The sequence below is a fragment of the Paraburkholderia denitrificans genome (assembly GCF_042655705.1).
Taxonomy (GTDB): Bacteria; Pseudomonadota; Gammaproteobacteria; order Burkholderiales; family Burkholderiaceae; genus Paraburkholderia; species Paraburkholderia denitrificans.
In genome coordinates, this window is sequence record NZ_JBHSMP010000009.1 from 1 (window position 1) to 111356 (window position 111356).

Annotated in this window: 109 protein-coding genes, 6 tRNA genes and 2 pseudogenes (1 of these 117 running past the window's edge); 68 read left to right on the top strand and 49 right to left on the bottom strand. The window is 63.3% G+C overall.

Features of this window, described 5'->3' with window-relative positions; all coding sequences use genetic code 11:
- On the top strand, positions 1–314 hold a 314-nt coding region (locus tag ACFPTO_RS05850; protein WP_377709962.1), incomplete at its 5' end, for an ATP-binding cassette domain-containing protein.
- A 118-nt stretch (positions 315–432) separates the two neighbouring features.
- Here the strand turns inward: ACFPTO_RS05850 and ACFPTO_RS05855 are convergent.
- The 3 genes from ACFPTO_RS05855 to ACFPTO_RS05865 form a co-directional block, all read right to left on the bottom strand.
- On the bottom strand, positions 433–900 hold the full coding sequence (locus tag ACFPTO_RS05855) for a GNAT family acetyltransferase (protein ID WP_377710103.1): 468 nt from the start codon (positions 898–900) through the stop codon (positions 433–435).
- Between the two features lie 19 nt (positions 901–919).
- Positions 920–2104: an acetylornithine transaminase gene (locus ACFPTO_RS05860; RefSeq protein ID WP_377710104.1), complete on the bottom strand. Its 1185-nt coding sequence runs from the start codon at positions 2102–2104 to the stop codon at positions 920–922.
- Between the two features lie 313 nt (positions 2105–2417).
- Entirely contained in the window at positions 2418–3449 is a 1032-nt protein-coding gene (locus tag ACFPTO_RS05865; RefSeq protein WP_377710106.1) for a CDP-6-deoxy-delta-3,4-glucoseen reductase, read from the bottom strand.
- 75 nt (positions 3450–3524) lie between these two features.
- Between ACFPTO_RS05865 and ACFPTO_RS05870 the strand changes: the two genes are divergently transcribed.
- Positions 3525–4658 (top strand): NAD-dependent epimerase/dehydratase family protein, encoded by a 1134-nt coding sequence (locus ACFPTO_RS05870; RefSeq protein ID WP_377710107.1) that lies wholly within the window; start codon positions 3525–3527, stop codon positions 4656–4658.
- Positions 4659–4692: 34 nt separating this feature from the next.
- Here ACFPTO_RS05870 and ACFPTO_RS05875 read toward each other — a convergent pair whose 3' ends face one another.
- Together ACFPTO_RS05875 and ACFPTO_RS05880 are read right to left on the bottom strand one after the other, a co-directional pair.
- Entirely contained in the window at positions 4693–4881 is a 189-nt protein-coding gene (locus ACFPTO_RS05875) for a hypothetical protein (protein ID WP_377710109.1), read from the bottom strand.
- Positions 4882–5101: 220 nt separating this feature from the next.
- A complete protein-coding gene (locus ACFPTO_RS05880; RefSeq protein ID WP_377710111.1) occupies positions 5102–5806 on the bottom strand; it encodes a pseudouridine synthase in 705 nt (234 codons plus the stop codon).
- A gap of 155 nt (positions 5807–5961) precedes the next feature.
- On the opposite strand from ACFPTO_RS05880, the gene ACFPTO_RS05885 reads away from it, so the two are divergent.
- Both ACFPTO_RS05885 and ACFPTO_RS05890 read left to right on the top strand, forming a co-directional pair.
- Entirely contained in the window at positions 5962–6225 is a 264-nt protein-coding gene (locus tag ACFPTO_RS05885; protein WP_377710112.1) for a type II toxin-antitoxin system RelE/ParE family toxin, read from the top strand.
- A 3-nt stretch (positions 6226–6228) separates the two neighbouring features.
- A pseudogene (locus tag ACFPTO_RS05890) lies at positions 6229–6518 on the top strand (addiction module antidote protein).
- An 88-nt stretch (positions 6519–6606) separates the two neighbouring features.
- Here ACFPTO_RS05890 and ACFPTO_RS05895 read toward each other — a convergent pair.
- On the bottom strand, positions 6607–6735 hold the full coding sequence (locus tag ACFPTO_RS05895) for a hypothetical protein (protein WP_377710114.1): 129 nt from the start codon (positions 6733–6735) through the stop codon (positions 6607–6609).
- Between the two features lie 652 nt (positions 6736–7387).
- On the opposite strand from ACFPTO_RS05895, the gene ACFPTO_RS05900 reads away from it, so the two are divergent.
- From ACFPTO_RS05900 to ACFPTO_RS05940, 9 genes are all read left to right on the top strand, one after another.
- Complete coding sequence (locus ACFPTO_RS05900; RefSeq protein WP_377710116.1) at positions 7388–8116, top strand: hypothetical protein; 729 nt, start codon at positions 7388–7390, stop codon at positions 8114–8116.
- 150 nt (positions 8117–8266) lie between these two features.
- Positions 8267–8563 (top strand): helix-turn-helix transcriptional regulator, encoded by a 297-nt coding sequence (locus ACFPTO_RS05905; RefSeq protein ID WP_377710117.1) that lies wholly within the window; start codon positions 8267–8269, stop codon positions 8561–8563.
- A complete protein-coding gene (locus ACFPTO_RS05910; protein ID WP_377710118.1) occupies positions 8563–9090 on the top strand; it encodes a hypothetical protein in 528 nt (175 codons plus the stop codon). Before ACFPTO_RS05905 ends, ACFPTO_RS05910 begins: the two co-directional genes overlap by 1 nt.
- Complete coding sequence (locus ACFPTO_RS05915; RefSeq protein ID WP_377710119.1) at positions 9087–9266, top strand: hypothetical protein; 180 nt, start codon at positions 9087–9089, stop codon at positions 9264–9266. The genes ACFPTO_RS05910 and ACFPTO_RS05915 overlap by 4 nt, the downstream gene beginning before the upstream one ends.
- A complete protein-coding gene (locus ACFPTO_RS05920) occupies positions 9263–10603 on the top strand; it encodes an AAA family ATPase (RefSeq protein WP_377710120.1) in 1341 nt (446 codons plus the stop codon). The genes ACFPTO_RS05915 and ACFPTO_RS05920 overlap by 4 nt, the downstream gene beginning before the upstream one ends.
- Positions 10600–11040 (top strand): TubC N-terminal docking domain-related protein, encoded by a 441-nt coding sequence (locus tag ACFPTO_RS05925; protein WP_377710122.1) that lies wholly within the window; start codon positions 10600–10602, stop codon positions 11038–11040. The genes ACFPTO_RS05920 and ACFPTO_RS05925 overlap by 4 nt, the downstream gene beginning before the upstream one ends.
- Positions 11037–11471, top strand: a complete 435-nt coding sequence (locus ACFPTO_RS05930) for a winged helix-turn-helix domain-containing protein (protein ID WP_377710123.1) — start codon at positions 11037–11039, stop codon at positions 11469–11471. Before ACFPTO_RS05925 ends, ACFPTO_RS05930 begins: the two co-directional genes overlap by 4 nt.
- Before the next feature lie 23 nt (positions 11472–11494).
- On the top strand, positions 11495–11752 hold the full coding sequence (locus ACFPTO_RS05935) for a hypothetical protein (protein ID WP_377710125.1): 258 nt from the start codon (positions 11495–11497) through the stop codon (positions 11750–11752).
- A 117-nt stretch (positions 11753–11869) separates the two neighbouring features.
- The gene (locus ACFPTO_RS05940; protein ID WP_377710126.1) at positions 11870–13129 is read left to right on the top strand and encodes a phage major capsid protein; all 1260 of its coding nucleotides are present in this window, start codon (positions 11870–11872) and stop codon (positions 13127–13129) included.
- 401 nt (positions 13130–13530) lie between these two features.
- On the opposite strand, the gene ACFPTO_RS05945 is transcribed toward ACFPTO_RS05940, so the two are convergent.
- From ACFPTO_RS05945 to hemN, 4 genes are all read right to left on the bottom strand, one after another.
- On the bottom strand, positions 13531–14196 hold the full coding sequence (locus tag ACFPTO_RS05945; protein ID WP_377710127.1) for a DUF2971 domain-containing protein: 666 nt from the start codon (positions 14194–14196) through the stop codon (positions 13531–13533).
- Positions 14197–14676: 480 nt separating this feature from the next.
- The gene (locus ACFPTO_RS05950; protein WP_377710128.1) at positions 14677–15891 is read right to left on the bottom strand and encodes a tyrosine-type recombinase/integrase; all 1215 of its coding nucleotides are present in this window, start codon (positions 15889–15891) and stop codon (positions 14677–14679) included.
- A 234-nt stretch (positions 15892–16125) separates the two neighbouring features.
- Positions 16126–16210 (bottom strand) — tRNA-Leu (locus tag ACFPTO_RS05955).
- Between the two features lie 104 nt (positions 16211–16314).
- Entirely contained in the window at positions 16315–17700 is a 1386-nt protein-coding gene (gene hemN, locus ACFPTO_RS05960; RefSeq protein WP_377710130.1) for an oxygen-independent coproporphyrinogen III oxidase, read from the bottom strand.
- Positions 17701–17910: 210 nt separating this feature from the next.
- Between hemN and ACFPTO_RS05965 the strand changes: the two genes are divergently transcribed.
- The 3 genes from ACFPTO_RS05965 (at position 17911) to ACFPTO_RS05975 (ending at position 19785) form a co-directional block, all read left to right on the top strand.
- Positions 17911–18213, top strand: a complete 303-nt coding sequence (locus tag ACFPTO_RS05965; RefSeq protein ID WP_377710131.1) for a YkgJ family cysteine cluster protein — start codon at positions 17911–17913, stop codon at positions 18211–18213.
- A gap of 55 nt (positions 18214–18268) precedes the next feature.
- A complete protein-coding gene (locus ACFPTO_RS05970) occupies positions 18269–18856 on the top strand; it encodes a DUF1439 domain-containing protein (protein ID WP_377710133.1) in 588 nt (195 codons plus the stop codon).
- Between the two features lie 80 nt (positions 18857–18936).
- Positions 18937–19785, top strand: coding sequence for an undecaprenyl-diphosphate phosphatase (locus ACFPTO_RS05975; protein WP_377710134.1), 849 nt, complete (start codon positions 18937–18939; stop codon positions 19783–19785).
- A 58-nt stretch (positions 19786–19843) separates the two neighbouring features.
- On the opposite strand, the gene trmB is transcribed toward ACFPTO_RS05975, so the two are convergent.
- The 3 genes from trmB to ACFPTO_RS05990 form a co-directional block, all read right to left on the bottom strand.
- Positions 19844–20659 carry a tRNA (guanosine(46)-N7)-methyltransferase TrmB gene (gene trmB / locus ACFPTO_RS05980; protein WP_377710135.1) on the bottom strand — a complete coding sequence of 272 codons (816 nt, stop codon included), beginning with the start codon at positions 20657–20659 and terminating at the stop codon, positions 19844–19846.
- Positions 20660–20935: 276 nt separating this feature from the next.
- On the bottom strand, positions 20936–21145 hold the full coding sequence (locus tag ACFPTO_RS05985; protein ID WP_377710136.1) for a hypothetical protein: 210 nt from the start codon (positions 21143–21145) through the stop codon (positions 20936–20938).
- 209 nt (positions 21146–21354) lie between these two features.
- Positions 21355–21429 (bottom strand) — tRNA-Gly (locus tag ACFPTO_RS05990).
- 129 nt (positions 21430–21558) lie between these two features.
- Here ACFPTO_RS05990 and ACFPTO_RS05995 point away from each other — a divergent pair.
- The 7 genes from ACFPTO_RS05995 (at position 21559) to ACFPTO_RS06025 (ending at position 30036) form a co-directional block, all read left to right on the top strand.
- Positions 21559–23514, top strand: coding sequence for a CHASE domain-containing protein (locus ACFPTO_RS05995; RefSeq protein ID WP_377710137.1), 1956 nt, complete (start codon positions 21559–21561; stop codon positions 23512–23514).
- Positions 23498–24130, top strand: a complete 633-nt coding sequence (locus ACFPTO_RS06000; protein WP_377710138.1) for a response regulator transcription factor — start codon at positions 23498–23500, stop codon at positions 24128–24130. The genes ACFPTO_RS05995 and ACFPTO_RS06000 overlap by 17 nt, the downstream gene beginning before the upstream one ends.
- 367 nt (positions 24131–24497) lie before the next feature.
- The gene (locus tag ACFPTO_RS06005) at positions 24498–25700 is read left to right on the top strand and encodes a hypothetical protein (protein ID WP_377710139.1); all 1203 of its coding nucleotides are present in this window, start codon (positions 24498–24500) and stop codon (positions 25698–25700) included.
- The gene (locus ACFPTO_RS06010; RefSeq protein WP_377710140.1) at positions 25691–26803 is read left to right on the top strand and encodes a hypothetical protein; all 1113 of its coding nucleotides are present in this window, start codon (positions 25691–25693) and stop codon (positions 26801–26803) included. The genes ACFPTO_RS06005 and ACFPTO_RS06010 overlap by 10 nt, the downstream gene beginning before the upstream one ends.
- Before the next feature lie 36 nt (positions 26804–26839).
- Positions 26840–27520, top strand: a complete 681-nt coding sequence (locus tag ACFPTO_RS06015; protein WP_377710141.1) for a hypothetical protein — start codon at positions 26840–26842, stop codon at positions 27518–27520.
- A gap of 221 nt (positions 27521–27741) precedes the next feature.
- Positions 27742–29232, top strand: coding sequence for a CsgG/HfaB family protein (locus tag ACFPTO_RS06020; protein ID WP_377710142.1), 1491 nt, complete (start codon positions 27742–27744; stop codon positions 29230–29232).
- Between the two features lie 243 nt (positions 29233–29475).
- On the top strand, positions 29476–30036 hold the full coding sequence (locus ACFPTO_RS06025; protein ID WP_377710143.1) for a hypothetical protein: 561 nt from the start codon (positions 29476–29478) through the stop codon (positions 30034–30036).
- A 984-nt stretch (positions 30037–31020) separates the two neighbouring features.
- Here ACFPTO_RS06025 and ACFPTO_RS06030 read toward each other — a convergent pair.
- The 3 genes from ACFPTO_RS06030 to ACFPTO_RS06040 are packed head-to-tail and all read right to left on the bottom strand — an operon-like array spanning position 31021 to position 32179.
- Positions 31021–31188 (bottom strand): hypothetical protein, encoded by a 168-nt coding sequence (locus ACFPTO_RS06030; protein WP_377710144.1) that lies wholly within the window; start codon positions 31186–31188, stop codon positions 31021–31023.
- Positions 31189–31246: 58 nt separating this feature from the next.
- Positions 31247–31810, bottom strand: a complete 564-nt coding sequence (locus tag ACFPTO_RS06035; protein ID WP_293040793.1) for a YggT family protein — start codon at positions 31808–31810, stop codon at positions 31247–31249.
- A gap of 48 nt (positions 31811–31858) precedes the next feature.
- A complete protein-coding gene (locus ACFPTO_RS06040) occupies positions 31859–32179 on the bottom strand; it encodes an EthD family reductase (protein WP_377710145.1) in 321 nt (106 codons plus the stop codon).
- A gap of 656 nt (positions 32180–32835) precedes the next feature.
- Between ACFPTO_RS06040 and ACFPTO_RS06045 the strand changes: the two genes are divergently transcribed.
- Positions 32836–32997 carry a hypothetical protein gene (locus ACFPTO_RS06045; RefSeq protein ID WP_293040787.1) on the top strand — a complete coding sequence of 54 codons (162 nt, stop codon included), beginning with the start codon at positions 32836–32838 and terminating at the stop codon, positions 32995–32997.
- A 406-nt stretch (positions 32998–33403) separates the two neighbouring features.
- Positions 33404–33706: a hypothetical protein gene (locus ACFPTO_RS06050; protein ID WP_377710147.1), complete on the top strand. Its 303-nt coding sequence runs from the start codon at positions 33404–33406 to the stop codon at positions 33704–33706.
- A 123-nt stretch (positions 33707–33829) separates the two neighbouring features.
- Here the strand turns inward: ACFPTO_RS06050 and ACFPTO_RS06055 are convergent, their stop codons facing one another.
- The 3 genes from ACFPTO_RS06055 to ACFPTO_RS06065 form a co-directional block, all read right to left on the bottom strand.
- A complete protein-coding gene (locus ACFPTO_RS06055; RefSeq protein ID WP_377710148.1) occupies positions 33830–34498 on the bottom strand; it encodes a LysE family translocator in 669 nt (222 codons plus the stop codon).
- 138 nt (positions 34499–34636) lie between these two features.
- Positions 34637–36109, bottom strand: coding sequence for an NAD-dependent succinate-semialdehyde dehydrogenase (locus ACFPTO_RS06060; protein WP_377710150.1), 1473 nt, complete (start codon positions 36107–36109; stop codon positions 34637–34639).
- 111 nt (positions 36110–36220) lie between these two features.
- Complete coding sequence (locus tag ACFPTO_RS06065) at positions 36221–37789, bottom strand: UbiD family decarboxylase (protein WP_377710151.1); 1569 nt, start codon at positions 37787–37789, stop codon at positions 36221–36223.
- Between the two features lie 640 nt (positions 37790–38429).
- Between ACFPTO_RS06065 and ACFPTO_RS06070 the strand changes: the two genes are divergently transcribed.
- Entirely contained in the window at positions 38430–39566 is a 1137-nt protein-coding gene (locus tag ACFPTO_RS06070) for a transglycosylase SLT domain-containing protein (RefSeq protein WP_377710152.1), read from the top strand.
- A gap of 114 nt (positions 39567–39680) precedes the next feature.
- Here the strand turns inward: ACFPTO_RS06070 and ACFPTO_RS06075 are convergent, their stop codons facing one another.
- From ACFPTO_RS06075 to ribBA, 4 genes are all read right to left on the bottom strand, one after another.
- Complete coding sequence (locus ACFPTO_RS06075; RefSeq protein ID WP_377710153.1) at positions 39681–40874, bottom strand: pyridoxal phosphate-dependent aminotransferase; 1194 nt, start codon at positions 40872–40874, stop codon at positions 39681–39683.
- 93 nt (positions 40875–40967) lie between these two features.
- Positions 40968–41402, bottom strand: coding sequence for a transcription antitermination factor NusB (gene nusB, locus ACFPTO_RS06080; protein ID WP_377710154.1), 435 nt, complete (start codon positions 41400–41402; stop codon positions 40968–40970).
- A complete protein-coding gene (ribH, locus tag ACFPTO_RS06085) occupies positions 41399–41911 on the bottom strand; it encodes a 6,7-dimethyl-8-ribityllumazine synthase (protein ID WP_377710156.1) in 513 nt (170 codons plus the stop codon). Before ribH ends, nusB begins: the two co-directional genes overlap by 4 nt.
- A 66-nt stretch (positions 41912–41977) precedes the next feature.
- Positions 41978–43144 carry a bifunctional 3,4-dihydroxy-2-butanone-4-phosphate synthase/GTP cyclohydrolase II gene (gene ribBA / locus ACFPTO_RS06090; RefSeq protein ID WP_377710158.1) on the bottom strand — a complete coding sequence of 389 codons (1167 nt, stop codon included), beginning with the start codon at positions 43142–43144 and terminating at the stop codon, positions 41978–41980.
- A 281-nt stretch (positions 43145–43425) separates the two neighbouring features.
- On the opposite strand from ribBA, the gene ACFPTO_RS06095 reads away from it, so the two are divergent.
- The 4 genes from ACFPTO_RS06095 to ACFPTO_RS06110 all read left to right on the top strand — a co-directional run bounded on the left by ACFPTO_RS06095 (position 43426) and on the right by ACFPTO_RS06110 (position 46863).
- A complete protein-coding gene (locus ACFPTO_RS06095) occupies positions 43426–43704 on the top strand; it encodes a type II toxin-antitoxin system RelE/ParE family toxin (protein ID WP_377710160.1) in 279 nt (92 codons plus the stop codon).
- Positions 43705–43715: 11 nt separating this feature from the next.
- Positions 43716–44021: a HigA family addiction module antitoxin gene (locus tag ACFPTO_RS06100; RefSeq protein WP_293039117.1), complete on the top strand. Its 306-nt coding sequence runs from the start codon at positions 43716–43718 to the stop codon at positions 44019–44021.
- A 113-nt stretch (positions 44022–44134) separates the two neighbouring features.
- Positions 44135–44923 carry an alpha/beta hydrolase family protein gene (locus ACFPTO_RS06105; RefSeq protein WP_377710162.1) on the top strand — a complete coding sequence of 263 codons (789 nt, stop codon included), beginning with the start codon at positions 44135–44137 and terminating at the stop codon, positions 44921–44923.
- Between the two features lie 383 nt (positions 44924–45306).
- A complete protein-coding gene (locus ACFPTO_RS06110) occupies positions 45307–46863 on the top strand; it encodes a methyl-accepting chemotaxis protein (protein ID WP_377710163.1) in 1557 nt (518 codons plus the stop codon).
- A 194-nt stretch (positions 46864–47057) separates the two neighbouring features.
- Here the strand turns inward: ACFPTO_RS06110 and ACFPTO_RS06115 are convergent, their stop codons facing one another.
- On the bottom strand, positions 47058–47804 hold the full coding sequence (locus tag ACFPTO_RS06115; RefSeq protein WP_377710164.1) for a glucose 1-dehydrogenase: 747 nt from the start codon (positions 47802–47804) through the stop codon (positions 47058–47060).
- Positions 47805–48130: 326 nt separating this feature from the next.
- On the opposite strand from ACFPTO_RS06115, the gene ACFPTO_RS06120 reads away from it, so the two are divergent.
- Positions 48131–48385 carry a hypothetical protein gene (locus ACFPTO_RS06120; protein ID WP_377710165.1) on the top strand — a complete coding sequence of 85 codons (255 nt, stop codon included), beginning with the start codon at positions 48131–48133 and terminating at the stop codon, positions 48383–48385.
- 155 nt (positions 48386–48540) lie between these two features.
- On the opposite strand, the gene ACFPTO_RS06125 is transcribed toward ACFPTO_RS06120, so the two are convergent.
- Both ACFPTO_RS06125 and ACFPTO_RS06130 read right to left on the bottom strand, forming a co-directional pair.
- Positions 48541–48855, bottom strand: a complete 315-nt coding sequence (locus ACFPTO_RS06125; protein WP_010105748.1) for a helix-turn-helix domain-containing protein — start codon at positions 48853–48855, stop codon at positions 48541–48543.
- Positions 48852–49196 (bottom strand): toxin, encoded by a 345-nt coding sequence (locus tag ACFPTO_RS06130; protein WP_377710166.1) that lies wholly within the window; start codon positions 49194–49196, stop codon positions 48852–48854. Before ACFPTO_RS06130 ends, ACFPTO_RS06125 begins: the two co-directional genes overlap by 4 nt.
- A gap of 122 nt (positions 49197–49318) precedes the next feature.
- Between ACFPTO_RS06130 and ACFPTO_RS06135 the strand changes: the two genes are divergently transcribed.
- Positions 49319–49819: a DUF6933 domain-containing protein gene (locus tag ACFPTO_RS06135; protein ID WP_377710168.1), complete on the top strand. Its 501-nt coding sequence runs from the start codon at positions 49319–49321 to the stop codon at positions 49817–49819.
- A gap of 155 nt (positions 49820–49974) precedes the next feature.
- On the opposite strand, the gene ACFPTO_RS06140 is transcribed toward ACFPTO_RS06135, so the two are convergent.
- The 3 genes from ACFPTO_RS06140 to hemL all read right to left on the bottom strand — a co-directional run bounded on the left by ACFPTO_RS06140 (position 49975) and on the right by hemL (position 53154).
- Complete coding sequence (locus ACFPTO_RS06140) at positions 49975–50604, bottom strand: riboflavin synthase (RefSeq protein WP_377710169.1); 630 nt, start codon at positions 50602–50604, stop codon at positions 49975–49977.
- Positions 50605–50651: 47 nt separating this feature from the next.
- On the bottom strand, positions 50652–51785 hold the full coding sequence (gene ribD, locus ACFPTO_RS06145) for a bifunctional diaminohydroxyphosphoribosylaminopyrimidine deaminase/5-amino-6-(5-phosphoribosylamino)uracil reductase RibD (RefSeq protein WP_377710546.1): 1134 nt from the start codon (positions 51783–51785) through the stop codon (positions 50652–50654).
- Positions 51786–51864: 79 nt separating this feature from the next.
- Complete coding sequence (gene hemL / locus ACFPTO_RS06150; RefSeq protein WP_377710171.1) at positions 51865–53154, bottom strand: glutamate-1-semialdehyde 2,1-aminomutase; 1290 nt, start codon at positions 53152–53154, stop codon at positions 51865–51867.
- Positions 53155–53578: 424 nt separating this feature from the next.
- Between hemL and ACFPTO_RS06155 the strand changes: the two genes are divergently transcribed.
- Positions 53579–54814 (top strand): Bcr/CflA family multidrug efflux MFS transporter, encoded by a 1236-nt coding sequence (locus ACFPTO_RS06155; protein ID WP_377710172.1) that lies wholly within the window; start codon positions 53579–53581, stop codon positions 54812–54814.
- A gap of 103 nt (positions 54815–54917) precedes the next feature.
- Here ACFPTO_RS06155 and ACFPTO_RS06160 read toward each other — a convergent pair whose 3' ends face one another.
- The 3 genes from ACFPTO_RS06160 to zwf all read right to left on the bottom strand — a co-directional run bounded on the left by ACFPTO_RS06160 (position 54918) and on the right by zwf (position 59104).
- Complete coding sequence (locus ACFPTO_RS06160) at positions 54918–56834, bottom strand: bifunctional transcriptional regulator/glucokinase (protein WP_377710174.1); 1917 nt, start codon at positions 56832–56834, stop codon at positions 54918–54920.
- Positions 56815–57516 (bottom strand): 6-phosphogluconolactonase, encoded by a 702-nt coding sequence (pgl, locus tag ACFPTO_RS06165; protein ID WP_377710175.1) that lies wholly within the window; start codon positions 57514–57516, stop codon positions 56815–56817. The genes ACFPTO_RS06160 and pgl overlap by 20 nt, the downstream gene beginning before the upstream one ends.
- A gap of 121 nt (positions 57517–57637) precedes the next feature.
- Positions 57638–59104 (bottom strand): glucose-6-phosphate dehydrogenase, encoded by a 1467-nt coding sequence (zwf, locus tag ACFPTO_RS06170; RefSeq protein WP_377710177.1) that lies wholly within the window; start codon positions 59102–59104, stop codon positions 57638–57640.
- Positions 59105–59675: 571 nt separating this feature from the next.
- On the opposite strand from zwf, the gene ACFPTO_RS06175 reads away from it, so the two are divergent.
- The 4 genes from ACFPTO_RS06175 to ACFPTO_RS06190 all read left to right on the top strand — a co-directional run bounded on the left by ACFPTO_RS06175 (position 59676) and on the right by ACFPTO_RS06190 (position 63995).
- On the top strand, positions 59676–60926 hold the full coding sequence (locus ACFPTO_RS06175; RefSeq protein WP_377710178.1) for an ABC transporter substrate-binding protein: 1251 nt from the start codon (positions 59676–59678) through the stop codon (positions 60924–60926).
- Between the two features lie 120 nt (positions 60927–61046).
- Complete coding sequence (locus tag ACFPTO_RS06180; protein ID WP_377710179.1) at positions 61047–61988, top strand: carbohydrate ABC transporter permease; 942 nt, start codon at positions 61047–61049, stop codon at positions 61986–61988.
- The gene (locus ACFPTO_RS06185; protein WP_377710181.1) at positions 61978–62835 is read left to right on the top strand and encodes a carbohydrate ABC transporter permease; all 858 of its coding nucleotides are present in this window, start codon (positions 61978–61980) and stop codon (positions 62833–62835) included. The genes ACFPTO_RS06180 and ACFPTO_RS06185 overlap by 11 nt, the downstream gene beginning before the upstream one ends.
- 41 nt (positions 62836–62876) lie before the next feature.
- Complete coding sequence (locus ACFPTO_RS06190; RefSeq protein WP_293041233.1) at positions 62877–63995, top strand: ABC transporter ATP-binding protein; 1119 nt, start codon at positions 62877–62879, stop codon at positions 63993–63995.
- A 108-nt stretch (positions 63996–64103) separates the two neighbouring features.
- Here the strand turns inward: ACFPTO_RS06190 and ACFPTO_RS06195 are convergent, their stop codons facing one another.
- Together ACFPTO_RS06195 and trxB are read right to left on the bottom strand one after the other, a co-directional pair.
- On the bottom strand, positions 64104–64901 hold the full coding sequence (locus ACFPTO_RS06195) for a Smr/MutS family protein (protein WP_377710183.1): 798 nt from the start codon (positions 64899–64901) through the stop codon (positions 64104–64106).
- Between the two features lie 180 nt (positions 64902–65081).
- A complete protein-coding gene (trxB, locus tag ACFPTO_RS06200; protein ID WP_377710184.1) occupies positions 65082–66077 on the bottom strand; it encodes a thioredoxin-disulfide reductase in 996 nt (331 codons plus the stop codon).
- Positions 66078–66580: 503 nt separating this feature from the next.
- Here trxB and ACFPTO_RS06205 point away from each other — a divergent pair.
- Complete coding sequence (locus tag ACFPTO_RS06205; protein ID WP_377710186.1) at positions 66581–68908, top strand: DNA translocase FtsK; 2328 nt, start codon at positions 66581–66583, stop codon at positions 68906–68908.
- A gap of 37 nt (positions 68909–68945) precedes the next feature.
- Entirely contained in the window at positions 68946–69662 is a 717-nt protein-coding gene (gene lolA / locus ACFPTO_RS06210) for an outer membrane lipoprotein chaperone LolA (RefSeq protein ID WP_377710188.1), read from the top strand.
- A 130-nt stretch (positions 69663–69792) separates the two neighbouring features.
- Here lolA and ACFPTO_RS06215 read toward each other — a convergent pair whose 3' ends face one another.
- Positions 69793–70863 carry an MBL fold metallo-hydrolase gene (locus tag ACFPTO_RS06215; RefSeq protein ID WP_377710190.1) on the bottom strand — a complete coding sequence of 357 codons (1071 nt, stop codon included), beginning with the start codon at positions 70861–70863 and terminating at the stop codon, positions 69793–69795.
- A gap of 230 nt (positions 70864–71093) precedes the next feature.
- On the opposite strand from ACFPTO_RS06215, the gene ACFPTO_RS06220 reads away from it, so the two are divergent.
- The 11 genes and pseudogenes from ACFPTO_RS06220 (at position 71094) to bioB (ending at position 83568) form a co-directional block, all read left to right on the top strand.
- A complete protein-coding gene (locus ACFPTO_RS06220) occupies positions 71094–71582 on the top strand; it encodes a MerR family transcriptional regulator (protein ID WP_377710191.1) in 489 nt (162 codons plus the stop codon).
- Between the two features lie 73 nt (positions 71583–71655).
- Positions 71656–73518, top strand: coding sequence for a bifunctional isocitrate dehydrogenase kinase/phosphatase (gene aceK, locus ACFPTO_RS06225; RefSeq protein ID WP_377710547.1), 1863 nt, complete (start codon positions 71656–71658; stop codon positions 73516–73518).
- 28 nt (positions 73519–73546) lie between these two features.
- Positions 73547–74314: a carbonate dehydratase gene (can, locus tag ACFPTO_RS06230; RefSeq protein WP_377710193.1), complete on the top strand. Its 768-nt coding sequence runs from the start codon at positions 73547–73549 to the stop codon at positions 74312–74314.
- Positions 74307–75500, top strand: a complete 1194-nt coding sequence (locus ACFPTO_RS06235; protein ID WP_377710194.1) for an acetyl-CoA C-acetyltransferase — start codon at positions 74307–74309, stop codon at positions 75498–75500. The genes can and ACFPTO_RS06235 overlap by 8 nt, the downstream gene beginning before the upstream one ends.
- A gap of 84 nt (positions 75501–75584) precedes the next feature.
- The gene (locus ACFPTO_RS06240) at positions 75585–76262 is read left to right on the top strand and encodes an SDR family oxidoreductase (RefSeq protein ID WP_377710195.1); all 678 of its coding nucleotides are present in this window, start codon (positions 75585–75587) and stop codon (positions 76260–76262) included.
- Between the two features lie 99 nt (positions 76263–76361).
- Complete coding sequence (locus ACFPTO_RS06245; RefSeq protein ID WP_377710197.1) at positions 76362–76814, top strand: YchJ family protein; 453 nt, start codon at positions 76362–76364, stop codon at positions 76812–76814.
- A gap of 582 nt (positions 76815–77396) precedes the next feature.
- Positions 77397–78797, top strand: a complete 1401-nt coding sequence (locus ACFPTO_RS06250; RefSeq protein WP_377710198.1) for a dienelactone hydrolase family protein — start codon at positions 77397–77399, stop codon at positions 78795–78797.
- Between the two features lie 444 nt (positions 78798–79241).
- On the top strand, positions 79242–80597 hold the full coding sequence (gene bioA / locus ACFPTO_RS06255) for an adenosylmethionine--8-amino-7-oxononanoate transaminase (RefSeq protein WP_377710200.1): 1356 nt from the start codon (positions 79242–79244) through the stop codon (positions 80595–80597).
- Positions 80597–81793 carry an 8-amino-7-oxononanoate synthase gene (gene bioF, locus ACFPTO_RS06260; protein ID WP_377710201.1) on the top strand — a complete coding sequence of 399 codons (1197 nt, stop codon included), beginning with the start codon at positions 80597–80599 and terminating at the stop codon, positions 81791–81793. Before bioA ends, bioF begins: the two co-directional genes overlap by 1 nt.
- 8 nt (positions 81794–81801) lie before the next feature.
- Positions 81802–82422: pseudogene (gene bioD / locus ACFPTO_RS06265) on the top strand (dethiobiotin synthase); the annotation flags it as partial.
- A gap of 99 nt (positions 82423–82521) precedes the next feature.
- Positions 82522–83568 carry a biotin synthase BioB gene (gene bioB / locus ACFPTO_RS06270; protein WP_377710549.1) on the top strand — a complete coding sequence of 349 codons (1047 nt, stop codon included), beginning with the start codon at positions 82522–82524 and terminating at the stop codon, positions 83566–83568.
- Positions 83569–83767: 199 nt separating this feature from the next.
- Here the strand turns inward: bioB and cytX are convergent, their stop codons facing one another.
- Positions 83768–85084, bottom strand: coding sequence for a putative hydroxymethylpyrimidine transporter CytX (cytX, locus tag ACFPTO_RS06275; RefSeq protein ID WP_377710551.1), 1317 nt, complete (start codon positions 85082–85084; stop codon positions 83768–83770).
- 276 nt (positions 85085–85360) lie between these two features.
- Between cytX and ACFPTO_RS06280 the strand changes: the two genes are divergently transcribed.
- The 3 genes from ACFPTO_RS06280 (at position 85361) to ACFPTO_RS06290 (ending at position 88371) form a co-directional block, all read left to right on the top strand.
- Positions 85361–86704 carry a replication-associated recombination protein A gene (locus tag ACFPTO_RS06280; protein ID WP_377710202.1) on the top strand — a complete coding sequence of 448 codons (1344 nt, stop codon included), beginning with the start codon at positions 85361–85363 and terminating at the stop codon, positions 86702–86704.
- 137 nt (positions 86705–86841) lie between these two features.
- Positions 86842–88134 (top strand): serine--tRNA ligase, encoded by a 1293-nt coding sequence (gene serS, locus ACFPTO_RS06285; protein WP_377710204.1) that lies wholly within the window; start codon positions 86842–86844, stop codon positions 88132–88134.
- A gap of 147 nt (positions 88135–88281) precedes the next feature.
- Positions 88282–88371: transfer RNA gene (locus ACFPTO_RS06290), tRNA-Ser, on the top strand.
- 536 nt (positions 88372–88907) lie between these two features.
- Here the strand turns inward: ACFPTO_RS06290 and ACFPTO_RS06295 are convergent.
- Complete coding sequence (locus tag ACFPTO_RS06295) at positions 88908–89210, bottom strand: hypothetical protein (RefSeq protein ID WP_377710205.1); 303 nt, start codon at positions 89208–89210, stop codon at positions 88908–88910.
- 239 nt (positions 89211–89449) lie between these two features.
- Between ACFPTO_RS06295 and ACFPTO_RS06300 the strand changes: the two genes are divergently transcribed.
- From ACFPTO_RS06300 to minE, 6 genes are all read left to right on the top strand, one after another.
- A complete protein-coding gene (locus ACFPTO_RS06300; RefSeq protein WP_377710206.1) occupies positions 89450–89572 on the top strand; it encodes a hypothetical protein in 123 nt (40 codons plus the stop codon).
- A gap of 249 nt (positions 89573–89821) precedes the next feature.
- On the top strand, positions 89822–90607 hold the full coding sequence (map, locus tag ACFPTO_RS06305) for a type I methionyl aminopeptidase (protein WP_377710207.1): 786 nt from the start codon (positions 89822–89824) through the stop codon (positions 90605–90607).
- A gap of 141 nt (positions 90608–90748) precedes the next feature.
- A complete protein-coding gene (locus ACFPTO_RS06310; RefSeq protein WP_377710208.1) occupies positions 90749–91288 on the top strand; it encodes a GNAT family N-acetyltransferase in 540 nt (179 codons plus the stop codon).
- Between the two features lie 217 nt (positions 91289–91505).
- Positions 91506–92339 (top strand): septum site-determining protein MinC, encoded by an 834-nt coding sequence (gene minC / locus ACFPTO_RS06315; protein ID WP_377710209.1) that lies wholly within the window; start codon positions 91506–91508, stop codon positions 92337–92339.
- A 94-nt stretch (positions 92340–92433) separates the two neighbouring features.
- Positions 92434–93249 (top strand): septum site-determining protein MinD, encoded by an 816-nt coding sequence (gene minD / locus ACFPTO_RS06320; RefSeq protein WP_377710210.1) that lies wholly within the window; start codon positions 92434–92436, stop codon positions 93247–93249.
- Between the two features lie 14 nt (positions 93250–93263).
- On the top strand, positions 93264–93518 hold the full coding sequence (gene minE / locus ACFPTO_RS06325; RefSeq protein ID WP_293033061.1) for a cell division topological specificity factor MinE: 255 nt from the start codon (positions 93264–93266) through the stop codon (positions 93516–93518).
- Between the two features lie 153 nt (positions 93519–93671).
- Here minE and ACFPTO_RS06330 read toward each other — a convergent pair whose 3' ends face one another.
- Positions 93672–95099 (bottom strand): chloride channel protein, encoded by a 1428-nt coding sequence (locus ACFPTO_RS06330; protein ID WP_377710211.1) that lies wholly within the window; start codon positions 95097–95099, stop codon positions 93672–93674.
- Positions 95100–95313: 214 nt separating this feature from the next.
- Between ACFPTO_RS06330 and waaC the strand changes: the two genes are divergently transcribed.
- Both waaC and ACFPTO_RS06340 read left to right on the top strand, forming a co-directional pair.
- Positions 95314–96318 carry a lipopolysaccharide heptosyltransferase I gene (gene waaC, locus ACFPTO_RS06335; protein WP_377710213.1) on the top strand — a complete coding sequence of 335 codons (1005 nt, stop codon included), beginning with the start codon at positions 95314–95316 and terminating at the stop codon, positions 96316–96318.
- A gap of 310 nt (positions 96319–96628) precedes the next feature.
- Positions 96629–96754 (top strand): hypothetical protein, encoded by a 126-nt coding sequence (locus ACFPTO_RS06340; RefSeq protein WP_377710214.1) that lies wholly within the window; start codon positions 96629–96631, stop codon positions 96752–96754.
- A gap of 48 nt (positions 96755–96802) precedes the next feature.
- On the opposite strand, the gene ACFPTO_RS06345 is transcribed toward ACFPTO_RS06340, so the two are convergent.
- The 4 genes from ACFPTO_RS06345 to ACFPTO_RS06360 form a co-directional block, all read right to left on the bottom strand.
- The gene (locus ACFPTO_RS06345) at positions 96803–96982 is read right to left on the bottom strand and encodes a hypothetical protein (RefSeq protein ID WP_377710216.1); all 180 of its coding nucleotides are present in this window, start codon (positions 96980–96982) and stop codon (positions 96803–96805) included.
- Positions 96983–97149: 167 nt separating this feature from the next.
- Entirely contained in the window at positions 97150–98466 is a 1317-nt protein-coding gene (locus ACFPTO_RS06350; RefSeq protein ID WP_377710217.1) for an MFS transporter, read from the bottom strand.
- A gap of 410 nt (positions 98467–98876) precedes the next feature.
- The gene (locus tag ACFPTO_RS06355) at positions 98877–99389 is read right to left on the bottom strand and encodes a TonB family protein (RefSeq protein ID WP_377710219.1); all 513 of its coding nucleotides are present in this window, start codon (positions 99387–99389) and stop codon (positions 98877–98879) included.
- A 136-nt stretch (positions 99390–99525) separates the two neighbouring features.
- Entirely contained in the window at positions 99526–99738 is a 213-nt protein-coding gene (locus ACFPTO_RS06360) for a hypothetical protein (protein ID WP_377710220.1), read from the bottom strand.
- Positions 99739–100396: 658 nt separating this feature from the next.
- Between ACFPTO_RS06360 and ACFPTO_RS06365 the strand changes: the two genes are divergently transcribed.
- Positions 100397–101416, top strand: a complete 1020-nt coding sequence (locus ACFPTO_RS06365) for a VirK/YbjX family protein (protein WP_377710222.1) — start codon at positions 100397–100399, stop codon at positions 101414–101416.
- Positions 101417–101636: 220 nt separating this feature from the next.
- Here the strand turns inward: ACFPTO_RS06365 and ACFPTO_RS06370 are convergent.
- The 4 genes from ACFPTO_RS06370 to rph all read right to left on the bottom strand — a co-directional run bounded on the left by ACFPTO_RS06370 (position 101637) and on the right by rph (position 104376).
- Positions 101637–101726, bottom strand: a tRNA-Ser gene (locus ACFPTO_RS06370).
- A 61-nt stretch (positions 101727–101787) separates the two neighbouring features.
- Positions 101788–103005: a radical SAM family heme chaperone HemW gene (hemW, locus tag ACFPTO_RS06375; protein ID WP_377710223.1), complete on the bottom strand. Its 1218-nt coding sequence runs from the start codon at positions 103003–103005 to the stop codon at positions 101788–101790.
- Positions 103002–103643: an RdgB/HAM1 family non-canonical purine NTP pyrophosphatase gene (gene rdgB, locus ACFPTO_RS06380; RefSeq protein ID WP_377710224.1), complete on the bottom strand. Its 642-nt coding sequence runs from the start codon at positions 103641–103643 to the stop codon at positions 103002–103004. The genes hemW and rdgB overlap by 4 nt, the downstream gene beginning before the upstream one ends.
- A complete protein-coding gene (rph, locus tag ACFPTO_RS06385) occupies positions 103636–104376 on the bottom strand; it encodes a ribonuclease PH (RefSeq protein WP_377710225.1) in 741 nt (246 codons plus the stop codon). The genes rdgB and rph overlap by 8 nt, the downstream gene beginning before the upstream one ends.
- A gap of 381 nt (positions 104377–104757) precedes the next feature.
- Between rph and ACFPTO_RS06390 the strand changes: the two genes are divergently transcribed.
- The 5 genes from ACFPTO_RS06390 (at position 104758) to ACFPTO_RS06410 (ending at position 109742) form a co-directional block, all read left to right on the top strand.
- The gene (locus ACFPTO_RS06390; protein WP_377710226.1) at positions 104758–105693 is read left to right on the top strand and encodes a YicC/YloC family endoribonuclease; all 936 of its coding nucleotides are present in this window, start codon (positions 104758–104760) and stop codon (positions 105691–105693) included.
- A 14-nt stretch (positions 105694–105707) separates the two neighbouring features.
- Positions 105708–106400, top strand: a complete 693-nt coding sequence (gene gmk / locus ACFPTO_RS06395) for a guanylate kinase (protein ID WP_377710227.1) — start codon at positions 105708–105710, stop codon at positions 106398–106400.
- Between the two features lie 40 nt (positions 106401–106440).
- Positions 106441–106644, top strand: coding sequence for a DNA-directed RNA polymerase subunit omega (rpoZ, locus tag ACFPTO_RS06400; RefSeq protein ID WP_293033117.1), 204 nt, complete (start codon positions 106441–106443; stop codon positions 106642–106644).
- An 89-nt stretch (positions 106645–106733) separates the two neighbouring features.
- Entirely contained in the window at positions 106734–109100 is a 2367-nt protein-coding gene (locus ACFPTO_RS06405) for a RelA/SpoT family protein (protein ID WP_377710228.1), read from the top strand.
- A gap of 153 nt (positions 109101–109253) precedes the next feature.
- Positions 109254–109742, top strand: coding sequence for a phage protein NinX family protein (locus ACFPTO_RS06410; protein ID WP_377710229.1), 489 nt, complete (start codon positions 109254–109256; stop codon positions 109740–109742).
- Between the two features lie 73 nt (positions 109743–109815).
- On the opposite strand, the gene ACFPTO_RS06415 is transcribed toward ACFPTO_RS06410, so the two are convergent.
- A tRNA-Arg gene (locus tag ACFPTO_RS06415) sits at positions 109816–109892 on the bottom strand.
- Positions 109893–109962: 70 nt separating this feature from the next.
- Positions 109963–110039: transfer RNA gene (locus tag ACFPTO_RS06420), tRNA-Arg, on the bottom strand.
- 118 nt (positions 110040–110157) lie between these two features.
- Here ACFPTO_RS06420 and greB point away from each other — a divergent pair.
- A complete protein-coding gene (greB, locus tag ACFPTO_RS06425; RefSeq protein ID WP_377710231.1) occupies positions 110158–110721 on the top strand; it encodes a transcription elongation factor GreB in 564 nt (187 codons plus the stop codon).
- A 93-nt stretch (positions 110722–110814) separates the two neighbouring features.
- On the opposite strand, the gene ACFPTO_RS06430 is transcribed toward greB, so the two are convergent.
- Positions 110815–111356: the final stretch of a porin gene (locus ACFPTO_RS06430; protein ID WP_377710233.1), read on the bottom strand. Its footprint extends 649 nt past the window's final position; the window shows 542 of its 1191 coding nt (coding positions 650–1191); its start codon lies off the right edge, out of view — the gene reads right to left on this strand; its stop codon occupies positions 110815–110817.

Below are 111356 nucleotides of genomic sequence, written 5' to 3' on the forward strand. Positions count from 1 at the left end.
TTGCGGGCACGCTCTCGGGCGGCGAGCAGCAGATGCTGGCGATGGCGCGCGCGATCATCTCGAAGCCGAAGCTGTTGTTGCTCGACGAACCGTCGATGGGCCTCTCGCCGATCATGGTCGAGAAGATCTTCGAAGTCGTGCGCACGATCTCGCAGGAGGGCATCACGGTGCTGCTCGTCGAGCAGAACGCGCGACTCGCGCTGCAGGCGGCGCACCGCGGCTACGTGATGGATTCGGGCCTCGTCACGATGGAAGGCGATGCGAAGCAGATGCTCGACGATCCGAAGGTGCGTGCCGCGTATCTGGGTGAATGAGTGGGCGAATAACGCATCGCTCGACGCAGTAAATGAAAAGCCGCATGGGCCTCGCGCCCATGCGGTTTTTTTCATCGGTGCGCGGTGCGTGCGCTATGCGTCGGTGGGCGTCGGCGCCTCAGGGTTCCAGCCGCTTGCCGAGACTCACGACGGCATCGGTGCGATAGCCGAGCGACGCATAGAACGCGAGCACCTCGGCCTTGTCGTGCAACACCTGCAGGTTGAGCTTCGGGCAGCCGCGCGCGAGCAGCGCGGCTTCGGCGTGCTGCACGAGCCGCGTGCCGATGCCGAGCCGCCGCGCGCCGGGATCGACGGCGAGCGAGTACAGCCAGCCGCGATGGCCGTCGTAACCCGCCATGACCGTGCCGACGATCGTGCCGTTTTCGTCACCTTCGCCGCTATCGTTGCCCTCGCCGCGCGTGGCGACGAAGAACAGTTCCGGCTGCGTGCCGAGCTTGTTCTCGATCGACAGGCGCGGGTTGCGGTGAGGCTGGCTCGTGTCCCGATACTCGGGAAACGCCTGCATCCAGAGGCCGATCACCGCCTCGGTATCGCCGGGTGCGAAGGGGCGAATCGTGACGGTCATCGCGCGCGGCCTCCCTGACTTACAGCGAGTCCAGCACCGAGCGCAGCATCGCCATCATCTGGTCGATCTCTTCGTTCGTCACGTTGAGCGCGGGCATGAAGCGCAGCAGATTCGGGCGCGCGGCGTTGAGCAGCAGTCCGTCCGGTTGCATGACGCGCGCCTTTTCGACGATCTGCGCTCCGATATCCTTGCCGAGCAGCAGCGCGCGCAGCAGCCCTTCGCCGCGCTCGCCTTCAAAGCCGCGCTCCGCCGAAAGTTCGAGCAGTTTCTCGCGCAGATATTGGCCGCGTGCGCGCACGCCTTCGAGGAAACCGGGCGCAACCAGTTGCGAGATCACCGAATAGCCGACGGCCGTCATCAGCGGATTGCCGTTGTAGGTGCCGCCCTGATCGCCGGCTTCGAATACGCAGGCGTCGTTCTTCGCGAGCAGCGCCGCGAGCGGCACGCCGCCGCCGATGCCCTTGCCGAGCGTCATGATGTCCGGCTCGATGTCCGAGAGTTCATGGGCGAACAGCGTGCCCGCGCGGCCGCAGCCGCTTTGCACTTCGTCGACGATCAGCAGGATGCCGTGCTTTTTCGTGAGCGCGCGCAGTTGCTGCATGAATTCGCGCGTTGCGGGGATCACGCCGCCTTCGCCCTGGATCGGTTCGAGCATCACGGCGACGGTCTTGCGCGTGACGAGCTTTTCGACCGATGCGATGTCGTTCAGGTCTGCCTTCGGGAAACCCGGCACCTGCGGCGCGTAGATCGTGTCCCAGCCGGCCTTGCCGCTCGCCGACATCATCGCGATCGTGCGGCCGTGGAAGCTGTGATCGAACGTGATGACTTCGTACGCGCCGTCGCGATACTTCTTGCCCCACTTGCGCGCGAGCTTGATCGCGCCTTCGTTGGCTTCCGCGCCGCTATTGGCGAAGAACACCTTGTCGAAGCAGCTGTGTTCGGTGAGCAGGCCCGCGAGCTGCGCCATCGGCGCGTTGTAGAACGCGGGCGACGGATTGATGAGCAGGCGCGACTGCTTGTCGAGCGCTTCGATCATGCCTTCGTTGCAATGCCCGAGGCTATTGACGGCCCAGCCCTGAATAAAGTCGAGATAGCGCTTGCCTTCGTTGTCGTAGAGCCACGACCCCTTGCCGTGCGTGAAGACGATTTCGGGCCGGTTGGTGATGTACATCAGCGACTCGATCGGGTACTCGGAAAAATTCATGGCAGCGGGCTCCGCGCTCAGGACAGGAAACAGGGTTGGGAAGGCAGCCGCGGCGAAGCGGCGAGAAAAAACGAAAAGCCACGGCTGAGCGTGGCTTTTGCGATTCGAACTACATGCGCGTGAAGGTAAGACGCGCGTCCGCGATCAAGCCAGACCCAGCGAAGGGGGCGAGCGTCGACGTCGCAGAGCGGACTGGATGTGGTTCATGGGCGCAAGAATACGATAAGCGCGACGGCGCTGTAAACCGTCAATTTGCGGGCGGCCGAAGAAATATTCGTGACGGCCGCCGCGCAAATCGGGCTACAGGCGAGCTTCAGACCGGATTGGCGAGGTCCGCGGCGCTCGTGAACGAATCCGCGAAGAATTCGTTTTCCGGCAGGCCGTGGTGCTGCGAGAAGTCGCGCTGCGCCGATTCGACCATGACGGGCGCGCCGCACGCGTAGACCTGATAGCCGGACAGATCCGGCAGATCGTCGATCACTGCGCGGTGCACGAAACCCGTGCGGCCGGTCCATGCGTCGTTGGCCGCGGGCTCGGAGAGCACCGGCACGAAGCGGAAGTTCGGAATGTCCTTCGCCCACTGTTCGGCGAGATCCATCAGGTACAGATCCTTCTTCTCGCGCGCGCCCCAATAGAGCGTCATCGGACGCTCCAGCTTCTGGTGGATCGCGTGCTCGACGATCGCCTTGATCGGTGCGAAGCCGGTGCCGGAGGCGAGCAGCACGATCGGCTTGTCCGAGTCTTCGCGCAGGAAGAACGTGCCGAGCGGCGCTTCGAAGCGCAGGATGTCGCGCACCTTCAACTGCGTGAAAACGTGGTCGGTGAACGCGCCGCCCGGCATGTGGCGGATGTGCAGTTCGAGCGGGCCCTCCTCGTGCGGTGCGCTCGCCATCGAGTAGCTGCGGCGCGTGCCGTCCTTGAGAATGAATTCGAGGTACTGGCCCGCGAGGTACTGCAGACGCTCGTTCGCGGGCAGTTGCAGCTTCAGGACAATGACGTCGTCGGCCTTGTGCTCGATATCGGCGATCCGCGTGGGCAGCTTGCGCACCTGCACGTCGCGGACGCCCGCCACTTCGCGGATATCGATTTCGAGGTCCGACTGCGCGGTTGCGCAGCAGAAGAGGGCCATGCCGCGCGTCTTCTCGTCGTTCGAAAGCGCCGATGCGGCGTGCGCGCCTTGTTCGATTTCGCCGTTGACGACCGAGCCCTTGCACGAGCCGCACGCGCCGTTCTTGCAGCCGTACGGCAGACCGATGCCCTGGCGCAGGGCGGCGTTGAGAACGGGTTCGTCCGGCTCGACCTGGAATTGTCGGCCGCTTTGCTTGAGCGTTACGTTGAAAGCCATATTCGAGTAAAGGGTGAGTCCTGGATTCCTGAGGGCCGCCGCCTGCCTGCGCCGACGGCTTAAAATGGGTCCACCATGATTGCTACACGAACCTTGCGCCGAGCGCGCATCCTGATCGTCGGTTGCGGCGACGTCGGCTTGCGCTGTGCGGCGCTGTTGCATTCCCCGCGCGTGTTCGCGCTCACGAGCCAGCCTGCGCGCGTCGCGCGGTTGCGCGAGGCGGGCACGATACCGGTGCTCGGCGACCTCGACGTGCGTGCGAGTCTTGCGCGCCTCGCGGGGCTTGCGCCCGTGGTGCTGCATCTCGCGCCGCCCGAAACGTCCGGCGAAGACGACATGCGCACGCGCCGGCTGATTGCAGCGCTGAGCGCACGCCGCCGCTCGGTGGCGCGACCGGCCAGTACAGGCCGGCGCCCGCTGCGCGCCGATGCGGCGATGATGCTGCGGCCGGGGCTGCACGGGGCGGCAAGGCCGCACGGCACGGTCCTGAAGGCACGCACGTCCACATCCGCCGCGTTGTTCGTACCCTCCAGCGCATGCGTGACGCGCGTGCCGGGACGCGGCAAGGCGAGGCATATTGTATCTGAGCACCCTGCCAGACGTGTGCCTCTTCACGCTGGCCGGCCACGGCTCGTTTACGCGAGTACGACGGGCGTGTATGGCGATTGCCAGGGCGCGCGAATCGACGAAACGCGCCCGGTGCGGCCTGCCAACGCGCGCGCGAAGCGTCGCGTGGCGGCTGAGCGGCTGCTGCGCCGGGCGACCGCGCGCGGCGCGCTCGTTGCCACGATCGCGCGTATTCCGGGCATTTATGCGGCCAATCGCCTGCCGCTTGCGCGGCTTGCGAAGGGCACGCCCGCGCTCGTCGAAAGCGACGACGTCTACACGAGCCATATCCACGCCGACGATCTCGCCGCGATCATGGTGCGTCTTGCGACGCATGGGCGGGCATCGCGCGTGATTCACGCGTGCGACGACAGCGAGCTGAAGATGGGAGCGTGGTTCGATCGCGTCGCGGACACCTTCGGTGTGGCGCGCGCGCCGCGCGTGAGCCGCGCCGAGGCCGAGCAAAGGCTCGATCCGGTGCTGCTTTCGTTCATGAGGGAATCGCGCCGGCTTGCGAATGACCGGCTCAAGCGTGAGTTGCGAATGCGGCTGCGCTATCGGACTGTCGACGACTTTCTGCGCACGCTGCCACCGCACCCGTGAGAGTGGGCGCGGCGGCATGGCGCAAGCGTGCCGTTCACGTGATTGCCGGCAGCGCCTCGAGCAGGAGGAAGCAGAGCAAGGCGCCGATGAGGGCACCGATCAGGTTCGGCTGATATTGATGCCGCCAATACATCGAAGCGGCCAGAGCGCCAATCAAGACCATCCCGAACGCTACAAACGCCATCAACAGAGCGGGGATTTGGAATGTGCCGTTAATGATCATGCCGCCCCTCCTTGCATCGCTTGTAATCATTGTTTAAATGAGTATAGGGCGGAACGTCAGGAAGGGCATGCTGCAGCGCGGTGTAGATGACCGCCGTCCGTGCGTGATGGTGCCGCACTTCACGGTGCGGCGGCGGGGTGCAGTGCGCAAGGGCTTAGCTGCTTTTCAGCCGCTTCTCGCCCGTTTCTTATCCGCTTCTCAGTCGCTTTTCATCCGCTTCTTAGGTGGTACGCAGTGCGTCGATCTGGGCCGCGTCGAGCCATTGCCAGGTGCCCGGTGCCAGATCCGCAGGCAAGGCAAGGCCGCCGATGCGCTCGCGATGGAGCGCTTCGACACGGTTGCCCGCCGCCGCGACCATGCGCTTGACCTGGTGGTACTTACCTTCGAGCACTGTGAGTTCAAGCTCGCGTTCGCTGCGCGCGTGGGCTGCGACAGCCGCGATGGGCTCGCGTTCGCCGTGCAGGAGGACGCCGCTGCGCAGCGCGTCGAGCTGGGTGTCGTCGAGTGCGTGACGGGTCGTTGCGACGTACACCTTCGGCACCTTGCGTTTGGGTGAAGTGAACGCGTGGACGAACTGGCCATCGTCGGACAGCAGCAGCAGGCCGGTCGTGTCCTGGTCGAGCCGCCCGACGCATTGGACGCCGCGCGTCGCGAACTGCTCCGGCAGCAGATGAAATACGCTCAGATGATGCTGCGGGTCGCGCGAGCATTCATAGCCCGCGGGCTTGTTCAGCACGAGGTACGCGCGCTCGTGAAACGGCCAGACCTCGCCATCGACGCTGAACGTGAGCCCTGTAGTGTCGAATGACGCGAGCGGATCGGTGCAGGGCACGCCCGCGACGGCGACGCGCGCATCGGCGACGAGCGCGCGGCACTGTCGACGCGAGCCGAAACCCTGGGAGAAGAGAATGCTTTCGAGATTCATGAAGACCGGCGGACGACGTCAAACCGGTGCATTCTAACCGGCTCGGCTACTGTGGCGCTGTGCGCGTTGTCTCTCATGCACGGCAAGCGCCAGGTGGCTTTATCTTCAGTTTCGTTATGCTGAATAATTGAGGAGCCGGATTCGTTGCGACGGAGATGAGCGGGTCGCGGGAAAACGGCTGCATTGCCGCGATACCCGCTCAATGCTCGTGGTTGCTCCTCGATGCCACCCGCTGCCAACGCCCTTTGCCGGTCGCCGAGGGTGTTTCGGAACTGCGTGTCGATTACGGCCCCGGTTACCGGGTGTACTACACACAGCATCGCGGCGTCTGGTTCCTTCTGCTGTGCGGTGGAGACACGCGCACGCAGGACAGCGATATCAAGCACGCGCTTCGCCTTGCCCGTGAACTGGAGGATTAAACGATGGCTACCACTACCACCCGATACGACGTTGCCGAACACCTTCGCAACGAAGAGGAAATGCAGCTCTACATTGAAGCAGCCTTCGAGGAGGCGGGTGACGATGCGGCATTCATCGCCAAAGCACTCGGCGACGTAGCCCGTGCGCGTGGTATGGCGCAGGTTGCTCGCGACGCTGGACTCTCGCGTGAAAGCCTCTACAAGGCACTTTCCGGCGAGCGAAGCCCCGATTTTTCGACGTTGCTCAAGTCGTGCGGGCGCTTGGTCTACGGCTTCACCCTGAACTGGCCTGAAACCAGGTCGGCGAAGCGCCCCCGCCCGCCATGGCGGAACGCGGCGGCACTCACGACCACGGCGCCCGAAATGATCGCTCCGCGCATATTACGCAGCCTCTGACGTGTAGTTTGAAGCCGCGGCGCGGTAGTTCGCCGGATCGGCGAGGAAGGCATCGATATCGCTAGCGCGCCAGCCTACGGACCGGTAGCCGGACTGGACGATCTGGAGGTACATGCGCCCGCCGTCAGACATGCGATTGCCGGTGCCGTCCGGGTTGAAGCGGCTGTTCCTGATCTAGGTGTCGCTGAGCGGCATGGCGGTGGTATCGCGAGGCGAAACCTGGTGGTAAGCGGGTCAGTACCATCGAAAATACCACCGGCTGTCCACGGAACAAACTGGAGCACCCAGGAAAGAAAAAACCCGCGAAGCCTTGTGCTGTCGCGGGTTTCTGTACTTCGCCGGAACGTGCCGGAATACTTTCTGGTGCTCGGGCCGGAATGAAATTCCACCGTCAAAACCTTGCCGTGTAAGCCTTATGCGTTCGCGTGGTGGAGAACAACCCCCAAAACAACCCCCAGATCGTGCCCACTGGGCGGTTATCCATAGGCCGCAATGGGATGCGGCGCGGTGATACCCGAAGTTTCGCCACCGTCTACAACCCTGTACAAGCATCCAGTACACTGAGCAGGTCGCGCCTAGGCTGATCCCCGAATTCCCGGTTCCCTTGCCGGGTTGGCGCGGCCTTCTTCACAAGGGCTTTGCGTAAGGGCGCGAGATGGGTGCAGAGGGTCCACGTTCGTTTTCGGAAACCAGGGCGGCACGGCTCGCCCAATTTATTAGCTACCGCGAGGCAATAACCAAACTCGCCGCCGCTACGGGCGAAAGTATGGCGATTATCGCTAGTGAGCTAAAGGCCATTGATCTTGGCAGTCACCGTCATGTAAAGGTGCTCATCCAGCATGGTCCGGAACGTTCAAACGGGGATATCCAGTCATCTGCGCTCGACGATTTGCTATCGGAAACCATAAATAGCGGGTCAATCAGGAGTTCTAGTAGGGCAGGCCAAATTTATCCAGTGGGAGGACCGGACGAATATGGTTGGTTTCGTGAAGAGTTTATCGTGATGCTGAGGCGACTTAATTTTCCCTGCCCTGACACACTACAGAATCCAAGCGACACGCCGCCTGTTGCCCCCGATAGCACACCACCAGAAGCCGACGCGCTAGATGAGATCGCACGGCTGAAGACGGAGATCGCGCGGCTGGAGAATCTGCGTCAGACCGAAATGGCTGAGATGTGCGAGAAATTAGCTGCGGCGAACGATATGCCGGACGTTTCCGGTATTGAGCGAGAGCGCGACGAGGCGTGGCAAGAGGTCGAGCGCCTGAAAGAGCTTGTGCCTCCGCGCGGTGAATTCCTAATCCCCATTGTCGTGAAGGTGCAAAAGCAATTTTGGGTCGACTGGGATGAGAGCAAACCAAGGCCGAAGGCAGTCGAGGAAATCCAGCCGTGGATACGCGAGAATTTTCCGCAAATCGGTGACAGCAATGCACTGATCCAGGCGGTTGAGAAGGTTGCTTGCCCATTCGACAGGAATCCTTCGGCCAAAAAATAACCCTTAGGGTTCCCACGCCTTACCGGACAAGGGATTCAGGCAACCCTAAGGGTTCTAAAAAGCCCTAACCCTGAGCCCTTTGGGTCTTGCCCTGAGGGTGCCTCCATCGCTTTCAATGCAGCTATTGCAACGGAACCCGGAGGTTCTCAAATGTCCGCAAAGAAGCAACTCGCGCCGCAAGGCATCATCCCGCGACGCGCCGACCATGTCGATCTGGCGCGCGCCCCTCACGCCGAACCGCAAGCGCTGCCGCTCGACGGCTTCACGCGCTGGAGCGACCTGAAGCGCATCGTCCCCCTGTCTCATGAGTCCGTTCGCCAGCGCGAGATGGCGGGCCGTTTCCCGAAGCGTGTGCGGCTTGGATCGGCGCGCTGCGTTGGCTGGCCGAATCGCGAACTGCATCGCTGGCTCGCTGCCCCCGCCGACTACCGCGCGGAGACTGCGTAATGCTTTTCGAAAAAATGCGCTTGCATGGTGTAAACCGACGCGCGTATACTTTTCACGTCGCTGGCAAACAACCGGCGATCAGGTTTGGCGACCTGAACTGTTCCGAGGCGCAACAAAGCCGCGCCGTCACTCGACTCGCGGCTTTTGTTTTTGCGTCTGCCTGCGCGCGCCTTCAATGGGCGGGCCTGGGTGGGGAGACTTTCGGGTCTGCCGGTTCCCTCGGACGCCGGTTCGCCAACCCCGCTCAGCGCCCGCTCACCCCGTTTGGCGACGGGGTACGGGTTAATCAACCTGTCCGAGGAGGCCGCATCTTGTTGCGCCATATCCCCGCTCGTCCCGAGCAACCGCCGTCCCCTATCGAACTCGCTAACAGCGCGCTGCGCGCCGCCGCGCTCGCGCCCACCTACATCGACGCCCTCGACGTGCTGGCGGACGCCCTGCTGGTGATGGCAGGAGCTACCACGAAAGCACCCAGCGAATTTCGGCGTTTACATGACGATAAGCACTACGAATCAGGTGGCGCATGAGCAAGGGCCAAGAAATCAAGGCCCGCATGGGCCAGATGATCGAACGTGAGCGCGACCGCAGCCGCATCGCTATGGGCGCCGCTGCGTGGAAGGAGCACGACGAATGGGTAACGCAGAACATCGTCGCCTCGGCCAAGCAATGGCTGACGCAGCTAGCAACGGAGGGGCGTCTGTGAGCGAGCATCTCGAAGAATCTTTCATTAAAAAAATTCTCGCGCAGAACGAGTTAGGCAAGGCGCGCGCGGAGTTCAACGCACAGGCTCCAGCTACCACTTTCCCAAATAAACCGGTGTCCGAGCGCCCAAAGGTGTTGCTCACGCGCGCATCGGACATTGTTCCAGAGGCGATCCGCTGGCTGTGGTGGTATTGGCTACCGGAGGGAAAATTTAGCCTGCTGGCGGGCTCTCCCGGCACTGGAAAAACAACGATTGCCATCGCGATAGCCGCGACAATCTCGACCGGTGGAAAGTGGCCGGACGGAACGCCATGCAGCCGCAAAGCCCACGTGATTATCTGGAGCGGCGAAGACAACCCTGCCGACACGATCGTTCCGCGCCTCATCGCTGCTGGAGCCGACCTTAACTATATCCACATCATCAGCGGTTGCGCGGACGAAAGCGGCGCTATCCAGCCATTTGACCCCGCTCGCGATGTACCTCTGCTGGCCGAACGGATAGCCGAAATCGGGAATGTTGCACTTCTCATCGTCGATCCTATCGTTTCTGCCGTAGCAGGAGACTCCCACAAGGCAAACGACGTTCGCCGCGATCTGCAAGCTCTCGTTGACGTTGCTGGCGCGCACCGCTGCGCCGTACTCGGCATTAGCCACTTCGCTAAGGGCACAAAGGGAAGTTCGCCCGCCGAGCGCGTTATCGGTTCGCAGGCTTTCGTTGCGATCTCCCGTATGACGCTTGTGGCCGCACAGGATGAAACGGAAGAGCGCCGTGTTCTGGCTCGCGCCAAGTGCAATATCGCGCCGGATGATGGCGGTATCAGCTACACGCTAGAACAGGCCGACGCGAACGGGATCGACGCCAGTCGGGTTGTATGGGGTGAACGCATTGAAGGTACGTCTCGCGACATCCTGGGCGATGTTGAACAACGTGACGACGACGAGCGATCCAGCCAAGAAGAGGCTCTGGATTTGCTCAAAAGCCTGCTGGCGGATGGCCCGAAGCGCACGCGCGAAATCAAATCCGACGCTGACGGCGCTGGTTACAACTGGAAGATGATGCAACGCGCTGCGTCGAAACTCGGGGTAGAGAAACGCAAGATCGGCATGAAAGAAGGTTGGGAGTGGGCACTCCCGAAGGAGACACGCCCCGAAGAAGACACGAAGAATCCCAGTCTCTATACCTTGTCCTCTTCGGGAACCCATGTCCCCTTCGGCTCTGGCAAGGGTTTGCGGGCGGTCGATTTTCCAGAATTACCCGAAGGGGACATAAGGGAGAGTCTGACTCCTTCGCAAAACTCGGCCACATCGGACGTCAGCGAACCGGAGGAGGAACTGTGAACGTCCAATCACTTTTTGCCGAAGCCAAAGCCGCTGGTGTGCGCCTGTATCTGGATGGCGACAAGGTCAAGCTAAGCGGCAACGCGGAAGCCATGAAAGCGCTGCGCCCGAAGCTCGCGCCGCACAAGGCCGAAATCCTCGCCTACCTACAAGGCGACGAGCGCGCCGTTGGAGAGTTCTGGCCGTGGGCACCCTACCTCGGCGCTGACGACGTCCAACGCATGCGAACTGAACTGGTCGGAATCATTGAGCGACTGGCGGACATGGAGAGCTGGTCAGTCGAAGACCGCGATGACGTGCTGACGCGTGCCGTGCGCGGACCGCTCGCAGACCTGTTGCCGAACCTGCATCACTTTAATCAACGATTGACGGAAACGATCGCCGCAGCGGCGGCGCACGAAGCCGTCACGAAAAACTCATGGAGATCTGACCGATGAGTGGCAAGTACGGAAAACACGGCGCGGCGGGCACACACGAAACACGGCTCAAGGTGCTGCGAGAAATCGAGCGTGGTGGGGAGATGGACACCGCCACGGTCTCACAGAGGGCGCGCGTGTCGCACCGAGCAGCGGGCGGGCACATTCGGCAGCTTCTCGATTACGGCGTGTTGATCGAGCGATTCGAGGAACGGCAAGGACGCGGGCGGCACAAGCATCGATTCGTCAGACGTTCCGATATGCCACTACCGAAAGAAGTTGAGGTCGCGCTGGATAAAGGCTGGTGGCCGGTGGCTGATTTCGACCTGTACAACGCGTTCCGTTCGATGGTGTCAGTAGATCAGGCGAAGCCGGTCCCGTATGGTGCAGCTCTCTTTTTCGTGGGACTGCAACCGGTTGGTAAGGCGTTCGATACGGCTGCAAACGACTAGAAGCAAACTTGGAGATTTGACCGATGAATACAACCGAAAAGACCATTGCCGAGTATCAGCGCGCCGTGAAGAATCTGCTTCAAACCGCGTTCGATCAATTGCGCGTCGAGAATCCGCAGCACTACGCGGGATGCTCGCTCGTGCTGAATTCTGGCGGCATGGTCGAGTTGCGCAGTTGTGCGATGGCTGGCGGCGTGCTGGAGACGGTTATCTGCGTCGTAGATGCGGCGGGCGAGTCGGCGGAAGTGTGTGGAGTATGGCCTGGTATCATCGCGCACTAAGCACTCCTAGTTTTTTGAAAGCGACCTGATGTATGCGTCAGCGCTACATTAGGACGATGCATAAGGCGGTATTCCTGTGCGATACCGCATTCCTAAATTCACTTTATAAGGCATCACATGCAAGCAACTAACTCGAATCAAGTTCCTCGCGGCATTCAAGCTGTCTACGCTCAAGGTGGCACCCCTGACATCGCGGCGACGATTAGCGGCCTCAATACCGCCTTCGCTACGTTCAAGGAAAAGAACGACGAAAGACTCGACAAGATCAACACGGATCTCGACGCATTCCAAGCGGAGTTTGACAGGTTAGCCATTCGCAATGTCGCTATGTCGATGGGCGGCATTGAGGGGGAGCACGCCAAACAGGAGCAACAGCCGATATTTGCCGCTCGCGGCCTGAGCAATGTGCAGATTGCCGCGCACTACAAACAGCGCGCAATGGCAGCCGGAGAAGACCCCCGTATCAACATGGCAGACTTCCTGCGCGGTGTGGCGGGAATGAAGACGACGGATGTTGTCATGGCTTCGCTGGCGGCGGGGACGGACTCGACTGGCGGATATGCCGTACCGAACATCGTCATGCCCGGCATCCTCACGGCAATGGTCGATCAAAGCGCACTGCTGGCGGCCGGTGCGCGCATCCTGCCGATGGAGTACGGCGCAAAGAGCGTGACCGTCGTTGGCATCGACACACTTCCGACTCCCGCATGGCGCGCCGAGCTGGGCGCAATTGTCGAAAGCGAACCGACGTTCCGTGGCGTGGTAGCGACGCCGCGCTCTCTCGCCTGCATCGTGCGTATCAGTCGCGAACTGCTGGCCGATGCTACCAACGTATCGGGCGCGGTGACGCAGGCAATCTCCCAGGCGTTTGCGCTGGAGTTTGACCGCGCTGGTTTGGTCGGTAGCGGAGTCGAACCGGAGCCGATGGGCCTGTACGGCATGGATGCGGTGAAGAAGATCAAGCAGGCAGGCGCTAAGTTCGCCTACAGCGACATACTGGCCGCGTATCGGGCGCAGCTTGAGAACAAGGCACCCGCGCCGACTGCCGCGATCATGGCGCCGCGCACGCTGGTTGGCCTTGCCGGTCAGGTGGACACGCTTGGACAGCCGCTCAACGCGCCGTCGCTGCTCAAAGGTGTGAGTCAACTCTCGACCAACGGCGTGCCGGTCAACCTCGGCGACGCCAACGCCAGCAGTCTAGTGTTCGTCGGCAACTTCTCGACGGTTCAATATGTGCTGCGCGAGGCGCTGAATATCATGCTGCTGCGAGAGGTCTATGCGAAGACCGGCGAGCTCGCCTTTCTGTGCCATGCACGTGTGGACGTGATCGCGAACTATCCGCAGGCGATCACGGTGATTGAGGGCGTGGCAAGCTAACGCCCTTGAGTTGCCGACATACACCCGCCGTCCGCGTGCTGATACGCGACGGCAGGGGGTATGTAAAGTTCTCGATTTCGCATCCCGAAAGACCGACCGTTCCCGCACGCGCAGAAAAAATCCCGTTTTTGAAAAGTGTTAACTCCGATGTTAACAACGGGCTGGGAAGCCTGTCCGGCAAGGCTTTACGGGATTTTTGAATTCGTTTGATTAACATGCGCTTTAACAGCGTCTAGCGATGCGACCATCGCACTGAAATGCCCGTCCGGTAGGGCTTTTCGACTGGTTTAATTTCCGTTCTTGATTTCATCCTACCGGATCGCTGTTAACAACCTCTCCAGACCACAGATCGAACATCAAAAAGCAGCGCTTAGAGAGCGATCAATGACGGTGGAACTGTGTTACGGCAAGATTGATAACGACGGTGCGTCCCTTTTTCTGACAATCCGGAACGACTGGAACGCGGGCCGAGCGTGAAACAGCTCGACGCTCTTCCGGGGACTGTTGATAAGCTTGGCAAGCTGCTCGACGTTTGCAGAGCATCGGTGGCCAAGGATTACCTCACGTAGCGTGAAGTGAGGCTCAAAATTTAGAAAATACAAGCCGTTTTGCGACTGTCGATCGTTCAGACCAGCAAAAAAACGCCACTCTCGCTCGTATGCCCAGTCCTTAAACTTCGTCGTCAAAATGGTGCGCATCTGGGACTCGTTCAGCAACTCACCTCGACCGATGTGCTCCAGCAAACCGTTCAGACGCCGCGCTTCGTACTTGACTTGGTAGGCTTCTGCATCGGTGACGTCGAACCCTAGGCATACGCCCTTGTGCCGGTCTCCGTAGTGCGCCCACATGACAGGGCTATCCCAGGTCCGGCTGGTGCACAGCATCCCAACAGATTCTGATAGATGACCGTGCAGAATCCGATATAGCTGTCGAGCGCGCCTCTCGCCTACATTCGCCCCCAATAGCTCGAAGGGATCATTGCCTTCTGGAACAGTCGATAGTTTGAATCGCTTTTCTTCCAGAATGCGTTCAGCATACTGAAGCTGTGTCAGGTAATAGAGACGCATGGGCGTTCTGTAATTGTGCTGTCAGGTCCTGTTATTGCGCGAACGGCGCTTCGCGGCTGCTCGCCGCATCGGTCAATCTGTATAAAGCCCGCCGGTAGTCCCGCGCGGGCGTTTTATCATCAGTGGGTCGATACAATCAAACGCCAACGAACACGCCCTTGATTGGCCGTGTGCTGGTGATGGTTCTGCGGCGGCAAAGGATGGTTATATGTTGAAACTGCGTTCTCCCCGCACCCCTCGCATCGATAAATCCCAGAGTATGGTGTCAATTGGCCGGGCTCGTGCACCTGGTCGAACGCAGCATGACTACTGTGGTCGACGTAATTTTGATACTTGAAGTACGCCATCATGGTCTCCATTCGTGTGGAGATTGGATATTGGCGTAAACAATTCATCTGCGGACTGAAGGTGTACTCTAGTTCCCGTTGGTGGATCGTTTGGTGGTAGACAAAACATAACTCATCAAGCGGTGCCTGACGGCTATCCAGCCGCCGTGATCGGAATGACCCGCGCGCCCGCCTTGAGCTGGTCGAGGTAGTCGGCCCACTTCTGCATCATCGTGCGGCGCTCCTTGATGAACTTCGTGCGGTTGTATGCTCCGCCGAGATTGTCGGGAACCGAGTGTGCGAGCTGATGCTCGATGACCTCGGGCTTTTGCTCCAGCTCTTCATGCAGGATTGTCCGCGCCATCGCCCGGAAGCCGTGGCCGGTAATCTCCGTGCGGGTGTCATAGCCGAGACGGCGCAGCGCCGCATTGACCGCCGCTTCGCTCATCGGGCGGTTGCGATCTCGTGCGCCGGGGAACACATAGCGGCACGCGCCGGTGAGCGCATGTAGCTCGCGCAGGATCGCCACGGCCTGCACCGCGAGCGGTACCAGATGCTCTGTCTTCGTCTTGCTGACGTGGTAGCGCCACTCGCCCTTATCCAAATCGAACTCTGCCCATTCGGCCTGCCGCAGTTCACCGGGGCGCACGAACAGCATCGGAGCGAGCTTCAGCGCGCACAGCACTGGAAACGTGCCGGTAAAGCCGTCGAACGCGCGCAGCATCTCGCCAACCTTCGCGGGTTCGGTGATCGAGGCGAAGTGCGTCGTTTGGGCTGGCGGGATCGCGCCGAGTAGGTCACGCGCCGGATCGGCCTTGCACAAGCCCTCCTTGATGCCGTAGCGAAACACGCGGCTGATTTCTCCGCGAAGGCGGTGGGCCGTGAACCGAGCGCCACGGCTGTCCACGCGCTTGAGCACGTCCAGAATTTCCGGCGCTTCGATTTCCGCGATAGGGTGGGTGCCAAGCCACGGGAAGGCGTCATTTTTGAACCGCGCCAGCGTCTTGTCGTACTGCGCGGGTTCGACATAGGGGCTGCGCTCATCCATCCATGCGAGCGCAACGGCCTCAAAGGTGTTGATCGCTGCTAGCCGGGCCGCGCGCTTGTCGGTCTTCTTCGATTCGCTGGGATCGACGCCCGCCGCCAGCTTCTCGCGTGCATCATCGCGCCGCCGCCGCGCGTCGCTCAACGAAACTTCCGGGTACGTGCCGAGCGCAAGGCTTTTCTCCTTGCCGCCGATGCGGTACTTGAACACCCAACGTTTTCCGCCAGCCGGGGTGATGAGCAGCAGCAGCCCTTGGCCGTCGTACAGCTTCTGTTGCTTGTCGGTGGGCTTGGCGTTGCGGATTGCGGTATCGGTGAGAGCCATGGCGCGCGCTCCTATCCGGCGGGAGCCGGTGTGCGTGTCAGCAGAGGGTGGGGGTTGTCTTGGGGGTTGTTGTGTGGGGAAAACCCCCGGTTGCAGCAGGCAACCCCCAGAAAAACCCCCGCGCTGGGGGTGCTGTCACTGGTGAACGGTTGCAGAAGTGTGCAACAAAAAACCCCGCAGAGCTATGTCTAGCGGGGTTTTCTTGTGAAACGTTGTGAACGTTTGAATACTTGCTGGTGCCTCGGGCCGGAATCGAACCGGCACTCCTTTCGGAACCGGATTTTGAGTCCGGCGCGTCTACCAATTTCACCACCGAGGCATCTTTCAGACGCTATCGGCCGCCGTTGGCGGCTGATAGCGCGTGAAGTAGCCGAAGATTATGACGCAATTCGGCTCGTCCGGCAACCGGGCCAGCTACGTCGCTCAAACGGTGCGGGAGAACCGCTCCGAGCGCTGCGTGCCGAGGTACTGGTCGAACACCATCGCAATATTGCGCACGAACATGCGCCCGGCCGGCAACACGTCGATGCGGTTCGTGCTGCACGCCACGAGACCGTCCTCTTCGAATGCGCGCAGGCGCTCCAGTTCGGACGCGAACGCGGTCGCAAAACGGATGCCGTACTGCGCTTCGAACACGTCGAAACGCAGTTCGAGGTTGCACATCAGCTGGGTGATGATGCCGCGGCGCAGACGATCCTCGGCGCTCAGCTTCACACCGCGGACGATCGCGAGGCGTTCGTCGTTGATCGCCGCGCCGTAGCCCGGCAGATCCTTCGCGTTTTGCGCGTAGAGGTCGCCGACCTTGCCGATCGCCGAGGCGCCGAAGCCGATCAGGTCGCAGTCCGCACGCGTGCTGTAGCCCTGGAAATTACGATGCAGCGTGCCCTGCTTCTGCGCAATCGCGAGTTCGTCGGTGGGCAGCGCGAAGTGGTCCATGCCGATGTAGACGTAGCCCGCTTCGGTCAGCTGCTCGATCACGAGCTGCAGCAGCGCGAGCCGCGTGTCCGGCGTGGGGAGCGTGTTGGCGTCCATCTGCCGCTGCATCTTGAAGAGCTGCGGCAAGTGCGCGTAGCCGAAGACCGAAAGACGGTCGGGCGCGAGCAGCAGGATCGTTTCGAGCGTGCGGCGAAAGCTTGCCACCGTCTGATGCGGCAGGCCGTAGATCAGATCGACGCTGATCGACTCGAAGCCGTTTGCACGCGCTGCGTTCATGCAGTCGACAGTCAGTTCGAGCGGCTGGATGCGGTTGACCGCGCGCTGCACGACCGGATCGAAGTCTTGCACGCCGAGGCTCATGCGGTTGAAGCCGAGCCCGCGCAGATGAGCGATCGTTGCCGGCGACGCCTCGCGCGGATCGATCTCGATCGAATATTCGCCTTCGTCGTTCGGGAGCAGCCTGAAATGCTCGCGCGTGGCGGCCATCAGCGTGCTCATTTCTTCAGGCGAAAGGAACGTCGGCGTGCCGCCGCCCCAGTGCAGCTGCGAAACCGGTCGATTCGTGTTGAAGAGCTTCGCCTGGAGTTCCACTTCGTGGATCAGCTGCTTCAGGTACGGCTTCGCGCGCCCGCGGTTCTTCGTAATGACTTTGTTGCAGCCGCAATAAAAACAGACGGTATCGCAGAACGGAATGTGGAAGTAGAGCGAGAGGTCGGTTTCTTCGGCGCCCGGATCGGAGGCGGCGCGGCGGTATTGGGCCAGATCGAAGTCGTCGCGGAACTGGAGGGCCGTGGGGTAAGACGTGTAGCGCGGACCGTTCGTACCGTATTTGGCGATCAGGTCGGGGCGGAAAATCAGGTCGGCGTCGCTCATGCAAGGGCTCTCATAGGTGGCGCGCCGTAAAATTGCTCCCTGCGCCGCACCGGACGGCACATCGGACGACAAACTTTCTGGCGCCGGGTTGATCTAGTTTAAAAGGGCACACGTTGCTCCGATTGTGTAAAAAGGTCGCATTGTGCAGTGGCACAATGCCGTCTGGTCCGTCGCACGGCGGCGGGCCGGTTCAATCGCTTCAGGAAACAGATGGTCAGTTCCGCTTCCCCTTTCAACGTGCCTGGGCATGCGTGCCGCCCTCGCTGCGGCGCGTGCTGTATCGCACCCTCGATTACTGGCCCGATTCCGGGCATGCCTCACGGCAAGCCCGCGGGCGTGCGCTGCGTGCAGCTCGGCGACGATCTGCAATGCGCGATCTTCGGCTCGCCGTTGCGGCCCGCGTGCTGCGACGGACTGCAGCCGCAAGCCGATATGTGCGGCGCGTCGCGTGAGGAGGCGATTATATGGCTCACGTGGCTCGAAACCGAGACGCAGCCATCGCACCAGGCCTGAATCCATTCCACATTATTATGCTGCGGCGTTGCGCCGCCCATCAGGGAGATTTCGCATGACCCACTCCGCAACGCGCGTTTCCCGGCGTGCCTTCCTCCTCGCGGCCTGTGCCACGGCGGGAACGGTCGTGTCGCTGGGCGCGTGTGCGACGGGGATATTTCCGTTCATCCCCGATCACTACACGTTCTCGCAGCAGCAGGTACAGGCTGCGGTCCAGCGCAAGTTCCCGTACCGGCGCGAGGTGCAGCAGCTCTTCGACGTTGCGCTGACGAATCCGGTGGTCACGCTGCTGCCCGAGCGCAATCGCGTCGCGGTGAAGCTCGACGCGCGGCTCGAAAGTCCGCTCATGCAGCAGCCGGTGAGCGGCGTGTTCACGCTGTCGAGCGAACTGGCCTGGGACGGCGAGCGCCGCGCCGTCGTGCTGAAGCAGCCGTCGGTCGACAGCGTCGACATGCAGGGCGCCGCCGCGGCTTATGGTCAGCAGGTCGGCGCAGTGGCAGCGCTCGCGGCGGCGCAGTTGCTCGACCACTATGCCGTCTATACGTTCAAGCCCGAGCAACTGCAGTTCGCCGGAGTCAGCTACGAACCGGGTACAATCTCGGTCCTTACAAATGGCATACGCGTGCAGATCGTCGAGAAATAAACTGACGAAACGCCGCTGCGCGCAGCCGTCGGCGGGCGCGCGCGTGGTCCGTCCGGCGCGAACCTTCGCGAGGAGAACGGATGGACTGGTTGATGATCTGCAAGGCCCTGATTCTGGGCGTCGTCGAAGGGCTGACTGAGTTCTTGCCCGTTTCCAGCACCGGGCACCTGATCGTGGCCGGCAGCGTCCTCAAATTCGAGGGCGACTACGCCAAGAGTTTCGACGTCGTGATCCAGCTGGGCGCGATTCTCGCGGTCTGCTGGGAATTTCGCCGCAAGATCGGCAGCGTGATCGTCGGTCTGCCTGCGCGTTCCGACGCCCGGCGCTTCGCGTTGAACGTGATCGTCGCAACCGTGCCGGCCGTCGTGCTCGGCCTGCTGTTCGAGCGGGGGATCAAGTCGGTGCTGTTCGCGCCTCTGCCGGTAGCGCTCGCGCTCATCGCGGGCGGGATCGTCATTTTCTGGGTGGAACGGCACCAGCGCCGTAGCGGCGCGCCGGTTGCGCAGACAAGCGCGCGCGTGTGCTCGCTCGACGAAATCTCGCCCATCGATGCGCTGAAGGTCGGTTTCGCGCAGTGTTTCGCGCTGATTCCGGGCATGTCGCGCTCGGGCTCGACGATCATCGGTGCGATGTTGTTCGGCTTCGAGCGGCGCGTCGCGACCGAATTTTCGTTCTTTCTCGCGATCCCCGTGATCTTCGGCGCGACCGTCTACGAGCTGCACAAGAACTGGCACGGGCTCCCGGCCGACTGGCTCGGTGTTGTCGGTGTCGGTTTCGTCGCCGCGTTCGTGAGTGCGTTCCTGTGCGTGCGCTGGCTGTTGCGCTTTGTCGCCTCGCACGATTTCACCGCATTCGCCTGGTACCGGATCGCGCTTGGCCTCGTCATTCTGCTGGCCGGTTACGGCGGCTGGCTCGGCTTCGACGCGTAAACGAAAGCGGGGCGCCGTTCACTTCAGGCGCCCCGTTTTTTTATCGTGTGAAGAACGATCAATCCGCTGCGCGGCGGCGGAACACCAGGTCCCATACGCCGTGGCCGAGGCGCAGGCCGCGGCGCTCGAACTTCGTCACCGGGCGATAGTCCGGGCGCGGCGCGTAATCGGCGGCCGTATTCGCGAGCCCGGGCTCGGCGCTTAGCACCTCGAGCATCTGCTCGGCGTAGTTCTGCCAGTCGGTTGCGCAGTGCAGGTAGGCACCCGGTTTCATGCGCGATACGAGGAGTTCCACGAACTTCGGCTGGATCAGACGGCGCTTGTGGTGGCGCGCCTTGTGCCACGGATCGGGGAAGAAGATGTGGACGCCGTCGAGGCTCCCCGGCGCGATCATCTGTTCGAGTACCTCGACCGCGTCGTGCTGGATGATGCGGATGTTCGAGAGGTTCTGCTCGCCAATCAGCTTGAGCAGCGCGCCGACGCCCGGTTCATGGACCTCGACGCCGAGAAAGTCGTCGCCGGTGCGCAGCGCCGCGATTTCCGCCGTGCTCGCACCCATCCCGAAGCCGATTTCCAGTACGCGCGGCGCGCTGCGGCCGAACACGGCGTCCCAGTCGGCCTGCTCAGGCGTATACGGCACCACGAAGCGCGGACCGAGTTCGTCGAGCGCGCGGCGCTGGCCCGGCGACGTGCGGCCCGCGCGCGTCACGAAGCTGCGGATGCGGCGGCGGTGCAGGACGTCGCCGGCAGCATTTTCTTGCGCTTCGTCTTGCGGTTCGTCGTGTGCTTTATCGTGCGCTTCGTCGTGCGCTTCGGCAGACGCGCCGGAGGGCAGGCAGTCGGACGGGACTGCGTCGTTCGGATCGTGAATCATGTTCGAGGATGGGAGGGTGGGGGCAGCGGGTACGGCATCGAACGGCGAGCCTTGCGTTCGCTGCTGCCTGACACGGGATCGGGCTCAGGCGGCGGTTGTGGCCTGCGGCGGGCCGGAACGTGCCCGCCTCTTGCGCGCGCCGCGCGCGAGACGCGACCGGCCCTGAATGCGACGCGCATTATAGCAGCGCTGGCGGATACGTCCGGCGCTGCGGCGGGTGCTTATTCGACGCTCATTCGGCATTCATCGGGCGCTTGGCGAGCGCCCTTCGGGCGTTCAGTCGGCGGAGATCCAGACGTGAATATGCGCCGGGTGATGCAGCTCGAATTCGTTGATCCGGCCGGCGCGAACGTCGAGCAACAGGCGCTCGAGTTGGGCAGCCGTTTCGTTTAGGGGCAGGGCGTCGGCCGGAATTCGCTCAGCGGCGTGCGAGAGCAGATCGTTGCGGGCGCGCACGATTAGCGCGAGGGCGCGCTTGCGAGGCATGAAAAATCGTTCCATCGATGACGGCCCCGCGGCATGCGTCAGGCGAGTCGCTCAAGAGAGGGAAATTGGGGCAGGCCAGTGGGCGGTAAACGCCGGAGCAGGAACGTGCGACGGGGGAATTCAGGTCAACCTGGCGTGCCCGCGCTGCGCTCCCGCAGTGCTCCCGTTGGGGTTCCGTTGTGGTCCGTAGGGAGGCTGGCAAGCCGATGTGGAGCGGGCGATGGGAATCGAACCCACGTCTCCAGCTTGGGAAGCTGGGGTAATGGCCATTATACGACGCCCGCAGAGCGCGCCATTTTACAGGGATTTTTGCGGTTTGGGCAGTGGCGTGATTTGGCCGCTGGCCTTGAAACTGCCATTGCCGCTTTGTGGGGCGGTGGCATTGCGTGCTCTTTGCGAGCTACTGTTTCTCGATGTCCGTTTATCCCAAATTCAGAGTGGATCCATTTGATGCACCAACAGTAGTCGCCGCGCGCCCACGCATTTACACCCGGTGCATTGAGTCCATCGACTATTGGGGTCAGGCTTGCGCGTACAATGGCTGGCCTTCGTCCTATGACCTGATCCTGATGACGCTGTTCGTCCAGTATCGCCGCCTACCTCTCAAAGTAATCGCTATTGCCCTGGTTGGATGGCTGACTGTTGCAGTGGCGATAGTCGGCGTGCTGGTTGCGTCGGAGGTCTCCAGCTCTCGACGCGAATTTTCGGCGCAGAGCGAGAGGACATATGAAATCATCCGGCAGCGCCTCGACCAGAACGAAGCTGTACTCGCCGGGATCGAATCTCTGCTGCATACGTTCCCCGGTGTCGAATCCACAGGATTGCGGGACTACGCGCGCCAGATGTTGGCGCGCTATCCGCACATCTACATGATCGAACTGCAGCCGCGTATCGAGCAGGCCTATCTTCTGGGTTTCGAGACGTGGGCGAAGCAAAAAATCTATCGCAAGTACTACGTCAAGGACTACGGGTACGGCGGTGAGCGCACGTGGCGTCCGGTGCCGTTGCGCCCCGTGTATTACCCGATCACCTTCATGGAGCCGCAAGAGAAGGATGCGCTGCCGGTCCTTGGACTCGATGTGTACGCCGATGCCAAGTTTCGTGGCGCCCTGGACAGAACGATCCAGACCGGGGAGCCATCGATCTCCGCGCCGTTCGATCTGTTCGAGGGTGGGCGTGCTTACCTGATCTTCAAGGCGATCTATAGCCAGCCGTCCCACGAAGCAGATGACTCTGCCACGAGAGCAAAGCTCTCAACGCGTATCGTGTCGATGCTGATCCATACCGGGAAGTTTCTCGACCGCAATGAGCTTCCGTTGCCGTCGGTATCGATGCACATCTATGAGCAGGGATCTGCTGACGATCGGGCGGATGGCTCGATTGACCGGATCGACGCAAAGCCCGCACCTGCGTGGGCGAAGTTCTTGCTGCCTGAGTTCGTGTTTCAGAGAGACTTGCCGAGCCGGGTTCAGCCGTTTGTGTTTGAAACCCGGCGACAACTCGGGGCAGAGGTTGTTCCTGTGTTGCCTGCGGCCTTGACATTATTTGCCACGCTGGTGATTACCTTGCTTGCGCTGGCGGTCTATCAGCAACGTAGCGAAGTCCGACGCGCTGCGCGCGAAGCCGAACAACGCGCATTCCAGCGCGAGGAGCAAGCACAGGCCGCACGTCTCAGCACCATGGGTGAGATGGCCTCCGGCATAGCGCATGAGCTGAACCAGCCGTTGACCGCAATTCTCAGCTACAACCAGGCGTGCATTCGTATGCTGCACGAGTCGGCACCGGATTATTCCGCCGTGGAAGGCGCGATGCAGGCTGTGGCCGATCAGGCGAAACGGGCGGCGGATATCATCGTCCGTTTGCGTGCATTCGTCAGCAAGCGACCTGCCGAAGTCATGTCGCTCGATATGCGGGCATTGGTTCGACAGGCGCTTGCCTTGGCGGAGCCGTGGATGAATCAGGGCGAAGTCATCGTTCGGTTCGCGCCGCCGGATACCTTGCCTGAGGTTCAGGCTGACAACATCCAGATCGAACAGCTTGTGTTGAACCTGATCCGCAATGCGGTTGAAGCAATGGGGCAGGTCCCGGTCGGACAACGTGAGCTGACACTATCCCTTGGCAGCGATGGCCACAATGTGATCCTGAGTATTCGGGATACGGGGTCGGGGATTTCGCCCAGGATTCGCCAGACATTGTTCCACCCGTTCCATACCAGCAAGGCCGATGGCATGGGACTTGGCTTGACGATTTGCCAGTCGATTGCCGAAACCTATGGTGGCAAGGTGATAGAGAATGCCTCCGTCACGTCTGGCGCTGAGTTCCGGTTGATTCTTCCTGTCCAGGAAAAACAAGATGTCGAACAGCGTTGAAGAGATTGTTTATCTGGTCGATGACGATGCCGCCGTGCGCGACGCACTGTCGTTGCTGATCCGATCCATCGGCATTAAATCGAAGGCTTACGGTGATCCTGCTGCATTCCTCGAAGATATACAGGGCGACGAGATTGGGTGTCTCGTCCTCGATATTCGTATGCCTGCGTTGAACGGGTTTGCCGTGCAGGAGCGCTTGAGCGCAATGGGCTCGTGCCTGCCGATCATCCTGATTACCGGACACGGCGACATTGCGCAGTGTCGGCGGGCATTCCAGAACGGGGCGGTGGATTTTTTGACTAAGCCGATTGACGAGAATACGTTGATCGAAAGCTTGCAAAAGGCGATCCAGCACGGGCGCGAACAATGGGCGTCGAAACGTCGGACCAACGATGTGCGGGCGCGCTTGCAGAAGCTGACGGCACGGGAGCGGTCGATATTCGATCTGGTCAGCGATGGCCTGCCGAACAAGGTGATTGCGGACCGGCTGAGACTGTCGCTGCGAACCGTGGAGACTTACCGGGCGTCTGTGTTCGAAAAACTCGATGCGTCGTCAACGGCAGATCTGGTCAAGCTGAAGGTACTCGACAGCACGTGGAAAAAATCCATACCGTAGTTGCCGCAACTTTCATTGTAATGGCCGGTCTGGTTTCGAGGGATCTCGATTCTGGCCTGCAGTCTGAACCCATGAGTTGAATATATATCTATGCCCAATGCTTCTGCATTGGGCTTTTTTTATGGTTCTCGAGCATGGCGTGCGGCGTCAAGGGGCACATATTTGATCGAACGCGGAGGGGCGATGAAACTTGATCTGGATGGGAGTTAATGCGCGCATATGCAGATTTCTGTGGCCACGGACGGCAGCGATCGGAAAAACTTTATACCGTAGATACCGCGTTTTCCCCCTGTAGTTACCAGTCTGGCCCCGCGAATGACCGATTCATAGAATCTGCCATTCGTCGGAAACTGGATTCAGACAAACTATGGACAAGGTGTTCGTCTCGACCGGCGTAGTACTTGGCCGGTTACTCTGTTGCGCCGGAATATGCGCCGCCATGCTGGTCTCGCAAGGCGCGATTGCCGATCAGGGTAGTAAGGTCTATTTCGCTGGCGTCGCTTATACGAGTAACGCATCGGCAATTGCCGACAGCTATCCGCATCTTTCCGTGGAACTTGCCGGCGATCGTGCGGTAGCGTTGAACGGCCGAATTAGAAGTCTGATGCAAGGTGCAGCGCTACCCGAAGCGGTGTCTTTCGATTCTCTTGGTTCGATCAAGGATGCATCCAAAGCAACCGCGTTAGCGTTGGCAATTGATGGTGAAACGTCGTCAGTCGAGCACATCGGGAACGTGTACAAGCTCCGCACTGAAATATCCGCCGAAGCTCTTTTCTTTGATTTCAAAGAAAAGCAGGTCCTTGGTGGCTTCCCATTCACCATCGATTACATCGATGTCAGCGACACTCCCCCAAGTGATCAGGACATACAAAAAGCATTTCATCAGATGGTCGCAGGTGCCGCGGGACAGCATGATATCGCGGGTGAATTCGTCAGGGTCATGGCAAACGCACATGTGCCGGACGCCGCAAACAAACATCTGCGTGTTACTGCATCGGCGCTTGGTCCGATGGCGGTTGAGTATCTCAATCAATACGCACCGCAGCTGAATCAGGCAGCCTTCGCTCAGGAGGTCGCACGTGATTTTGGTAAGTACCTGGCCGCCAATCAGAAGGTTTCAATTCTTCCGTATCGCAGCAATCAGGCTATCGGATCGTCGATGGCTGCAAGATTCACCGAGGGGGAAGCGTTCAACTTAAAGATACCGGACGCCGACTACGAGATACATCTGAACGTTGCCGGGTTCAAGAAAATTCAGAAATCAAGTTCCAACGTCGATACGCTGCTTTTGTACGGGGCATTCGTCGACGTTGATGTTCTCGAACCGCTCTCGCAAAAGATCTACTTTTCGCAGCGGATCAAGCAGGGAGAATCCAAAACAATTCCTGTCACGCAAGTAACCGTCGATGACTGGGCCGCATCCAACGATACGCTGCTTAGCTTGTTCGACAATTTCACGAAGGCAATGTCCAATTCAAAAAGTGCATGGCTAAATTCGGGACTGCCGGATAACAGTCAGGCTCGCGATCAACTCGTATCTCTGGAGGAGCTAGTTAAGTCATGTCGATGAAGCCATGGATCGTTGGTGCATTCTCTGCAGGGTTGTGTGCCATCGCCATTTCCGCGCACGCCGAGACCATTTCAGAAAAAGGTATGGCCAGTGTTGCGTATGCGGGGTGGTCCGTTAGCGCAACAGATCGCCAGGAAGCCGTTCACAAGGCTGAGTTGAATGCGCTGGAGCGGTATATCGCCGACGCCGACGCGGCCAAGTCGAGAATTTTCAGTTCGAAGAAGGAAACAATCGTTTCCCATATCGACGACTACATTCTCGGAGCGACAACGCTTAACGAGCAGCTGGACAAGGATGCCAAAACCTATAGCGTGGTCATTCGCGCTGATATCAACGGCAATAAACTGATGAACGATCTTGGTACGGGTTCGGCGTCGGCGGGTGACATCGCCCAGCACGGACACGGAAGCATGACGTTCCTGTTCCTCGCGCGAAATCAGAGCAGTGTCCAAAGTTTCGATGACCGTGTCACAAAACGCGCCGATGCGGACAGTAGCTTCGCGCAGAAGACCAACGAAGGTGAATCGATTCATTCGGGAAACATCGGCACGTCCGGTAGCAAGTCAGTTCACGCGAGTACCAGCATAACGACCGGCGGCAGTACTCTTCGCCAGGCCGATAGGGTTAACTGGAGCGTCAGTGATGCGGGTGATGTTGACACGGCGATGACAGGAGTTTTCTCCGATGCTGGTTACGACGTCGTCGAAGCAGATCAAGTCGAGGGTGCCAGCGGAGGTCTCGTAGATATTTCGAAAATTCGCGCGGCGTACGGTCACGGCAACGATCTGCCATCGAAGGTTATGTACGACACAACGCAGGGAGTTCAACGCGCCGGGGTGAATTACCTCGCGCTTGGAACGCTCGATGTTGGCATGCCGGATCGTGACCCTGTAAGTGGCAACATGCGCGTTTTTGTTGTGGTTACAGGCAAGGTATTTGATGTTCAGGGCCGCTTCGCTCGCACATTGACTTCTATTGGCCCGATTCAATACGCCGGGCTCGGACCAGACGCGTCCGTTGCACAGGCAAATGCGCTCAAGGAAGCGGCGAATCAGGCTGCGCATCAAATGGTTGATCAACTCAGCAGCAAAGGCATTCACTAATCATTCGGTTCGATCGAAATTAACGGGGAGAAATTCATGAAACCGGTAAAAACTCTAATCGCAGCAAATGTAGTCGCCAGTCTTTTCATCGCCGCTTCGGCGCATGCTTTCGGTCTGCCCGCTGCACTCGGTGGTGCACCGTCCGCGAACTCGACATCCAGCAGTAGCAACGATAATCTTGCGTCGCAAGACGCTCTGGTAAAGGCCTTTGTCGCTTCAGAGATCGAGGTTTTAACGGCCGAGTCGCTGCTTGAGCAGGCATACGGTAAAAAGGATACCGCGAAGCTGTGTGACGATCAGGTGAAGGCTTTGCAGAATACCAGCGTGGATTCAGACACGCTCGAAAAGACCGTCGATGTGTCGAAGAAGGCCGGTGCGGAAATTGCGGATCAGCAGAGCAAGCAAGCTGCGCTATCGGATGACGAGAAGAAATTCTATATCCAGAGCCTTCCTCACTTCGCAAAGGGTGTCATTGGAACGCACGATGTGGTGACCAAGGCGGCCACGTTTGCGTCCGGTCTCAAGGGATCGGGGTCGAATATCGGCGGCATGCTGTCGGGTGGCATGCTGAAGCTTAAATCAGGCATGTTCATCGCCAAGTCGACGCCCGAATACTCAAAGAACCTTTTCGAAGTCTTCCGCAAGACTGTCATGATCGGCCAGAACAGCGGTGTGAAGATTCCCGCTGACGCGACTTCTGCCCTTGGTGATCTCTAAACGGGGAGCCCCCGCATTGCGGGGGTAATTAACTGAGCATACACATGAAATCTCCCCTGATCAAAGTTACATGTAGCGTCCTTGTGGCAGCCTTGTCGTTAACAGCTTGCCAAAAAAAAACGGCCGTTGGCGAAACTAACCCTGCGCCGGCGCAGGCTAGCGCTGCCGCTGTTGCAGCGTCTGCGCCTGCGAGAGCCAAGCCGGATTTCGGAGGGGTGACGATGCAGCACGTTGAAGTGACTGCCACCGGTTCGACGCTGCAAGTTGCGGTTAATAATGCGATTCGACTCGCCATCGAGCAGGTAAACGGTAAGCGCATCGATGCGGCCTCATTGCAGGTCGCGACCAATGCTTCTGGGGGCGCGGCGGATGTTTCGTCTCCGGCGTATGCGGAGATGATTGCCTCTGCAACTTCCGGTGCAGTCTCGCATTTCCAGATACTGTCGCAGAAACAAATCAGCACGCCGACCAGCACCGACGAGGAAAGCCTGAAGGCATCGCAGGGCGCGAGCTGGAATAAGGGGAGTGTGGACGCATCGGATTCGTCGAAAACGTCGGTTTCCCAGCAGGCCGAAGCTTCGGCACATAATGATTACGCTGGCGCGGACGCCAGGTCGTCAGGCAAAGTATCCTCGAGCGAATCCGATAGTTTGCGGGGTTCGTGGGATCAGCATCAGGGTGCGAAGAAGGTCGATTACGACAAGAAGCATGTTGAATATACGACTCAATGGGAGGTTCGGATTGGGGCCGATGTTGCTACCTATCGAGAGTCCGAGGGGGCGAAGCTGACGAGAGTCGTCGTCGCGCAGCCACAGGTTCGGCAGGCGACATATCAGGTCGGCGATAGCGCTATTCCCTCGGACGCTATTGCTTCCGAGGTGCAGGAAAAAATCGCTGACGCACTGACGCAAACACATCGTTTTACGGTTCTGGATCGCAACGCCGATGCTCAGATCAATGCTGAAATCAGCCGGATTCAGGCAGGCAATACGACACCCGCTGACACAGCGCGGCTGGGGCAGCAACTGGCAGCAGACCTGATCGTCATTCCGACAATTGACCGCTTCGAGTACATTCGCCACGAGCATAAACTCGAAATGGCCGACCGCACGCTAGTCAGTTATTCGGGTGGTGGTGGCGTTGGATTTCGCGTGGTCAATGCGGTCACCGGGCAAATGGTCATGTCGCAGTCCTTCAAGTACGACTTCCCATCCAGCGCACCCACGACACTGGGCGCAGCGGCCGACGGAAAGGCGCTGGCTTCTGGAATGATGGATTCGATGGATCACAGCATCGTCGCATCGATTCTCCAAAGCACCTATCCGCTGTCGGTCGTTCAGGTTCAGGGCAAGAATGTCGTTATCAATCAAGGCGGTGACGCTGTGCGGGAAGGTGCGACCTATCAGGCTGTCACGCTGGGCAAGCCGATTATCGATCCGCAGTCCGGGCAGTCGTTAGGGCCAACGGAAACACCTTGTTGCAGCGTACAGGTGGATCGTGTGAGCACGAACATGTCCTACGGGCACATTGTCGAAAACAACGTCGCGATCCCTGCGCCATTTACTCCGGGAAGCATGGAACTACGTGCTCAGGTGGCTCCGACGGCACCGAAAACGAACAGCCAGCCGACAAGCACTCATGTTGCCCAGCATATAAAAAAGCAGCATGCGGAGAATGGCGATACGTCTTCCGGTAACGACGCGAACTGGTGAATTCCAGCCATCTATCGGAATGTTGGTCTGACCGGCATTCCTTTAAACTGTTTGCGACTTTGCGCGTGTAAGAATGCCGCGGATTCCGCAGCGACGGTCACGGCAACAATCAGAGAAACTTTATATCGTAGACAACGCATTTTTCCCCGTAGTTGCCAGTCTGGTTACGAGATCTGTCGATTCATAGAATCATGAGGATCGTTGGCATTTCGCTTCAGTAGCTTAAATCTGGAATACGGGAAAATGAAAAATCCTGGTAAGGTTCTCGGGGTCGTCGTGACAATCGCTGTTTCGGCGATGTGTGATGGGGAGGCGGCCGCTACGCCATTCGATGGCGTGTCACATCAGCTTGAACGAATGGTTGCGTGCGATGTAAGCACTTTTCCGGCCAATAAGCGGGACGAGGCGGCCACCGCAAAATTCGTGAAGGACCTGAAGGCAGCCGGTGTCCGGGCGCATCATGTCGGGGAGCCACCTGAAGATCAGTTGATCTATGCGCTACCGCGCCATATCACAGTGTTCGGACAGCCGGTCAGCAAGATCGACAACTTTGCACCGCCGTTCGTGATGATCGAATTCAACACGTCGGCGGACGAACTGGTCTCTGCCATCACGCGTTCGACCGGCGAAGCGTTCGGGAAAACCGGGCCCGGCTCTTACGAGCTCAAGAACAAGAAGACAATCTCGGTTGCTGGTCAGACATATCCCTTTGAACGGAATATCTACGTGTCGGCGGAGGCGAGCGGGAAATCCGCATATGTTTGCCGTTACGACGACACTGATCCCAAAGCTGGCGACGCATAGGAAAAAGGAGCGCCAGAGGGGAATATGGAGCATATTAAGTCAAAGAAAAAGCTGCTGATCACAGGCTTTCTCGTGAGTCTATGCGTTCGCAGTCACCTGATTGCTGTATCGCATCGTCGGGCAAGCAACGATTGTCAGCGGGCGGGAACAGGTGGATAAAGATGCCACTCAAAATTGCGCACATTGACGCCATCGCGCGTCAGCTAAAGCGAGACGTTCTGTATGTCGAGTTTCGCCGAGTCAATTACGACCTGTCGTTAGGGAGACTGATAGGTAGTGCGGAGTGGAGAGAGCTGCGCGCGAGACAGCAAATAATAGACTGGCTGAATTCGAAGTGCATAGCATGGAGGCCGTGTGGGGGATTCGCCCATCCGGCCGTGTGCATGGGATATCGAGGGCAGATATACATTGACATACCCTTCGACCGAGATCTGCATGCATATCGCGAGCTGGAGGCGTATCTGGAGAATCCCGACAGCACGATGCGAATTCCGGGAGCCCGGTTTTGCTGCGTGGAGATGGATGAGGCGATGAAAAATGCCGAGCATGATGAGCCAGGCTTCTGCGAGAGGTGGGCAGCCCGATTCTAGTTGGCGGGGATTCGTGTTGGTCGGAACAAATTCTTATTGGCGCTTCGCTATGTCAGCGGCGGCTTGGCTGGCGACTGTTGCACGATCAGTGGCCCGCCATGTGAATTCGGCAATAACGCTCATTGTGATCAGGGTAAGTACGCACGATCCAGCTTGAACTGCTTGAGCATTGTCGCCGAGCCACTGAACGATGCCGAAGAACTGTCGGCCGTTTTATTCTGAATTTTTCATGCCCGTTATCCACTCATGAGTTGTGGATATCGGCTCGATGCTCTGGAACTTGATACGTGCGCCGGGCGTATCATGCCGTCGGCTTTTCGTAATCGAAGCTGGTATGAAAACCGCCACTACGCGTTGCTTTCACGCTGTCATCGTGCCTTTGCTGCGATTGTTCTCAATGCTCCAGCGCGAGGCAGAGATTCATTTCGGCGGCGACTTTGTTCAACCGTTTGTCGCGCGTCCAGATCGTGACGCCGGGTTGCAGGCGCGCAGATGCCGGTAACGACGTATCCACGCAGCCAATGCCCCGATTGAACAGGTGTTCCATCTCGATCAGGTGCATCGTCTCCTCCGGGGTAGCAACCGGCGCGCGCGCAGCGCGCACCGTAAGGCGAGCGCGATCAGATCCCGAAGAGCGTAAGCGAGACGACGGCGCGCGTGATCACCATCAGCAGCACCTGCACGATCACGAACAGCAGGATCGGCGAAAGATCGAGTCCGCCCATTTGCGGCAGGATGCGCCGCAGCGGGTTCAGGAACGGCGCGGTCAGCTCGAACAGCACCGGCATCGCGGGCGAGCGCGGATTGAGCCACGACAGCAGCGCCATGAGGATCGTCAGCCAGAAAAGCAGGTTGAGCGCCCACTTCACGACCGTCAGCACTGCGACGATCACGAGCATCGGCAACTGGCTGACCAGGTCGATGCCCCCGAGCCAGAACATCAGCAGCACGTAGACGATGGCCGCGACCAGCGCGGCCACGATGCTCGCCCAGTCGATGCCGCGCAGACCCGGGATGACGCGCCGCAACGGCAGCACGATCCAGTTGGTGACCTGTTGTACGGCGTGAGTCACGGGGTTGTAGGCGGGTACGCGAACGAACTGCAGCCACGCGCGCAGGAGCAGGGCGGCGCCGAACAATGTGAAGATCGTGTTGAGCAAAAAACGGGCGATATCGCCGAACATCGGTGTCCTTTCCTTCGTGTGGTTGGGGCCGCGCAAGCGGAGCCGGAATCAGACCGATACCTTGATCTCGCTGATCAGGATCGTGCCATTTCCGCCGTCGGTGTAGTTGGGAATGTCGTCGAGAAGCGTCTGCGCGTGCGGCTGGAATGCGGCGTAGAACGCGTCGGCCGTGTCGAACAGGAAGTGTCCTGCGGCAACGTACGGCGGCGGTGTGTCCGGTGGCCCCGCATTGATGCCGATGTCGACCGACCACCCCCGGAGCGCAGCGCCGAAAAGACGTGCAGCGAGCGGCATGTGCCGCGTGGTGTAGTACTCGCTGTCGAAGCGCCCGTTCTGGCGGTGCGGATAAAGGATGCTGACCTTGATCATTGTGCGTTCTCGTCGGTGAATCCCGTAGCGTAGCGGGCGCTGCATGGTCCGGCGGCGCGCGCGCCGTTGCCACATTACCACGGCTTTTGCCGGTGCAGTGCGGTTCGGCGCGCGGCGTCGCGCCGGCGCCCTTTTGTCGAGCATCAAGCTCGACCTTTTTTGAGGTAACCGGGTAAAGTGGTTCTACTCTGTCGCGTTCGAGCGCCGCTGTGGAGGCGGCAGGACGAAGCGGGCACAAAGCGGGCACAAAGCGCACCAGCGCACGCTCTGTTCGCTGTCGTACCGATGCGCGGCGCCGGGTGCGGCTAAAACGATTATTCGGGAGAGGCACCATGGGCTGCAGCGCACGTCGGATGGCAGCCAGGCGATCAGGGAGAAATAACGGTGCGCGGTGCATCGGCGGCACAAGGCGCGGCGCGCGCCGAGGTTGCTGACAGGATGCAGTCGCCACACGGGACATGACGGCATGAACGCACGCGCGGCGTGGACGACGCGCGTGCGGCATGCGGATGGGTACACGGGGTGCTTCGGTGCGGCTATCTCGCAACACTGCAGCCGACGCCCCGGATTTTGCGCACAATACTTTCCAGGGTTTCAGTTTTTGCTGTTGGAGTCGTGCGTCGTTTCCTGTCGGTAGTCCGATTCGGGAGTCCACCATGAGCATCTTTGCTTACCGGAAGCATCTGCGGTTTCTTACACCTGGCCAGCGCCGCCGTTGGTGGGATCAGAAAAAGCGCCTGAAGCCCAGGGTGCAGATCAGCGGCGCCTATGTTCCCCCGAATGTCATACGCGAGTTCACCTATGTGAAGGTCGGATGACGCCGGATGAGCGGCCCGCAGCCGCCGTCCGCGCAAACAAGCGATGCCCGGTTCCCGACCGGGCATCGTCGTTTATGCGCCACGTTACAGGCCACGTTCGCCAGTGGTTTGAGCCGATTTTGTAATCAATCTTTACCGCACAAGTTGCCAAGCCGCGCCGTTTTGACCGCCACAACGATCGCGCCGCACCACGGATGGCAATCCAGGCCTCGGCGGCGCCTTTCCAGGGGCTTTCACGGATGACGTTGCATCGCTCCGCTGAGGAGGCGCGTCGCGAGGCATCGGGACGGGATTGCAATTTGCAACAAATGGCTCACGCTGGCACGCTGCGTTTTCGATACATTGGAATCGCAAGTTGTGCCCGTCATGTGAATTGGCGCCGTTGTCGGCTGTCAGGAGAAGGGAAGTGAAAAAGACCGTTTCGTTTATCGTTGCCGCTGTGCTGGGCGTGGGGCTCGTCAGCGCAGCCGAGGCGCATGTTTCGGTGGGCATCGGTATCGGCATTCCGGTCGCGCCCGCGTATCCCGTGTACGCCGAGCCGGTCTATGTGCCGCCGCCCGTCGTCTATGCCCCGCCGCCGGTCGTCTACGCGCCGCCGCCTGGGGTGGTGGTTGGCGGCTACTGGGGCGGGGGTCCGTACTGGCATCGTCCGTACGGCGGCTACTATCGCGGCTATCACGGTTATCGCGGTCACTACCGTCGTTGGTGACATGGGCGGCGGTTGCCGCCCTGCCACATGTGCTGTGCGCTACGGCGTAACGCAGGCTCGGGCCGCGTTACGCCGTCTGCTTTTTTCTTCCGCGTAATTGTGGGTTGCGTTGGCCGCCTGCGCTCAGGATGCGCCCTGGAGGATCAGGTCGCGATAGCCGTGGACGATCACGCTATACGAGAAGTACGCGAACAGCAGCGCCGAAAAGACATGGCACGCGCGCAGCAATCCGGCGCCGGCGCGTTTGCGCCCATGGCTCGCGAGGCCGCAGATGAAGCCTGTCCAGCCGAGTCCGCCGAGCAAGAACCCCGAGAGAAACAAGACGGCCGAGCCCGCGCTGGTTGCGCCGGTTTTGGCGATCAGCGCGCCGCCAACAGCAGCGAACCAGAGAATGGCGCTCGGCGACGAGAGCGCGAGCAGCACGCCGCGTAGAAAGCTTCGCCACGGATCCGGATTGGGCGAGGCCGGATCCGCTTCCCCCTCGACAGGCGGCGCGGCCGCCGGATTGAGCGCTTCGCGCGCCATCTTCCAGGTGAGCATCAGCAAAATGGCCGAGCCGCCGATCCACACGACCCAGCGCACCGCGTCGAACTGCAGCAGTGCCGCCATGCCCGCAAGCGCGAGCGCGGCATAGATGAGATCGCCGAAACACGAGCCGAGGCCGAGCCAGAAACCCGCGCGAAAGCCGTGCGAGAGCGTGAGCGAGATGATCGCGACGTTGACGAGACCGATGTCGAGGCAGAGCGAAAGCGAGAGAAAAAAGCCGTCGGAAAGCAGGGAAAGATGGTGCATTAAAGCGATTTCTTGTTCGTATGGGCGGGGCGTCGAGCCGCCCGGATTTTGTTGTGTCCGCCACGATACCGCACGCGCGCGCCCGCCGTGTCTGCGGGCGCGCGCGTTACGGCAGCGCCGATAGTCAGCGTTCAGTCCTCAAACGCCAATACACAGGTATTTCAGTTCGACATACTCATCGATGCCGTATTTCGAGCCTTCGCGGCCGAACCCCGATTGCTTGACGCCGCCGAACGGCGCCACCTCGTTCGAAATGAGGCCCGTGTTGATGCCGACCATGCCGTATTCGAGCGCCTCGGCCACGCGCCACACGCGGCCGATGTCGCGGCTGTAGAAATACGCGGCGAGACCGAATTCCGTGTCGTTGGCGAGCTCGATCGCCTCCGCTTCGTCGCTGAAGCGGAACACCGCGGCGACCGGGCCGAACGTCTCTTCCCGCGCGATCAGCATGTCGCGCGTGACGTTCGCGAGCACAGTCGGTTCGACGAAACGGCCCTCGCGCACGCTGCCGCCGGTGATGAGCGTCGCGCCTTTCGCGCTCGCATCGCCGATATGCCGTGCGACCTTTTCGACTGCGGCGTCGTCGATCAGCGGGCCTTGCGTCACGCCCGCCTCGAAGCCGTTGCCGACGCGGATCCTGCGCGATGCCGCGGCGAGCTTTTCGACGAACGCGTCGTAGATCGAATCGTGCACGTAGAAACGGTTCGTGCAGACGCAGGTCTGGCCCGCGTTGCGATACTTCGAAATCACCGCACCTTCGACGGCTGCGTCGATATCGGCGTCGTCGAAGACGATGAACGGCGCGTGGCCGCCAAGTTCGAGCGCGATTTTCTTGACCGTCGGCGCGCATTGCTGCATGAGGATGCGGCCCACCGGCGTCGATCCGGTAAACGACAGATGCCGCACGACGTCGCTCTCGCACAATGCCTTGCCGATTTCGATTGAATTCGCCGCGTCGGCTGTCACGACGTTGAACACGCCGCGCGGCACGCCTGCGCGCTGTGCGAGTTCCGCGAGCGCGAGTGCGCACAGCGGCGTTTGCTCGGCGGGCTTCACGACGATCGTGCAGCCCGCCGCGATTGCGGGTGCGACTTTGCGCGTGATCATCGCGATCGGGAAATTCCACGGCGTGATGGAAGCGCATACGCCGATCGGCTGCTTCAGGACCACTAATTTTCGGTCGGCGGCGGGACTCGCGAGGACGTCGCCGTTCACGCGCTTCGCTTCTTCAGCGAACCATTCGAGGAACGACGCGCCGTAGGTGACTTCGCCGCGCGCTTCCGCAAGCGGCTTGCCCTGCTCGGCGGTCATGATCGTGGCGAGGTCGTCGGCGTGTTCGATCACGAGATCGAACCAGTGGCGCAGGATCGCCGCGCGCGCCTTGCCGGTTTTCGCGCTCCACGCGGGCAGGGCGGCGTGCGCGGCGGCGATTGCGCGCCTTGCCTCGTCGGCGCCGAGGTCAGGGACGCGCGCGATCTCCGTGTTGTCGGCGGGGTCGAGCACGGCAAAGTCCGTCGTGCTGCCGCTCCATTCGCCGTCGATGTAGGCGCGTGTCTTGAAGAGGGCGGGGTCCTTCAGCTGCGTAAGGCGCTCCGTTGCGGACAGAATCATCTTCGTGTCTCCTGAGTGCGTCGGCGGCGCGGCGGCTGTCGCGTCGTCTGTCGATACACACCGTGCCTGGCGCATGGCGCGTATCGACGCGGCTCAAAGACGCGCTTCGCCTCAGAGCCCCAGTTCGTCGTAAAGCCGGTCGACGCGCGCCTTCACGCTGGCGTCCATCGTGATGGCGCGGCCCCATTCGCGGGTGGTCTCGCCAGGCCACTTGTTGGTCGCGTCGAGACCCATTTTCGAGCCGAGCCCGGCCACCGGCGACGCAAAATCAAGATAGTCGATCGGCGTGTTCTCGACGAGCACGGTATCGCGCGCAGGGTCGATGCGCGTCGTGATTGCCCAGATTACTTCCTTCCAGTCGCGGATATTCACATCATCGTCGACCACGACGATGAACTTTGTATACATGAATTGGCGCAGGAAGCTCCAGACGCCGAACATCACGCGTTTTGCGTGCCCGGGATAGCTCTTCTTCATCTGCACGATCGCCATGCGATAGCTGCAGCCCTCGGGCGGCAGATAGAAGTCGGTGATCTCGGGAAACTGCTTCTGCAACAGGGGCACGAACACTTCGTTGAGCGCGACGCCGAGCACGGCGGGCTCGTCGGGCGGCTTGCCGGTGTAGGTGGAGTGATAGATCGCGTCGCGGCGCATGGTGATGCGCTCGACCGTGAAGACGGGGAACCACTCCTGTTCGTTGTAGTAACCCGTGTGATCGCCGTAGGGGCCTTCGAGCGCGTGCTCGTAAGCGGCGCTCGCGCCCTTCGACGGGCGCGGCGGCGCTCCGGCGGGCGCCGGCGCCCGCTCGCCGGACTGCGGATAGATGAAGCCTTCCAGCACGATTTCGGCGCGCGCGGGCACTTGCAGTGTATCGACGCCCGGCGTCAGGCACTTCGCGAGTTCGGTGCGCGCGCCGCGCAGCAGGCCGGCGAACTGGTATTCGGAGAGCGTGTCGGGCACGGGCGTGACGGCGCCGAGGATGGTCGCCGGATCGGCGCCGAGCACGACGGCAACGGGATACGGCTTGCCGGGGTTCTTCAGCGCGAACTCGCGGAAGTCGAGCGCGCCGCCGCGGTGGGCGAGCCAGCGCATGATGAGCTGGTTGCGGCCGATGAGCTGCTGGCGGTAAATGCCGAGGTTCTGGCGCGTCTTGTTCGGCCCGCGCGTGACGGTGAGGCCCCAGGTGACGAGCGGACCGGCGTCGCCGGGCCAGCAGGTCTGGATCGGCAGTCGCTTGAGATCGACATCGTCGCCCTCCCAGACGATTTCCTGGCAGGGCGGCGAGCTGACCGTCTTCGGCGCCATGTCCCACACCGCTTTCGCGAGCGTGAAGAGCTTGCCGGTGTCTTTGAGACCGCGCGGCGGCTCGGGCTCTTTCAGCGTGGACAGCAGACGCCCGACGTCGCGCAGCGATTCGAGCGCGGCGCCGTCACCCGCGCCCTCCGGCGTATCGATGCCCATGCCGAGTGCGACGCGGCGCGGCGTGCCGAACAGGTTGCCGAGCACCGGGAACGCATGGTTCGAACGGTTCTCGAACAGCAGTGCCGGACCGCCCTTGCGCAAGACGCGGTCGCACAGTTCAGTCATTTCCAGCACTGGGGAGACGGCTTGGGGCACGCGGCGCAATTCGCCGAGCGTCTCGAGGCGACCGACGAAGTCGCGCAGGTCTTTGTATTTCATCAGGAGCGAGTGAATGGCCGGGGCCGCATGAGGCGGCTGGGGCTGCGGATTGGGCCGCGGGTTGGGGCGCGGATTGGGGCGCGGATTGGGCCGCCGTCGCCGGACGTGGCAGGCAGACGCGGCAATTCGATTGTCGATTTTACATGTGTTGGCTGACACACGCTGCCGGACACAATGCGTAATGGGCCGGAAACGCGCTTGGAGTATCGGCCCCGACGGATTGAACGCTGTTCATTATTACAAATAGTCATAACTACGAGGTTCTATAGTATTGACGATCTATAAAACGCTGCTAGAATCCGCACACACTGGTTGCAGGGCTTGCAATTTTTAACCACCGTCCCGGTCCTTCAGACGCGATGCGTCGCCGTCAAGCCGACTCCCTGCACGGCTTCATACGGTCTAGATAAGTAGTCTTCGCCAGCGCGCCTTTGCGCTGGCTGTTCGCGTGAGAACTCCTGAGCGCGCCCCTGGCGTGCCGCCGTATGTAATACAGGAGGAGTTCCACCCACGGCGTACTTGCCGTTTTCCCGACGCCGCTGCCGCACCAGCCAGGGCGCGCGGCGTCTTGATCCTGCAATGGGTAGTTGGCGATTGGCCGCCCCGTCTGCCGGATCATGCACCATGGGGAGATCTGTAGATGAATACCTGGTTAATGTGGTGGCGTGCCGACGGACGTCTGTCGCAAGGCTTCCGCGCGCTGCTCGAGCGCGGCACCCGCCTGAGTCGTAACCTGTTCAGCCTCGTTGGCTGCTGTGCCGTTCTGCTTGCACTCGCTCTCTGGCTGCTGCCCACGTGGCGCGGCGCGCTGGCCGCACGCCTGATGCCCTTCGTATCGGCGGCCGTGCAGGCCGGTCCGGCGCGCCTGCTGCAAGGCAATCCGCTGCCGTCCTTCGCGCCCCCGGGCGCGGCGACCGACGACAACGACGGCGCGAACCTGCCGGTGGCGCTCGTGCCCGATACCGGCAGCGCTGGCGCAAGCGTCGCTGCCACGGCACAAGCGGGCATGGCGACGACGCTGAACGCGGTCACCCTCAACGGCCTCGATTCGCATTCGCTACCGAGCGTGGGTTCGCTTGCACGCCTGATTCCGTCGCAGCGCATCACACCTGATGCCCGCGACGACCGCGTCATAGTGTCTCAACGCGAGCAGTCGCTCGTCTCCGGCTATCTCGCGCGCCGCTATCGCGTGGCGCAGGGGCCGGTGGGCGAACTCGTGAAAGCGGCCTTCGATACGGGCCGCGAAGTGGGTCTCGATCCGCTGCTGTTGCTTGCCGTGATGGCAATCGAGTCAGGCTTTAATCCGTATGCCGAGAGCGGTGTCGGTGCGCAGGGGCTGATGCAGGTGATGTCGAAGGTCCACTCGGACAAGTTCCAGTACTTCGGCGGACAAAGCGCAGCGCTCAATCCGCTCGCGAACATCAAGGTCGGCGCGCTCGTGCTGAAGGACTGTATCGCGCGCGGCGGTTCGGTGCCGGGCGGGCTGCGTCTGTACGTTGGGTCGACGTCGCCGGACGATGGCGGCTACGGCGCCAAGGTCATGGCCGAGCGCGGGCGTTTGCGCGATGTCGCTCGCGGCCGGAACGTGCCGATCAATGCGCCGCAGGCGCCCATCCAGACCGCGTCGGTGAGCGCAGCGTCGAAGGCGGCTGGCAACAAGCGCGTGCAGGTGATGCTCGACGGTGCGCATTCGATCGCGGCCAAGGCGGTATCGGAGCAGGACGATGCCAGCACGACCACGCAGAAGCACGGTTCGTCGGCAGAAGTCGGCGCGTAGTTCGTACCGAAGTTGGCACGACATGCGGCAGGTCCGCTGGAAATGAAAAAAGCACCCGAGGGTGCTTTTTTGTTGCCTGCTGCTTTGTTGGCCGTCGCGATACGGCCGCGGTGCCTAGCGATTGAACAGCTTGCGCAGCCGTTCGACCGCTTCTTCGAGCCGCTCGTACGCAGTCGCATACGAGAGCCGCACGTACCGATGCGGCGCGGCGACACCGAAGTCCATGCCCGGCACCATCACCGTGCCCGCGTCGTGGAGCATCGCGCGGGTCAGCGCGTCGCTGTCGCCCGCGGCCGGATGTGCGACGTGGGTGCAATCCGCGTAGACGTAGAACGCACCGTCGGGCATCACCGGCACCTTGAAGCCGAGCGTTTCGAGCGCAGGTGCAATGAAGTCGCGGCGTCGTTTGAATTCGAGGCGGCGCGACTCGTAGATAGCGAGCGTATCCGGCTCGAAGCACGCGAGCGCCGCGTACTGCGCGAGTGCCGATGCGCAGATGAACAGGTTCTGCGCCAGTTTCTCGAACGCGCCGACGAGCGCAGGCGGCACGACCAGCCAGCCGAGACGCCAGCCCGTCATGTTGAAGTACTTCGAGAAGCTGTTGACCGTCACGACGTCGTCGCCGTACGAGAGCGCCGAAACGGGCCGCGCGTCATAGCTCAGGCCCTGGTAGATCTCGTCGACGATCGTGAAGCCGCCGCGCGCGCGCACGGTCTGCACAATCCGTTTCAATTCGGCGGGATCGATCGACGTGCCCGTGGGATTCGACGGCGACGCGAGCACCACGCCGCGCGTGTGTTCGGTCCAGTGGCTTTCGACGTCGTCGGCGGTCAGCTGGAAGCGCGCCTGCGGGCCGCTCGGCACGAGCACGGGTTTGCCTTCCGCAGCCGCCACGAAATGGCGGTTGCACGGGTAGCACGGGTCGGGCATCAGCACTTCGTCGTCGCGATCGACGAGCGCGGTGCACGCAAGCAGCAGCGCTGCCGAAGCGCCCGCCGTGACCACCACGCGCGCCGGGTCGATCGTGAGCCCGAAGGCGTGCTGGTAATGCGCGGCGATCGCCTCGCGCAGCTCGTGAATGCCGAGCGCGCTCGTGTACTGCGTGACGCCGCGGCGCAGGGCGGCGGCGGCGGCTTCCACCACCGGTTCCGGGGCCGTGAAGTCCGGCTCGCCGATGCCCATGTGGATGATGTCGCGTCCGGCGCGTTCGAGTTTTGCCGCTTCCTTGGCCAGTTCCATGACGTAGAACGGCTGGATTTCGTCGACGCGCGCGGCAAGCCGCAAGAGCGGTTCGGCAACGGTGTTCATGCGGGTGATTCCAGTTCTTTCATACCGGCAGGCGGGTCAAGGCAAAGGTAAAGGCCAGGGCCGCGCGTATGCGGTGCGGCTCTGGCCCTGGCCTCAGGACCGGCGCGCAGCCTGAATTTCCGTGGCGCGCAGTTGCACCGACAACTTGTCGAGCACGCCGTTGACGTACTTGTAGCCGTCCGAGCCGCCGAACGTCTTCGTCAGTTCGACCGCCTCGTTGATCACGACGCGGTACGGAATGTCGACGTGATGCGTGAGCTCGTAAGTCGCGACCAGCAGCACGGCGCGCTCGACGGGCGAAAGCTGCTCGATCGGACGGTCGAGGCACGGCGCGATGGTGGCCGACAGCGTGTCCGCGTCGCGGATCACGCCGTGCAGGATCGCGTCCAGATGCTCATGATCGGCCTTGTCGTAGCCCTGCGAACCGCGCAGCTGGGCGTCGATTTCGCCGGCGGGCACACCCGACAGCAGCCACTGATACAACCCCTGCGTGGCCAGTTCGCGGGAGCGTCGGCGCGCGCTCTTCATCGTTGTTCCTCTTCGTCTTCCTCGTCTTCGTCGTCGTCGCCGCCGTCGAGCTGTTCGAGCGCAACCGTGAGGTTCGCCATCTCGACCGCGACGCGCGCGGCGTCGCGACCCTTTTCGGTCATGCGAGCGACGGCCTGCTCTTCGGTTTCGGTCGTCAGCACGGCGTTAGCCACCGGCACGCCGAAGTCGAGCGAGATGCGCGAGATGCCCGCGCCGCTCTCGTTCGAAACGAGTTCGAAGTGATACGTCTCGCCGCGCACGACCGCGCCGAGCGCGATCAGCGCGTCGAACTGGCCGCTTTCCGCGAGCTTTTGCAGCGCGAGCGGGATTTCCAGTGCGCCGGGCACGGTGACGAGCAGCACGTCTTCGCCCGTCACGCCGAGGCGTTCGAGTTCTTCGATGCACGCATCCGCGAGGCCGTTGCAGACGGGTTCGTTAAAGCGCGACTGGACGATGCCGATGCGCAGTCCGTCGCCGTCGAGGTTCGGTTGGTATTGTCCGATTTCCATGTGGTGTCCGTAGGTTCGGTTGAGCGTGGTGACGCGTGTGAGTGGGCGCGCCTGGGGCCAGGCCCGTCAGGCGCGCGTCGCGGTGCGCTCGGCGCCTTCCGGCGGGCAGGGCGCTTCAGTGCTGCTGCCGGGCATCGGCACGAAGCCGGTGACTTCGAGCCCGTAACCCGACATGCTGCCGAGGCGGCGCGGTTTCGACAACACCTGCATGCGGCCGACACCGAGTTCGCGCAGGATCTGCGCGCCGATGCCGTAGGTCTTGAAGTCGACCGGACGGCGCGCGAGCGCCTCCGCGCGCTCCTTCTGGTCGAACGCCGTGAAGACGTCGATCAGATGTTCCCTGGTGTCGCCGCAGTTGAGCATGACGATGACGCCGAGATCGCGCCCCGCGATTTCGCGGATGGCGGCGTCAAGCGTCCACGAGTGCGTGGACGCGCCCGTTTCGAGCAGATCCAGCACCGAAAGCGGTTCGTGCACGCGCACCGGCGTGTCGACCTCGGGCGTGGGCTTGCCGCGCACGAGTGCGATATGGGGGGTGCGCGTCGGATGATCGATGTACATGATCGCGCGGAAGGTGCCGTGCGCCGTCTGCATGGTGCGTTCGGCAACGCGCTCGACGATCGACTCGGTGCGGCTGCGATAGTGAATCAGATCGGCGATCGTGCCGATCTTCAGGTTGTGCTGCTGCGCGAACTCGATGAGATCGGGCAGGCGCGCCATCGTGCCGTCGTCCTTGATGACCTCGCAGATCACGGCAGCCGGCGTGAGGCCGGCGAGCGCCGTGAAGTCGCAGCCCGCCTCGGTGTGGCCGGCGCGCACGAGCACGCCGCCAGGCTGCGCCATGATCGGGAATACGTGGCCCGGCTGGACGATGTGGTCGGCGCGCGCGTCGTGCGCGACGGCGGTCTGGATCGTGCGGGCGCGGTCGGCGGCGGAAATGCCCGTCGTCACGCCTTCGGCCGCTTCGATGCTGACCGTGAACGCGGTGCCGTACTGCGTGCCGTTGCGGTACGTCATGAGCGGCAGGTTGAGCTGCTTGCAGCGCTCTTGCGTGAGCGTCAGGCAGACCAGGCCGCGGCCGTACTTCGCCATGAAGTTGATCGCCTCGGGCGTCACGAATTCCGCTGCGATGACGAGGTCTCCCTCGTTTTCCCGGTCTTCTTCGTCGACGAGGATCACCATCCGGCCGGCTTTGAGCTCGGCGATGATCTCGGGGGTGGTGGCGAGGGTCATTATGAGGATCTGGTCTGGAAAGCCGGTATTTTACGCCACGCGGGCGTGCGCGTCGCCGTCGGCGGGGGCAAGAAGCGAGAAGAGACCCTCGCCGTTCCGCAACGGGCACGCTGCGCGCGTTGCGCCGCACAGTTGTCGCGCAGTTGCCGTGTACTGGCTCGATGTCCGGCGCCGCGCCCGGGTTGGCCCGGGGTTGGCCGAATGGCTGGCTGGGCGGCGGAAAACACCCTCGGCACAATAGTAACGGTTGATGTTATTAACGCGCTACGTTACTATTTGCGATGATTACTTCGTTTGCTTGCCGGGATACCGAGGCGCTCTTTTTCGGGCGCCGGGTTGCACGCTTCGCGCTCATCGAGCGGGTTGCGGTGCGCAAAATGCAGCAGATCCATGCCGCCGCCACGCTTTTGTTTCTGCGGGTGCCGCCGGGCAATCGCCTCGAGTGGTTATCCGGCGACCTGGCTGGCTACTACAGCCTGCGCATCAATGTGCAATGGCGGATCTGCTTTCATTTCGCGGACGGCGACGCATCGGAAGTCCGTATCGTCGACTACCACTGAGGAGCATCACCATGGCACGCGAAGTTCCGCTTGCGACACCGGGCGAGATTCTTTCGGAAGATTGGCTCAAGCCTCTCGGCATTAGCCAGTACGCACTCGCCAAGGCGATTGACGTGCCGCCGCGCCGCGTCAACGAGATCGTGCTCGGCAAGCGTGCGATCACAGCCGACACGGCGGTGCGCTTCGCCGTCTTTTTCGGCACCGACGCACGCAGCTGGATGGAGCTACAGGCCCATTACGACACCGAACGCGCGCGCGAACAGCTTCAGGACGTGCTCGCGCGCATCAAGCCGTTTGTCCGGGCCGAGCACGTCTGAGCGCGCGCCATGCGGCGTTTGCCGTATCCATATCCCGTTCGCAACCGGCAGAGCGGGGCATGAAGCAATGCCCTGCCCGGGTGCGAACGGCTGTTACCACAGAAACCAGAATAATGAAACGCGTTGGAAGTGCATTGGGGGCCTTGCTGATTGCGGTGCACGCAGGTGCGGCACCGCTCGATCACGGCGATCTCGTGACGTTGCCCACGCGGCCAGGCGTCACGCAGAGCATCTTTATCACGGCGCCGGAGCAGGCGACGCCCAAGGCCGTGGTTCTGCTGTACGCGGGCGGCGAAGGCGTTCTCAGGCTCAGCGACCACGGCCCCACGAACATGCGCGGCAACTTTGTGATCCGCACGGCCAGCTATTGGGTCGACCACGGCTACGCCGTCGTTCAGGTCGACGCGCCTTCCGACCATCAGGACGATTTGGGCATGAACGATTATGTGCGTCGCTCGGCCGATACGCTCATCGACCAGAAGGCCGTGTCGGTAGAGGTGCGCAAGCGCTTTCCGGGGGCAAAGGTCGTGCTCTACAGCACGAGCCGTGGAACGGTCACGGTGGGCACGATGCTCATGCACGCGAGCGACCTGGCCGATGTCTACGTTCTGACTTCGCCAAAATCAGTCGCGAATCGCGAGCCCGGTATTTCGGACCTGGATGTGCCGCGGGCGTATCGCGACAAGACCATGATCATGTCGAACGAGCGCGACGGCTGCAAAGTGGCGCCGTATTACGGGGCCAGGCGGCTCGCCGAAGCGAACCATGTGGTTCTTGTCACCGAATCCTCCGACGCGGCCTCGGGCAACGCGTGTGGCGCGCGATCTCCGCACGGCTATCTCGGCATCGAACAGAAGGCGCTGGACGATTCCAGTGCATGGCTTGAAACCAGGCTCAATTAGTAGCCATGCCTGTGTGCAGGACCGCCGCCAGGCCGAAGGCGATTGTCAGGCAAACCGAGGCGCGCCCTGGTGCATTAGATCGCATCCAATCGCGCAATTAGGCAGGGCTGTCCGGCACGTCCTGCTTTCACAGCCATTACGAACGATGACGGTGTACATCAGCCGACGCCAAACGTATCGTACCGGTCAAAGCAATGCCTGTTCAGGCCTGGAAAATCGCCCTTATACGTTTTAGTATCGATCAACGGGAGCGATTCACCTCGAACCAGGCCAACGTAGCTACACAAAATAAATCGAAAACAATCTCCAATGACATGTGCCGATCGTGCAGGCACAGATGGTTGTATTAACAACTGTCATGGACGAAGACATTCGGGGAAACCATGAAACTGACTTTTCGCGCAAAGCTCTTTGCCCCTCTGTTTGTTTGCTGGATCAGTTTGTGGGCGGTGACGGGAGCGGGCCTCTACCACAACAAAGTGCGTCTGCTGGAAGAGCGGCAGCTTGCGATGAAATCGGCTACCGAAATCGGCGTCTCGATCGCAAAGGATTACGCGGCGATGGTGGCCGCCGGAAAACTTCCCCTGGCTGAAGCGCAGCAACAAGCGCTGGCACGCATCAGAGCGCTGCGCTTTGGGAAGGATGGCTACCTTTTTGTGATCTCCTCCGAGCCTAAAATCCTGCTGCACCCGATCAAGCCCGAGATGGAGGGGCAAAACGTAGCGGATTATAAAGATCCCAAGGGACACCACCTGTTCAGGGACATGGCGGATATCGCGAGAACCAGGGGCGAGGGGTGGGTGGAATATGTCTGGCCCAAGCCGGGCAATCCGGATCAGTCCAGGGTATTTCCCAAGGGCACCTATGTCTTGACCTACAAGCCATGGGACTGGACGTTCGGAACAGGCGTCTATCTTGATGACCTGACCGACGCGACGATCAAGGACTTCTGGCTCGCTTTTTTCGCGCTGACCGTGGTCGGCATTTTCCTGAATGGCGCAAGCCTGCTGGTCATTCGAAGCTTGAACAAGGCTGTTGGCGGAGAACTGGAAGCCGCCGCGGACGCTGCGCGACGGATTGCCGACGGTGACCTGTCCGAAGCGGTCAAGGTCAAACCCGGTGACGACTCCAGCCTGCTGCATACGATGAAAACCATGCAGGATAGCCTGCTGAGTATCGTAACCAAGGTGCGCTCGGGAGCCGACGCGATCTCGGGTGCCGCGAGCGAAATGACTGCGGGCAATGTCGACCTGTCGTCACGGACCGAACAACAGGCGGCGGCATTGGAACAGACCGCCGCGTCGATGGAGGAATTGACGGCGACCGTGAAGGAGAATGCAGAGAACGCGCATCAGGCGAGCGAGATGGCCGTTGCAGCTTCGCGTGTCGCGGGTCAGGGCGGGGACGCCGTGGCCGAAGTGGTGAGCACCATGTCGGCCATTAACGTGTCGTCGAGGAAGATCGTCGACATCATCGGCGTCATCGACGGCATTGCCTTCCAAACCAACATCCTCGCGCTCAATGCGGCGGTGGAAGCCGCACGTGCGGGCGAGCATGGCCGGGGGTTTGCGGTTGTTGCAGGCGAAGTGCGCACGCTGGCACAACGTTCCGCCGTGGCCGCCAAAGAAATCAAGGCCTTGATCGACGATTCCGTCGGCAAGGTGGATGCCGGGACTTCCCTCGTCGAGCAAGCTGGCGCGAAGATGAAAGAAGTCGTGGAGAGCATCCAGCGTGTGTCGGACATCATCAGCGGGATCGCCGCAGCCGGGCACGAGCAAACGAACGGCATCGAACAGGTCAACCAGGCCGTCGCTCAAATGGACCAGACGACGCAGCAGAACGCCGCGCTGGTCGAACAGGCTGTCACCTCGGCGGATGCATTAGACAAAAAGGCTGGCGAATTGACTCAGGCAGTCAATGTGTTCAGGTTGAAAAATTGACATCCTGAATCTGTCCAACTGCGCGGTTTTGACTTCGCGGCGGCGTGTCCACTTGTCATCGGTCAGGACACGCGCCGCCAGTCGTCAGTACACGGGACGTCAACCGCCATAGCCCGATTCAACGCAAACGGGCACGTCGGCAGAAGCTGCCGAACGTGCCTCTTTTCTCAGAGCGGGTTCACCGCCAGTGCGCGTTACCGAAATCCCCCGCTGGCCACGATATGCTCGCCCGTCAGCCATTTAGCGTCGTCCGACGCAAGAAAAACCACCGCTGACGTGATATCGTCCGGCTGCCCAATGCGGCCGAGCGGCGTCTGGCTGATTGCAAACTTCTCGAAATCCGATCCGATGAATCCCGCGGTGTGCGTACCTTCGGTCACGACCATACCCGGATTGATTGCGTTCACGCGGATCTTCTTCGGCCCGAGTTCGCGTGCGAGCACGCCGGTGATCGCATCCACCGCGCCCTTCGTTCCGCTATAGACGGCGCTTCCCGGTGGCGTAATGGTCGTTACGACCGAGCTGACGTTGATGATGCTCGCGCCTTCGCCAAGATGCTTGACGGCAGCCTGCGTGGTGAGCAGCACGCCGAGCACGTTCGTGTCGAACTGCTTGCGGTAATGGGCTTCCGTGACTTCTTCGATCGGCGCCATCTCGTAGATGCCGGAGTTATTGACGAGAATGTCGAGGCGACCGTACGTTTCGATGGCCGTGCTGACGATACCTTGCGCGTCGGTGGCCTTCGACACGTCGCCGCCTACGGCAATTGCCTTCCCTCCGGCTGAAGTAATGGCGGATACAACGGTATCCGCACCCGCCTTGCTGCTCGCGTAGTTGACGACCACCGCAGCGCCTTCGGCCGCAAGTGCCTTCGCGATACCGGCGCCGATGCCTTTCGACGCGCCCGTGACAATGGCTACCTTCCCTGCAAGCTTGCCCATGATGTATTCCTCAGCGTAAATCGCACCATCAATTGAAACCGGTGTTTTGACTTGCATGAAGTAATCCGCCGGTGCTGAGCGTGAATGTAGAGGTCCGCGGCACCGCGATAAAGCGGCTGGAAACGAATTGACTGGCAGGATCAGCCGAACAATCGGAGTAAACGGCTGCAGAATTTTCAATCGCATTGACCGCAGCGATGAACGGATAAGGTCTGTGATGTACTTGAGAGCTTATATCCGTGGGACGAGCGTGTTCAAAGCGCTTCCAGCATCGGGTAGGTATATTGCTCTTTGTAGTGACATGTCGATTCCGCACGGAGGACGAGATGAACAAAGTGTCCCTTGCAGTTCTGATTTTCCTTTCAACGCTGATGGGTGCTGCTTACGCGCAGACGGAGAACGGCATCACGATGAGCACCGACCCGCAAAAGGTTGCGGAATTCGAGCAGCACGCACAGGACGTGCAGGCGCACCAAGGCGAAGCGCAACCGGCACGGATGGCGCCGGCGAGAGTGACGAGAGAGCATCCCTGGGTGAAGAAGCATCATCCGTACGTCGGGAAGTCTGCGCCGGCGCAGTGATTTGGCGCGTGAGCCGAAGAGGGGAATCTTTAAAGGCGTGACGGTATACGAACCGCAGAAAACGGCCGTATACCGTCACGAATACCGTCGTACCACGGTGCTTGTAGCGAGACGACGATAGGCGATGCTGAACGACGTCCGCAATCGGACATCGTTCAGAGCGTCTCCAGCATCTGTAGCGTTTCCGGGTGCTTGGCGACCAGTCGGATCAGCGTGGCGGCCTGTGCGTTTGGCTTGGCCTTGCCTTGTTCCCAATTCTGATACGTGCGCACGTTGATGCGCAGGCTTCGGGCCATGACGGCTTGCGACGCGTGAGAGGCTTCGCGCACGGCCTTGATTTCGGCCGGCGACACTTCAAGCGCATCTGGCACATCGGCCTTGATCTTGCGCAGCGTGATTTTCCCTTCGCGCTCAGCAGCAAGGGCGTCGAGACCCTCAGTCAATTCAGCAAACAGATTTCGCTTCTTCATTGCTTGCTCCGTATCGTGACCTCACTTTCCAGCAGCTTCGCGAAGGCTTTGCGCTCGTCACTGGATAGATCTGCCATTTCATCCTTGTCGTACAGTGTGAACAACCAGAATTGATAACCGCTGACCCAGTAGTAATAGATCCCTCGTAGGCCACCGCGTTTGCCCTTCTGGCGGCGTTTGTCAGCGAACCTCAACTTCCGCAAACCGTCGGTTCCCTTAATCAAGTCACCGGCCTCGGGATTAGCCAGCAGCTCTTTCTGCAGGACGGCGTACTCGTCATCCGCAAGGTAGTTCTCGCGTTCACGGGAAAACGGCGGCAGTTCAATGAAGGTCGCTTGCATGGCTGAATTATACGCAAATAGCGTATAATTTCAACGTATGTGTCGGCGAGTGGGTCGGGCCGAACCACGCTTGTTCCCTCGGCGTACATCGCTTCTTTTGGTACATGGTTGCCGCCTTTTCCATGCTCTATCTTTACTGCACTCATAAGCTGCTTAAGCGTCTGAATCCCGACGTGCTCGAGGTCGGAAGCAGCACCACGAAGCTTGGCAACTGGTACGCAACTGCTTTGCCATGGCGACCGCAGGTTGCGATGCTTGTGCACGAGCAGACGCTATTGCCGGTGCTGATGCCGCTGGCTCCGGCCGCCAATCTGGCGGTCAGGTTCCCGGGGGCTCTGGTGGATATACTGGCCGCCCACGGCGTGCCGCGTTCGTTTATCGACTCGGAAGTACGCGAAATGCAGGTCGTCAAATACGCGAAGACGCAAAATCGCAGCGTTGTCGGCATCATGACGGAGTTCACACATCTCGCCGAAGCCTACCGCGGCCACGATAAACCGAACGAACTCATCGAGCTGTCGCTAGAACTGGCGCGTACGCCATGTAGCCCGCTTTACAAGGGACCCGTGTCCCCGGAGCGGGCGTTGAAAGAATTGGCGAGCGGTGGAGGAGCAGCCGCCTGATTGCGAGCTGCCGCAGCGTAGTCCGGTTTGAGGGACAGGAGGGCTGATAACTGACGCGCTGGGGCAAAGTGCTTCGAGAGTTGCACTGTTGCCCGCCAGGAGGCTGCTTGTCGCGGAGCCAGGAAACGGTCGAGCCGCGAGGCTCCTCGCGGCGGTCAGCTACGTTGGATAGTCGACGCCGTCGACAGCATCCGCTCCACATACCGCGCGATCAGGTCGATCTCCAGATTTACCTGCGAACCGGCCTGCAGATGCCGGAGCGTCGTCACCTCGACAGTGTGCGGAATCAGGTTGATCGAGAATTCGCAGCCGTCCGCGCGGTCGTCGACCGAGTTCACGGTGAGGCTCACGCCATTGATCGTCACCGAGCCCTTGTACGCGAGGTAGCGGCCGACATCGGCGGGCGCGAGCACGCGCAGTTCATGCGACTCGCCCACCGGCGTAAAGCGCGTGACGGTGCCGAGGCCGTCCACGTGGCCCGACACGATGTGCCCGCCGAGGCGATCGTGCGCGCGTAACGCCTTTTCGAGGTTCACGTCGCCGGTCGCGGCGAGGCCCACGGTGTGGTTCAGGCTTTCGCGCGAGACTTCGACATCGAAGCGCGTTGCCGACTTTTCGATCACGGTCATGCACGCGCCCTGGATCGCGATGCTGTCGCCGATCTGCACGTCGCCGAGATCGAGGCTGCCCGCATCGACGGTGAGGCGCACGCCCGCGTCAGCACCGGCGCCAAGCGGCTTGATCGATTCGATGCGGCCCACCGCCGCGACGATTCCGGTAAACATCGTGCTGTTCCTTGTGTTCGTTTCGTGAGTGAGAGGCGCGGTGCGGCTTACGGCGCATCCGCCTGCAGGTTCTCGCCGCGCACCACGCGCGCGAGGATACGCAGATCGTCGCCGATGCGCTCGACCGCATGGAAGGTCAGGCGCGTGCGCTCGTCGAGGCTCTCGGGCGCGGCGATGTCGATCATCCCGAGCGCGTCGGTGCCGAGCAGCGACGGCGCGAGGTAGAGCAGCAGCTCGTCCACGCAACCCTCGCGCAGCAGCGAGCCGTTGAGTTTGTTGCCCGCCTCGACGTGAAGCTCGTTCACGCCGCGCGCGGCCAGTTCGGTCAGCATCGCGGGCAGATCGACCTTGCCGCGTCCGTTGCCGAGCGCCACCAGTTCGGCGCCGCGCGCACGCAGCGCTTCGGCACGCTCGGCATTGCGATCGTCGAGCGAAGCGCAAAACACGAGCGTCGGTGCGCCCGCGAGAATCTGCGCTTCGGGCGACACTTCGAGCCTGCTGTCAATAAGGATGCGCTTCGGCTGGCGCGGCGTGTCGACCGCGCGCACGGTCAGGCGCGGATCGTCTTCCTTGACGGTGCCGATGCCCGTGAGAATCGCCGACGCACGCGCGCGCCACGCGTGGCCGTCCGCGCGCGCTTCAGCGCCCGTGATCCACTGGCTCACGCCGGAGGGCAGGCCCGTGCGGCCGTCGAGCGACGCCGCGATCTTCATGCGTACCCACGGGCGCTTTCTCGTCATGCGCGAGACGAAACCGATGTTCATCTCGCGCGCTTCGTTCGCGAGCAGCCCGCAGCGCACGTCGATGCCCGCATCGCGCAGCATCGTGAGGCCGCGCCCCGATACGAGCGGATTCGGGTCTTCCATCGCCGCGATCACGCGCGCGACCTTCGCTTCGATGAGCGCGCCCGCGCAGGGCGGCGTGCGGCCGAAGTGGCTGCACGGTTCGAGCGTCACGTAGGCCGTTGCACCGCGCAGGTCGTGGCCGCGTCCGCGCGCGTCCCTCATCGCCTGGATTTCGGCGTGGTCCTGGCCGGCCGGCTGTGTGAAGCCTTCGCCGATCACCACGCCGTCCTTCACCAGCACACAGCCGACGCGCGGATTCGGATCGGTCGTGTAAAGGCCGCGCGCCGCGAGGGCGAGCGCGCGCTCCATATGGACGAAATCGGTTTGCGAGAACATCATCATGCACTTCTGAGCAACGGTTCGGGTGAGCCGGGCAAGGTGCCCGGCGCTCTCTCGTGGCGTGCGTCGCGCGCGTTTAGGCTTCGGCGAACGCGCGGCGCGCGGCGGCGATGGTCTCGTCGATGATCGCGTCGTCGTGCTTGATCGACACGAAGCCCGCTTCATAGGCCGACGGCGCGAAGTACACGCCCGCGTCCAGCATCTGGTGGAAGAAGCGGTTAAAGCGCGCGACATCGCTCTTCGTGACTTCGGCGAAGCTCGCCGGGACCTTCTCGGCGAAGTAGAGGCCGAACATGCCGCCCACCGAATCGGCGACGAACGGCACTTTCGCTTCGCGCGCCGCCTCGGTGATGCCCTGCGCAAGACGCGCGGTCTGCGCCGTGAGGCGGTCGTAGAAACCGGGCGCCTGGATCAGCTGCAGCGTCTTGAGACCGGCCGCGACCGCGACAGGATTGCCCGAGAGCGTGCCCGCCTGATACACGGTGCCGTTCGGCGCGAGGTGATCCATGATCTCGCGTCGGCCGCCGAACGCCGCTGCGGGCATGCCGCCGCCGATCACCTTGCCGAGACACACCATGTCGGCCTCGACGCCGTAAAGCGCCTGCGCGCCTTTGAGGCCCACGCGGAAGCCGCACATCACTTCGTCGAAAATCAGCACGGCGCCGTGCTTCGTGCACAGGCTGCGCAATGCGCCGATGAATGCGGGCGAGGCCTTCACGAGATTCATGTTGCCCGCGACGGGTTCGACGATCACGGCGGCGATTTCGTCGCCGAATGCCTTGAACGCCTCTTCGAGCGCCGCGACGTTGTTGTATTCGAGCACGGTGGTGTGCTTTGCGACGTCGGCCGGCACGCCCGCCGAAGTCGGGTTGCCGAACGTGAGCAGGCCCGAGCCCGCCTTCACGAGCAGGCTGTCCGCGTGGCCGTGGTAGCAGCCTTCGAACTTCACGATGCGGTCGCGCTTCGTGAAGCCGCGCGCGAGACGCAGCGCGCTCATGGTCGCTTCGGTGCCGCTCGACACCATGCGCACCTGTTCCATCGACGGCACGATCTTGCAGATTTCCTCGGCGATCTCGATCTCGGCCTCGGTCGGCGCGCCGAACGAGAAGCCCTTCGAGAGCACGCGTTGCACGGCGTCGAGCACTTCGGGATGGACGTGGCCGAGGATCATCGGGCCCCACGAGCCGATGTAATCGATATAGCGCCGGCCGTCGGCATCCCAGAAGTACGGTCCTTCGGCGCGCTCGACGAAGCGCGGCGTGCCGCCGACCGAGCGGAAGGCGCGTACGGGCGAGTTGACGCCGCCGGGAATGGTTTGCTGCGCGCGTTCGAAGAGGGCCTGGTTCCTGGACTGAGTGTTGGACATGAGTGCTGAACCTGCGTGAGTGATGTGGCGCGCGGCGTGCGATCTCGCGCCGCGTAGGGGTAATCTGGCGAAATTGTACCGGACTCGCGGGGATAGGTCCGGGGTGCAGGTTGCCGCGGCAGCCGTGCGCGCCGCGCTGGCGCAAAGGCGGCCAGCCGGGTCCGAAGGCGGATGGGCCGGGCGCGACGTCGCGTCGAAGGCAGCCACGAAAGCCGCCACGAAGGTCGTCACGACGGACGATTTTTCCGTTTTTGGCGCTGTTTTTGGAGCGCTAAAGACCGTGCCTGCCTCGGGTACAATGACTCGCTCCGATGCCGCGCGCGCCACCCGCGAAGCGGCTCATGACCGATACGGCCGCGGCTTGACGCTGCTCCAACGCACGCGGCCCGTTTCTGCCTGATCCTGCCCGCTTCTGCCCATTTCCATGCCCCATTCGCCACGCCGCCGGCCCGATATCCGGCTGATTCTGCTGCTCGGCGCGCTTGCGGCCTGCGGCCCGCTCGCAACCGACATGTACCTGCCGAGCCTGCCGAGCATCGCGCAGACGTTCGGCGTATCGGCAGCGGCGGCGTCCGCGACCCTCACGAGCTTCATGGCCGGTTTTTCGGTCGGCATGCTGCTCTACGGCCCGGTGTCCGATGCCTATGGCCGCCGCCCGGTGCTGCTGGGCGGCATCGCGCTCTTCACCGTGGCGAGCATCGCGTGCTGGCTGTCGTTCTCCATCGGCGAGCTGGTGATCGTGCGCTTCTTGCAGGCGCTCGGCGCGGGCGCGGCGTCGGTGCTCGCGCGCGCCATCGCCCGCGACGCCCACGATCCATCGGATGCCGCCAGGGTGCTTTCGATGGTCGCCATCGTCATGTCGATCGGGCCGCTGCTCGCGCCGCTGATCGGCGGGCAGTTGCTGCTGCTCGGCGGCTGGCGCGTCGTGTTCGTCGCGCTCACGCTGTTCGGGCTCGCGTGCGCCGTCGCGGCCTGGCTGCGCGTGCCCGAAACCTGGCCAGCCGAAAAGCGCGAAAGCGCGGCCGTGTTCCGCTCGTTCGCCGCCTACGGGCGCCTGCTGCGCGATCCGCTCGTGTGGGGGCACATGCTGTGCGGCGGCATGGCGTTCGCGTCGATGTTCACCTATATCTCCGCCACGCCGTTCGTCTATATCGAGTATTTCCACGTTTCGCCGCAGCACTACGGGCTTTTCTTCGGCGTGAACGTGTTCGGCATCATGCTCGGCAACGTTCTGAATACCCGGTTTGTCGGGCGGCTCGGCGTGCTGCGCATGGTGTCGATGGCGTCGACGCTCAGTTGCGTCGCGTCGCTGTTCGTCGCGCTGATGTGCCTGACCGGGTGGGGCGGGCTGTGGTCGATCGTGTTCGGGCTGTTCTTCGTGGTGAGCGTGGTGGGCGTGCTCGGCGCGAATTGCGCGACCGACCTGATGCACCGCTATCCGATGAACGCGGGCGCGGCGGCGGCCGTGTTCGGCGCGGCGCAGCTTGGCCTCGGCGCGCTCGCGAGCGCCGTGGTCGGCATGTTTCCCGGCGTCTCGCCGTTCGGCATGGGCGTGACGATCGGCGCGTGTGGTGTGCTGGCCTACGTCGGGCGCATGCTCCTGGTGCGCTGGCACGGGCATCCCGCGCCGGGTCAGGCGCGGCAACCCGCTTCGACGTAAGCGAAGCGGGCAGCGGCAGCCGCCATGAAAAATGGGACGCCTCGGCGTCCCATTTCTTTGCACATGCCGTTGTGCGCGTAAGCGGTGCGCGTGCAGGCCGCAATCAGTCGCGCGCGGTCGACGACGCTCCGTGGCTCAGCCAGTCGAGCACGGCCGATGCATCGTCGTCGGCTTGTGCGCGCACGCGTTCCATCGCGTCGTGCATGTCGCCTTCCGAAGACGCGCGGCGGATCGCGACGCCCACCGCGAGAATATCGATCATCAGCAGATGCAGGATGCGCGAGATCATCGAAAGCTGCGACTCGCGCATTTCGATGTGATCGGTTTCGAGCGCAACGTTCGCGCGGCGCGCGAGCGGCGTGTTGCTCGACGTGATCGCGATCACCTTCGCGCCGGCCTGCATTGCGACGTCGAGTACGCGCAGCAGCTCGGGCGCGCGGCCCGATTTCGACACGGCCACGATCACGTCGCCCTTGCCGAGCAGCGCCGCCGAGGCCGCCTGCATGTACAGGTCGCCGTAGGCGATGGTCGGAATGCCGAAGCGGAAGAACTTGTAATGCGCGTCCTGGGCGACGATGTGCGAATTGCCGAGCCCGTAGAACTCGATGCGGCGCGCGCTGTTGAGCAGCGAGATGGCCTCTTCGACGTGCTCGAAGTTCAGGTGCTCGCGCAACTGCAGAATCGCTGAAACGGTGTTGTCGAGCACCTTCGCGCCGAAGTCGGTCGCCGCGTCGCCCAGATGCACCTGGCTGTGGCTCACCGGAATCGTGCCCGTGAGGCCGGTCGCGAGCTTGAGCTTGAAGTCGGAGAGCCCCTGGCAGCCGAGCGAGCGGCAGAAGCGGATCACCGTCGGCTGGCTCACGTCGGCCTTGCGCGCGATGTCGACGATCGGATCGTTGATGATCGAGCGCGGATGGTTGAGCGCGAGGTCGGCCACGCGGCGCTCGGCGGGCGTGAGCGCGTCGCGCATCTGGCGGATGCGTTCGAAGACGGCCGACGAGCCGCCGCCCGCGCGGTTCGACAGCTGCTCGGCGAGGATCGCAGAGACGCCGAGGAACGCCGGATATTCGGCGGTGATGACGTAGGTGGGGACGTTCGCGAGATACGCGTCGAAGCGCCCTTTGGCCTCGAAGCGCTGGCGAAACGACGAGCGCGCGAACAGCTCGCCGAGACGTGGCACGACGCCGCCGCCGATATAGATGCCGCCGAGCGCGCCGAGCGTCATCGCGATGTTGCCCGCGAAGCTGCCGAGAATGCCGCAGAAGCATTCGACGGCTTCCTGCGCGAGCGCTTCGCCTTCGTGGGCGCGCTTGACGACTTCGGCCGGTTCGAGGTTGGCGGCGACGCGCTTTTTGTCGCGCGCGGCGAGCGCACGATAGATCAGCTCGATCCCCGGGCCCGCGCATACGCGCTCGAACGAAACGTGCGGCCACTTCTTGCGGGCGAACTGCAACACGAGGTCTTCGCGCTCGTCCTGCGGCGAGAAGCTCGCGTGGCCGCCTTCGCTGCCGAGCGCGATCCAGCGGTCGTCGGCGGGAATCAGGCCCGAGACGCCGAGACCCGTGCCCGGCCCGAGCAGGCCGATCACGCTGTTCTGGCGCCGTGCGCCGCCGCCCACCTGCATGCGCTGGGTGTCGGTGAGGCCCGGCAGCGCCATGGCGAGCGCGGTGAAGTCGTTCACGACGAGCAGCGTGTCGAAGCCGAGCGTGCGGCGCGTCGCTTCGATCGAGAAGGTCCAGTCGTGGTTGGTCATGCGCACCTGGTCGCCGTCGACCGGGTTCGCAATCGCGATCGCCGCATGATTCACGCGGCCGATCTTCACGTCGGCCAGATATTGCTCGATGACTTGCGCGACGCCCGGATATTCGGCGCACGGATACACGCGCACCTGGCCGATTTCGCCCGCGCCGGTTTCGAGCGCGAAGCGCGCGTTGGTTCCGCCGATATCGGCGAGGAGCCTCGGTCCGTCGGCGTGCTGGCCCGCGGACGGGCCAGCCTTGTTAGGCACACCAGTAGACATCGAGTCTCACTCCCTTGTCGTTCGCCAGTTTGGATATGGCGTTGTTCTGTTCGGCCGCGGCGGCCTGCTGCAAAACTTCAAGCTTACGTTGTCCCGCGATCAGCAGGAAGAGGCGATCGATCTGGCGCAGCGCCCGCATCGACCACGACACGCGCGCATGCGGCGCGGCCTGCGGATGCACGGCGACGAATGGGCGAGCCGTCGTGATCGCCTCGTGCCACTCGGGCGCGTCCGCGAAGATCGACGCCGTGTGGCCGTCCTCGCCCATGCCGAGCACGGCGACGTTGGGCAACAGGCGCTGCGGATCGGCGTTGAGCGCGGCGACGTGCGCATCGAGCGAGGCGGACACGTCCACGAGCGGCAGGAAGCGCGCGAGTGCAGCCTCGTTTTTCAGCAGCGTCTCGCGCACGAGGCGCGCGTTGCTGGCGGGATCGGATTCCGGCACCCAGCGGTCGTCTACGAGCGTGACGTCGGTGCGGGCCCAGTCGAAGCGATGCGTCGACAGCGCCTCGAGGAACGGGCGCGGGCTCGTGCCGCCGGAGACGGCGAGCGTCGCCCGGCGCGTGCCGGTGCCGGGGGCGGCCTGCTGAGCGGCGAGCGACGCATGTAGCGCATCGCCCACGGCTCGTGCCAGCGCGTCGGATTGGACGCGCGGGTCATCGAATACATGAAGCTCGATCACTTCTCCTCCGTGCAGCTATTGCGGAGATCCTTGCGGATCTCGTGCAGATTACATCGGCCATCAGCCCATCAACCCTATCTGGGCGGCCGCGCAGCGCGTGGCCGCCGTCCTGCATCCAGCGTCAGTTTTCCTCTTCGAGCCAGCAGGTGCCGTGCTGCGCGAGCATCGCGCCCGACGCGGCAGGCCCCCACGTGCCGGCCGCGTAGGGCTTCGGCGGACGCAACGAGGCCGCCCATTCGTTCAGGATCGGCTCGACCCATTTCCAGGCCGCTTCCTGCTCGTCGCGGCGCACGAAGAGCGCGAGCCGCCCGTGGATCACGTCGAGCAGCAGGCGCTGATACGCCTCCATCTGGCCTTCGCGGAAGAACTGGTCGAACGCGAGATCGAGGTGCACGCTGGCGAGATTCATCCCTTCGCCCGGCTGTTTCGCGAGGCAGTAAAGACGAATGGTCTCATTCGGCTGCAGGCGGATCACGAGGCGGTTCGCGCCGGGGCGCAGCGCGGGCGCGCCGAGCGCCGAGTGCGGCACGGGGCGGAAGTTCACCACGATTTCCGCGACGCGGTCCGCGAGCCGCTTGCCGGTGCGCAGGAAAAACGGCACGCCGGCCCAGCGCCAGTTCTCGATCTCCACCTTGAGCGCGACGAAGGTCTCGGTGCGGCTGTCTTCCTTCACGCCCGGTTCGGTCGCGTAGGCCGGCACGGCCTGGCCGCGGATCACACCCGCATGATACTGGCCGCGCACCGCAACCTTGCTGATGTCGCGGGTATCGACGGGCTTGAGCGCGCGCAGCACGCGCAGCTTCTCGTCGCGCACCGAGTCGGAATCCATCGAGTGAGGCGGTTCCATGGCGACGATCGACAGTAGCTGCAACAGGTGATTTTGCACCATGTCGCGCAGCGCGCCCGTATTGTCGTAGAAGTCGCCGCGCGCCTCGACGCCAAGTTCCTCCGCGATGGTGATCTGGATGCTCTCCACCCATTCGCGGCGCCACAGCGGCTCGAAGAGCGCGTTGCCGAAGCGCAGCGCGAGCAGGTTCTGCACCGGCTCCTTGCCGAGGTAGTGATCGATCCGGTAGATCTGGCCTTCGGCGAAGATTTCGCCGACAGCGTCGTTGATCGCATTCGACGACTGGAGATCGTAGCCAAGCGGCTTTTCCAGCACGATGCGCGCGTTGGTGTTCAACCCGACAGAAGCGAGCGCGCGGCAGATCGGCACGAACAGCGACGGACCCGTCGCGAGATAGAACACGCGGATGCCCGGCAGCGGCGCAATGGCGTCGCGCAGCGTCGTGAAATCTTCGGCGCGCGACAGGTCGAGCTTCACGTAGTCGATGCGGGCGAGAAAGCTGGCCCACGCGGCCTCGTCGAGGCCGTTTTTCGAGACGTGCGGCCGCACATGCGCGTCGACCCACTGAAGGTACTGCCCGCGGTCGTCCTCTTGCCGTGCGACGCATACGATCTTGCCCGACGCCGCGAGCATGCCTGAGCGATGCGCTTCATACAGGGCGGGGAGGATCTTGCGCATCGACAGGTCGCCGGTGCCGCCGAAGAGAACGAACGTGAAGCCTGAATCGGTCTGGGATTGCATAGTCTCCGTCACATTCCTGGGGGCCGCTGCAGGGGGATAGCGGGCGGCCGTAGCTCGACAAAAATTTTTTTGACACTGAATTGTAGTTTAACTACAATCCAAATCAAGAGGTAACGTTCAATCGATGGAAAATGCTTGCCGGAGCGCGGTATAAAGGCGCCACCGGCCCATGAATCCCCGGACGGACGGAACATTCCTCATGGTAATGGACAACGAATTTGTTCACGCGAGCCGTAGTGGACGGGTCGCGATCCGGAGGGACGTTGGGCCGCTTCACGCGAAATGCGATGAGCGGCGCCTCGACCAGCTGCAGGTGCGGGCGATCCGCGCGTCGCCCGCCGGCCGGTGAGAATCAAAAGAGGAGACAGTCAGTTGCATCCCAAGCCACTCATCCCTTGAGCGTATAGCGGCCGTACACCGGCACGCGGCTCGCGCGCATCCAGCAAAAACGCATGCTCGCGCGGCACTCCGGCGCCCGACCGTCCAGTGTTTTGCCTGTTTGAACCACAATCGCACCCTGGCGACATCAGGGGCCAAACGTTTTTTTTCAGGTGTCTGGAGGAGATAAGCAATGAAATTCCGAGCGATCATGGGCGCCCTGTGCGCCGCAGGTCTGTTGGGCAACGTCGCGGTCACCGCGCAGGCAGCCGAATCCCTCGAAGTGCTGCACTGGTGGACGTCGGGCGGCGAATCGAAGGCCGTTGGCGTGCTCAAGGACGACATGCAGAAGCAGGGCTATGTGTGGAAGGACTTCGCTGTTGCCGGCGGTGCGGGCGCGGCGGCCATGACCGCACTGAAAACCCAGGTGATTTCGGGCAATGCGCCGAGCGCTGCCCAGATCAAGGGGCCTCTGATCCAGGAATGGGCTGACCAGGGCGTGCTCGCGCCGATCGATTCGGCCGCCACCGACTGGAAGGCGCACCTGCCGCCGCAGATCGACAAGATCATGCGCGCAGACAATCACTACGTCGGCGCGCCGTTCTCGGTGCACCGCGTGAACTGGGTGTGGATCAACAAGGCCGCGCTCGAAAAGGTGGGCGGCAAGCCGCCGGCCACGTGGCCGGAATTCTTCGCGCTCGCCGACAAGCTGAAGGCTGCCGGCTACCAGCCGGTCGCAGCGGGCGGCCAGCCGTGGCAGGACCTGACGCTGTGGGAAGACGTGGTCCTCTCGCAGGGCGCGGACTTCTACAAGAAAGCGCTTGTGGATCTGGACCAGAAGACGCTCACGTCGCAGCAGATGGTCGGCGTGTTCGATACGGTCCGCAAGATCGAGTCGTACATGGATAACGGCCGCACGGGCCGCGACTGGAACCTCGCGACGGCGATGGTCATCAACGGCAAGGCCGGCATGCAGTTCATGGGCGACTGGGCGAAGGGCGAGTTCGCGACCGCGAACAAGCAGCCCGACAAGGACTACGTCTGCGCGCCCGTCCCGGGCACGGAGAAGGCCTACACTTTCAATGTCGACTCGTTCGTGTTCTTCCAGCAGAAGGGCCAGAAGGCCGCGACGCCGGGCCAGATCTCGCTCGCGAAGACCATCATGAGCCCGTCGTTCCAGGAGCAGTTCAGCCTGTACAAGGGTTCTATCCCGGTCCGTCTGGGTGTGGACATGAGCAAGTTCGACGCATGCGCGAAGCGCTCGTACGCGGATGAGCAGACCGCCATCAAGGCCGGCGGCTATATGCCGTCGCTCGCGCACGGCATGGCTCAGCCCGATGCCACCGCCGGTGCGATCACCGACGTCGTGACGAAGTTCATGAACTCCAACCAGGATTCGAAGAGCGCAGTCGCAGCGCTCGCGAAGGCGGCACAAACGAAGTAGGCAGGGTGAATTCCGCGCGCGGCACGGTTGTGCGCCGCGCGCGGCACTCTGTGCATGACGGTTTGAGCTGAACCCCTTCATCGTGCGAAGCCTCTTTCGCACCGTACCAGGAGTTGCGCAGTGACTGCTTCTCTTAGCGGCAATGGCAAGGCGTCGACGCCAACTGCCAGCCGCGTGTCGCCCATGGCGGCGCTCGCAGACCGCTGGATCCCGAAGCTGGTGCTTTCGCCCAGCATCCTGATCAGCCTTGTGTTCGTCTACGGCTTCATCATCGTCACCGGCTATCTGTCGTTGTCCAATTCGAAACTGATGCCGCGTTACGAATTTGCCGGCCTCGCTCGCTACAGGGAACTGTTCGCGAACGATGTCTGGTGGACGTCCGCACAGAATCTCGGCTGGTTCGGCATTCCGTTCATCGGCATCTGTGTCGGGCTCGGCCTGTTCCTCGCGATCCTGCTCGACCAGCAGATTCGCCAGGAAGGTGCCCTGCGCGCGGTGTTCCTCTATCCGATGGCGCTGTCGTACATCGTGACCGGCACGGCCTGGCAATGGATCATGAATCCCGATCTCGGCATCCAGCGTGTGATGCACGACTGGGGCTGGACGAGCTTCGCGTTCGACTGGCTCGACAATCCCGACCGGGCGATCTTCTGTATCGTGATCGCTGCGGTGTGGCAGTCCACGGGCTTTTGCATGGCGCTCTTCCTCGCGGGGCTGCGCGGTGTCGATGCGGAGATCTTCAAGGCCGCCCAGGTGGATGGCGCGACGCTGCCCACGATCTACCGCAAGATCGTGATTCCGAGCATGCGTCCGGTGTTCTTCTCGGTGCTGCTGATTCTCTGCCACATCGCGATCAAGACCTTCGACCTCGTCGTCGCGTTGACTGCGGGCGGTCCGGGCACGGCGTCGTCGCTGCCGGCCATCTTCATGTACACGTTTTCGTTCAACCGCGGGCAGCTCGGCGTAGGCGCGGCCTCGTCGATCATGATGCTCGCGACCGTCGTGGCCGTGCTCGTGCCGCTGATGTACCTGGAATCGAGGAGCACGCGCAATGCAGCCTAAGATGAAGGCAAGCCGCGTGGTCGTGTATGCGGCACTGATCCTGTTCGCGTTGTACTTCCTGTTCCCGCTTTACGTGATGCTGTCGACCTCGGTGAAGAGTCTCGACCAGCTGCACACGGGCAACATGCTCACGCTGCCCACGCATCCGAGCTTCGCGCCGTGGGTAAAAGCGTGGAGCGGGGCATGCACCGGCGTGCGCTGTGACGGCATGCAGCCGTTCTTCATGAACTCCGTGAAGATGGTGATCCCGGCCGTACTGATCTCATCGATCATCGGCGCGTTCAACGGCTACGTGCTCACGCACTGGCGTTTTCGCGGCGCGGACGGCCTGTTCACGATGCTGCTGGTCGGCTGTTTCATTCCGTTTCAGGCGATCCTGCTGCCGATGGCGCGACTCGAAGGCTTTCTCGGCCTCTCGAACACGATCGGCGGCCTCGTGCTCGTGCACGTCGTGTACGGCATCGCGTTCACCACGATGTTCTTCCGCAACTTCTACGTGAGCGTGCCCGCCGAACTCGTGAAGGCCGCGCGCATCGACGGCGCCGGATTCTTCATGATCTTCACGCGCATCATGCTGCCGATCTCGCTGCCGATCTTCATGGTGTGCCTGATCTGGCAATTCACGCAGATCTGGAATGACTTCCTGTTCGGTATCGTGTTTTCAGGCGTCGATTCGATGCCGATCACGGTCGCGCTGAACAATCTCGTGAACACGTCCACCGGCGTGAAGGAATACAACGTCGACATGGCCGGCGCGATCATCGCCGCGCTGCCCACGCTGCTCGTCTACGTGATCGCCGGCCGCTACTTCGTGCGTGGCCTTACGGCGGGCGCGGTGAAGGGTTGACCAGGGTCGAAACGCCCACGTTTGAATAAAGGATTCACAGTATGGCAAGCCTTTCCATTCGCGACGTCTACAAGACCTACCCGAACGGTGTGCCCGTCCTGAAGGGCGTCAACATCGACATCGAAGACGGTCAGTTCCTGATCCTCGTCGGCGGCTCGGGCTGCGGGAAGTCGACGCTGCTCAACATGATCGCCGGCCTCGAAACGGTCACCAAGGGCGAGATCTCCATCGACGGCAAGGTCGTGAACGAACTTTCGCCGAAGGACCGCGACATCGCGATGGTGTTCCAGTCGTATGCGCTCTATCCGTCGATGACGGTGCGCGAGAACATCTCGTTCGGCCTGAATATCCGCAAGGTGCCGAAGACCGAGCAGACGCAGATCGTCGATCGCGTGTCGAGCATGCTGCAGATCCAGCATCTGCTCGACCGCAAGCCGGGCCAGCTCTCGGGCGGCCAGCGCCAGCGCGTCGCGATGGGCCGTGCGCTCGCGCGCGATCCGGTGATGTTCCTCTTCGACGAGCCGCTGTCGAACCTCGATGCGAAGCTGCGTATCGAAATGCGCTCCGAAATCAAGCTGCTGCATCAGCGCCTCGGCACGACGATCGTATACGTGACGCACGACCAGATCGAGGCGATGACGCTCGGCGACCGCATCGCGGTGATGAAGGACGGCATCGTCCAGCAGTTCGGCGCGCCGCAGGAAATCTACGATTCGCCGTCGAACCTGTTCGTGGCGGGCTTCATCGGCGCGCCGCCGATGAACTTCATCGAAGGCAAGCTCGTGGAACAGGGCTCGGGCGTCGGTCTCGAACTCGATACGGGTGTGGCGCGCGGCGTGCTGAATCTGCCGTTCCAGGCGAACAGCCTGCGCGCCAATGTCGGCCAGGAAGTCGTGCTCGGTCTGCGCCCGGAGCGCATCACCGATGCGCGCAGCTCGCACGACGGTCACGGTCACGCACTGCAGCGCCACACCGTGATGGTCGACGTGATCGAGCCGACCGGCCCCGATACGCTCGTGTTCGCGCAGGTCAACGGAAAGCGCGTCGTGAGCCGCGTGCACCCGGGTTCGAACCCGCAGCCGCTCAACCAGATGGAACTGCTGTTCGACGTTTCGAAGGCGGTGCTGTTCGATCCGAAGACGGAAGCGCGTATCGCTTGATATCGCCTGATCGCGTCGTTCGCAATGCAATGAAAAGGCCTCACGCGCGGATCGCGCGTGAGGCCTTTTTGGGTTCATCGAGGATTACCGGAAACCGGCGCGCGCCGGTCAACGCGGCGGATGGGCGCCAGCCGGGCCGACCGGATGCGGCTGCAGCAGCACGAGCACCGCGCCTGCGCCGCCGTCGTGCGGCCGCGCCTGGCAGAACGCGATCACTTCCTCCTTCTGCACGAGCCACGTGCGGACCTTGCCCTTGAGCACCGGCTCCTTGCCGACGGAGCCGAGCCCCTTGCCGTGAATCACGCGCACGCAGCGCAGCCCGCGCTTGCCGGCTTCGCGGATGAAGGTCTGTATCGCCTCGCGCGCTTCCTCGCGGCGCATGCCGTGCAGGTCGAGCTGCGCCTGCACGATCCACGTGCCGCGCCGCAGTTTCTTCACGACCTCGGCGCTGATGCCGGGGCGGTGGTAGTAAAGCGAGTCGTCGGTGTCGAGCAGCGCTTCCGGATCGAAGTCGTCGGAGATGGCTTCGTGCAGCACGGCCTGTTCGTCGCGCTGCGTCTGGATCGGCAGCGGCACGGGCTGCGCGCGGCGCGCCGGCGTGCGCTCGGGCGCCTTCAATGGCGCGATGGCGCCCATTTCGCGGCGGAACATCTCGCTGTCGGCGGCGGCTTCTGTGCGGGCCGCCTGCGCAGCCGCGCGTTCGCGCTCGCGCTCGCGGGTCTGCGCTTTCAAGGCGTCGCGCAGGCCGCCGAGTCCCGCGAAGCCCGCGGCGGGCTTGCCGGCTTCGGCCGTTCCCGCAGGTGTTGCAGCAGACGTCGCCGCGGCGGAAACGGATGTGGCGGAAGGGTTGGGACGAGGCGCGGCAGGGCGCTTGGGCTCGCCGGGATGGGGCACGTTCTTCGGCATGGCGTGAGGCGCTTTCGGGTTCGTTCGGGTTCGATCGCGGCGGGGTGCGTTGGGGCGCATTGCGACGCGCGGCGCAAAAGAAAAGGGCCGCCGGCTGGCTGGCCGCGGCCCTCGTTCCGGTGCGCCGACAGGCTTCAGACCGCTATTCTAGCGGTCCGCCGCTGCGCACGGTTGCCGTCCTCAACGGTCGGCTTCCGCGCTCATGACGTGCGGCTGGCCGAGCTCATGGATGGTTTCGAGATAGCGCTGTGCGTCGAGCGCGGCCATGCAGCCCGTGCCGGCGCTCGTGATCGCCTGGCGATAGACGTGATCCTGCACGTCGCCCGCCGCGAACACGCCCGGCACGTTCGTGCCGGTGGCATTGCCGTTCATGCCGCCGGTCGTGATGATGTAGCCGTTGTTCATCTTCAGCTGGCCTTCGAAGATATCGGTGTTCGGCTTGTGGCCGATCGCGACGAACACGCCTTGCAGGTCGAGGTCGGTCGTTGCATCCGTCTTCACGTTCTTGATGCGCAGGCCGTTCACGCCGCCGTCGTCGCCCTTGACTTCGTCGATCACGTGATCCCACTTGATGTCGACCACGCCTTCCTTTTCCTTGTCGAGCAGGCGGTCGATCAGGATCGGCTCGGCGCGGAACTTGTCGCGGCGATGGATCACCGTCACCTTCTTCGCGATGCCCGCGAGGTACAGCGCCTCTTCGACAGCCGTGTTGCCGCCGCCGACCACGGCGACGTGCTGGTTGCGGTAGAAGAAGCCGTCGCAGGTCGCGCAGGCCGAGACGCCGCGGCCCATGAAGAGCTCTTCGCTCGCCAGGCCGAGGTACTGCGCCGATGCGCCCGTCGCGATGATCAGCGAGTCGCACGTGTACTCGCCCGAGTCGCCGATCAGGCGGATCGGCTTTTCATCGAGCTTCGCGGTGTGAATGTGGTCGAACACGATTTCCGTGTTGAAGCGCTCGGCGTGGGCGAGAAAACGCTGCATCAGCTCGGGGCCCTGCACGCCGTCCGCGTCCGCGGGCCAGTTCTCGACGTCGGTCGTGGTCATGAGCTGGCCGCCTTGCGCGAGGCCGGTGATAAGGAGCGGCGAGAGATTTGCGCGCGCGGCATAGACGGCGGCGGTGTAGCCGGCGGGGCCGGAACCGAGAATCAGGACTTTGGCGTGTTTGGTTGCAGACATGGTCGAAATCCGTAGAAAAACGCGGCGATTGACACTGTAAAGCGGCATGATCGCCCGGCAGTGTGGCGGGACACACCTCTATGTGGGCGTTAGGGCGCAATTATAAAGGCCGGGGGCGTATGCCGCCTCATCAAGCGTTCCGATCGCGCCGATAGCCGGTCGCCAACTGCTCGCCAGCTGATCGCTTGCCAATCGCAGATGCGCGCCGCATGGCTCGCGCGGCCCGGCGTGCCGCGCGGCGGAACGCTCGATGAGGCGGCGTGGGCCGCGCACGGGCAGCCCGCGCGCAACAATGCGCTAAAAATGCGCGACAACACGCCACGGGCGCGGGCCCGAGCCATGTGGGCCGGCGCCGCTGTTGCCGGTAACCCTCATTTACAGCCGGGGCCGAAACAACGCGTTTACAATAGGCCGGATCGGGCGACGGCGGCCGCGCGAGTCCGCTGCACCTACTCGCAGCGGGCGCGGGCCGCGAACGCATCAAGGATCAGCACCAGGATTCAATGGCCAAAGCTCCCTATTCCGCGCAGGCGCAGGCGTTGCCGCACCGCATGTCACGTCTACTCACCGAGATCCGCTGGATCCTTCAGGTGGCGCTTGGCGTGTTCCTGCTGATGGCGCTCATCAGTTACAACCGCCGCGACCCGAGCTGGACCCACGCCACCCACGTCGATCACATCGCGAACTGGGCGGGCCGCGTCGGCGCGTGGACCTCGGACATCCTGCTGCTCCTGTTCGGCCTTTCGGCCTACTGGTGGGTCGCGCTGCTCGCGCGGCGCATCGCCGCGAACTACCGGCGCATCACGCGCCAGGAAGGGTTCGATGACGCGGGCGATGCGGGCGACACGCCGCGCGACCATGGCTGGATTGCCGAAGGCTTCGCGTTCGTGCTCGTCCTGCTCGCCAGCAATGGCATCGAGGCGCTGCGCATGTGGTCGCTTCGGGTGCAACTGCCGCGCGCGCCGGGCGGCGTCGTGGGTGAAGCCGTGGCGCGCGGCGTCTCGCACGCGCTCGGCTTCACGGGCGGCACGCTCGCACTGCTGGTGGTGCTCGCAATCGGGTTGTCGCTCTATTTCCGCTTCTCGTGGCTCTCGGTCGCCGAACGGGTCGGCGAGGCGCTGATCAACGCCGTCACGTTCGCGCGGCTGCGGCGCGAGGAAGGGCGTGATCGCAAGCTCGGCGAGGCCGCGGCGGTCAAGCGCGAAGGCAAGGTCGAGCGCGGCCGCGTGAAGATCGAGGATCACGAGCCGGTCATGATCGTGCCGCCGGTCGTGACGCCGCAGCGCTCGGAGCGGGTCGAAAAGGAGCGCCAGGTGCCGCTTTTCACGGACCTGCCGGGCGATTCCACGCTGCCGCCGATTGCGCTGCTCGATCCGGCGCCCGCCGTCCAGGAAACCATCTCCGACGACACGCTCGAATTCACCTCGCGCCTCATCGAAAAGAAGCTCAAGGATTTCGGCATCGAAGTCGCCGTGGTGGCAGCCTATCCGGGCCCGGTCGTCACGCGTTACGAAATCGAACCGGCAACGGGCGTGAAGGGCAGCCAGATCGTGAATCTCGCGAAGGACCTCGCGCGCTCGCTGTCGCTCGTGTCGATCCGCGTCGTCGAGACGATTCCGGGCAAGAATTTCATGGCGCTCGAACTGCCGAATCAGCGGCGCCAGACCGTGCGCCTCTCGGAGATTCTCGGGTCGGCCGTGTATGCCGACGCGGCGTCGGCGCTCACGATGGGCCTTGGCAAGGACATCGGCGGCAAGCCGGTCTGCGCCGATCTCGCGAAGATGCCGCACCTGCTCGTGGCCGGCACGACCGGCTCGGGCAAGTCGGTCGGGATCAACGCGATGATCCTCTCGCTTCTCTACAAGGCGAGCGCCGAGCAGGTGCGCATGATCCTGATCGACCCGAAGATGCTCGAAATGAGCGTCTACGAGGGCATTCCGCATCTGCTGTGTCCGGTCGTCACGGACATGCGCCAGGCCGGCAACGCGCTGAACTGGACCGTCGCCGAAATGGAGCGCCGCTACAAGCTCATGAGCAAGCTGGGCGTGCGCAATCTGGCCGGTTTCAACAACAAGATCGAGGAAGCGGGCAAGCGCGAGGAGAAGCTTCCGAATCCGTTCAGCCTCACGCCGGACGATCCGGAACCGCTCGACAAGCTGCCGCACATCGTTGTCGTGATCGACGAACTGGCCGACCTCATGATGGTGGTCGGCAAGAAGGTCGAAGAGCTGATTGCGCGCATCGCGCAAAAGGCGCGCGCGGCGGGCATTCACCTGATCCTGGCCACGCAGCGTCCGTCCGTCGACGTGATTACCGGTCTCATCAAGGCCAACGTGCCGACCCGCATGGCGTTCCAGGTTTCCTCGAAGATCGACTCGCGCACGATTCTCGACCAGATGGGCGCCGAATCGCTGCTCGGCATGGGCGACATGCTCTACCTGCCGCCGGGCACCGGCTTGCCGGTGCGCGTGCACGGCGCGTTCGTCTCCGACGACGAAGTGCACCGCGTGGTCGAAAAACTCAAGGAGCAGGGCGAGCCGAGGTACATCGAGGGCCTGCTCGAAGGCGGCACGGCGGGCGAGGGCGACGAAGGCTCGGCGGGCGCGGGAGCCAGCGGCACCGGCGACGAGTCCGATCCGCTTTACGACCAGGCCGTCGAAGTGGTGATCAAGAATCGGCGCGCGTCGATTTCGCTCGTGCAGCGGCACTTGCGCATTGGCTATAACCGGGCAGCACGGCTGCTCGAACAGATGGAGCAGTCGGGGCTCGTCTCCGCGATGTCGTCGAACGGCAACCGCGAGATTCTCGTCCCCACGCGCGAGACCGAATGAGGCCGCGCGCTTCCCTTTCCTCATGGAGAACGATTTGATGCAGTTCCAGGCAGGTCTTTCCACCCGTCTCGTTCAAGTAGGCGCCCGTGCGGCGCGCACGTGCGCGCTCGCGCTCGGCGCGTCCGTGCTGATGGCGTCGCACGCGTTCGCGGGCGGCACCGATCAGCTCAAGCAGTTCGTCGCGCAGGTGCATTCGGCGCGCGGCGAGTTCGTGCAGCGCGAGCTGAAAGTGCCCTCGGGCGCGGCGAACGCGAGTGAGGCGATGGCCACGGCCACGGCGAACGCGAAGACTTCGAGCGGCACGTTCGTCTTCGCACGGCCCGGCAAGTTCATCTGGCAATACGTGAAGCCGTATCAGCAGCTTCTGCAGTCGGATGGCGAAAATCTCTTCGTCTACGACAAGGACCTGAACCAGGTCACCGAGCGCAAGCTTGGCGGCGCGCTCGGCGCGAGCCCGGCGGCGATCCTGTTCGGCAGCAACGATCTGGAGAAGAATTTCACGCTGCGCGACGCGGGCGTGAAGGGCGGCATCGACTGGCTGGAGCTGATTCCGAAGGCGAAAGACACGCAGTTTCAGAGCGTCGGCATCGGCTTTCGCGACGGCAATCTCCAGGCGATGGAACTGCACGACGTGTTCGGCAACGTGACGCTGCTCACGTTCTCCAACATTCAGAAGAATCCGTCGCTGAGCGCGTCGGCATTCAAGTTTGTCCGGCCCGCGGGCTCGGATCTCGTGACCGGCGGCGATAACTGACCCTCGCGTGTGACCGGCACGGCGACAAAAGGCCAATAAAAACGGGCGGCTCATCGCGAGCCGCCCGTTTGCTTTCTGTTGCGCGCGTTCGGGAAATGACGGCGGATCGGACCGAAACGCAGGCCTTAAATCAAGCCGAAAACCGGATCACGCCATCCGCGCCGGTCGAGCGCCTGAGCTTGCCCGCGAGCCAGAGCAGATGCAGGTGCGCGAGCGCTTCGCCCATCGCGAAGGTCATCTGGTGGATGTCGAGTTCGCGTCTGAACATGAGCGGCACGATGTCGGCGGCGCTGCGCGGCTTCGCCGTGCACGCTTCCATGACTTCGGCGAGGCGCGCGTCGTGGTGCGCGCGCAGTTGCGCGACGCGCGTGCGCACGCCGCGAAACGGCTTGCCGTGCGCGGGCAGCACGAGCGTGTCTTCGGCCATCGTCTCGTAGCGTCCGAGCGATTCGAGGTACAGGCCGAGCGGATTGGCTTCCGGCTCCATTTCGAACACGGAGACATTGGTCGAGATGCGCGGCAGCACCATGTCGCCGGACAGCAGCACGCCGGCTTGCTCGCACCACAGCGCGCAATGCTCCGGCGAATGGCCGTAGCCTGTGACGACGCGCCACGCGTGAGAGCCGATCGTCACGACGTCGGCTTCGCGCAGGCGGCGGAATTGCGTCGGCAGCGCGGGCACGAGGTTCGCGTAGTAGCCGCCGCGGTTGCGCAGCTTGTCCTGCGATTGCGCATCCACGAGGCCGTGCAGCCCGAAGTGACGCGCCGCGCTTTCGCCGCCTGCGTTCGAACCCGCGCCCGACGCCATCACGCGCGCGCTCGTGTATTCGCCGAGCGTCGCCCACAGGCGCACGTTCCAGCGCTGCTTGTTGCCGCCCGTGCAGATCCAGTGCGCGAGGCCGATGTGATCGGGATGGCAGTGCGTGACGAGCACGCGCAGCACCGGCAGGCCTTCGAGCGCCGTGTCGAACACCTGCTCCCAGTGCGCCTTGATCGTGTCGCTGGCGATGCCGCAATCCACCACGGTCCAGCCTGGCTGACCGTCGATTTCGTCGCGCAGCAGCCACAGGTTGATGTGATCGAGCGCGAACGGCAGCGGCATGCGCAGCCACTTGACGCCGGGGGCGACGTCGAAGACGCGGCCGGGTTCCGGCAGGGTGTCGGCGTACGGATAGTCGAGCTGGTGTTCGAGAGCGTTCATTGCAGGTGTCTTCTCCTTTGTCGCCGCCGCGGGCAAGGCTGGCTTTCCGGCATGGTCGCCGCGTTGCATCAATCCCGCAAGCTGATATATCTCACACCGAGCGCACCCCGAGCGCACCCCGAGCGCGACCCGGTTGCACAACCGGCAGGTTGACGATAACGTAAGCGTCGATTCTATCGTTCAATGCACGGACCTGCTGGCGGCAGCGGGCCTGCCGTTCACTGCTCACCATGACCCAGTACACGATTAGCGAACTTGCCCGCGAATTCGACGTGACGCCGCGCGCGATCCGTTTCTACGAGGACCAGGGCCTGCTCGCACCCAGCCGGGAAGGCGCGGGTGGCCTCAAGCGCGTGTTTTCGGGGCGGGACCGCACGCGCTTGCGCCTCACGCTGCGCGGCAAGCGGCTTGGTTTTACGCTGTCGGAGATCCGCACGCTGCTCGACCTGTACGATTCGCCGACCGACACGCTCCCGCAGTTGCAGGCGTTTCTCGATACGGTCGTGCGCCACCGCGAGATCCTCGAGCGCCAGCGCGCCGATCTCGACGCCACGCTCGAAGATCTTGCGCAGTACGAGACGCAGGCGCGCGAACTGCTCGCGCGCGCCGATACGCGTGCAAACGAAGCGACAAACGAAGCGACAAACGAAGCGACAAACGAAGCGACAAACGAAGCGACAAACGAAGCCGCAAGCGAAGCGGCAGACGCGCGGAAGTAGCCGCGTCCGCCATCCGGTTCATTGAAGGCGTTGCTTCACGATGCACGTTACAGACAAAGGCGGCAAGGCCGCGATGAAACACTTTCCGAAACTGCTCTCGTCGCAGATTGGCTTCGACGTTGCGCAGACGATACTCGACGGCTTCAACCGCCACTACGGCAATTTCTGCGACGCGGCGGTGCGCGCGAAGGGGCTATTCGAGGCGGCGGACTGGCACGGCGTGCAGCGGCTCGCGCGCGAGCGCATTGCGTCGTACGACGAGCGCGTCAAGCACTGCGTGGTGACGCTGGAAGACGAGTACGACGCGGAAACCATCGACGACGAAGTGTGGCAGCAGATCAAGCTGCACTACATCGGCTTGCTCACGACGCACCGGCAGCCCGAGTGCGCCGAAACGTTCTTCAACTCGGTGTGCTGCAAGATCCTGCATCGCTCGTACTTCAACAACGACTTCATCTTCGTGCGGCCCGCGATTTCGACCGAATACATCGAAAACGACGAGCCCGCAGCGAAGCCGACCTACCGCGCGTACTACCCCGGCAAGGACGGGCTCGCGGCGACCTTCGAGCGCATCGTCACGAACTTCCAGCTGGAGACGCCGTTCGAGGACCTCGCGCGCGACGTGCAGTGCGTGCTGCGCGCGCTGCGCGACACCTTCGGCGAAGTCGAGCCGAAGCCCAATTTCCAGATTCACGCGCTGTCGTCGCTGTTCTTTCGCAACCAGTCGGCGTACGTGATCGGGCGCATCATCAACGGCGATCTGCTCGCGCCATTCATCCTGCCGATCCGCCATGTGGCGGGCGGCCGGCTCGCGCTCGACGCCGTGCTGCTGCGCCCCGAGCAACTGCTCGTGATGTTCAGCTTCGCGCATTCGTATTTTCTCGTCGACATGGGCGTGCCGTCGGCCTACGTCGCGTTTTTGCGCACGATCATGCCGCTCAAACCCAAGGGCGAGATCTACACGTCGCTCGGGTTGCAGAAGCAGGGCAAGAATCTCTTCTACCGCGATCTGCTGCACCATCTTGCGTATTCGTCGGACCGGTTCGTCATTGCGCCCGGCATTCGCGGCATGGTGATGATCGTGTTTACGCTGCCGTCGTTTCCGTACGTGTTCAAGGTCATCAAGGACAGCTTTCCCGCGCCGAAGGAAACCACGCGTGAAGAAGTCGAGGCGAAGTATCAGCTCGTCAAGCGCCACGACCGTCTGGGGCGTCTCGCCGACACGCTCGAATATTCGAGCGTCGCGCTGCCCGTCGCGAGGCTCGACGAAGCGCTGGTGCGCGAACTGGAGCAGTCCGCGCCGTCGATGATCGAGTACGAGGGCGACAATCTCGTGATCCGCCATCTGTATATCGAGCGCCGCATGGTGCCGCTCAACCTGTGGCTGCAGAACGGCAGCGACGCACAGATCGAGCACGGCATCCGCGAATACGGCAACGCGGTTAAAGACCTGATGCGCGCCAACATCTTCCCGGGCGACATGCTGTACAAGAATTTCGGCGTCACCCGCCACGGCCGCGTGGTGTTTTACGACTACGACGAAATCGAATACCTGACCGATTGCAACGTCCGTGCCGTGCCTGAACCGCGCAATGAGGAAGACGAATTGTCGAGCGAGCCGTGGTATTCAATTGGCCCGCGCGATATCTTTCCCGAGACCTATCGCACGTTCCTGCTCGGCGACCCGCGTGTGCAACGTTATTTCCTCGCGTATCATCCGGACTTCTTCGACCCGGCGCTCTGGCAGGAGAGCAAGGCGCGACTCATCGCGGGCGAAGTGCCGGACGTTTTTCCCTACGATCCGTCGATGCGCTTTTGCACGCGCTACCCGGAAAGCTATCTGAAGGGCGAACCGGGTGGTGAACCCGGTGGTGAACCGGGTCCTGAACTGAGCGGCGAACTGAAAGAAGCCACCCCGGCGGCGCGCGTCGCCTGACGCTCGCGGATCAACCAGCTGAAACGACATGACAACCATCCCTGACAATCCGCTTGCTCAACTGTTCGAGAACAACGAAAAGTGGGTCGCCGCGCGTCTCGCCGCCGATCCCGAATACTTTTCGCGCCTCGCAGACCAGCAAGCGCCCGAATACCTGTGGATCGGCTGCTCCGATTCGCGCGTGCCTGCGAACCAGATCATCGGCCTGCCGCCGGGCGAGGTGTTCGTCCATCGCAACATCGCGAACGTCGTCGTGCACACCGACCTCAACTGTCTTTCGGTGATCCAGTTCGCCGTCGACCTGCTGAAGGTGAAGCACATCATGGTGGTCGGCCACTACGGCTGTTCGGGCGTGGGTGCGGCGCTGCACGGCAAGCGCATCGGCCTCGCCGACAACTGGCTCCATCACGTTCAGGACGTGCGCGGCAAGCACGCGGCGCTGCTCGAAGAGTGGCCGATGGGCGAGGCGCGCCATCGCCGCCTCGTCGAGTTGAACACGATCGAGCAGGTTGCGAACACGTGCCGCACGACCATCGTCGGCGATGCGTGGGCGCGCGGCCAGTCGCTCACGGTGCATGGCTGGGCCTACGGCGTGCACGACGGGCGTGTGCGCGACCTGGGCATGACCGTCAGCGGGCCGCAGCAATTGCAGGAGACGTATGAGCGTTGTGTCGCGGGCGTGTCCGCGCATCGCGCCCATGAGGCAGACAACGACGTCGTTGCCGCGGACGCCGCCCGACTTGGCGACGTGCCGGCCGTCGTCGCAGGAGTCATCAAGGAGCTTAAACATGAGTGAGACATTGAAGGACCCGATCGTCATCGTTTCGGCGGCGCGCACGCCGATGGCCGGTTTTCAGGGCGATTTCGCCTCGCTGACGGCGCCGCAGCTGGGCGCAGCGGCGATTGCGGCGGCTGTCGAGCGCGCGGGCCTCGCACCGGCGCAGATCGACGAAGTCGTGATGGGCTGCGTGCTGCCCGCCGGGCAGGGCCAGGCGCCCGCGCGCCAGGCGGCGCTCGGCGCGGGCTTGCCGCTCGCGGTGGGCGCGACGACCGTCAACAAGATGTGCGGCTCGGGCATGCGTGCGGCGATGTTCGCGCATGACATGCTGCTGGCCGGCTCGGTGGACGTGATCGTCGCGGGCGGGATGGAGAGCATGTCGAATGCGCCATACCTGCTGCCGAAAGCGCGCGCGGGCATGCGCATGGGCCACGGCCAGGTGCTCGATCACATGTTTCTCGACGGCCTCGAAGATGCCTACGACAAGGGCCGTCTGATGGGCACCTTCGCCGAGGAGTGCGCGGGCGAGTACGACTTCTCGCGCGAGGGCCAGGATGCGTTCGCGATCGAGTCGCTCAAGCGCGCGAAGCGCGCCAACGAGGACGGTTCGTTCGCGTGGGAAATCGCACCGGTGAAGGTCGCGTCGCGCACCGGCGAAACGACGATTTCGCGCGACGAGCAGCCGTTCAAGGCCAATCTCGACAAGATCCCGACGCTCAAGCCCGCGTTCAGCAAGACCGGCACGGTGACGGCGGCGAATTCTTCGTCGATCTCGGACGGCGCGGCGGCCCTCGTGCTGATGCGCGAATCGACGGCGAAGCGCCTTGGCGTGACGCCGCTCGCGCGCGTGGCGGGTCATTCGACCTTCGCGCAGCAGCCGTCGAAGTTCACGACCGCGCCGGTCGGCGCGATTGCGAAGCTCTTCGAGAAGACCGGCTGGCGGGCGAACGACGTCGATCTCTATGAGATCAACGAGGCGTTCGCCGTGGTCACGATGGCCGCGATGAAGGAGCACGATCTGCCGCACGACAAGGTCAACGTCAACGGCGGCGCGTGCGCGCTCGGCCACCCGATCGGCGCATCGGGCGCGCGCATTCTTGTCACGCTGATCGGCGCGCTGCGCGCACGCGGCGGCAAGCGCGGCGTCGCGACCCTGTGCATCGGCGGCGGCGAGGCGACGGCGATGGGCGTCGAATTGCTGTAACGCGAGCGAACTGAGGTAGGCTGTTTATCGGCGCGCGGCCTCGTGATTTGGCGGTCGCGCGCGACAGAAAACCGGGGTGGCGACATGAAAACAGCGTTGATCGTAGGTGCCTCGCGCGGCCTTGGCCGCGAGTTTGCGCAGCAGTATGTGAAGGCGGGCTGGCGCGTGCTCGCCACGGCGCGCACCAGCGCCGCGCTGGAAGAACTGGGCAAGCACAACGTGCGGCCGTTTCAGCTCGACATCACGCGGCCCGACGAGATCTCGGCGCTCGGCGCGGCGCTCGAAGGCGAGCGGCTCGACGTGGTGCTCATCGTGTCGGGCGTCTACGGTCCGCGCACCGAGGGCGTCGAAATGATCTCGGCCGACGATTTCGACCGCGTGATGAGCACGAACGTGCGCGGCCCGATGCAGCTGATTCCGGTGCTGCTGCCGCTCGTCGATGCGGCCAACGGCGTGCTGGCCGTGCTGTCGAGCCGCATGGGCAGCATCGGGCAGACGACGGGCACGACGGGCTGGCTCTATCGCGCGAGCAAGGCGGCGCTCAACGACGTGATCAAGATCACCTCGCTCCAGACGCGCCGCGCCACCTGCATCGCGCTGCATCCAGGCTGGGTGCGCACCGACATGGGCGGCCCGCAGGCGGCGATCGACGCCGTGCGCAGCGTCACGGGCATGCGCGAGGTGATAGCCGAAGCGGCGGCCGCACGCGACGTCTTCAACGGACGCTTCTTCCAGTACGACGGCACCGAACTCGACTGGTGACGTACCGATCCCGGACCGCGCACGCTGCCGCGGTCTTTTTGCCTGACGGGCGCGCGCGCCGCGCGCCGCCCGAACGGATTTCTCCCCGATTTTCTCTTGATGAATGCTGAAACTTCGCGTGCCGCACGGCCCGCCGATTGTCCGTGCGGCGGCGCCGCGCCGAACCTGAAAGCCACCGCGAAGCCGCCGCGGTACGCGGCGTGCTGCGGCCGTTTCATCGACGCGGGCGCACTGCCCGAAACGGCGCTCGAACTGATGCGCTCGCGCTACACGGCCTACGTACTCGGCGAGAGTTCGTATCTGCGCGCAACCTGGGCACGCGAAACGTGCCCGCCGGACCTCGATGTGGATCCGTTGGCGCTCGATGCGCCGCGCTGGCTTGGACTCGCAATCAAGCGTCATGAGCAGGTGGATGCAACGCATGCGATCGTCGAGTTTGTCGCGCGTTACAAGACCGGAGGCCGCGCCTCGCGGCTGCATGAAGTGAGCCGTTTCACGCGCGCGGAGGATGGCCGTTGGCGTTATGTCGACGGCGATGTCACGGATACCTGAATGCCTGCACGCGTGAGCGCCAATCCCCCGCGCGCCCACTGCAACGCCTCCATGTTTGAATACATCGGCTTGAATACGCAGGCGCCGGGTTCTCGGGTTTTTCCGGAATTCGTGCGGGACGTGTGCGACGAATGTGCGCGCACAAAATGACCGGATTCGCCCGGGCGCCACGCCCTGCGGGACACACGTCGCGCTGGCATGTGTTATGCCGGGAAACCCCTGTATTGCGCAGCAATAAACTGTTGTGCGACTATGAAATCACGGTGTTCGCAGTTCGCATAAGTCAGAGGTAAACAAGGCTTGTGCGTACGGTGCGCGATTCGGTCAACCGGCGGTTTTGCTTCGAGGTTTTGCTTCGATGGCGACGCCCGGTTCAGGTCCGAAACGCTGCACGGCGAGCATCACCGGGGCGCGATGCACGATTGCTGCGCGTTTCGGTAGTGGTATTCCGATCGGCGTTTTCCCGTGAAGGGTTGCCCAGGCACGTGTCTTGCGAGATGTGCAGCGGCTGCCGTCGCGCCGGAAATCGGGCCGGCCGGAGTAAGACGGATTCAACAAGCATTCTCGCGGGCGGGTTGGCGCATGGCGTTCAAAAAGCTACTGACCGGTTGGGTGTTGGCGGGCACGGCGTGTGTCTTTTCGGCCGCGCACGCAGCATCGCTTGCCGAGCCGCAAGGACCGCACCGCGTCGCATCAGTTGTTGCCGCTGCAGCAAACGTTCAACACGCCGAACCGGTTTCGGCGGGGCCACTCGGCAGCGCCAATGTCCCGCGTCTCGCGCTCGACGACAGCTGGCTGCCTGCCGTGCGCGCCGACATGAACGCGCGGGTGATCCGCATTCCTGTTGATGCCGATGGCGACATCACGCTCGAAACCACGATTTACCGCCCGGAAGGCCCCGGCCCGTTCCCGATGGTGGTGTTCAATCACGGCAAGATTCCCGGCGACCCGCGTAATCAGGCGCGCAGCGACCCCGTTTCGTTCGCGCGCGAATTCGTGCGGCGCGGCTATGTGGTCGTCGCGCCGAACCGCCGCGGCTTCGCGGGCTCGGGCGGCGACTACGTACAGGACGGCTGCGATGTGGCGAGCAACGGACTCGACCAGGCTGCCGATGTCGCCGCGACCGTCGCCTACATGTCGAAGCAGCCGTACGTCGACGCGAACCATATCGTGGTGGCGGGCACGTCGCACGGCGGTCTGGCGACGATTGCCTACGGCACCGAAGCCGCGCAGGGCGTGCGCGCGCTCATCAACTTCTCGGGCGGCTTGCGCCAGGACACCTGCAAGGGCTGGCAGGACAACCTGACCCAGGCCTTCGGCGGCTACGGCGGCAAGGCGCGCGTGGCGTCGCTGTGGCTTTACGGCGACAACGATTCGGTGTGGACGCGCGATCTCGTCACGCGGATGTACGCGGCGTACCACGACGCTCAGACCGCAGAAGCGCCGCCCGCCGCGGGCGCGAAGCTCGTCGATTTCGGCTCGTACAAGAACGACGCGCATCGGCTGGTGGGCGACCGCGATGGCGTGAAGATCTGGTGGCCGCAGGTCGAGGTGTTCCTCGCCCGCGCGGGCATGCCGACCGCGGTTGAATATCGCGTGGCGGAGCCTGCCGCGCCGCGCGGCACGGGCTATGCCGCTATCGATTCGGTGAGCGCGGTGCCGTTCCTCGACGCGGGCGGCCGCAGCGGCTACCGTAACTTCCTCTCGCAGTATTCGAGCCGTGCGTTCGCGGTCTCCGATTCGGGCGCGTGGTCGTGGGCCGAAGGCGGCGACAATCCCATGGCCGTCGCCATCGCGAACTGCCAGAAGCACAGCAACGACGCCTGCCATCTTTACGCGGTCGACAACGCCGTGGTCTGGTCCAACGACGCAGCGATTGCCGCGCGCAACGACGCCAGCGCGGGCGTGGTGCCTGCCGTCGCCGATACCGCCAATACCCCCGATACGGCCGTTCACGACGACCACGCGCTCGCGAGCCGTTAAGCACTTCCTTACACAGCGCGCGGCGTGATGCGCGCGCTGTGCATCGCCTGATGCAATTCCCTTCGCTTGACCGGTCCTGGCTGGCCCGACCTGGCACGACTTGGCCATTGCGCTTGTTTGCGCGCGGCCAGGCGGTGCGGGCCGCTTGGCTTCTCCCGCACCTTCCGATCGCCCGATTCTGCTTGCGCGCACTGCGGCGCGGGTACTCCGGTTTTGCGCGGCGCGCTGATTTTCTGTCGCTCTCACAGATTTTTTTGCGTAAGCGCAGGTCACTTTGCCGTCGTCATCTGCGGCCATTTCCAGCCTTCATTGAAGATCCGTTCCGTGCGGCCGGGAACGGCGTTGAACATCGCCGCGCTACGCCGCGCAAGGCTTTTTGGCGGGTAGTGCATTGCGCGGGCGTTCGCGCTACTCTCGGTCCCGCTGTCGTTTCGGGAGTCGTATTTGAATCAGCATTCCAACCTTGCCAGCGATAGCTGGGTTGCGCGCAGCCTGCGCGCCGTCTGGCATCCGTGCACCCAGATGAAGCACCACGAGCGCATGCCGCTCGTTCCCGTCGCGCGCGGCGAAGGGCCGTGGCTCTACGACCGCGACGGACGGCGTTATCTCGACGCGGTCAGTTCGTGGTGGGTCAACCTGTTCGGCCACGCCAATGCGTCGATCAACGCGGCGCTCAAGGCGCAGCTCGATACGCTCGAACATGTGATGCTCGCGGGCTGCACGCACGAACCCGCCGTCGAACTCGCCGAGCGGCTCTCCGCGCTCACGGGTCACGCGCTCGGCCATGCGTTTTTCGCGTCGGATGGTGCATCGGCCGTGGAAATCGCACTGAAGATGAGCTTTCACGCGTGGCGCAATCAGGGTGAAAGCGACAAGCGTGAATTCGTCTGTCTCGCGAACAGCTATCACGGCGAGACGATCGGCGCGCTGGCTGTGACCGATGTCAAGATCTTCCGGGATGCATACGACCCGTTGCTCCATCACGCCCATGTCGTCGCGTCGCCCGATGCGCGCGCCGCAGGCGAGGGCGAATCGGCCGCCGACGTGGCGCGGCGCGCCCTGGCCGACGTGGAGCAACTGTTCGAGGCGCGCAGCGCGCACATCGCCGCGCTGATCGTCGAGCCGCTGGTGCAGTGCGCGGCAGGCATGGCGATGCACGATCCGGCGTACCTCAAGGGCCTGCGCGCGCTGTGCGACCGCTATCGCGTGCATCTGATCGCCGACGAAATCGCCGTGGGCTGCGGCCGCACGGGCACGTTCTTCGCATGCGAGCAGGCGGACATCTGGCCCGATCTGCTGACGCTTTCGAAGGGCATCAGCGGCGGCTATCTGCCGCTTTCGATCGTGCTCTCCCGCGATGCGATTTTCGACGCCTTCTACGATAACGACACCACGCGCGGCTTTCTCCATTCGCACTCGTACACGGGCAATCCGCTCGCGTGCCGCGCGGCGCTCGCGACGCTCGACCTGATCGAGCAGGGCGATGTGCTGGCCGCGAACACGCGCAAGTCGGCGCGCCTGCGCGAAGCGTTCGCGCCGCTCGCGTCGCATCCGCTCGTGCGCAACCTGCGCCAGCGCGGCACGATCCTCGCATTCGACGCCCGGATCGACGATGCGGCACGCGCAACCACGTTCTCGCGACGCTTCTTCGAACAGGCGCTCAAGCGCGAGTTGCTGCTGCGGCCCATCGGCACGACGGTGTACGTCATGCCGCCGTACATCCTCGATGAAGAAACCCAGACATTGCTCGCCGAACGCACGCGCGAGACATTTGACGCCGTCGTGGCGGAGGACCTCTGATGCAGTTGCTGGACACCCTTGAACAGGGCTTGCGCGAACTGGATGCGCGCGGCCTGCGCCGCCGCCGCCGCACGCTCGACACGCCTTGCGACGCACATATGCGCGTCGATGGCGTCGATATGATCGGCTTCGCGAGCAACGACTACCTCGGCCTTGCCGCGCATCCGCAACTCGTGGCCGCGCTCGCGGCGGGCTCGCAGCGCTACGGCGCGGGCAGCGGCGGCTCGCATCTGCTTGGCGGGCATTCGCGCGCGCATGCGCAACTCGAAGACGATCTCGCGCAATTCGTGGGCGGCTTTGTCGACGATGCGCGCGCGCTGTACTTCAGCACCGGCTACATGGCGAACCTCGCGGTGGTCACGGCGCTGGCCGGGCGCGGCACGACGCTCTTCTCGGATGAGCTGAATCACGCGTCGCTGATCGACGGCGCGCGCCTTTCGCGCGCGGACATCCAGATCTATCCGCACGCCGATGTCGATGCGCTGAGCGCCATGCTCGAAGCGTCCGGCGACGGCCCGAAGGTGATCGTCAGCGACACGGTGTTCAGCATGGACGGCGACGTCGCGCCGCTCGCGCGCCTCGTCGAACTCGCCGAGCGGCACGAGGCGTGGCTCATCGTCGACGATGCGCACGGCTTCGGCGTGCTCGGCCCGCAAGGGCGCGGCGCACTCGCCGAGGCGGCGTTGCGCTCGCCCAATCTCGTGATGGTCGGCACGCTCGGCAAGGCCGCGGGTGTGGCCGGTGCATTCGTCGCGGCGCATGCGACGGTCTGCGAATGGCTCGTGCAGCGCGCGCGCCCGTATATCTTCACGACGGCCTCGGCGCCGTCCGTGGCGCATGCGGTGTCGGCGAGCCTGCGCATCATCGCCGGCGACGAGGGCGATGCGCGGCGCGCGCATCTGCGCAAGCTGATCGAGCGCACGCGCGCCATCCTCAAGGAGACCTGCTGGACGCCGGTCGATTCGCAGACGGCCGTGCAGCCGCTCGTGGTCGGCGCCAACGACGCGACGCTCGCGCTTCAGGCCGCACTCGAACACGACGGCCTCTGGGTGCCCGCGATCCGTCCGCCGACCGTGCCGGCGGGCACGTCGCGCCTGCGCATTTCGCTCTCGGCCGCGCATTCCGACGCCGACATCGAACGTCTGCATACGTCGCTGCAACGTGCGAGCCGCGAAGCGCGGGAGCGCGCGCAGTGAGCGCGGCAATGTCGTTTTTCGTGGCCGGCACCGACACGGAAATCGGCAAGACATTCGTGAGCGCCGCCTTGTTGCGCGGCTTCGCGCGCGCGGGCCTGCGCGCTGCGGGCATGAAGCCCGTGGCGGCGGGCGCGTTCGAGCGTGACGGCGTGTGGCACAACGACGACGCCGACCAGCTCGATGCCGCTGCGAGCGTGCTGCTGCCGCCCGAGCTGCGCACGCCGTTTCTGCTCAAGGAGGCTGCGGCGCCGCATATCGCCGCCGCGCTCGAAGGCGTGACGCTCGACCTCGATCGCATCGTGGCGTGCTACCGGCAAGTGCGCGAGCGCGCGGACGTCGTCGTGGTGGAAGGCGTGGGCGGCTTTCGCGTGCCGCTCGACGCGACGCGCGACACGGCCGATCTCGCCGTCGCGCTCGGCCTGCCCGTGGTGCTCGTCGTGGGGATGCGGCTTGGCTGCATCAGCCATGCGCTGCTCACCGCCGAGGCGATTGCCGCTCGCGGTCTGACCATCGCGGGCTGGGTCGCGAACCGGATCGATCCGGCCATGACATTCCCCGAAGAAAACATCGCTGCGCTACGCGAGCGCCTTGCCGCGCAATTCGGCGCGCCGCTGCTTGGCGTCGTGCCGCATCTGCGCGGCGCGAGCGCCGACGCTGCTGCCGCCCATCTCGACATCGATGCGCTCGCGCATCCTGCTACAACACTGTCACGAAGGACCCACGACATCATGACTCAAACCCTCCTCGCGAACGCCGCGGACACCGAGCCGGTTCAGCCGGGCGCCGCGCGCTGGCGCGTAGCCGACATCGTCGCGCTCTACGACCTGCCGTTCAACGACCTGATGTTTCGCGCACAACAGGTGCATCGCGAGCATTTCGACGCGAACGCGATGCAGCTTTCGACGCTGCTGTCGATCAAGACCGGCGGCTGCGAAGAGGACTGCGCGTACTGCCCGCAGTCGTCGCATCACGACACGGGCGTCGACGCAAGCAAGCTGATGGAAGTCGAAGCGGTGCTGAAGGCGGCCAGCGCGGCGAAGGCCAATGGCGCGACGCGTTTTTGCATGGGCGCGGCGTGGCGCAATCCGAAGGACCGTCATATTGAGCCGATCAAGGCCATGATTCGCGGCGTGAAGGAGATGGGGCTCGAAACCTGCATGACGCTCGGCATGCTCGACACGCAGCAGGCGAACGAACTCGCCGACGCGGGCCTCGACTACTACAACCACAACCTCGACACGTCGCCGGAGTTCTACGGGCAGATCATCTCGACGCGCACGTACCAGGATCGCCTCGACACGCTGGAGCGCGTGCGCGATGCGGGCATCAACGTGTGCTGCGGCGGCATCGTCGGCATGGGCGAGTCGCGCCGCGAGCGTGCGGGCCTGATCGCTCAACTGGCGAACCTGGAGCCGTATCCGGATTCGGTGCCGATCAACAATCTCGTGCAGGTGCACGGCACGCCGCTCGAAGGCACCGACGCGCTCGATCCATTCGAGTTCGTGCGCACGATTGCGGTTGCGCGCATCACGATGCCGAAGGCGATGGTGCGCCTCTCGGCGGGACGCGAGCAGATGGACGACGCGCTGCAGGCGCTGTGCTTCATGGCGGGCGCGAATTCGATTTTCTACGGCGATCATCTGCTCACGACCAGCAATCCGCAGGCCGAAGCGGACCGCAAGCTGCTCGTGCGGCTCGGCATTCGCACGGAAGCCGCCGAGCAGTTGCCGGCGCCGGAGGACGCGCAGCACAGTTGCTGCGGTCAGTGCGGATGATGTGAGCGCAGGTGACGCGCGAAGCGTTCGAACTGCGCCCATGATGAAAAACGCCATGCTGCGATCGACTCGCAGCATGGCGTTTTTTCATGGATTTTTCGTGGACGGGAAAGGCGCAGCGGCGCTTTCCTCACGCGCGCTCCCCGTGCACACGCCAGGGCCACGGCGCGCGTGACATGCACGTGCGCGGGCCGTGCGCTTATGCGTAAGCGGCGCGGCGGCGTCCCGCGAGCACGAGATAGCAGAGCGCGCCGATCACGAGCGAAGGCAGCGTCGCGCCGAGATTCGGCAGCCACTGATTGAGCGCCTGATAGGCGCCGAAGCCGATCACCCACGCGGCGAACGCGCCAATGTGCCAGCCGCCCGAATAGCCGTAGACGCCGCCCAGATCGGCGATTGCCTCTGCGTCGATGCGGCGGCGGCGCACGATGAAGTGATCGGCGAGCACGACGCCGAAGAGCGGCGCGAACACCGAGCCGATGAACAGCAGGAAATTCTCGTAACGCGCCATCGGCACGACGATGCCGATCAGCGTGCACAGCGCGCCGAACGCCGCAGAGAGCCACGGCACGCTCGCGCGCGTCCAGAACGTGCCGGTCGAAACGGCGGCCGAGTGGATGTCGGCGAAGGCATTGTCGATCTCGTCGATCAGCACGAGCAGGAGCGCGAAGCCGCCGCCCGCCTGCGCGAGCGCCGAGGTGAGCAGCGCGTCGCCGCCGCCCGCCGCGAGACCATAGATCGCGCCGAGCGCGTAGAACCACATGTTCGCGATGCCGTAGCCGAACAGCGTGCCGCGAAACGCCTCGCCCGGGCGACGGCCAAAGCGCGTGTAATCGGCGATGAGCGGCAGCCACGAGAGCGGCATCGCGACCACGAGGTCGATGGCGCTGCCGAACGGCATGTCGCCGGTGCCGGGGCGGCGCATCAGCGCGCCGAGGTCGTGGCGCGCGAGCAGGTTCCACGTGAGCCACGCGGCGCCCGCGAGCAGCAGCCAGATGCCCCACGTCCGCAGGAAGCGCCGCACGAAGGAGAGCGGGCCGCTCACGGCGAGCAGCGTCGCGAGCAGGCCGAAGACCAGCGTCCAGACGATCGGCGCCGAGAAGCCGAAGGCTTGCTTCGCGAGTGCATCGGCGGAATCGCGCATCACGATGATCTCGAACGCGCCCCAGCCGACCAGCTGCACCATGTTGATGATGGCGGGAACCGACGCGCCGCGCACACCGAGCGTCGGGCGCAGCGACGACATCGCCGCGAGGCCCGTATCGGTGCCGATCACGCCCGCGAGCGCGAGCAGCACCACGCCGATCACGCTGCCGATGCCGATTGCGGTGAGCGCGGCCGGCAGCGAGAGGCCCGGCACGAGCAGTGCGCCGGCCTGCGCGACGAGCAGGCCGATGCCAAGCGAGAACCACAGCGCGAAGGCGTCGCCGGTGCGGAACTGGCGGCGCGCGTCGGGGACGGGCACGAGCGGCGCGTAGGTGGAGCCGGTGTTACCGGCGTGCGCGTCCTGGTTCATCGGCTGGTTCATCGACTGGTTCATCGGGAAAACTGTCCTCTGGTGTCGTCTGTTGTTATCGGTTCGTCCGGGGCCGGATCGGCTGCGGATTGCGGGCTGACCGGCTGCGTCGGGTGTGACTCTCCGGCCCCGGAAGCTCGCCCGCCCGCGCGCGCTGTCATAATGCTCGATTGCGTCCGGCGCGACGGTCCGGTCCGCAGCGCTCGGGCGCGCCTCGCGCGCTGGTGCCCGACTGTCGGCGGTGCGCCCGAAAGCCGACATTATCCCGAAAACGTCATGTTTGAAGAAACCCGTGCCAACGTACCGCTCGCCGAGCGGCTGCGACCGCGCTCCATCGACGAAGTCATCGGTCAGAAGCATCTGCTCGGCCCGAACAAGCCGCTGCGCGTCGCATTCGAGTCGGGCGAAGCCCATTCGATGATCCTCTGGGGGCCGCCGGGCGTCGGCAAGACGACGCTCGCGCGTCTCATGGCCGACGCGTTCCACGCCGAATTCATCGCGCTTTCGGCGGTGCTCTCGGGCGTGAAGGACATTCGCGAGGCCGTCGAGACCGCTCAGGTGCATCGCGCGCACGGCAGGCAGACGCTCGTGTTCGTCGACGAAGTCCACCGCTTCAACAAGAGCCAGCAGGACGCTTTCCTGCCGCACGTCGAATCGGGGCTGTTCGTGTTCGTCGGCGCGACGACGGAGAATCCGTCGTTCGAGGTGAACAGCGCGCTGCTGTCTCGCGCGGCGGTCTATGTGCTGAAGAGCCTCGACGAGGACGAGCAGGGCGAGCTGCTCGGGCGCGCGAGTGAGGAACTGGGCGGCCTGACTTTCACCGACGAGGCGAAAAAGGCGCTGATCGGCTCCGCGGACGGCGACGGCCGCAAGCTGTTGAACAATCTGGAGATCGCCGCGCGCGCGGCCGCCCGGCAAAAGTCGACCGAAATCGACGGGGCGCTGCTGGGCAGCGCGCTCGCCGAAAACCTGCGCCGCTTCGACAAGGGCGGTGACGCGTTCTACGACCAGATCAGTGCGCTGCATAAATCGGTGCGCGGCAGCAACCCGGACGGCGCGCTGTACTGGTTCTGCCGCATGCTCGACGGCGGCGCCGATCCGCGCTATCTGGCGCGGCGCATCGTGCGCATGGCGTGGGAGGACATCGGGCTTGCCGACCCGCGCGCGGCGCGCATCACGCTCGACGCCGCCGAGACCTACGAGCGGCTCGGCTCGCCCGAAGGCGAACTGGCGCTCGCGCAGGCCGTGATCTATCTGGCTGTCGCACCGAAGTCGAATGCGGGCTACATGGCGTACAACGAGGCGCGGCGCTTCGTCGGCCAGGACCAGTCGCGCGCGGTGCCCATCCATCTGCGCAACGCGCCGACGAAGCTGATGAAGGAACTCGGCTACGGCCACGAGTACCGCTACGCGCACGACGAACCCGATGCCTACGCGGCGGGCGAGACCTATCTGCCCGACGGCATGCGCGAACCGCACTGGTACCGGCCGACGCCGCGCGGGCTCGAAGGCAAGATCGGCGAGAAGCTCGGGCGGCTGGCCGAACTCGACGCGCAATGGCGCGAGGATCACCGCGACGAAATTCGCGACGAGATTCGCGAGAAGAAGCGCAAGGGCTGAATTCCGGCTCGGGTTCGGCCGCGATGCGGCCTGGCTGGCGCCTGCGGCACGGCCAGGCGACGCCATTGCCCACGGACTCGGCGCGCCGGTGCGTTAAAATCGCCCCTTCACACAACGAAACTGCGTCTCACAATCCCATGCTCGACATCCAGCTGCTGCGCAAAGACCTCGACGGCGTCGCGAAGCGCCTCGCCGACCGCGGCTACACCCTCGACGCCGCGGCCTTCTCGGCGCTCGAAGCGGAACGCCGCGCCATCCAGACCCGCACTGAAGAACTGCAGGCGCGCCGCAACAGCCTGTCGAAGCAGATCGGCGCGATGAAAGGCCGTGGCGAGGACACATCGGCGGTCATGGCTGAAGTCGGCGGTATCGGCGACGAGATGAAGGCGTCGGCGGCCAAGCTCGACGACATTCAGGCGCGCCTCTCGGACCTGCTGCTCGGCGTGCCGAACCTGCCGCACGAGAGCGTTCCGGCGGGCAAGGACGAAAAGGACAACGTCGAAGTGCGCCGCTGGGGCGCGCCGCGCGCGTTCGATTTCGAGGTCAAGGATCACGTCGATATCGGCGCGCCGCTCGGGCTCGATTTCGAAACGGGCGCGAAGCTCTCGGGTGCGCGCTTCACGATGCTGCGCGGCCAGATCGCGCGCCTTCACCGTGCGCTCGCGCAGTTCATGCTCGACACGCACACGCAGCAGCACGGCTATTCGGAGACGTACACGCCGTACATCGTCAACCCGGAAATCCTGTACGGCACGGGCCAACTGCCCAAGTTCGCCGACGACATGTTCCGCGTGGAGAAGGGCGGCGGCGAGAACACGGTCACGCAGTACCTGATCTCGACGTCGGAAATCTCGCTGACGAACACGGTGCGCGAGAGCATCGTCGAGGGCAGCGCGCTGCCGATCAAGCTGACGGCACATTCGCCGTGCTTCCGCTCGGAAGCGGGCTCGTATGGCCGCGACACGCGCGGCATGATTCGCCAGCACCAGTTCGACAAGGTCGAAATGGTGCAGATCGTTGCGCCCGAAACGTCCTATGACGCGCTCGAACAGATGGTGGTCCACGCTGAAACCATTCTGCAGAAGCTCGGCCTGCCGTATCGCGTGATCACGCTGTGCACGGGCGACATGGGCTTTTCGGCGGCGAAGACGTATGACCTCGAAGTGTGGCTGCCCGCGCAGAATACGTACCGCGAGATTTCGAGCTGCTCGAACACCGAAGCATTCCAGGCGCGCCGCATGCAGGCGCGCTACCGCAACGCGCAGGGCAAGCCGGAACACGTGCATACGCTGAACGGCTCGGGTCTCGCGGTCGGCCGCACGCTGGTCGCGGTACTCGAAAACTATCAGGAAGCGGATGGTTCGGTAACGGTGCCCGAAGTGCTGCGGCCTTACATGGGCGGTGTGGCGCGGCTTGAAGTGGGCGCCTGAGCGGGAGCGAGGCGAGATCGCGTTTTCCGGTTCTCCAGATTTTTCGAAAGGGGACTTGGAAAACGCTGCAGGGTGTTCTATAATCTTCGCTTCGCCAGTCAACGACCGGGCTTGGCGAAGCAGTATCCTGTAGTAGAGCAGTACCCCGGAGAGGTGGCAGAGTGGTCGATTGTACCTGACTCGAAATCAGGCGTACGTTTAAGCGTACCGTGGGTTCGAATCCCACCCTCTCCGCCAGAATATCTTGCAAAGCCCCGCGAAATTCAGGTTTCGCGGGGCTTCGTCTTTTCTGATCGCCAAAACACCCGCCATAAAGAAAAGTGCCCGTTGCCATACTTTTCTGGCACGACGGTGCAAAACCGCGTTCGGCAACGGCCACCAGCGCGAACGTGACGATCAGCAGATACGACACCGCCCGGTACTGATCCAGGTGCATCATTCGGTTGCGCGCGCATCGGTTGAGCGGTGCGAGCCGATCTCTCTGAACTACTTCATATTCCTTCCTGAATTGACCGGGAAGCGCTTCCTGAACTGTGGTGCTGAGCCAGTTGTTACGCGTCGTATAACCGACTGCACGGCTGGCTTCCGGTGTTTCCGGTTCCGGCGCTGCCATTTCGTTGCCCGGATGAGCGGCCCTGTAGAAAAGCGTGTGACAGCGCTCAAGCAGGCCGAGCCGGTTGACGACTTGATCGGCTACTGGCCGGTGGGTCGCTTCACAACGGAGAAAAGCATCGAGTCGATCGGTGGCTCGTGTGCCATTCAAGCCGAAACGGCTATTCCCATTCGCGCGGGTAGGGCTCGTGGCGGCTGTATTCGATATCGATCGCCAAGGCCATCGCTTTGTCGCAGCAATGGCCGTTGCATGCCGAAATGACATGCGACGGTTCGCTCAGGTCCGGTGTTTGCGCGAGAGGATCGCGACACAGTAGGCGGTCTGTACTGATTTGCCAAGGTCTTGCCAGCCGCCGCGTAATCGCTTTGTGCAGACGAATTTTCATGCCTGGCGTTTCTGAACCCGCAAGAATTGCGGCTCCGAGAACTCCAACGGAAACAATCCCCGATATGGCCATGGTCATTCATTCTGATTTCATTAATGAACAAATGATGACGCGTCCAGGTTGTATCGTAAACAGCTATTTCTTACGCACGTAATGAAAATGTTTGTTGAACTATTGCTTAAAAAGCAATGATTTATCACGTGAGAGCAGAGGTGTTTTCTAACGCGCACCGCGTTTGAATAATGTAAATGCAAGTAGGGCGTGTGCCTTGAGTAAAATTCGCCAAATCGGTGATTCACCGATGTCGGTGTGGCAAATTGCGCGCATCACTGATTGCACATCTGGAAGATCTGAACGAAGCCGCCAAACCCATAGTGGAGCCGCTTTACATCTATCGAAGCGGCGTCAATGCCGACGCACCGCGTGCGAACCTGATGTAGCGCATCTTGTTGCAGGTCAGCGGCCTGGAACCGCGATTCCGTGAAGAGGCGCATGGCCCGGTGTTTTGCCGACGTTGTAAGATACGCAGGCTGGCTCTGGACGATGGACGACCGAATCGCGCCCGAATCGCGCACGAATTGGGCTCGAATCGCGTCTGCCTACGACGGCGGTTGCGTGCCCGGTACAATCGCTCCTTTGAATTTTGCGTGGGGTGCCGCTGGCGCCACCGCGCCCATTTCGGTCCACAGATGGCTATAACCTACAAGTCCGCCGCCGACATCGAGCGTTTGCGCATCGCTGGCCGCCTTGCCGCCGAGGTGCTCGCCATGATCGGCGAACACGTGAGGCCCGGCGTCTCCACCGACGAGCTCGACGCGATCTGCAACGATTTCATCGTCGATACGCTGAAGTCCGTGCCGGCGAACGTCGGCTACCTCGGCTTTCCGAAGACGATCTGCTCGTCGGTCAACCAGGTCGTGTGCCATGGCATCCCGAACCGCGACGAGATCCTCAAGGATGGCGACATCATCAATATCGACGTCGCCATCATCAAGGACGGCTATTTCGGCGATACGAGCCGCATGTACACTGTCGGCACGCCGAGCACGGTCGGCCGTCAACTCGTCGATACCACGTACGAGGCGATGCTCGCCGGTATCCGCCAGGTGAAGCCGGGCGCGACGCTCGGCGACATCGGGCACGCCATTCAGCGGCGCGCGCAGGCCGATGGTTTTTCGATCGTGCGCGAATATTGCGGCCACGGCATCGGCAAGGTCTACCACGAAGAGCCGCAGGTACTGCACTACGGCCAGCCGGGGCAGGGCCTGCGCCTGAAGCCGGGCATGGTCTTCACGATCGAGCCGATGGTCAATGCGGGCCGCGCCGGTACCGCCGTCCTGCGCGACGGCTGGACCGTGGTGACGAAAGACCGCTCGCTTTCGGCGCAGTGGGAGCACATGGTGGCCGTCACGGACGACGGCTACGAGCTGCTGACCCCGTGGCCCGACGGCACCGGCGACTACGAGGCGCCGTGAGCGAGGCGCCATGAGCGCCGCAAGACCGACCGTACAGTGCCGTGTGCGCGACGATCGGTCATTTTTGTGAAAGAAGGATTTGACTCTCGGACGCGTTCGGTTAAAGCTACGCGTTAATGCTTTATAGGGGTTTACGACTGCATGAGTCCGTCACTGACCGTTCGCCGCATCGCTGCCGATCAGGGTGCCGTGTTGCGCGAGCTTCGAACTGCGTCATTGCGCGATGCGCCGTACGCGTTCGGCGATGCAACGCTTGAGGACGCGCTCCTGACCGATGCAGCCGTTTTCGACACCGCTGCGGCCCGCTACGCGGAATCGCACGCCTGCACGTCATTCATTCTCTACACCGAAGGCCATCCGGCCGGGCTCATCGGCGCGACCTTCGAGACCGAGCCGGCGCGCCGCGCGTTCGTTTCGGCGCTGTGGGTCGCGCCCGCCGTCCGGCATCTGCGCGGCGGCGAATTGCTCCTGAACGCCGCGATCGACTGGCTCATCGCCGAAGGCGCGACACAGGTCTTCGCGTGGATCACCGACAACAACACCACGGCCATGCGCTTTTACGAGCGCCTCGGTTTCGTCGCGACCGGCGATCACGTGCGCAGCAAGCACTCGCCTGAGCAGTGGGAAATGCTGCTCGTGCGTGGCGTCGCAAGCAGCGTGCGCAGCGCGTCGTCGAATTGATCGCGCATCAAGTCCCGCAACGCGTCGTCGCTTCATCGTTCCCCATTCGATTCAATCTCGGGCAATTCGCGTGCCGTGCAGCGCGGGCGCGCGTTTCGCGCGCGCATCGTGTGCGCGGCGCATTGCATTCGTTTTGTCGCCGGGTGATTGGGCCGCTAAAAATGGTGGCCGCGCGCGTCGACGCCTGTAAAATACGCAAAATTTTTCGTCGAACGCCATGTCGCCCAGGAAATCGCCATATTTCGAACTGAAGAGCGGCTCAGTCGATACGCTTCTGTTCGTGGTCAAGACAACCGAAGTGGATGCCATGCGCGCCGAACTCACACGGCGCTTCGAGGCCACGCCCGAATTTTTCGCAAACGATACCGTCGCCATTGACGTGCGGCGACTCGGCGACGGCGAGACGGTCGCGCTCGGCGACATCGCGCGCCTGCTCGAAAGCGTGAGCATGCGTCCGGTCGGCGTCGTGGCGCAGCCTGCGCAGCACGACTGGGCCGCGCATGCCGGGCTGCCGTTGCTCGAAGCGCGCGACCGTCGCGGCTCGAATGCGAAGCCCGTGGCGGAGGAGGCGCCTGCCGTTGCCGCCGCAACGGCCTCCGAGGCGCAAGACGCGTCCGCTTCCGGAGCGCAATCCGGGCGCGCCGGCGTCGAGAGCGAAGCCGCCGCCGACGCCGCAGTGGCGGCTGTCGAGACCGCGCAACCGGTCACGCGCACCGAACCGACTCTCGTGATCGACCGGCCGCTGCGCTCGGGACAGCGCATCTACGCGAAGGGCGACGTTGTCGTGCTCGGCCTCGTGTCGAACGGCGCGGAAGTGATCGCCGAAGGCAACATTCACATTTACGCGCCGCTGCGCGGCCGCGCGCTCGCGGGCGTGCACGGCAATCACGATGCGCGCATTTTCTGCACGTGTCTCGAAGCGGAGCTGATTTCCATTGCGGGCATCTACCGCACCACTGAAGTGCCGCTGAGCGCCGACGTGGCCGGCAAGCCGGTGCAGATCCGGCTGGACCAGGAAAAGCTGTTGATCGAACCGTTGAGGCTTACCTGAGGCGCTGCCTCGCGCGCTTCATGCAGCACGCAGTGGCGGCGCGCGGTACGCGATGGGGCAAAACTGAAGAAATTGACGAACGCAAGGTAAGGGAATGGCAAAAATCATTGTGGTGACTTCGGGCAAAGGTGGCGTGGGCAAGACGACCACGAGCGCGAGTTTCGCATCGGGCCTCGCGTTGCGCGGCCACAAGACCGCAGTCATCGACTTCGACGTTGGCCTGCGCAATCTCGACCTCATCATGGGTTGCGAGCGCCGCGTCGTGTACGACCTCATCAACGTGATCCAGGGTGAAGCGAACCTGAACCAGGCGCTCATCAAGGACAAGAAGTGCGAGAACCTCTTCATCCTGCCGGCTTCGCAGACGCGCGACAAGGATGCGCTCACGAAGGAAGGCGTCGAGAAGGTCATCGACGATCTCATCGGGATGGACTTCGAGTACATCATTTGCGATTCGCCCGCGGGCATCGAATCGGGCGCGCTGCTTGCCATGCACTTCGCCGACGAGGCGCTCATCGTAACGAACCCGGAAGTGTCGTCGGTGCGCGATTCGGACCGTATTCTCGGCATGCTTTCGTCGAAGACGAAGCGCGCGATCGAGGGCCAGAATCCGATCAAGGAGCATCTGCTGATTACGCGCTACAACCCGAAGCGCGTGAGCGAAGGCGAAATGCTCTCGCTCGGCGATATTCAGGAGATCCTGCGCATCGAACTGATCGGCGTGATTCCGGAATCGGAAGCCGTGCTGCATGCGTCGAATCAGGGCTTGCCGGCCGTTCACCTGGACGGCACCGATGTCGCCGAGTCGTATAAGGACGTCGTCTCGCGCTTTCTCGGCGAAGACAAGTCGCTTCGTTTCACCGACTACCAGAAGCCGGGCCTCTTTCAGCGCCTCTTCGGCAACAAGTAAAGGAGGCGCAACTCATGTCGTTTCTTTCGTTTTTTCTCGGCGAGAAGAGAAAATCCGCCTCGGTAGCGAAGGAACGCCTGCAGCTCATCATTGCGCACGAGCGGGCAGGTGGCCATCCACCGGCCGATTATCTGCCGGCGCTGCAGCGCGAACTGGTCGCGGTGATTTCGAAGTACGTGAAGATCTCGGACGAAGATATTCGCGTCAGTCTCGAACGTCAGGACGACCTCGAGGTGCTCGAGGTCAAGATCGAGATTCCGCAAGCCTGATGACGCCGCGCGCGGCCTTCGTGCCGTACGCGGCGCAGACGTTGTCCTTTGTTTGCCTTTCTCCGCGGGTTCACGGCAGTCGTGCTGCCGTGACCGTTCCCTTGCGCATGCAAGCGGTTTTTGCGCGCGCGTCCTCAGTTGCGTTGTCCGCTATCAGCGTTGAGGCGTTTCGTTCGCCTCTACAGGATCGGGTTCGTTGCGCTGGAGCGGTTCCGGCATATCGGGTATCTCCGCGCTCGCGCTTGCCTGTTCCGTATGAGATTTTGCTTCGGGCGCAGGATGCGGCAGCGTCAGATAGCGCAGCGATAGCGTCTCGTAGAGCGGCGGCGCGAAGAGGCGTGCAACCCGGCTCGCGATCAGCGCGGTCGCCATCAGCGAAATGACGAGCGCATGGCCGTCGATCATCTCCATCACGATCACGAACGACGTGATCGGCGACTGCGTGACGGCCGCAAGATAGCCGACCATCGCGAGCGCGATCAGCATCGGGAGCTGCAAGCTGCCGAATACGGTGTGCAGCAGGTTGCCGAAGCCCGCGCCGATCGACAGCGACGGCGCGAAAATGCCGCCCGGAATGCCCGGCAGGTAAGAACCCACCATCGCGGCCATCTTCAGGAACGGGTAGGCCGTCGAAAGCTGCTCGCGCCCGTCGAGGAGCCCACGCGCTTCGGCGTAGCCACTGCCGAATGTCGCGCCGCCCGAGGCGACGCCGATCACGGCGATCGCGAGTCCGCAGAGCGCCGCGAATACGATCGGCTGCTCGCCGTGCAGCTTGCGCAGCGGAGCCGGAATCCAGCGCGCGGTATTGAGCAGCAACCAGCTGAACACGCCGCCTGCAACGCCCGTCACGACGGCGGTCAGCACCACGGCGAGCGCGAGCAGGTCGGGAAAGCGCGTGCCGATCTGGATCGTGCCGAAGTACGTGTAGTTGCCGTTCAGGCCGAGCGCGATGGCGCCCGCGATGATGATCGTCGTGATGACGACGCCGCTTGCGCGGGCTTCGAAGCTGCGCGTGAGTTCCTCGATGGCGAACACGATGCCGGCAAGCGGCGTATTGAACGCGGCGGACAGCCCCGCGGCCGCGCCAGCGAGGATGAGCTTGTGTTCGATGAGCCGGTTCGAGCGCGGGTAGAGCCGCCGCATGTTGAACATGAGCGCGGCGCCGACCTGCACGGTCGGGCCTTCGCGGCCGATGGTGAAGCCGCCGAGTATGCCGAGAAACGACACGCCGATCTTGCCCGCGAGAATGCGCAGCGTGAGCAGGCACGCGCCGGTTTCGCCGCGCTTTGTGTGCAGCGTGGCGATGACCTGCGGAATGCCGCTGCCCTCGGCGCCGCGAAAGAATGTTCGCGTGAGCCAGACCGAGATGGCCGCCACGGCCGGCGTGACGATGAGCGGCAGCCACGCGTGCTCGCGCTCCATGTGCAAAAACGCGTCGTAGCCCCAGTCGATCAGCCGCGCGTAGAACACGGCGACGAGACCCACGGCGACGGCGCCGAGCCACAGCACTCCGTATTGTCGCCACAGGCGGCGGGCGCGCCGCATGGCGGTGGAGGAGAGGTCCGGGCGGATCAACTGCATAAATATGCCTGCGGCGCAAAGCGCGAATTATAGCGATGTGCCGCCGTCGTCCACCTTTCAGGTATACGACGGCCGACAGCGCTTGCGCGCGGCTCGGTTTACATCCTGAAAAGAAGGGATCGATGCGTTTCGCCGCTTTAGTGACCCAGGCCCGTCGCTGTCGCCGATTCCGTTAGAATCTCAAAAATTGGACGTATGGTGGGTCGGCGGGACAATGAAACGAATTTTGGTTGTTAAGGTGACCTCGCTGGGCGACATCGTGGAGGCACTGCCGGTCGTCGCCGACATTCGCCGTGCTTTTCCCGGCGTGAAAGTCGACTGGGCAGCGGACGAATCGTTCGTCGATATCGTGCGCTGGAACACGGGGATCGATCGCGTGCTGTACGCGCCGCTGCGCCGCTTCAAGAAGACGCGCCGCTGGAGCGACTTCAAGGCGATTCTGGCTTCGATTGTCGAGCTGCGCGCCGAGCGCTACGACGTCATCATCGATATTCACGGCGTGTATAAAAGCGCGATTATCGCGTGGCTCGCACGTTCGAAGCGGTGCTTCGGCTATCTCGCTAAGGACCTCGGCGAGCGCGGAGCGGCATTCGCGTACAACGGCCGTTTCGGGCCGCGCCCGGCGTGCGATGCATGGACCGGCATGCGCGTGAGCGCAGGCGAGGCGCTCGGCTATACGGTCGACACGCCGCCCGAGTTCAACATGCGCATTCCGCGCCTGGGCGACGCGCTGCCCGCGCCGGAAAGCCCGACTGCGGTGATCTTTCACGCGACGTCGAAGGACGAGAAGAAGTGGCCGGTCGCGCATTGGGGCGAACTGTGCCTCGCATTGCAGGCGCGCGGCCTGCGCATCGAATTGCCGTGGGGCTCGGACATCGAGCGCGCGACGGCCGTCGAAATTGCAGCGCTCGTGCCTGGCGCCGTGGTGCTGCCGCAACTCACCGTGAGACAGGTCGCGCAGCGTATCGAGGAAGCCGCGCTCGTCGTCGGCACCGATACCGGTTTCGTCCACCTCAGCCACGCGCTCGTGCGGCCGACGGTCATGATCTTCGTCACGACGTCGTCGGAACACACGGGCGTGCGTGCGCCGGGGCGTTCGATTTCGATTGGAGACGGTTTCCACGTTCCGCCCGTCAAGGTCGCGCTCGATGCCGTCGATCAGGTCTATCCACCGCGCGGCAATACGACGGCCGGCGATGCGTCCGCTTCGGCTGCCTGACTAAGTACCTGACCACGCACTCGTTCACCCAGCCGCACGATTGCCCGGTCGTCCTGGGGCATTGCTAAGACGCGATGCCCTGCCGCGCTCGAACTTCCGTTTACCGGTTTGTTAAAAGTGTCGCCGCAGATTGGCGAATCTTGCGCGTGCGGCGCGATAGCGTGCTGCGCCGCCTCGGCTGTAACACGCCTCGAACGGCCACTTACAAATTGCAACGCCTCGCGAAGGCGCCGTCGTGTTCAATCGGAACCGTCCAAAGGCCAATCACCGAGCGGCCGGACAACCAACATTGACTCGACGGGAGAATGACGTGAAACGATTGACGCTAACCATCATTGCAGGCGCGCTGCTCGCAGTGGCGCTCGGCGGATGCATCGTGGTGCCGGCCGGAGGCTACTACGGTGGCGGCGGCTACCATCGCGGCTACTACTATTGACCGTTCGGGAGGAAGAGGGGCGCGTGAATGCCGCAATGCCGATGCAGGTCAGGCGAGCAACATTTCCATGGCGACGACAGCCACGATGGCCGCAATATTGGCTGCGACCGCCTCGATCACGACGGCACGCCAGCTTGCGGTTCGCCAGCGGACCGCAAGCACGAGCGAAAAGCCCAACGCGAGCGCGATGATCAGGACGACGTCGGCGTTGCTCAGATGAATGTTCATCGTCGGCTCCCGGCGGGGCAAGAGCAGGGTTGGCTAACCGGAATTTCTGCGGAATTTCTGACCTGTTGTTCCGAGTATAGTCAGGCGCCGCGCACGCACCAAGCGACCAAAAGAAGCGGAGTCCGCGCGAAGCGGCTCCGCTTTTGCCTTGATTGAGGCGCGTTGCGTTACATCAGTGTGTTGTGACGCGTCTCGCGCATGCTCAGGACGCCGAACAGGCTCACGGCGGCCGCAATCGAAACGTAGGCGCCCACCCACGACAGCCCGCCGCGCGCGGCGAGCACCTGCGCGATATACGGCGCCACGGACGCGCCGAGAATGCCGCCGAGGTTGTACGCGACGCCCGCGCCCGTGTAACGCACGCTGGTCGGGAAGAGTTCGGGCAGCAGCGCGCCCATCGGGGCGAAGGTGGCGCCCATCAGGAACAACTGGATCACGAGGAACAGCAGTACGAGCGGCAGCGCGCCGCTGCCGAGCAGCGGCGCCATCGTGAAGCCCGAAAGAATGGCGGCGATGCAGCCGACGATCAGCACCGGCTTGCGGCCGAAGCGGTCGCTGGCCCATGCCGAGAGCGGCGTCGCGAGCCCCATGAACACGACCGCAATGCACAGCATGCCGAGGAAGGTCGGACGCGGAATATGCAGCGCCGTCACGCCGTGCGCGAGCGAGAACACCGTTGCGTTGTAAAAGAGCGTGTAGCAGACCACCATCGCGAGCGCGCCGAGCAGCGTCGGTTTCCAGTGCTGGGAGAGCAGTGTCGCGAACGGCACGCGCACGCGCTCTTCGCGCTCGACGGCAGCCTTGAACGCGGGCGTTTCGGCGATTTTCAGCCGCACGTAGAGACCGATCGCGACGAGCACGGCCGAGATGACGAACGGCACGCGCCAGCCCCAGTCGCGGAACTGCTGATCGGAAAGCGTCGAGGCGAGGCCGAAGAAGAGTCCGTTCGAGGCGAGAAAGCCCACCGACGGCCCGAGTTGCGGAAACATGCCGAACCAGCCGCGCTTGCCTTGCGGCGCGTATTCGGTCGCGAGCAGCGCCGCGCCGCCCCATTCGCCGCCGAGACCAATGCCCTGACCGAAGCGCAGGACGCACAGCAGGACCGGTGCGAGGCTGCCGATCGCGTCGTAACCGGGCACGAAGCCGATTGCCGTCGTCGAGAGCCCCATCACCAGCAGCGACGCGACGAGCGTCGACTTGCGGCCGATGCGGTCGCCGAAGTGGCCGAACAGGAAAGAGCCGATCGGCCGCGCCACGAACGCGATGCCGAACGTGACGAAAGCCGACAGCGCCTGCGCCGTCGCCGAGCCGTGCGGGAAGAACACCGGGCCGATCACGAGCGCGGCGGCCGTGGCATACACGTAGAAATCGTAGAACTCGATTGCGGTGCCGATGAAGCTCGCGAAGATCACGCGCGACGTGGGCGATTGCCGGGATGCCTCGGGCTGGTCGGCGCGAGCGGGCGAAATCGGTGAAGTGGACATCGTGGAGTCTCCAGTCGTTATGACGCGCGACGTCGCCATGGGCGGTGCGCGGGTCCGCATACGCGGCTTATGACGGGCGGTGCGAGACAAACAGGTTGCGGCGCCCATTGCCAGTCAGCGGCAGCGTGTTGCCAGATTCTTGCCAGATTGGTGCCATATGACCGGCGACGATGGGTCGTTACGCATCGCGAGGAGTACAAGGCGTTCGCGTTGCGTCCGGCCGGCTCACCGGCGCGCCGATGGGCGCAAGGGCAGCCGTTACCCGTCGAAGCCAGGGGGTGGCGCGCGCCGACGGGAGAAGCCGGGCAGGGCCGGCGAGGGGTAGGGGAAAAATTATAACGATCGTGCGGTACGCGCAGCAAGGCGGGGAAAAACCGGAGCACGTGCGGTTCGAGGCGATCCGGCGCGGCTCAGTTGAAATTCTGCGCTTGCGGCGACGCTAGCGAGCGCAACTGGAATTTGCCGTCGTCATTGAAGAGCCAGTCCTCGAACATTTCGAGCTGGCCGAGCGAGTTGAGCAGACGCGCGGGTGGAGGAGGCAGCGGCGTTGCGCGGCGCAGCGTCGAGAGCGCGGTGGCTTCGGCATCGTCGTCGCCGTTGGTGCGGTACACCGACGATTTCACGATCTGGCCATCGCGATCGACCACGAACGAAACGACGACGAGCGAGCGCAGCATCGCCTGCGGCGTGCCGGCGAGGATATAGGAAGGATTGCGCTCGACGATGCGGTGCGCGACGGCTGCGCGATATTGGTCGAGCGTGTAGCTGTTGATGGCCGCGGGCGGAATGGCGAGGAGCGGTTTCGGCGGTGGCGTGATGGTGCAGGCGCTGGCGATCAGCAGCAGCAAGGCGAGCCCCGTGCGCTGCAGCACAAGGGCTGACGAACCGGCGAAGCGGCGGGTCGGGCAGACGCTGATGAGCATGGCGCGCAAGCTCGGAGGCGAGACCAGATTCGAGCTTAGTCGAAACGGTGCAGGATGCAATCCGCAGTGTCCCGCGCCGTACGGTGAGCGCCCGGCGTCCGATGAAACGAGAAAAGAAGCGAGAAAGCGGGCTGGCTTAGAGCAGGGGGAATTGCCCGCAGGGATCGGTCGTGACGGTCCCGCAGGCGTACGAATACTGGCCGCTCTTCAGGACCAGTTCCTTGCCTTGTTGAACGTTCTCGCGGAAATCGGGCGAGCTTTCCCAGGCGATAAAGCCACTGCACATGACGGCAGACAGGACCACGAGCGAAAACGCAAATTTTTCAAGACGTTGATAGCGGTATGGCATGACGGCAATTCCCGGGAAGAGCCCGGATTTTACCGTGTTGTCAGGGTTAATACCTAGAATTCCAATCGGGGCAAAGGGGTTGCTGTCTCCTGTTTCGCGCGTTTCGCACCGGGGGGCGGGGCATCGAATCATGTGGGCGGGAGCGCAATCTGGCCGTGGGGCGTTTCACGGGGGCAGGACGCAAAGACACTGGCGTCGTGGGTGTGGGCGGCCTTAATGCGAGCGATGCGGCCGGCATAAACAGGAAAACGGCGCGAAGCGCTATCGACTTCTACGTCCTGCATGACAATTGTTGGTGCGACAAAATTACGCAGTATTTCACGGTTGCTGGCGACGAGCACTGGCTAGGCGTCCGACGGTCGATCCTGTAATATTTCGTAAAATTACGCCTTGCTCCGTAATTTCCCGGGGCCGATGCGAATCCTCGTAAGCGTGTTCGCATTGGCTGTCCGAAGGACTGGGCCGTCGCATTGCGTACGTGAGATGGCTCGTCGAACATCGGGGATCAGGACTGCGATAGATGCGCGCAGGAAAATCGATCAGCCAGTACCCGAATCGTCATTCAGGTGCACTGCAGTTGTAACTCGCAATGCGGTCCGTCTGCACCGGCTGCCTCCGTGGTTAGGCTACGTATGAAAATGAAAGCGGATGGCGGTAAATGATGTCGATTTCCGTGATTTACCACTTGCTGGCGAGAGCCATCCCTGGGCGAAGCTCCGGTGCCCTGTTTCGGAAGATCCGCGTACTGATGTACGCACTGCTCCATCCATTTGCGGCCCGCATCTGGCTGAGCGCTGTGGCGACCAACGCGCTGCTCGCCGATATCGCCGTGCGTAACCGGCGCTACCTCGAACGTCCCTTTCGCCGCTTCATCCAGGCGGATATGCCTGCCTGCGCGCGTGCCGAACTACTGTGCGGACATTTCCGCGTCGTGCGGGAGCTCTTCGGCGACGACCGGGTGCGCAGTCTCTATCTGAAGTCGGATCACGTGACCCTGGCATCGAGTGGGCGATATGCAATCGTGGTGAGCGAGCCGGTGCGCTGCTGGCGCGAAGGGTTGCTTACCGTCGCCTGGCGCGACATGGTCGAGCATGTCGATCTTGCGTGGGCGACGATGAGCTTCGAGTGGCATGCCGGATCGGGGAAGCGCGGGGCGCTGATCGGCGGCCTGCAAGGGCCAGCGGGAACGGATAGAGAGCGGGTGCGTGAGGCGACGCGCGCATGCCACGGATTGCGGCCGAAGGCTGCGGTGGTGGAGGCCGTCTGTCTGCTGTCGAGGATGGCAAGGGTCGACGTGCTGAGCGGGGTGACGCAGAAGACGCACGTTTCCGCCGGAACGCAAGCGCAGGTGCGCGCGGATTATGACGGCTTCTGGGAGGAGATCGGCGGTGTTGAAACCGCTGGGCGGTACGTGTTGCCGCTTTGCCTGCATCACCGCGACGTCAGCGAGGTTCCGTCGAACCGGCGTGCAGCATTTCGCAGGCGGCAGACGCTGATTGCGGACTTGCTGGCGCAGATCGCGCAGGCGGTAGACGCGAATCCGGTCGAAGAGGCGCTGCCGGGTCATCTGGGTCACGCAAAGGCCGACAGCGATCGTCTGGATTTTGCCGTTGCGCTGACAACCGACCCTCGTGACGCGGAACCGGTCTTTGCGTTCAACGGCGTCAACCCAGTGTAAGCCGATCGGCCGGTTCCGCAAAGACTCGCTGCCTGAACCACCTGATCCACCTGATCCGCGTGACATTTTTCCCGTACGAACGGGATGCTTGAAGCCGTACACGGCTGGTACACGCCAAAAAACAAAACGCGCACACCGTGACAGTGTGCGCGTCTGGTAGGGGATCAAGCACGGGAACTTACGAACCGCTTTCCCGAGGGCCTCATCCTGCAAGCATGTATGGCGGAGGCGGTGAGATTCGAACTCACGGAAGGGTTACCCCTTCGCCGGTTTTCAAGACCGGTGCATTCAACCACTCTGCCACACCTCCGAAGCCGCGCATTGTAACTCAAAAGCAGGCTCTGCCAGCAGCCTGCGCGTTGCGCGTTGGGTTAGCCGGCGTCCTTGAGAAACATCCCCTGCAGATCGTTCAAAAAGCGCTGCCCGAGTTCGGTCGGCGCAATTTTCTCGTAATCGCGGCTGATGAGCCCGCGCCGCTCGGCCTCCTCGAGCGCCGGTTCGATCGACGTCATCGAGAGCCCGGTGGACTCGACGAAGCGATGGACCGGGAAACCTTCCACGAGCCGCAGCGCGTTGAGCATGAACTCGAACGGCAGATCGCGCGGACCGACCTCATGCTCCTCCTGCACCGCCGTGCCTGCGCGTGCCTGCTCGATGAACGTCGTCGGATGCTTGTAGCGCGCCTGGCGCACGATGCGGTTCGGGAACGACAGCTTCGTGTGCGCCCCGGCGCCGATGCCGAGGTAATCGCCGAAGCGCCAGTAATTGAGGTTGTGGCGGCATTGCCGATCCGGCTTCGCGTACGCCGACACCTCGTAGCGTTCGTAACCCGCTTGCGCCGTGCGCGCGTGTATCCACTCCTGCATGTCGGCGGACTGATCGTCGTCGGGCAGCGGCGGCGGAAACTTCGCGAACAGCGTGTTCGGTTCGAGCGTCAGGTGATAGAGCGACAGATGCGGCGGCGCGAACGAGAGCGCCGTTTCGATGTCGGCCTGGCATTCGGCGAGCGTCTGTTTCGGCAGCGCGTACATCAGGTCGAGGTTGAAGTTGTCGAAGGTCTTCGCCGCCACCTCGACGGCGTGACGCGCCTGCGCCGCATCGTGGATGCGCCCGAGCGCCTTCAGGTGCCCTTCGTTGAAACTCTGGATGCCCACCGAAAGCCGGTTCACGCCGCTCGCATGAAACTGCGCGAACTTGTCGGCTTCGAACGTGCCCGGGTTCGCTTCGAGCGTGATTTCGGCATCGGCGTCGAGCGGCAGCAGCGCGCGCACGTCCGAGAGCAGCCGGTCGAGCCCCGCCGCCGAAAGCAGGCTCGGTGTCCCGCCGCCGATGAAAACCGTATGCACCTGGCGGCCCCATATCAGCGGCAGCGATTGTTCGAGGTCGGCGCGCAGCGCGTCGAGGTAATCGTTCTCGGGAAAGCGCTCGCCTTTCCATTCGTGCGAATTGAAGTCGCAGTACGGACACTTGCGCACGCACCACGGGAAATGCACGTAGAGCGTGAGCGGCGGCAGCGAGGTCAGCCGGATGCTGCCCGGCATCGAGAACGCCTGGATCACGCGGTTACCGGTTTCATGTGCCTGGCTCATGCGTCCTCCCTGAGTCGTGCGAGCAGGTGCTTCAGCGCAATCGCCCGGTGGCTCGATGCGTTCTTCACGGCCGGATCGAGTTCGGCGGCGCTCGCGTTCAGCGCCGGCAGGAAGAAGTAGGGGTCGTAGCCGAAGCCGTTGGCGCCGCGCGGCGCGTCGAGCACGACGCCGTGCCAGCGGCCTTCGGCGATGAGCGGCTCGGGGTCGTCCGCGTGGCGCACGAGTGCGAGGACGCAGTAGTAGTACGCGCGGCGATCCGCGTGGTCCTTCAGGCGCTCGACGAGCAGCGCGTTGTTCGCCGCGTCGCTCTTTTCGCCGCCGGAGAGCTGCGCATAGCGCGCCGAATGCACGCCCGGCGCGCCGCGCAGCGCGCGCACGCACAGGCCGGAATCGTCGGCCAGCGCGGGCAGGCCGGTCAGCTGCGCCGCGTGACGCGCCTTGGCGAGCGCGTTTTCGACGAAGGTCGGATGCGGCTCCTGTGCCTCGGGCACGTTGAACTCGCCCTGCGGCACGAGCTCGATGCCCGCCGTCGCGAACAGCGCTGCGAACTCACGCAGCTTGCCCGCGTTGTTCGACGCGAGCACGACGCGCGCGAGCGCATCAGCGGTCACAGCGGCCATCTCGCGCGTCTCAGCCATGTGCGCTCTCCAGCGCGGCCTTCTGCTTCTCGACGAGCGTACGGATGCCGCTTTGTGCGAGGTCGACCAGCGCGTCCATTTCGGCGCGCGAGAAGGGCGTGCCCTCAGCCGTGCCCTGGATTTCGACGATGCCGCCCGAGCCGGTCATCACGACGTTCATGTCCGTGTCGCACTGCGAGTCTTCGGCGTAGTCGAGGTCGAGCACCGGCGCGCCTTCGTACATGCCCACTGAGATCGCGGCGACATAGTCGGTGATCGGCGAGCGCTCGATGCGGCCCATCGCGAGCAGTTTCGACACCGCGTCGTGTGCGGCGACGAAGGCGCCCGTGATGCTCGCCGTGCGCGTGCCGCCGTCGGCCTGGATCACATCGCAGTCGAGGTTGATCGTGCGCGCGCCGAGCGTTTCGAGGTCGAACACGGCGCGCAGCGCACGGCCGATCAGGCGCTGGATTTCCTGGGTGCGGCCCGTCTGCTTGCCGCGCGCGGCTTCGCGGTCGCTGCGCGTGTGGGTGGCGCGCGGCAACATGCCGTATTCGGCGGTGAGCCAGCCCTGGCCCTTGTCGCGCAGGAACGGCGGCACGCTCTCGGAGACGCTCGCGGTGCACAGAACCTTCGTATCGCCGAATTCGACGAGCACGGAACCTTCGGCGTACTTCGTATAGTGGCGGGTGATGCGGACGTCGCGAAGCTGGCTGGCGGGGCGGCCGCTCGGGCGCTGAATGGTTTGGGTCATCGGTGAGGCGTGCGCGCAGGCACGAAGCAGGGAGCGAAACGCCAATTTTACCGTCGGATGCGCCGCGTGCGGGCGATGCCCCTGACAGCAGCACCGCCGTGCGCATGTGAGTCGCGTGTGGGCCGCTTCTGCGCCGCTTATGAGCCGCATCCAGGTCGCTCGTGAGTCTCTTCCAAGTCGATCGCAAGCCGCTCGTGAGCCAGTTGCGGCGCGGCAGTCCGCGATGCCGCCCCGGATGCCGCCCCGGATGTCGGTGCGGCCAAAAATGGGATAATGCGCTTTCTCCGCCCCGCGTCATCTCCAACACGCCGGGCGCCTCGATCCCTCCGCCGTGTCCCGTGCGTCGACGCGCGACGGCACGGCTTTATCGCGAGACGAACCATGATTTACAGCATGACCGGCTATGCCAGCGCCACGCGCGAGCTTGCAGCTGCCTCGGGCACGGGCGGCGCGAGCGTGTCCGTCGAATTGCGCACGGTGAATTCACGTTTTCTCGACCTGAATTTCCGCATGCCCGAAGACGTGCGCGTCTGCGAGCCGACGCTGCGCGAAATGCTGATGACGAAGCTCTCGCGCGGCAAGGTCGATATCCGCATCAACGTGCAGCGCAGCGAGCAGGGCGCGAATGCGGGCGCGCTGAACCGCGATGCGCTCGATCAGCTTGCCACGCTCGAACGCGCCGTGCTCGAAGCGTTCCCGGGATCGGGCCATCTGCGCACCGGCGAAATTCTGCGCTGGCCCGGCGTGCTGGCCGAAAGCGGCATCGCACCCGAAGTACTGCGCGACGCAGTGCTCGGCTGCGGCAAGCAGGCCATCGCCGACCTCATCGACGTGCGTGCGCGCGAAGGCGCGCAACTGGCCGCCATGCTGCTCGCGAACGTCATGGAAATGGAAGTGATCGTTGCGAAGATCACGCCGCTCGTGCCCGAGCTGATCGTGAAGCATCAGCAGAAGATCGTCGAGCGGCTGCAGGAGGCGCTCGGCATCGCGGCGCCCGAAGCGAGCGGCAACGGCACGATCGGCGGCGTTTCGCGCGAGGAAATCGCCGAGCGCATCCGCCAGGAAGTGACGATGTACGGCATTCGCATCGACATCGCCGAAGAACTGTCGCGTCTCACGGCGCACCTGAACGAAACGCGTCACGTGATCGAGAAGGGCGGCAAGGTCGGCAAGCGTCTCGACTTCATGATGCAGGAGCTCAACCGCGAAGCGAATACGCTCGGCTCGAAGGCGGCGGCGAAGGAACTCGCCGATGCGTCGATGACGCTCAAGCTCCTCATCGAACAGATGCGCGAGCAGGTTCAGAATCTCGAATGAAGGAAGCAACGAACATGACTGGTCAAAGCAGCGAAACGCAACAGCGCAATCCGTACGTGGGCGTTTATCCGGGCAACCTTTTCATGGTGGTGGCCCCGTCGGGCGCGGGCAAGTCGACGCTCGTGAACGCGCTGCTCGCCGAAGACAGTGCGATTTGTCTTTCGATTTCGTACACGACGCGCGCGCCGCGTTCGAAGGAGCGCGACGGCGAGCACTATCACTTCACGACCGTGGCCGATTTTCTCAAGCGTCACGGCGAAGGCGAGTTCCTCGAAAGCGCGGAAGTGCACGGCAATTACTATGCGACGTCGCGCGTGTGGATCGAAGACCAGATGAAGATCGGCCATGACGTGCTGCTCGAAATCGACTGGCAAGGCGCGCAGCAAGTGAAGAAGCAGTTTCGCAACGCGGTGGAGATTTTCATCCTGCCGCCGTCGCTCGATGTGCTCGCGGATCGTCTGCGAAAGCGCGGCGAAGACGAGCCGAACGTCATTACGCGGCGCCTGCTCGCAGCGGGTAGCGAGATGGCGCATGCGAGCGAAGCGGAGTATGTCGTGATCAACGAAAACTTCGACCGCGCGCTGCAGGATCTGCGCAATGTCGTCAAGGCAACGCGTCTGCGTTTCGCGTCGCAATACGCGCGGCATACGGAGCTCTTCGTGGAGCTCGGCATCCACCAGCCGCAGCCCGGAGCATCGGGCACATAAGGTAGAATAAGAACCTGCTGAGAATGAGAAGGAAACCGACATGGCCCGCATCACCGTCGAAGACTGTCTGAAACAGATCCCGAACCGCTTCGAACTGGCACTCGCCGCGACGTATCGCGCCCGCCAGCTCGCCCAAGGTCACACGCCGAAGATCGAGAGCCGCGACAAGCCCACCGTCGCTGCGCTGCGCGAGATCGCGGCTGGCCAGGTCGGCCTGGAAATGCTGAAAAAGGTGCCCGTCTAACGGCGCCTCGTACGCATTCCTGTTTGGCTAGTAAGTTGTTCCGCGCGCAGTTGCTTTAACGTCAACGCCAACCTGATACGGAGGGGAACATGAGCACCACACCCTCGCCGGCCACGGAAGTGGACCAGGAAGCCGAGACCGCGAGCCCTGCGCGCAATTACATCGACGCAGTTCTCGAACAGTCGTTCCGCCATCTGTTCGGACCGACTGCCACACCGGAGCAGCCCCGCAAGCACGGGGTCGTTTCCATCGCCAATCTGACCGCCGCGCTGTCCGGTTACCTCACGCCCGAGGAAATCAAGGAAGTCAAAGCGGCGTTCCACTTCAGCGACGAAGCCCACCTCGGGCAGTATCGTCAGAGCGGCGAGCCCTACATCACGCATCCTGTCGCCGTCGCGGAAATCTGCGCGGGCTGGAAGCTCGACGCCCAGTCGATCATGGCCGCGCTGCTGCACGACGTGATCGAGGACCAGGGCGTGACCAAGGCCGAGATCGCGGAGCGCTTCGGCCCGAAGGTCGCGGAACTGGTCGACGGGTTGTCGAAACTCGATAAGATGGAGTTCCGCAATCGCGAAGAGGCGCAGGCGGAGAACTTCCGCAAGATGCTGCTCGCGATGGCGCGCGACGTGCGCGTGATTCTCGTGAAGCTCGCGGACCGGCTCCACAACATGCGCACGCTCGGTGCGGTGCCGCCCGAGAAGCGCCGCCGCGTCGCACGCGAAACGCTCGACATCTACGCGCCGATTGCGCACCGTCTCGGTCTGAACAATACCTATCGCGAGCTGCAGGATCTGAGCTTCGCGAACTTCAACCCGCACCGCTACGCCACGCTCGAAAAGGCGGTCAAGGCGGCGCGCGGCAATCGCCGCGAGGTGGTCGGGAAGATTCTCGAATCGGTGCAGCGCGCTATTGCCGACGCGAAGATCAGCGCCGAAGTCACGGGCCGCGAGAAAACCATCTTCAGCATCTACAAGAAGATGCGCGACAAGCAACTGTCGTTTTCGCAGGTGCTCGACGTTTATGGTTTTCGCGTCGTGGTCGAATCGGCGCTCGAATGCTATACCTGCATCGGCGCGCTTCATGCGCTCTACAAACCGGTGCCGGGCAAGTTCAAGGACTACATCGCCATTCCGAAGGTGAATGGCTATCAGTCGCTGCATACTACGCTGGTCGGCCCGTTCGGCGCGCCGATCGAGTTCCAGGTGCGCACGCGCAAGATGCACGAGATCGCCGAAGCGGGCGTGGCGGCGCACTGGCTCTACAAGAACAGCGGCGCCGATCTCAACGACGTCCAGAAGCGCGCGCACCAGTGGCTCAAGTCGCTGCTCGACATCCAGAGCGAGGCGGGCGATTCGAGCGAGTTCCTCGAACACGTCAAGATCGATCTGTTCCCCGACGCGGTCTACGTCTTCACGCCGAAGTCGAAGATCATGGCGCTGCCGCGCGGCGCGACGGCGCTCGACTTCGCTTATTCGATCCACAGCGACCTCGGCAACCAGTGCGTCGCCGTGAAGATCAACAACGAACTTCTGCCGCTGCGCACCGAGCTGAAGAGCGGCGATATCGTCGAGGTGATCACCGCGCCGTACTCCAAGCCGAATCCGGCGTGGCTCGGCTTCGTGCGCACCGGCAAGGCGCGTTCGGCGATTCGCCATTACCTCAAGACGATGCGCCTGACCGAGTCGGTACAGCTTGGCGAGCGGCTCGTCGATCAGGCGCTCAAGGGCTACGGCTACCAGCTTTCGGACGTCACGCCGGAGGTCTGGGACAAGCTCGTGCAGTGGACCGGCAACAAGAATCGCCAGGAAATCTTCGCGGACATCGGTCTCGGCCGGCGTGTGGCGGCGGTGATGGCCAAGCGCATCGAAGTGCTGATGAGCGGGCAGGACGCGGACGACGACGAGCACCAGAATCCGCCGCGCGAGCAGAATGCGCCGCACGCGCCGCCTGTGGTCATCACGGGCACCGAAGGCATGTCGGTGCAGCTATCGGCGTGCTGCCGTCCGATTCCGGGCGACGACATCATGGGCTACATCGGCATCGGGCTCGGCATGGCGATCCATACGACCGACTGCCGCGTCGCGCAGCGCATTCACCGTCGCGACCCGGGGCGCTGGATCGACGTGGCCTGGGCGCCGCAGCCGGGGCGTCTGTTCGACGTCGCGGTGAAAGTGCTCGTGAAGAACACCAAAGGCGTGTTCGCGCGCGTCGCTGCCGACATCACGTCGGCCGATGCCAACATCGTGCACATCGCGATGGACGACGACCTCGCGCAGGAATCGAACCTCCTGCGCTTCGTGATCCAGGTGAGCGATCGCCTGCACCTTGCGAATGTGATGCGCCGCGTGCGCACGAATCCGGACGTCATGCGTATTTCGCGCGAGCGTTCGAGCGACGAAGGCCACCATCGCCATGACGGCGGCATGCGGATCGAGCGCGAGCGCGCCGATTACTGATGCCCGCGTAAGCCCGCCGCGGCGCGATTGCCGCTTCGAACAGAATCTGGCTGGCCGGACTTTGAACGGCCTCACCGCGCGGGCAGGCTCCGCGGGTTGAGCATCGCGCCGCCGTCGGTCATCCCGTTCCCGATTCGAGTTGGGGGTGTAGCGATGAATGCAGCTGATCTGACCGGCATGACGCTCGATTACTGGGTCGCGCGCAGTCTCCATGATTTTGTCCGCGAGATCTATTTCACCGACAGCGGCACGAAGGTCGCCGTGCGCGGCAACGACCGCGGGCGGCCGTGGGACGGCCGCTTCACGCCGTCGACGTCGTGGGAAGCAGCGGGTGTCGTGCTGGAGCGCGCACAGCGTTTCGAACTGCGCGAGCGCCGTGACGGGGGCGACGCAGTTTGCGTCGCTGAGTTCGAGGGCAGTCACCGGACGGTCGAGGCACAGGGCGAGACGGTGCGTGTCGCGCTACTGCGTGCGTTCGTGAAGAGCCGTTTCGGCGATACGGTGTCTGAGATGCTGCGTCAGCCACAAGTGCTGAACGGCCTGTATGCCGAGCAGGTGGGCGAGCCGAGCGCTGTCGGCGATGTGGAGGATCTGCCGTGCCCGGATGCCCGGATCGGCGATATCGGCACGTCACCGCGCTAACGGGCAGAAATGGGCAGAGTAGGCCAAAAGAACAAAGGGCCTTCCTGACTGATCAGGAAGGCCCTTCGAGAGATGGCGCGGCTGGCAGGATTCGAACCCACGACCCCTTGGTTCGTAGCCAAGTACTCTATCCAACTGAGCTACAGCCGCACACTGAAACGGTACTACGTACTTCTGTAAAGCGAAAGTGCCGTCAAAAACTGAGAGCACTTGGATTAAGTGGTGCGGCTGGCAGGATTCGAACCCACGACCCCTTGGTTCGTAGCCAAGTACTCTATCCAACTGAGCTACAGCCGCACGCAGAAGAGAGATTATAGCAGAGCTTCAAGAAAAGGGAAGAGTTTCGGTGCGGGTTTGTCTTGCGGTGCGCTTCGTATAACCTCAAGATATGTCGTCCGTACCGCAGTGGCTCATCATGAACAAGGCATTTGTAAAAGAATCGTCCGATGACGACGATGACGATCTCGAAGGCGGTCTGCCCGAGATTCCCCCTGGAGCGAAAAACTACATCACGCCCGCTGGCTACCAGCGTATGCGCAGCGAACTGCTGCATCTGATCGACGAGGAGCGCCCCGAGGTGGTCAAGCTCGTATCGTGGGCTGCCTCGAACGGCGATCGATCGGAGAACGGGGATTACATCTACGGGAAGCGGCGTCTGCGGGAGATCGACCGGCGTATCCGTTTTCTCACCCGGCGGCTCGATCTGGCCGAGGTCGTGGACAGCAGCCGTCAGGAAAACACCGACCAGGTGTTCTTTGGCGCAACCGTCGAATACGGCACCGAGGACGGCGAAGTGCATACGGTGACGATTGTCGGAATCGACGAGGTCGATCTCGATCACGGGCACGTGAGCTGGATTTCACCGGTGGCGCGGGCGCTGCTCAAGGCGAAAATCGGCGATCAGGTGACGCTGCGCACGCCCGCAGGTGCCGTGCCTATCGACGTGCTCGACGTGCACTATCCGGCGCCGGGCGGTTGAGCGGCGCACGTCTCACGTTTTGCCCACAGCAACGAAAAAAAGGCGCCGCAAGCGGCGCCTTCTTCAACTGCAATACTGCCAGCGGGGTGCTTCTTAGAAGCGGTGACGCATACCGACCGTCACAGCGACCTGGTTTTGCGTCGTCGATGCCGAGCTCAGGCCGTTCAGGTAAGCGCCGACTTCCGAGTTCGACGAAACGTGCTGCCAGTTGCCTTGCAGGTACACGTCGGTGCGCTTCGAGAGCAGGTAGTCCGACTGCAGCGAAACCGTGTTGAAGTTCGGGTTCACGCCGCCGCCCAGGTTCGCGCGGGTGTACGTGTATGCGCCAGCCAGGCTCAGGGCCGGGGTCAGAGCGTAGCGGACGTTGCCTTCAAAGTTCTGGAAGCGGGCGCTGTTCGCGCGGAAGGCGATGCCGCCCTGCGTTGCGTTGCCGGTGCCCGATTGCGTACCCGAAATGCCGCCGCCTGCTGCGTCGGACAGGTTCGTCTGCGTGTACACGAAGCCTGCCGTTGCCGGGCCGAACGCGTAGTTCAGGCCAGCGCCAAACGTGCGTTGACGGCCTGCCAGGAACGTCCATTCGCCGGTTTGTGCGCCCGCGCCGCTCGAGCCCGTGAAGCTCCCAGCCCGGTTGGCGG

Coding starts and splice junctions, on each gene's coding strand:
- ACFPTO_RS05880 (WP_377710111.1), bottom strand. CDS start 5,806: ATGAATCTCGAAAGCATTCTCTTCTCCCAGGGTTTCGGCTCGCGTCGA.
- ACFPTO_RS05935 (WP_377710125.1), top strand. CDS start 11,495: ATGAATACAACCGAAAAGACCATTGCCGAGTATCAGCGCGCCGTGAAG.
- ACFPTO_RS06120 (WP_377710165.1), top strand. CDS start 48,131: ATGAACAAAGTGTCCCTTGCAGTTCTGATTTTCCTTTCAACGCTGATG.
- ACFPTO_RS06195 (WP_377710183.1), bottom strand. CDS start 64,901: ATGCCGAAGAACGTGCCCCATCCCGGCGAGCCCAAGCGCCCTGCCGCG.
- ACFPTO_RS05860 (WP_377710104.1), bottom strand. CDS start 2,104: ATGAATTTTTCCGAGTACCCGATCGAGTCGCTGATGTACATCACCAAC.
- ribBA (WP_377710158.1), bottom strand. CDS start 43,144: ATGACCCTCGCCACCACCCCCGAGATCATCGCCGAGCTCAAAGCCGGC.
- ACFPTO_RS06190 (WP_293041233.1), top strand. CDS start 62,877: ATGGCAAGCCTTTCCATTCGCGACGTCTACAAGACCTACCCGAACGGT.
- ACFPTO_RS05975 (WP_377710134.1), top strand. CDS start 18,937: ATGGACTGGTTGATGATCTGCAAGGCCCTGATTCTGGGCGTCGTCGAA.
- can (WP_377710193.1), top strand. CDS start 73,547: ATGACAACCATCCCTGACAATCCGCTTGCTCAACTGTTCGAGAACAAC.
- ACFPTO_RS06030 (WP_377710144.1), bottom strand. CDS start 31,188: ATGCACCTGATCGAGATGGAACACCTGTTCAATCGGGGCATTGGCTGC.
- ACFPTO_RS06075 (WP_377710153.1), bottom strand. CDS start 40,874: ATGAACACCGTTGCCGAACCGCTCTTGCGGCTTGCCGCGCGCGTCGAC.
- ACFPTO_RS05950 (WP_377710128.1), bottom strand. CDS start 15,891: ATGGCTCTCACCGATACCGCAATCCGCAACGCCAAGCCCACCGACAAG.
- ACFPTO_RS05970 (WP_377710133.1), top strand. CDS start 18,269: ATGACCCACTCCGCAACGCGCGTTTCCCGGCGTGCCTTCCTCCTCGCG.
- ACFPTO_RS05995 (WP_377710137.1), top strand. CDS start 21,559: ATGTCCGTTTATCCCAAATTCAGAGTGGATCCATTTGATGCACCAACA.
- ACFPTO_RS06360 (WP_377710220.1), bottom strand. CDS start 99,738: ATGCCATACCGCTATCAACGTCTTGAAAAATTTGCGTTTTCGCTCGTG.
- bioB (WP_377710549.1), top strand. CDS start 82,522: ATGACTCAAACCCTCCTCGCGAACGCCGCGGACACCGAGCCGGTTCAG.
- ACFPTO_RS06100 (WP_293039117.1), top strand. CDS start 43,716: ATGGCACGCGAAGTTCCGCTTGCGACACCGGGCGAGATTCTTTCGGAA.
- minE (WP_293033061.1), top strand. CDS start 93,264: ATGTCGTTTCTTTCGTTTTTTCTCGGCGAGAAGAGAAAATCCGCCTCG.
- ACFPTO_RS06390 (WP_377710226.1), top strand. CDS start 104,758: ATGATTTACAGCATGACCGGCTATGCCAGCGCCACGCGCGAGCTTGCA.
- hemW (WP_377710223.1), bottom strand. CDS start 103,005: ATGAGCCAGGCACATGAAACCGGTAACCGCGTGATCCAGGCGTTCTCG.
- ACFPTO_RS06240 (WP_377710195.1), top strand. CDS start 75,585: ATGAAAACAGCGTTGATCGTAGGTGCCTCGCGCGGCCTTGGCCGCGAG.
- ACFPTO_RS06295 (WP_377710205.1), bottom strand. CDS start 89,210: ATGACCATGGCCATATCGGGGATTGTTTCCGTTGGAGTTCTCGGAGCC.
- ACFPTO_RS06010 (WP_377710140.1), top strand. CDS start 25,691: ATGTCGATGAAGCCATGGATCGTTGGTGCATTCTCTGCAGGGTTGTGT.
- ACFPTO_RS06280 (WP_377710202.1), top strand. CDS start 85,361: ATGTTTGAAGAAACCCGTGCCAACGTACCGCTCGCCGAGCGGCTGCGA.
- ACFPTO_RS06125 (WP_010105748.1), bottom strand. CDS start 48,855: ATGAAGAAGCGAAATCTGTTTGCTGAATTGACTGAGGGTCTCGACGCC.
- ACFPTO_RS05900 (WP_377710116.1), top strand. CDS start 7,388: ATGGCGATTATCGCTAGTGAGCTAAAGGCCATTGATCTTGGCAGTCAC.
- ACFPTO_RS06070 (WP_377710152.1), top strand. CDS start 38,430: ATGAATACCTGGTTAATGTGGTGGCGTGCCGACGGACGTCTGTCGCAA.
- rph (WP_377710225.1), bottom strand. CDS start 104,376: ATGACCCAAACCATTCAGCGCCCGAGCGGCCGCCCCGCCAGCCAGCTT.
- waaC (WP_377710213.1), top strand. CDS start 95,314: ATGAAACGAATTTTGGTTGTTAAGGTGACCTCGCTGGGCGACATCGTG.
- map (WP_377710207.1), top strand. CDS start 89,822: ATGGCTATAACCTACAAGTCCGCCGCCGACATCGAGCGTTTGCGCATC.
- ACFPTO_RS06330 (WP_377710211.1), bottom strand. CDS start 95,099: ATGCAGTTGATCCGCCCGGACCTCTCCTCCACCGCCATGCGGCGCGCC.
- ACFPTO_RS06405 (WP_377710228.1), top strand. CDS start 106,734: ATGAGCACCACACCCTCGCCGGCCACGGAAGTGGACCAGGAAGCCGAG.
- ACFPTO_RS06345 (WP_377710216.1), bottom strand. CDS start 96,982: ATGAACATTCATCTGAGCAACGCCGACGTCGTCCTGATCATCGCGCTC.
- ACFPTO_RS06130 (WP_377710166.1), bottom strand. CDS start 49,196: ATGCAAGCGACCTTCATTGAACTGCCGCCGTTTTCCCGTGAACGCGAG.
- cytX (WP_377710551.1), bottom strand. CDS start 85,084: ATGAACCAGGACGCGCACGCCGGTAACACCGGCTCCACCTACGCGCCG.
- ACFPTO_RS05885 (WP_377710112.1), top strand. CDS start 5,962: ATGAGCGGGTCGCGGGAAAACGGCTGCATTGCCGCGATACCCGCTCAA.
- serS (WP_377710204.1), top strand. CDS start 86,842: ATGCTCGACATCCAGCTGCTGCGCAAAGACCTCGACGGCGTCGCGAAG.
- ACFPTO_RS06040 (WP_377710145.1), bottom strand. CDS start 32,179: ATGATCAAGGTCAGCATCCTTTATCCGCACCGCCAGAACGGGCGCTTC.
- gmk (WP_377710227.1), top strand. CDS start 105,708: ATGACTGGTCAAAGCAGCGAAACGCAACAGCGCAATCCGTACGTGGGC.
- trxB (WP_377710184.1), bottom strand. CDS start 66,077: ATGTCTGCAACCAAACACGCCAAAGTCCTGATTCTCGGTTCCGGCCCC.
- rpoZ (WP_293033117.1), top strand. CDS start 106,441: ATGGCCCGCATCACCGTCGAAGACTGTCTGAAACAGATCCCGAACCGC.
- ACFPTO_RS06155 (WP_377710172.1), top strand. CDS start 53,579: ATGCCCCATTCGCCACGCCGCCGGCCCGATATCCGGCTGATTCTGCTG.
- hemL (WP_377710171.1), bottom strand. CDS start 53,154: ATGTCCAACACTCAGTCCAGGAACCAGGCCCTCTTCGAACGCGCGCAG.
- ACFPTO_RS06115 (WP_377710164.1), bottom strand. CDS start 47,804: ATGGGCAAGCTTGCAGGGAAGGTAGCCATTGTCACGGGCGCGTCGAAA.
- ACFPTO_RS06055 (WP_377710148.1), bottom strand. CDS start 34,498: ATGCACCATCTTTCCCTGCTTTCCGACGGCTTTTTTCTCTCGCTTTCG.
- ribH (WP_377710156.1), bottom strand. CDS start 41,911: ATGGAAATCGGACAATACCAACCGAACCTCGACGGCGACGGACTGCGC.
- trmB (WP_377710135.1), bottom strand. CDS start 20,659: ATGATTCACGATCCGAACGACGCAGTCCCGTCCGACTGCCTGCCCTCC.
- nusB (WP_377710154.1), bottom strand. CDS start 41,402: ATGAAGAGCGCGCGCCGACGCTCCCGCGAACTGGCCACGCAGGGGTTG.
- ACFPTO_RS05940 (WP_377710126.1), top strand. CDS start 11,870: ATGCAAGCAACTAACTCGAATCAAGTTCCTCGCGGCATTCAAGCTGTC.
- ACFPTO_RS06005 (WP_377710139.1), top strand. CDS start 24,498: ATGGACAAGGTGTTCGTCTCGACCGGCGTAGTACTTGGCCGGTTACTC.
- ACFPTO_RS06025 (WP_377710143.1), top strand. CDS start 29,476: ATGAAAAATCCTGGTAAGGTTCTCGGGGTCGTCGTGACAATCGCTGTT.
- ACFPTO_RS05855 (WP_377710103.1), bottom strand. CDS start 900: ATGACCGTCACGATTCGCCCCTTCGCACCCGGCGATACCGAGGCGGTG.
- rdgB (WP_377710224.1), bottom strand. CDS start 103,643: ATGGCTGAGACGCGCGAGATGGCCGCTGTGACCGCTGATGCGCTCGCG.
- ACFPTO_RS05875 (WP_377710109.1), bottom strand. CDS start 4,881: ATGATCATTAACGGCACATTCCAAATCCCCGCTCTGTTGATGGCGTTT.
- ACFPTO_RS06350 (WP_377710217.1), bottom strand. CDS start 98,466: ATGTCCACTTCACCGATTTCGCCCGCTCGCGCCGACCAGCCCGAGGCA.
- bioF (WP_377710201.1), top strand. CDS start 80,597: ATGCAGTTGCTGGACACCCTTGAACAGGGCTTGCGCGAACTGGATGCG.
- ACFPTO_RS06020 (WP_377710142.1), top strand. CDS start 27,742: ATGCAGCACGTTGAAGTGACTGCCACCGGTTCGACGCTGCAAGTTGCG.
- ACFPTO_RS06245 (WP_377710197.1), top strand. CDS start 76,362: ATGAATGCTGAAACTTCGCGTGCCGCACGGCCCGCCGATTGTCCGTGC.
- ACFPTO_RS06250 (WP_377710198.1), top strand. CDS start 77,397: ATGGCGTTCAAAAAGCTACTGACCGGTTGGGTGTTGGCGGGCACGGCG.
- hemN (WP_377710130.1), bottom strand. CDS start 17,700: ATGAGCGACGCCGACCTGATTTTCCGCCCCGACCTGATCGCCAAATAC.
- ACFPTO_RS06185 (WP_377710181.1), top strand. CDS start 61,978: ATGCAGCCTAAGATGAAGGCAAGCCGCGTGGTCGTGTATGCGGCACTG.
- ACFPTO_RS06160 (WP_377710174.1), bottom strand. CDS start 56,834: ATGTCTACTGGTGTGCCTAACAAGGCTGGCCCGTCCGCGGGCCAGCAC.
- ACFPTO_RS06035 (WP_293040793.1), bottom strand. CDS start 31,810: ATGTTCGGCGATATCGCCCGTTTTTTGCTCAACACGATCTTCACATTG.
- ACFPTO_RS06065 (WP_377710151.1), bottom strand. CDS start 37,789: ATGAAATACAAAGACCTGCGCGACTTCGTCGGTCGCCTCGAGACGCTC.
- ACFPTO_RS06220 (WP_377710191.1), top strand. CDS start 71,094: ATGACCCAGTACACGATTAGCGAACTTGCCCGCGAATTCGACGTGACG.
- ACFPTO_RS05965 (WP_377710131.1), top strand. CDS start 17,911: ATGGTCAGTTCCGCTTCCCCTTTCAACGTGCCTGGGCATGCGTGCCGC.
- ACFPTO_RS06060 (WP_377710150.1), bottom strand. CDS start 36,109: ATGATTCTGTCCGCAACGGAGCGCCTTACGCAGCTGAAGGACCCCGCC.
- ACFPTO_RS06215 (WP_377710190.1), bottom strand. CDS start 70,863: ATGAACGCTCTCGAACACCAGCTCGACTATCCGTACGCCGACACCCTG.
- ACFPTO_RS06355 (WP_377710219.1), bottom strand. CDS start 99,389: ATGCTCATCAGCGTCTGCCCGACCCGCCGCTTCGCCGGTTCGTCAGCC.
- ACFPTO_RS06015 (WP_377710141.1), top strand. CDS start 26,840: ATGAAACCGGTAAAAACTCTAATCGCAGCAAATGTAGTCGCCAGTCTT.
- aceK (WP_377710547.1), top strand. CDS start 71,656: ATGAAACACTTTCCGAAACTGCTCTCGTCGCAGATTGGCTTCGACGTT.
- ACFPTO_RS05915 (WP_377710119.1), top strand. CDS start 9,087: ATGAGCAAGGGCCAAGAAATCAAGGCCCGCATGGGCCAGATGATCGAA.
- ACFPTO_RS06310 (WP_377710208.1), top strand. CDS start 90,749: ATGAGTCCGTCACTGACCGTTCGCCGCATCGCTGCCGATCAGGGTGCC.
- ACFPTO_RS06095 (WP_377710160.1), top strand. CDS start 43,426: ATGATTACTTCGTTTGCTTGCCGGGATACCGAGGCGCTCTTTTTCGGG.
- ACFPTO_RS05930 (WP_377710123.1), top strand. CDS start 11,037: ATGAGTGGCAAGTACGGAAAACACGGCGCGGCGGGCACACACGAAACA.
- ACFPTO_RS05895 (WP_377710114.1), bottom strand. CDS start 6,735: ATGTACCTCCAGATCGTCCAGTCCGGCTACCGGTCCGTAGGCTGGCGC.
- ribD (WP_377710546.1), bottom strand. CDS start 51,785: ATGTTCTCGCAAACCGATTTCGTCCATATGGAGCGCGCGCTCGCCCTC.
- ACFPTO_RS06205 (WP_377710186.1), top strand. CDS start 66,581: ATGGCCAAAGCTCCCTATTCCGCGCAGGCGCAGGCGTTGCCGCACCGC.
- ACFPTO_RS05985 (WP_377710136.1), bottom strand. CDS start 21,145: ATGCCTCGCAAGCGCGCCCTCGCGCTAATCGTGCGCGCCCGCAACGAT.
- lolA (WP_377710188.1), top strand. CDS start 68,946: ATGCAGTTCCAGGCAGGTCTTTCCACCCGTCTCGTTCAAGTAGGCGCC.
- minC (WP_377710209.1), top strand. CDS start 91,506: ATGTCGCCCAGGAAATCGCCATATTTCGAACTGAAGAGCGGCTCAGTC.
- ACFPTO_RS06235 (WP_377710194.1), top strand. CDS start 74,307: ATGAGTGAGACATTGAAGGACCCGATCGTCATCGTTTCGGCGGCGCGC.
- ACFPTO_RS05910 (WP_377710118.1), top strand. CDS start 8,563: ATGCTTTTCGAAAAAATGCGCTTGCATGGTGTAAACCGACGCGCGTAT.
- ACFPTO_RS06135 (WP_377710168.1), top strand. CDS start 49,319: ATGCTCTATCTTTACTGCACTCATAAGCTGCTTAAGCGTCTGAATCCC.
- ACFPTO_RS06365 (WP_377710222.1), top strand. CDS start 100,397: ATGATGTCGATTTCCGTGATTTACCACTTGCTGGCGAGAGCCATCCCT.
- ACFPTO_RS06105 (WP_377710162.1), top strand. CDS start 44,135: ATGAAACGCGTTGGAAGTGCATTGGGGGCCTTGCTGATTGCGGTGCAC.
- zwf (WP_377710177.1), bottom strand. CDS start 59,104: ATGCAATCCCAGACCGATTCAGGCTTCACGTTCGTTCTCTTCGGCGGC.
- ACFPTO_RS06110 (WP_377710163.1), top strand. CDS start 45,307: ATGAAACTGACTTTTCGCGCAAAGCTCTTTGCCCCTCTGTTTGTTTGC.
- ACFPTO_RS05905 (WP_377710117.1), top strand. CDS start 8,267: ATGTCCGCAAAGAAGCAACTCGCGCCGCAAGGCATCATCCCGCGACGC.
- ACFPTO_RS06045 (WP_293040787.1), top strand. CDS start 32,836: ATGAGCATCTTTGCTTACCGGAAGCATCTGCGGTTTCTTACACCTGGC.
- ACFPTO_RS05865 (WP_377710106.1), bottom strand. CDS start 3,449: ATGGCTTTCAACGTAACGCTCAAGCAAAGCGGCCGACAATTCCAGGTC.
- ACFPTO_RS05870 (WP_377710107.1), top strand. CDS start 3,525: ATGATTGCTACACGAACCTTGCGCCGAGCGCGCATCCTGATCGTCGGT.
- greB (WP_377710231.1), top strand. CDS start 110,158: ATGAACAAGGCATTTGTAAAAGAATCGTCCGATGACGACGATGACGAT.
- ACFPTO_RS06410 (WP_377710229.1), top strand. CDS start 109,254: ATGAATGCAGCTGATCTGACCGGCATGACGCTCGATTACTGGGTCGCG.
- ACFPTO_RS05945 (WP_377710127.1), bottom strand. CDS start 14,196: ATGCGTCTCTATTACCTGACACAGCTTCAGTATGCTGAACGCATTCTG.
- ACFPTO_RS06000 (WP_377710138.1), top strand. CDS start 23,498: ATGTCGAACAGCGTTGAAGAGATTGTTTATCTGGTCGATGACGATGCC.
- minD (WP_377710210.1), top strand. CDS start 92,434: ATGGCAAAAATCATTGTGGTGACTTCGGGCAAAGGTGGCGTGGGCAAG.
- ACFPTO_RS06175 (WP_377710178.1), top strand. CDS start 59,676: ATGAAATTCCGAGCGATCATGGGCGCCCTGTGCGCCGCAGGTCTGTTG.
- ACFPTO_RS06140 (WP_377710169.1), bottom strand. CDS start 50,604: ATGTTTACCGGAATCGTCGCGGCGGTGGGCCGCATCGAATCGATCAAG.